This is a genomic window from Lutibacter flavus, assembly GCF_900188355.1.
GTDB lineage: Bacteria > Bacteroidota > Bacteroidia > Flavobacteriales > Flavobacteriaceae > Lutibacter > Lutibacter flavus.
Window position 1 is genome coordinate 1,009,896 of record NZ_FZNX01000001.1, and the last position, 115,343, is coordinate 1,125,238.

Annotated in this window: 95 protein-coding genes (1 of these 95 only partly in view); 34 read left to right on the forward strand and 61 right to left on the reverse strand. The window is 30.3% G+C overall.

The window, feature by feature from the left end; genetic code table 11:
• Positions 1-103 precede the first annotated feature (103 nt).
• A complete protein-coding gene (locus CHB63_RS04455) occupies positions 104-397 on the reverse strand; it encodes a GIY-YIG nuclease family protein (RefSeq protein WP_089377199.1) in 294 nt (97 codons plus the stop codon).
• 430 nt (positions 398-827) lie between these two features.
• On the opposite strand from CHB63_RS04455, the gene ftcD reads away from it, so the two are divergent.
• Positions 828-2,516, forward strand: coding sequence for a glutamate formimidoyltransferase (gene ftcD / locus CHB63_RS04460; protein ID WP_089377200.1), 1,689 nt, complete (start codon positions 828-830; stop codon positions 2,514-2,516).
• A gap of 530 nt (positions 2,517-3,046) precedes the next feature.
• Positions 3,047-3,358 carry a GIY-YIG nuclease family protein gene (locus CHB63_RS04465; protein ID WP_089377201.1) on the forward strand — a complete coding sequence of 104 codons (312 nt, stop codon included), beginning with the start codon at positions 3,047-3,049 and terminating at the stop codon, positions 3,356-3,358.
• 485 nt (positions 3,359-3,843) lie between these two features.
• Here the strand turns inward: CHB63_RS04465 and guaB are convergent, their stop codons facing one another.
• From guaB to CHB63_RS04490, 5 genes are all read right to left on the reverse strand, one after another.
• Positions 3,844-5,313 (reverse strand): IMP dehydrogenase, encoded by a 1,470-nt coding sequence (gene guaB / locus CHB63_RS04470; protein WP_089377202.1) that lies wholly within the window; start codon positions 5,311-5,313, stop codon positions 3,844-3,846.
• Positions 5,314-5,380: 67 nt separating this feature from the next.
• Positions 5,381-5,881, reverse strand: a complete 501-nt coding sequence (locus CHB63_RS04475; protein ID WP_089377203.1) for a hypothetical protein — start codon at positions 5,879-5,881, stop codon at positions 5,381-5,383.
• Positions 5,881-6,405: an FMN-binding protein gene (locus CHB63_RS04480; RefSeq protein ID WP_089377204.1), complete on the reverse strand. Its 525-nt coding sequence runs from the start codon at positions 6,403-6,405 to the stop codon at positions 5,881-5,883. Before CHB63_RS04480 ends, CHB63_RS04475 begins: the two co-directional genes overlap by 1 nt.
• A gap of 225 nt (positions 6,406-6,630) precedes the next feature.
• Positions 6,631-7,773: a hypothetical protein gene (locus CHB63_RS04485; RefSeq protein ID WP_089377205.1), complete on the reverse strand. Its 1,143-nt coding sequence runs from the start codon at positions 7,771-7,773 to the stop codon at positions 6,631-6,633.
• A gap of 159 nt (positions 7,774-7,932) precedes the next feature.
• Complete coding sequence (locus tag CHB63_RS04490; protein ID WP_089377206.1) at positions 7,933-8,787, reverse strand: hydroxymethylglutaryl-CoA lyase; 855 nt, start codon at positions 8,785-8,787, stop codon at positions 7,933-7,935.
• Positions 8,788-8,877: 90 nt separating this feature from the next.
• Between CHB63_RS04490 and CHB63_RS04495 the strand changes: the two genes are divergently transcribed.
• Positions 8,878-9,372, forward strand: a complete 495-nt coding sequence (locus CHB63_RS04495) for a GNAT family N-acetyltransferase (RefSeq protein WP_089377207.1) — start codon at positions 8,878-8,880, stop codon at positions 9,370-9,372.
• Here the strand turns inward: CHB63_RS04495 and CHB63_RS04500 are convergent.
• The 3 genes from CHB63_RS04500 to recG form a co-directional block, all read right to left on the reverse strand.
• Complete coding sequence (locus tag CHB63_RS04500; protein ID WP_089377208.1) at positions 9,369-10,406, reverse strand: quinone-dependent dihydroorotate dehydrogenase; 1,038 nt, start codon at positions 10,404-10,406, stop codon at positions 9,369-9,371. The two genes, CHB63_RS04495 and CHB63_RS04500, sit on opposite strands and share 4 nt — an antisense overlap.
• Before the next feature lie 298 nt (positions 10,407-10,704).
• Complete coding sequence (gene pheT / locus CHB63_RS04505; protein ID WP_089377209.1) at positions 10,705-13,131, reverse strand: phenylalanine--tRNA ligase subunit beta; 2,427 nt, start codon at positions 13,129-13,131, stop codon at positions 10,705-10,707.
• Between the two features lie 208 nt (positions 13,132-13,339).
• Entirely contained in the window at positions 13,340-15,445 is a 2,106-nt protein-coding gene (gene recG, locus CHB63_RS04510) for an ATP-dependent DNA helicase RecG (protein WP_089377210.1), read from the reverse strand.
• A gap of 101 nt (positions 15,446-15,546) precedes the next feature.
• Here recG and CHB63_RS04515 point away from each other — a divergent pair, with 101 nt between their 5' ends.
• The gene (locus tag CHB63_RS04515) at positions 15,547-16,758 is read left to right on the forward strand and encodes an RsmB/NOP family class I SAM-dependent RNA methyltransferase (protein ID WP_089377211.1); all 1,212 of its coding nucleotides are present in this window, start codon (positions 15,547-15,549) and stop codon (positions 16,756-16,758) included.
• 47 nt (positions 16,759-16,805) lie between these two features.
• On the opposite strand, the gene CHB63_RS04520 is transcribed toward CHB63_RS04515, so the two are convergent.
• The 9 genes from CHB63_RS04520 to hisG form a co-directional block, all read right to left on the reverse strand.
• A complete protein-coding gene (locus CHB63_RS04520) occupies positions 16,806-17,480 on the reverse strand; it encodes a DUF2461 domain-containing protein (RefSeq protein WP_089377212.1) in 675 nt (224 codons plus the stop codon).
• Between the two features lie 91 nt (positions 17,481-17,571).
• Entirely contained in the window at positions 17,572-18,168 is a 597-nt protein-coding gene (gene hisIE / locus CHB63_RS04525) for a bifunctional phosphoribosyl-AMP cyclohydrolase/phosphoribosyl-ATP diphosphatase HisIE (protein ID WP_089377213.1), read from the reverse strand.
• 125 nt (positions 18,169-18,293) lie between these two features.
• Positions 18,294-19,049: an imidazole glycerol phosphate synthase subunit HisF gene (gene hisF / locus CHB63_RS04530; protein ID WP_089377588.1), complete on the reverse strand. Its 756-nt coding sequence runs from the start codon at positions 19,047-19,049 to the stop codon at positions 18,294-18,296.
• A gap of 71 nt (positions 19,050-19,120) precedes the next feature.
• Positions 19,121-19,846 carry a 1-(5-phosphoribosyl)-5-[(5-phosphoribosylamino)methylideneamino]imidazole-4-carboxamide isomerase gene (hisA, locus tag CHB63_RS04535; RefSeq protein ID WP_089377214.1) on the reverse strand — a complete coding sequence of 242 codons (726 nt, stop codon included), beginning with the start codon at positions 19,844-19,846 and terminating at the stop codon, positions 19,121-19,123.
• 109 nt (positions 19,847-19,955) lie between these two features.
• A complete protein-coding gene (gene hisH, locus CHB63_RS04540; RefSeq protein ID WP_089377215.1) occupies positions 19,956-20,594 on the reverse strand; it encodes an imidazole glycerol phosphate synthase subunit HisH in 639 nt (212 codons plus the stop codon).
• Between the two features lie 33 nt (positions 20,595-20,627).
• Positions 20,628-21,764 carry a bifunctional histidinol-phosphatase/imidazoleglycerol-phosphate dehydratase HisB gene (gene hisB / locus CHB63_RS04545; RefSeq protein ID WP_089377216.1) on the reverse strand — a complete coding sequence of 379 codons (1,137 nt, stop codon included), beginning with the start codon at positions 21,762-21,764 and terminating at the stop codon, positions 20,628-20,630.
• Position 21,765: 1 nt separating this feature from the next.
• Entirely contained in the window at positions 21,766-22,812 is a 1,047-nt protein-coding gene (hisC, locus tag CHB63_RS04550; protein ID WP_089377217.1) for a histidinol-phosphate transaminase, read from the reverse strand.
• Between the two features lie 127 nt (positions 22,813-22,939).
• Positions 22,940-24,223 carry a histidinol dehydrogenase gene (gene hisD / locus CHB63_RS04555; RefSeq protein WP_089377218.1) on the reverse strand — a complete coding sequence of 428 codons (1,284 nt, stop codon included), beginning with the start codon at positions 24,221-24,223 and terminating at the stop codon, positions 22,940-22,942.
• Position 24,224: 1 nt separating this feature from the next.
• Entirely contained in the window at positions 24,225-25,082 is an 858-nt protein-coding gene (hisG, locus tag CHB63_RS04560; protein ID WP_089377219.1) for an ATP phosphoribosyltransferase, read from the reverse strand.
• Positions 25,083-25,464: 382 nt separating this feature from the next.
• Here hisG and purL point away from each other — a divergent pair, with 382 nt between their 5' ends.
• Positions 25,465-29,139 (forward strand): phosphoribosylformylglycinamidine synthase, encoded by a 3,675-nt coding sequence (purL, locus tag CHB63_RS04565; RefSeq protein WP_089377220.1) that lies wholly within the window; start codon positions 25,465-25,467, stop codon positions 29,137-29,139.
• A 79-nt stretch (positions 29,140-29,218) separates the two neighbouring features.
• Here the strand turns inward: purL and CHB63_RS04570 are convergent, their stop codons facing one another.
• The 4 genes from CHB63_RS04570 to pflB all read right to left on the reverse strand — a co-directional run bounded on the left by CHB63_RS04570 (position 29,219) and on the right by pflB (position 36,607).
• Positions 29,219-32,086 carry a M16 family metallopeptidase gene (locus CHB63_RS04570; protein ID WP_089377589.1) on the reverse strand — a complete coding sequence of 956 codons (2,868 nt, stop codon included), beginning with the start codon at positions 32,084-32,086 and terminating at the stop codon, positions 29,219-29,221.
• 179 nt (positions 32,087-32,265) lie between these two features.
• Positions 32,266-33,534, reverse strand: coding sequence for an L-lactate MFS transporter (locus CHB63_RS04575; RefSeq protein ID WP_245856772.1), 1,269 nt, complete (start codon positions 33,532-33,534; stop codon positions 32,266-32,268).
• 29 nt (positions 33,535-33,563) lie between these two features.
• Positions 33,564-34,316, reverse strand: a complete 753-nt coding sequence (gene pflA, locus CHB63_RS04580) for a pyruvate formate-lyase-activating protein (RefSeq protein ID WP_317043594.1) — start codon at positions 34,314-34,316, stop codon at positions 33,564-33,566.
• A 65-nt stretch (positions 34,317-34,381) separates the two neighbouring features.
• A complete protein-coding gene (gene pflB / locus CHB63_RS04585; protein ID WP_089377590.1) occupies positions 34,382-36,607 on the reverse strand; it encodes a formate C-acetyltransferase in 2,226 nt (741 codons plus the stop codon).
• Between the two features lie 463 nt (positions 36,608-37,070).
• Between pflB and CHB63_RS04590 the strand changes: the two genes are divergently transcribed.
• The 9 genes from CHB63_RS04590 to CHB63_RS04630 all read left to right on the forward strand — a co-directional run bounded on the left by CHB63_RS04590 (position 37,071) and on the right by CHB63_RS04630 (position 48,456).
• On the forward strand, positions 37,071-38,846 hold the full coding sequence (locus CHB63_RS04590) for an AMP-dependent synthetase/ligase (RefSeq protein ID WP_089377223.1): 1,776 nt from the start codon (positions 37,071-37,073) through the stop codon (positions 38,844-38,846).
• A gap of 81 nt (positions 38,847-38,927) precedes the next feature.
• A complete protein-coding gene (locus CHB63_RS04595) occupies positions 38,928-40,715 on the forward strand; it encodes an AMP-dependent synthetase/ligase (RefSeq protein ID WP_089377224.1) in 1,788 nt (595 codons plus the stop codon).
• A 159-nt stretch (positions 40,716-40,874) separates the two neighbouring features.
• Positions 40,875-42,584, forward strand: a complete 1,710-nt coding sequence (gene dnaX, locus CHB63_RS04600; protein WP_089377225.1) for a DNA polymerase III subunit gamma/tau — start codon at positions 40,875-40,877, stop codon at positions 42,582-42,584.
• A 54-nt stretch (positions 42,585-42,638) separates the two neighbouring features.
• On the forward strand, positions 42,639-44,558 hold the full coding sequence (locus CHB63_RS04605) for a cation:proton antiporter domain-containing protein (protein ID WP_089377226.1): 1,920 nt from the start codon (positions 42,639-42,641) through the stop codon (positions 44,556-44,558).
• Positions 44,558-45,139 (forward strand): tRNA-(ms[2]io[6]A)-hydroxylase, encoded by a 582-nt coding sequence (gene miaE / locus CHB63_RS04610; RefSeq protein WP_089377227.1) that lies wholly within the window; start codon positions 44,558-44,560, stop codon positions 45,137-45,139. Before CHB63_RS04605 ends, miaE begins: the two co-directional genes overlap by 1 nt.
• Entirely contained in the window at positions 45,140-45,580 is a 441-nt protein-coding gene (locus CHB63_RS04615; RefSeq protein WP_089377228.1) for a DUF4268 domain-containing protein, read from the forward strand.
• Between the two features lie 151 nt (positions 45,581-45,731).
• Positions 45,732-47,117, forward strand: coding sequence for a tRNA uridine-5-carboxymethylaminomethyl(34) synthesis GTPase MnmE (gene mnmE, locus CHB63_RS04620; protein ID WP_089377229.1), 1,386 nt, complete (start codon positions 45,732-45,734; stop codon positions 47,115-47,117).
• Between the two features lie 450 nt (positions 47,118-47,567).
• A complete protein-coding gene (locus tag CHB63_RS04625; RefSeq protein ID WP_089377230.1) occupies positions 47,568-47,750 on the forward strand; it encodes a hypothetical protein in 183 nt (60 codons plus the stop codon).
• Positions 47,751-48,246: 496 nt separating this feature from the next.
• Positions 48,247-48,456, forward strand: a complete 210-nt coding sequence (locus CHB63_RS04630; RefSeq protein WP_089377231.1) for a hypothetical protein — start codon at positions 48,247-48,249, stop codon at positions 48,454-48,456.
• 133 nt (positions 48,457-48,589) lie between these two features.
• On the opposite strand, the gene CHB63_RS04635 is transcribed toward CHB63_RS04630, so the two are convergent.
• The 27 genes from CHB63_RS04635 to CHB63_RS04765 all read right to left on the reverse strand — a co-directional run bounded on the left by CHB63_RS04635 (position 48,590) and on the right by CHB63_RS04765 (position 79,083).
• A complete protein-coding gene (locus CHB63_RS04635) occupies positions 48,590-50,956 on the reverse strand; it encodes a GumC family protein (protein WP_089377232.1) in 2,367 nt (788 codons plus the stop codon).
• A gap of 13 nt (positions 50,957-50,969) precedes the next feature.
• The gene (locus CHB63_RS04640) at positions 50,970-51,728 is read right to left on the reverse strand and encodes a polysaccharide biosynthesis/export family protein (RefSeq protein ID WP_089377233.1); all 759 of its coding nucleotides are present in this window, start codon (positions 51,726-51,728) and stop codon (positions 50,970-50,972) included.
• 131 nt (positions 51,729-51,859) lie between these two features.
• The gene (locus CHB63_RS04645) at positions 51,860-52,969 is read right to left on the reverse strand and encodes an MraY family glycosyltransferase (protein WP_089377234.1); all 1,110 of its coding nucleotides are present in this window, start codon (positions 52,967-52,969) and stop codon (positions 51,860-51,862) included.
• 27 nt (positions 52,970-52,996) lie between these two features.
• Positions 52,997-53,719, reverse strand: a complete 723-nt coding sequence (locus CHB63_RS04650; protein ID WP_089377235.1) for a WecB/TagA/CpsF family glycosyltransferase — start codon at positions 53,717-53,719, stop codon at positions 52,997-52,999.
• Between the two features lie 29 nt (positions 53,720-53,748).
• Positions 53,749-54,915, reverse strand: coding sequence for a glycosyltransferase family 4 protein (locus tag CHB63_RS04655; RefSeq protein ID WP_089377236.1), 1,167 nt, complete (start codon positions 54,913-54,915; stop codon positions 53,749-53,751).
• Positions 54,893-56,149 carry a glycosyltransferase family 4 protein gene (locus tag CHB63_RS04660; protein WP_089377237.1) on the reverse strand — a complete coding sequence of 419 codons (1,257 nt, stop codon included), beginning with the start codon at positions 56,147-56,149 and terminating at the stop codon, positions 54,893-54,895. Before CHB63_RS04660 ends, CHB63_RS04655 begins: the two co-directional genes overlap by 23 nt.
• Positions 56,133-57,041, reverse strand: a complete 909-nt coding sequence (locus CHB63_RS04665) for a phosphotransferase (RefSeq protein ID WP_089377238.1) — start codon at positions 57,039-57,041, stop codon at positions 56,133-56,135. Before CHB63_RS04665 ends, CHB63_RS04660 begins: the two co-directional genes overlap by 17 nt.
• A 4-nt stretch (positions 57,042-57,045) precedes the next feature.
• Positions 57,046-58,362: a nucleoside/nucleotide kinase family protein gene (locus CHB63_RS04670; protein WP_089377239.1), complete on the reverse strand. Its 1,317-nt coding sequence runs from the start codon at positions 58,360-58,362 to the stop codon at positions 57,046-57,048.
• Positions 58,363-58,418: 56 nt separating this feature from the next.
• Positions 58,419-59,051, reverse strand: a complete 633-nt coding sequence (locus CHB63_RS04675) for a class I SAM-dependent methyltransferase (RefSeq protein WP_089377240.1) — start codon at positions 59,049-59,051, stop codon at positions 58,419-58,421.
• Between the two features lie 72 nt (positions 59,052-59,123).
• The gene (locus CHB63_RS04680; protein WP_089377241.1) at positions 59,124-60,431 is read right to left on the reverse strand and encodes an O-antigen ligase family protein; all 1,308 of its coding nucleotides are present in this window, start codon (positions 60,429-60,431) and stop codon (positions 59,124-59,126) included.
• 1 nt (position 60,432) lies between these two features.
• Positions 60,433-61,713: a lipopolysaccharide biosynthesis protein gene (locus CHB63_RS04685; RefSeq protein ID WP_089377242.1), complete on the reverse strand. Its 1,281-nt coding sequence runs from the start codon at positions 61,711-61,713 to the stop codon at positions 60,433-60,435.
• A 42-nt stretch (positions 61,714-61,755) separates the two neighbouring features.
• Entirely contained in the window at positions 61,756-62,706 is a 951-nt protein-coding gene (locus CHB63_RS04690; protein WP_089377591.1) for a GDP-L-fucose synthase family protein, read from the reverse strand.
• 80 nt (positions 62,707-62,786) lie between these two features.
• Positions 62,787-63,908 (reverse strand): GDP-mannose 4,6-dehydratase, encoded by a 1,122-nt coding sequence (gene gmd / locus CHB63_RS04695; RefSeq protein WP_089377243.1) that lies wholly within the window; start codon positions 63,906-63,908, stop codon positions 62,787-62,789.
• Positions 63,909-63,957: 49 nt separating this feature from the next.
• Positions 63,958-64,188, reverse strand: a complete 231-nt coding sequence (locus CHB63_RS04700; protein WP_089377244.1) for a hypothetical protein — start codon at positions 64,186-64,188, stop codon at positions 63,958-63,960.
• A gap of 94 nt (positions 64,189-64,282) precedes the next feature.
• Complete coding sequence (locus tag CHB63_RS04705) at positions 64,283-64,675, reverse strand: GxxExxY protein (RefSeq protein ID WP_089377245.1); 393 nt, start codon at positions 64,673-64,675, stop codon at positions 64,283-64,285.
• A 59-nt stretch (positions 64,676-64,734) separates the two neighbouring features.
• Positions 64,735-65,379, reverse strand: coding sequence for an SDR family NAD(P)-dependent oxidoreductase (locus CHB63_RS04710; RefSeq protein ID WP_089377246.1), 645 nt, complete (start codon positions 65,377-65,379; stop codon positions 64,735-64,737).
• Between the two features lie 30 nt (positions 65,380-65,409).
• Entirely contained in the window at positions 65,410-66,123 is a 714-nt protein-coding gene (locus CHB63_RS04715; RefSeq protein ID WP_089377247.1) for a porin family protein, read from the reverse strand.
• 421 nt (positions 66,124-66,544) lie between these two features.
• Positions 66,545-67,666, reverse strand: a complete 1,122-nt coding sequence (locus CHB63_RS04720) for a PAS domain-containing sensor histidine kinase (protein ID WP_089377248.1) — start codon at positions 67,664-67,666, stop codon at positions 66,545-66,547.
• A gap of 156 nt (positions 67,667-67,822) precedes the next feature.
• The gene (locus CHB63_RS04725; protein ID WP_089377249.1) at positions 67,823-68,293 is read right to left on the reverse strand and encodes a UpxY family transcription antiterminator; all 471 of its coding nucleotides are present in this window, start codon (positions 68,291-68,293) and stop codon (positions 67,823-67,825) included.
• Between the two features lie 368 nt (positions 68,294-68,661).
• Positions 68,662-69,417 (reverse strand): LytR/AlgR family response regulator transcription factor, encoded by a 756-nt coding sequence (locus CHB63_RS04730; RefSeq protein WP_089377250.1) that lies wholly within the window; start codon positions 69,415-69,417, stop codon positions 68,662-68,664.
• A 534-nt stretch (positions 69,418-69,951) separates the two neighbouring features.
• Complete coding sequence (locus CHB63_RS04735; protein ID WP_089377251.1) at positions 69,952-73,065, reverse strand: histidine kinase; 3,114 nt, start codon at positions 73,063-73,065, stop codon at positions 69,952-69,954.
• A complete protein-coding gene (locus tag CHB63_RS04740; RefSeq protein WP_089377252.1) occupies positions 73,043-73,798 on the reverse strand; it encodes a LytR/AlgR family response regulator transcription factor in 756 nt (251 codons plus the stop codon). Before CHB63_RS04740 ends, CHB63_RS04735 begins: the two co-directional genes overlap by 23 nt.
• A 682-nt stretch (positions 73,799-74,480) precedes the next feature.
• Positions 74,481-75,149 carry a response regulator transcription factor gene (locus tag CHB63_RS04745; RefSeq protein WP_089377253.1) on the reverse strand — a complete coding sequence of 223 codons (669 nt, stop codon included), beginning with the start codon at positions 75,147-75,149 and terminating at the stop codon, positions 74,481-74,483.
• A gap of 5 nt (positions 75,150-75,154) precedes the next feature.
• Positions 75,155-77,029, reverse strand: coding sequence for a tetratricopeptide repeat-containing sensor histidine kinase (locus CHB63_RS04750; RefSeq protein ID WP_141107263.1), 1,875 nt, complete (start codon positions 77,027-77,029; stop codon positions 75,155-75,157).
• 496 nt (positions 77,030-77,525) lie between these two features.
• Positions 77,526-77,738, reverse strand: coding sequence for a hypothetical protein (locus tag CHB63_RS04755; protein ID WP_089377255.1), 213 nt, complete (start codon positions 77,736-77,738; stop codon positions 77,526-77,528).
• A gap of 167 nt (positions 77,739-77,905) precedes the next feature.
• On the reverse strand, positions 77,906-78,154 hold the full coding sequence (locus tag CHB63_RS04760) for a CBU_0592 family membrane protein (RefSeq protein ID WP_089377592.1): 249 nt from the start codon (positions 78,152-78,154) through the stop codon (positions 77,906-77,908).
• 143 nt (positions 78,155-78,297) lie between these two features.
• Entirely contained in the window at positions 78,298-79,083 is a 786-nt protein-coding gene (locus CHB63_RS04765; protein ID WP_217898397.1) for a hypothetical protein, read from the reverse strand.
• A gap of 197 nt (positions 79,084-79,280) precedes the next feature.
• On the opposite strand from CHB63_RS04765, the gene CHB63_RS17115 reads away from it, so the two are divergent.
• Complete coding sequence (locus CHB63_RS17115; RefSeq protein WP_176420248.1) at positions 79,281-79,445, forward strand: hypothetical protein; 165 nt, start codon at positions 79,281-79,283, stop codon at positions 79,443-79,445.
• A 1-nt stretch (position 79,446) separates the two neighbouring features.
• Here CHB63_RS17115 and dinB read toward each other — a convergent pair whose 3' ends face one another.
• Positions 79,447-80,658 (reverse strand): DNA polymerase IV, encoded by a 1,212-nt coding sequence (dinB, locus tag CHB63_RS04770; protein ID WP_089377257.1) that lies wholly within the window; start codon positions 80,656-80,658, stop codon positions 79,447-79,449.
• A 3-nt stretch (positions 80,659-80,661) separates the two neighbouring features.
• The gene (locus CHB63_RS04775; RefSeq protein ID WP_089377258.1) at positions 80,662-83,631 is read right to left on the reverse strand and encodes a DNA polymerase III subunit alpha; all 2,970 of its coding nucleotides are present in this window, start codon (positions 83,629-83,631) and stop codon (positions 80,662-80,664) included.
• A gap of 85 nt (positions 83,632-83,716) precedes the next feature.
• Here CHB63_RS04775 and CHB63_RS04780 point away from each other — a divergent pair, with 85 nt between their 5' ends.
• The 6 genes from CHB63_RS04780 to CHB63_RS04805 all read left to right on the forward strand — a co-directional run bounded on the left by CHB63_RS04780 (position 83,717) and on the right by CHB63_RS04805 (position 88,299).
• On the forward strand, positions 83,717-83,935 hold the full coding sequence (locus CHB63_RS04780; protein ID WP_089377259.1) for a helix-turn-helix domain-containing protein: 219 nt from the start codon (positions 83,717-83,719) through the stop codon (positions 83,933-83,935).
• An 11-nt stretch (positions 83,936-83,946) separates the two neighbouring features.
• Positions 83,947-84,594: an SOS response-associated peptidase gene (locus CHB63_RS04785; protein ID WP_089377260.1), complete on the forward strand. Its 648-nt coding sequence runs from the start codon at positions 83,947-83,949 to the stop codon at positions 84,592-84,594.
• A 125-nt stretch (positions 84,595-84,719) separates the two neighbouring features.
• The gene (locus CHB63_RS04790) at positions 84,720-85,862 is read left to right on the forward strand and encodes an MFS transporter (RefSeq protein ID WP_089377261.1); all 1,143 of its coding nucleotides are present in this window, start codon (positions 84,720-84,722) and stop codon (positions 85,860-85,862) included.
• Positions 85,863-85,963: 101 nt separating this feature from the next.
• Positions 85,964-87,106, forward strand: a complete 1,143-nt coding sequence (locus tag CHB63_RS04795; protein WP_089377262.1) for a saccharopine dehydrogenase family protein — start codon at positions 85,964-85,966, stop codon at positions 87,104-87,106.
• A gap of 30 nt (positions 87,107-87,136) precedes the next feature.
• A complete protein-coding gene (locus tag CHB63_RS04800; RefSeq protein WP_089377263.1) occupies positions 87,137-87,694 on the forward strand; it encodes a hypothetical protein in 558 nt (185 codons plus the stop codon).
• A 50-nt stretch (positions 87,695-87,744) separates the two neighbouring features.
• The gene (locus tag CHB63_RS04805) at positions 87,745-88,299 is read left to right on the forward strand and encodes a 2'-5' RNA ligase family protein (protein ID WP_089377264.1); all 555 of its coding nucleotides are present in this window, start codon (positions 87,745-87,747) and stop codon (positions 88,297-88,299) included.
• Positions 88,300-89,089: 790 nt separating this feature from the next.
• Here CHB63_RS04805 and CHB63_RS04815 read toward each other — a convergent pair.
• Together CHB63_RS04815 and CHB63_RS04820 are read right to left on the reverse strand one after the other, a co-directional pair.
• The gene (locus tag CHB63_RS04815; protein ID WP_089377266.1) at positions 89,090-89,320 is read right to left on the reverse strand and encodes a hypothetical protein; all 231 of its coding nucleotides are present in this window, start codon (positions 89,318-89,320) and stop codon (positions 89,090-89,092) included.
• Positions 89,307-90,665, reverse strand: a complete 1,359-nt coding sequence (locus CHB63_RS04820) for an MATE family efflux transporter (RefSeq protein ID WP_089377267.1) — start codon at positions 90,663-90,665, stop codon at positions 89,307-89,309. Before CHB63_RS04820 ends, CHB63_RS04815 begins: the two co-directional genes overlap by 14 nt.
• A gap of 167 nt (positions 90,666-90,832) precedes the next feature.
• Here CHB63_RS04820 and tpx point away from each other — a divergent pair, with 167 nt between their 5' ends.
• From tpx to CHB63_RS04855, 7 genes are read left to right on the forward strand one after another with little or no spacing between them, the layout of a single operon-like run.
• Positions 90,833-91,330, forward strand: a complete 498-nt coding sequence (gene tpx / locus CHB63_RS04825) for a thiol peroxidase (RefSeq protein WP_089377268.1) — start codon at positions 90,833-90,835, stop codon at positions 91,328-91,330.
• Positions 91,331-91,333: 3 nt separating this feature from the next.
• On the forward strand, positions 91,334-91,702 hold the full coding sequence (locus CHB63_RS04830; RefSeq protein ID WP_089377269.1) for a diacylglycerol kinase: 369 nt from the start codon (positions 91,334-91,336) through the stop codon (positions 91,700-91,702).
• A 52-nt stretch (positions 91,703-91,754) separates the two neighbouring features.
• Complete coding sequence (locus CHB63_RS04835) at positions 91,755-94,142, forward strand: DNA translocase FtsK (protein WP_089377270.1); 2,388 nt, start codon at positions 91,755-91,757, stop codon at positions 94,140-94,142.
• Between the two features lie 23 nt (positions 94,143-94,165).
• On the forward strand, positions 94,166-94,819 hold the full coding sequence (locus tag CHB63_RS04840) for a LolA family protein (RefSeq protein ID WP_089377271.1): 654 nt from the start codon (positions 94,166-94,168) through the stop codon (positions 94,817-94,819).
• Between the two features lie 5 nt (positions 94,820-94,824).
• On the forward strand, positions 94,825-96,270 hold the full coding sequence (locus CHB63_RS04845; protein ID WP_089377272.1) for an LptF/LptG family permease: 1,446 nt from the start codon (positions 94,825-94,827) through the stop codon (positions 96,268-96,270).
• 2 nt (positions 96,271-96,272) lie between these two features.
• The gene (ribB, locus tag CHB63_RS04850) at positions 96,273-97,415 is read left to right on the forward strand and encodes a 3,4-dihydroxy-2-butanone-4-phosphate synthase (RefSeq protein ID WP_089377273.1); all 1,143 of its coding nucleotides are present in this window, start codon (positions 96,273-96,275) and stop codon (positions 97,413-97,415) included.
• A gap of 16 nt (positions 97,416-97,431) precedes the next feature.
• Positions 97,432-98,142 (forward strand): DUF4369 domain-containing protein, encoded by a 711-nt coding sequence (locus tag CHB63_RS04855; protein WP_089377274.1) that lies wholly within the window; start codon positions 97,432-97,434, stop codon positions 98,140-98,142.
• Here CHB63_RS04855 and pepE read toward each other — a convergent pair.
• Positions 98,134-98,841 carry a dipeptidase PepE gene (pepE, locus tag CHB63_RS04860; protein WP_089377275.1) on the reverse strand — a complete coding sequence of 236 codons (708 nt, stop codon included), beginning with the start codon at positions 98,839-98,841 and terminating at the stop codon, positions 98,134-98,136. The genes CHB63_RS04855 and pepE overlap by 9 nt on opposite strands.
• A 101-nt stretch (positions 98,842-98,942) precedes the next feature.
• On the opposite strand from pepE, the gene CHB63_RS04865 reads away from it, so the two are divergent.
• The 6 genes from CHB63_RS04865 (at position 98,943) to CHB63_RS04890 (ending at position 106,585) form a co-directional block, all read left to right on the forward strand.
• On the forward strand, positions 98,943-99,725 hold the full coding sequence (locus CHB63_RS04865; RefSeq protein ID WP_089377276.1) for a peptidase associated/transthyretin-like domain-containing protein: 783 nt from the start codon (positions 98,943-98,945) through the stop codon (positions 99,723-99,725).
• Entirely contained in the window at positions 99,709-100,506 is a 798-nt protein-coding gene (locus CHB63_RS04870) for a carboxypeptidase-like regulatory domain-containing protein (protein ID WP_089377277.1), read from the forward strand. The genes CHB63_RS04865 and CHB63_RS04870 overlap by 17 nt, the downstream gene beginning before the upstream one ends.
• Before the next feature lie 28 nt (positions 100,507-100,534).
• Complete coding sequence (locus CHB63_RS04875; RefSeq protein ID WP_141107264.1) at positions 100,535-101,248, forward strand: hypothetical protein; 714 nt, start codon at positions 100,535-100,537, stop codon at positions 101,246-101,248.
• A 66-nt stretch (positions 101,249-101,314) separates the two neighbouring features.
• On the forward strand, positions 101,315-101,812 hold the full coding sequence (locus tag CHB63_RS04880; protein ID WP_141107265.1) for a DUF6702 family protein: 498 nt from the start codon (positions 101,315-101,317) through the stop codon (positions 101,810-101,812).
• A gap of 63 nt (positions 101,813-101,875) precedes the next feature.
• On the forward strand, positions 101,876-104,143 hold the full coding sequence (locus CHB63_RS04885; protein WP_089377280.1) for a M1 family metallopeptidase: 2,268 nt from the start codon (positions 101,876-101,878) through the stop codon (positions 104,141-104,143).
• A 183-nt stretch (positions 104,144-104,326) separates the two neighbouring features.
• Complete coding sequence (locus CHB63_RS04890; RefSeq protein WP_089377281.1) at positions 104,327-106,585, forward strand: M1 family metallopeptidase; 2,259 nt, start codon at positions 104,327-104,329, stop codon at positions 106,583-106,585.
• A 35-nt stretch (positions 106,586-106,620) separates the two neighbouring features.
• On the opposite strand, the gene CHB63_RS04895 is transcribed toward CHB63_RS04890, so the two are convergent.
• From CHB63_RS04895 to CHB63_RS04925, 7 genes are all read right to left on the reverse strand, one after another.
• Positions 106,621-107,796, reverse strand: a complete 1,176-nt coding sequence (locus CHB63_RS04895; protein ID WP_089377282.1) for a GlmU family protein — start codon at positions 107,794-107,796, stop codon at positions 106,621-106,623.
• Between the two features lie 62 nt (positions 107,797-107,858).
• On the reverse strand, positions 107,859-108,233 hold the full coding sequence (locus CHB63_RS04900) for a HEPN domain-containing protein (RefSeq protein WP_089377283.1): 375 nt from the start codon (positions 108,231-108,233) through the stop codon (positions 107,859-107,861).
• 165 nt (positions 108,234-108,398) lie between these two features.
• Positions 108,399-111,929: a pyruvate:ferredoxin (flavodoxin) oxidoreductase gene (nifJ, locus tag CHB63_RS04905; protein WP_089377284.1), complete on the reverse strand. Its 3,531-nt coding sequence runs from the start codon at positions 111,927-111,929 to the stop codon at positions 108,399-108,401.
• Between the two features lie 447 nt (positions 111,930-112,376).
• Positions 112,377-113,870 (reverse strand): MoxR family ATPase, encoded by a 1,494-nt coding sequence (locus tag CHB63_RS04910; RefSeq protein ID WP_089377285.1) that lies wholly within the window; start codon positions 113,868-113,870, stop codon positions 112,377-112,379.
• The gene (locus CHB63_RS04915; protein ID WP_089377286.1) at positions 113,839-114,960 is read right to left on the reverse strand and encodes a vWA domain-containing protein; all 1,122 of its coding nucleotides are present in this window, start codon (positions 114,958-114,960) and stop codon (positions 113,839-113,841) included. The genes CHB63_RS04910 and CHB63_RS04915 overlap by 32 nt, the downstream gene beginning before the upstream one ends.
• A 6-nt stretch (positions 114,961-114,966) precedes the next feature.
• Positions 114,967-115,329, reverse strand: coding sequence for a hypothetical protein (locus tag CHB63_RS04920; protein WP_089377287.1), 363 nt, complete (start codon positions 115,327-115,329; stop codon positions 114,967-114,969).
• On the reverse strand, positions 115,326-115,343 hold the end of the coding sequence (locus CHB63_RS04925; protein WP_089377593.1) for a CIA30 family protein. The gene runs 489 nt beyond the window's last position; only the last 18 of its 507 coding nucleotides appear in the window; its start codon lies beyond the right edge, outside the window — the gene reads right to left on this strand; it ends in the stop codon at positions 115,326-115,328. The genes CHB63_RS04920 and CHB63_RS04925 overlap by 4 nt, the downstream gene beginning before the upstream one ends.

Sequence of the window (115,343 nt, forward strand, 5' to 3'; positions counted from 1 at the left end):
AACTCATCAACACTTCTCGATATTATTTTCTTCAAAAATCACTCGAAGTGACTTTATAAACGGTATTTCGTCAGTTCGAGTAGCGCAGCGTATCGAGAACCCTTTACTTTTTGAACTTCTTTTTTGCTAAATTAATTAAACTATCATATTCATTATTAATTAAAGCTTCTTTTTTTGCTTTAGACCACTTTTTTAGTTGTTTTTCTTTTTCAATTGCAATAGTAATATCTGTAAACTCAGCATAAAAAACTAATTCCACTGGTCTTCTTTGATGTGTATAACTGTTTTTATAAAAACCTGATTGATGTTTGTTTACTCTATTATTCAAATTACTAGTAACTCCAGTATAATAAGTATTATCTGAACATTTAAGAATATATACATAGCTTTTTTTCATCATAAATTAGTTTCAAAACACTTCTCGATATAATTTTTTTCAAAAATCACTCGAAGGGACGTTATTAACACTAATTCGTCAGTTCGAGTAGCGTAGCGTATCGAGAACTTATCAACACTTCTCGATATAATTCCCTTCAAAAATCACTCGAAGTGACGGTAATAAAGCTAATTCGTCAGTTCAAGTAGTGAAACGTATCGAGAACTCATCAACACTTCTCGATACAATTTTTTTCAAAAATCACTCGAAGTGACGTTCTTAAGGATATTTCGACTTTTTAATTAGCAAAGCGTATAAACAACTCATCAACACTTCAAGTAAAAGTAAAACTTAATCACACAATAGTTAATATATGCAGTATTTATTTTGATATAGTAACAATCAAATTCAAAATAACTACCTAAATTTGAATACCAAATTAATAATAGCAATGAACAAACAATTAATAGAATGCGTTCCAAATATTAGTGAAGGACGTGATTCATCAAAAATAAAAGCAATCGCTTCAGTAGTTGAAACCGTTGAAGGTGTAAAATTATTAGATATCGATCCTGGAAAAGCAACCAATAGAACAGTTATTACTTTTGTTGGTGAGCCTGACAATGTAATTGAAGCTGCATTTAGACTTATTAAAAAGGCTTCGGAATTAATTGATATGAGTAAACATACTGGGGAACATCCTCGTTTTGGAGCAACAGATGTTTGTCCGTTGGTACCAATTTCAAATATTACATTAGAAGAAGCTGCTGTATATGCTCATAAATTAGGAGAACGTGTTGGAAAAGAATTAGGTATTCCTGGTTATTTTTACGAAATAGCTGCAAAAGAAGACAAAAGAAAAAATTTAGCAAGTTGCCGTTCTGGAGAATATGAAGGTTTAAAACAAAAATTGGTAAATCCTGAATGGAAACCAGATTTTGGTCCTGCTGAATTCAATGAAAGTGTTTCAAAATCAGGTGCCACAGCAATTTCAGCACGTGATTTTTTAATTGCCTATAATGTAAATTTAAATACCACTTCAACAAGAAGAGCCAATGCCATTGCATTTGATATTCGTGAAGCTGGCAGAGTGAAATATGAAAATGGTGTGTCCGGTAAAAAAGTATTGGATAAAAATGGTGAACCTGTTCGTATTCCAGGTAAATTAAAAGCTGTGAAAGGAATAGGTTGGTATATTGAAGAATATGGAATTGCTCAAATTTCCTACAACCTAACAAATATTAACATTACATCTATGCATGTTGCTTTTGATGAAACTGTAAAAGCAGCTACTAAAAGAGGATTACGAGTTACAGGTTCCGAGTTAATTGGACTAATTCCGTTACAAGCAATGTTAGATGCAGGAGATTATTTTTTAAGAAAGCAACAACGTTCTTTAGGAATTTCAGAAGAAGAAAAAATTAAAATTGCGGTAAAATCTTTAGGATTAGATGACCTAAAACCATTTAATCCAGAAGAAAAAATAATTGAATATTTATTAAAAGATGATACCAAGAAATTAGTAGATTTTACAGTTACAGGTTTCGCAGAAGAAACAGCCGGAGAATCTATGGCTCCTGGCGGGGGGTCTATTGCTGCCTATGTTGGAGCATTGGGAGTTTCATTAGGTACAATGGTTGCAAACCTTTCATCGCACAAAGCTGGATGGGACGATAAATGGGAATTTTATTCAGACTGGGCAGTAAAAGGCCAATCTTATAAAAATAAATTATTGTTTTTAGTAGATGAAGATACCAATTCGTTTAATAAAATAATTGAAGGATTTAGAATGCCAAAATCTAACAATGAAGAAATTGAGGCTCGAAAAGAAGCTATTGAAAATGCTACTAAATATGCTACAGAAATTCCTTTTGAAGTAATGGAAACTGCATACAATTCTATGGAAGTGATGCAAGCGATGTTAAAAGAAGGGCTTCAAAGCTCCTTATCTGATGCTGGTGTTGGTATTTTATGTGCAAGAACTGCTGTTATTGGGGCTTATTTTAATGTCCGCATCAATGCTAAAGATATAAAAGACAGAACTTTTGCTGATGAAATTTTAAAACGAGCTAAAGATATTTACAATAAAACGATTGCTGCAGAGAAAGCCATGATGGATTTTATTGATGGGAAAATGTAAAGTCACACTGAGTTTTTCTAAGTGGCTAGACTGATTATTGAGCAATAATTTTTATAAAACGATTGTCACACTGAGCTTGTCGAAGTGTTTTCATAATAGTTCAAATAATAAAGCCATCAACTGACTATTACTTACTATTGAGTTTCAATAAAATAGAATTAATCAAAAAGTCTTCGACAGGCTCAGACTGACTGTATATCTTTAAATAATATAAAACGGATGTCACACTCAGCTGAGCCTGTCCTGAGCTTTGCCGAAGGGTCGAAGTGTTTTATTGAAGTTGATAATATAGTATAACCTAAAAGTCTTTGACAGGGTCAAACTAATTATTGTGCTTTAAATAGTAAAACTAATGTCACATTGAGCTGAGCCTGTCCCGAGCTTTGCCTAAGGGTCGAAGTGTTTTATGAAGTTAGAATTAAATCGTTTTCCAGAAGTCTTCGACAAACTCAGCCTGACACTACTCATGTTTACTCATTAAAACGAAATTGTCACACTGAGCCTGTCGAAGTGTTAATTAAAAAAATACTATGAGATTATTCTATGTTTATATTTTAAAATGTTCTGATGCTTCCTTTTACATTGGAGTTACTAATAATCTTGAACGTCGTTTACTAGAACATAATTCCAATAAAAACATATACACATATACTTTCTCAAGAAGACCTAATGAGTTAGTATGGTTTGAACAGTTTACAACTTCAGATGAAGCAATTAAAAAAGAAAAACAGTTAAAAGGATGGAGTAGAAAAAAGAAGGAAGCTTTAATAAATGAGAATTGGAATAATTTAGTGAATTTATCAAAAAATTATACGCAAAATAAAAAGTCTTCTGAAGACTAATATCGATTAATAAAGTACCAAAAAATTATAAATAATAAAAAAGTCTTCGACAGGCTCAGACTGACTTTGTTACTTAATGTCGCACTGAGCTTGTCAAAGTATTTTTAAAATAGAGCCAATCAAAAAGTCTTCGACAGGCTCAGACTGACTATTGAACTATAATTAATATAAAACAAATGTCACACTGAGCTGAGCCTGTCCTGAGCTTTGCCGAAGGGTCGAAGTGTTTTATTAATGTTAAACTTACATAGTTAACTAAAAAAGTCTTCGACAAGCTCAGACTGACTGTTGAGCCTGCTCTGAGCTTTGTTGAAAGGTCGTAGTGCTCAAACCGACTTATGAACTCTAATTAAGGTAAAACCAATGTCACATTTAGCTGAGCCTGTCTTAAGTTTTTGTCGAAAAGCTAAAACTTTTAGTAAAAGTTTATTAACACAAAAAAAGCCGAAAATTACTTTTCGGCTTTAAATATTTTATAAACAAGATTACCTCGAATAATTTGGTGCTTCTTTTGTAATTGTAACATTATGTGGATGACTCTCACGCATACCAGCAGAAGTTATTTTAACAAACTTAGCTTCCTTTTGACCTGTTATGTCTTTAGATCCACAATATCCCATTCCAGCACGTAAACCACCAATAAACTGATGCATCGTTTCATATAATTCACCTTTATATGGAACTCTTCCAACAATTCCTTCAGGAACTAATTTTTTAAAATCATCTTCAACATCTTGAAAATATCTATCTTTTGAACCATGCTTCATTGCTTCCACAGATCCCATTCCTCTATAAGATTTAAATTTTCTTCCTTCAAAAATAATAGTTTCACCAGGAGATTCTTTAGTACCTGCTAAAAGAGAACCTAACATTACGGTATCTGCTCCAGCAGCTATCGCTTTTGGAATATCTCCTGTATATCTAATCCCACCATCTGCAATCACAGGAATACCACTACCTTTTAAAGCTTCTGCAACATCTAAAATTGCCGATAATTGAGGAAAACCTACTCCTGCAACTACACGAGTAGTACAAATAGATCCTGGCCCAATTCCAACTTTTACCGCATCGGCACCAGCCTCAACTAAATATTTTGCTGCTTCTCCAGTTGCTATATTTCCAACAATAACATCTGTATCGGGAAATTTACTTTTTACTTCTTTTAAAACTGAAACTACTCCTTTCGTATGTCCGTGCGCTGTATCAATAATTAATGCATCAACACCAGCTGAAATAAGTGCTTCTGCTCTATCCAATGCATCACCTGTAACACCAATTGCCGCAGCAACTCTTAATCGACCAAAAGTATCCTTATTTGCATAAGGGTTTTCACTTACTTTAATAATATCTCTATATGTAATTAAACCAACCAATTTATAATTATCATCAACAACGGGCAGTTTTTCAATTTTATTATTTTGTAAAATCTCTTCGGCTTGTTTTAAAGAAGTACCAACTGCAACAGTTACTAAATCTTTAGTGGTCATAATTTCTTCAATTTTACGTGCATTATCACCTTCAAAACGTAAATCTCTATTGGTAACAATTCCAATAAGGGTTCCTTCATTATTAATAACAGGAATCCCTCCAATACCATATTCACGCATTAAACTTTTTGCATCTAAAACAGTTCCTTCTTTGGTAATGGTAATTGGTTCTATAATCATTCCAGATTCTGAACGCTTTACTTTCTTAACTTCATTGGCCTGTTTTTCAATGGACATGTTTTTATGCAACACACCAATACCACCTTCTCGCGCCATAGCAATTGCCATTTCAGATTCAGTAACAGTATCCATTGCAGCTGATACAATTGGAACATTTAAAGTAATATTTTTTGAAAATTTAGTTTGAATATTAACATCGCGTGGTAATATTTCTGAATATGCAGGAATTAGTAATACGTCATCGTAGGTTAAACCTTCTCCTACAAACTTTGAAGTGTGTGAAATCATAGTGCAATCAACTTAGTAATTAATTGCGAGCAAATTTACACTTTTTAATTTAATAAGTTAAAATTATTTAATTCTTAACTTTTTTATAAAATAGTAGTTGATATATAATTGAAAGTGTGGCGGCTATAAAACTAAACGTCATTAGAACACCCGATAGAATTACTATATATTTAAACCATGTAACACCGCTCCATAGTAAATAAATACCTCCAAAGGTTAGCACAACTGAAAAAAACGGTTCAATCATTAAAAAATATTTAAACTTTTTATTGATAGATGTTGTTGACAGTATTAATGCTAATAAAAAGAAAATTACACTTAAAGAAAGAATGTGGTTGTGTACAATTGTTAAAATTTCAGATTCACTCTTTTTGAATTTCATTATTTCAGCATCTTCGTCTTCCTCATTTCCTAAATAATGAGATTCTACTCCTGCTGAACTCATTGAAGTTGTATTTCTTACAAAACTTAAACCACCATAAAACCCTATACTTAGCACAATTATAAAAGCAAGTATTACTATTTTTATTTCTTTGGGAAATTGATGAATTAAACCGTGAAATTCCATTAAATTAATTGTTTATTGTATAAAATTGAAACTGTTTTTAGCAATTTATTAACCTCACTTGTCATTGATTTAGCAGAAATTGTTGCTCCGGATATTGCTGCAATATCCTTTTGATATATTAAATGTTGCTCTTTGGTTTTACCAATAAATTGTTTTAACCAACGCTTACTTCCAACCTCTCCTCCGTGATCTTCTCTATAAACTAATATTTTTGTTTTTGATATCACTAAATCTTTGTCAAAAATAACAATAAAATCAAAATAAGCTGCTTTACCATAGGCTTTACCAATATAGTAATAACCTAATATATCATTTTCATTATTAATTTTAAAAAAATTTGTATCAGTAATTTGTGATGGTAAGGTTTCAGTAATGTCTAAAGGAATTTCAATTATTTCCTGTTTATAAGCTTCAACATCAAAAACATTTTTTATTTCTTTCTGTATCAAAGCATCTACACGTTTAGAAACTGTAAAACTTGATACTAAAAAAACTATTATTGATATGAATGCTATTTTTTTCATTTTATTGAAATGTAATATTACTGAAATTTTTAATATTTAACTAGATTGTTTGTAAAATGATTGCTCTGTCATATTGAGCTTGTCGAAATATTTTAGCTAATATCTAATTATTCTAAACTTCGACAGGCTCAGTTTGACAAACAACTAAAATTTTTAATATTTAAAGAGGCTCTATAAAAATTTATGGCTATTAAATAATTTGAGCCTCTTTTCAATACTAATTTTTTAAAACCAAATTCCAATACCTGCATTAAATTGCTTAGAAGTATTACTTCCTGAAACAGCATTATTCATTAATTGATAATCAACTTTAAATGCAGCACCTTGCGCAACTTTATAATTCAATCCGAAAATTAATTCATCTCTATCATAGGCTTCATTTGCAATTAAAGATCCTTCAGTATCCGCATGTGTATTATGTTTTTCATATCGTAAAAAAGGTGTTAATTTTTCTACGCCTTTTAAATCGAAATTATAAGCTATCTCTCCATAAAAACCATTCATTTTAGACCCTAAATCTTTACCTGTTAAAGCATTATACTTATCTGTATCAGATAAACTTGTAGTAATATATTGACCTCTCAACTCTAAATTATTGTATTTGTAACGCGCATCTAATCCTATCATAGAAACACCAACCGTACTATCTTCAATAGAACTATCATCTGTTTGAGTTTTACCAAAATAACCAGAAACACCCAAACGAAGCCCTAATATTCCATAATAATCTAATTTTGTAGAAAAATTAGGTGAATTAACTACGGATTCCGCACCTTTTTGACGTCCTTTTCTTAATCCATCAGAACCTCTTAAAACTCCTTCTCCTCCAGCAAAAGATTTAAATCCATTAAACAAATAAGCTTGGTATTTTAAAGATGCATTGTCAATATTACCTGAAATACCAACTCCTAATTCTCTCCAGGTAGTAGGAACTATATATTTATCTACATTTGGACGTTCCACCCCATAATAAGTTGTTGGTTCGTGAAATTCATTAATAATTCCCATTGGTACCAACATTAATCCTGCTAAAACATTTAAATTTTCGTTTGCTTTATATTTTACAAATGCCTGTTCAACATATACTTCTTTTACATGTTCGTATTCAATTTCAGTTAAAAAACTTACTTTTTCATTAAAATTATAACCAAATAATATCACTAATCTGTGAACATCTATATTTCCAGCTTTTGAACCATCTGGTTCGTTATAATCAATTTGGCCATATCCACCAATTGTAATTGCTTTTCCTAAGTTAGTACTTAATATTCTGCTTGCTGAATTTTGATAGGTATCACCAGTATTTCCCTGTGAATATCCAATATTACTTACTAATATTGCTACAAATAGTAATTTTAAATTTCTCATTTTTTAACTTATTTTTATTTAGACTTGTTTTAAATAACAATGCAAATGTATGTAACAACAATTACATAACAAAGTCTTATTTAGAATAATTATAAATAGTATGACATATGTCATATTTTCATAAAATCGAAACTAATTAACTTGTTAATTTTTAAAAATTTAAAATATTTTCAGTGCTTCATTATAGGCACTTTCAAAGCTCATAGCATTAATATTTGTATCAGCTTTTTGTTGATTGAAGTAAGAAATCAACTTTTCGGTTGGCATATTTCCGGTAAGTTCATCGGTTGCCATTGGGCATCCACCATAACCTTTAATGGCTCCATCAAATCGGTTACAACCTGATTTATAAGCTGCATCAACTTTTTCAAACCAAGTTGTTGGTGTGGTGTGCAAATGAGCTCCAAACTCCATATTTGAATACTTTGGAATTAAATTTGAAAAAAGATACGTTATAATTTCAGGATTTGAACTTCCAATAGTATCGGATAATGACAAAATTTTGACCCCCATTTTTGAAAGTTTATCGGTCCATTCAGAAACAATTTCAACATTCCATGGATCACCATAAGGATTTCCAAATCCCATGGATAAATACGCAACAACTTCTTTATTTGTTTTAGAAGCAATTGCTAAAATTTTATCCAAAATTATAATAGATTCTGAAATAGTTTTACCTGTATTCCGCATTTGAAAGTTTTCTGAAATTGAAAAAGGATAGCCCAAATAATCAATTTCTTCAAATTTAGAAGCATCTTCAGCCCCACGCACGTTTGCAACAATTGCCAATAATTTACTTTCAGTTCTGCTCAGGTCAAGTTTAGAAAGCACATCCGCAGTATCACGCATTTGAGGAATCGCCTTGGGAGATACAAAACTTCCAAAATCGATAGTATCAAACCCTACTCTTAGTAATGCATTAATATATTGTGCTTTTGCGTCTGTAGCTATAAAATGTGATTTTATGCCTTGCATTGCATCCCTTGGACATTCTATAAGTTTTACCTTATTCATAAAGCCAAATATACAAATACAATTAAGAATAAAATAGCATCATTTTATTGAAATAAATTAACTTTACACTATAATTTTTTAGCCTAAAATATGATTCATAAAGTAACTAATACTAATGATATAGAAATAACTGCTCAATTAGCCCATAAAATTTGGAACGACCACTATGTTCCGATTATAGGTCAAAATCAGGTTGATTATATGTTAGCTAAATTTCAAAGTTTTAATGCTATCAGTAACCAATTAGAAAATGGCTATGAATATTTTTTAATTTCTGAAAACAATAAACCTATTGGCTACCTTGGTTTAATTTCAAATAGTGAATCAAAAAAAATGATGATTAGTAAAATTTACATAAATCAAAATGAAAGAGGTGCCGGTTATGGCAAACAATTGATAGATTTTACCATAAAATTAGCCAAAGAAAAAGGGATGGAAACAATTTGGCTAACAGTTAATAAAAACAATAGCAATTCTATAAAATGGTATCAAAAGTTAAATTTTAAAATTAAAAACGAAGTTGAAATGGATATTGGTAACGGCTTTATAATGGATGATTTTGTAATGGAATTACAAATTAATTAAACTAATTGCTTCAAAATTGCCTTGTTAATCTTTTTAACCAAAGCTGGTCCTTCATAAATAAAACCTGTATATATCTGAACTAAATCTGCTCCAGCATTAATTTTTTCAAGAGCATCTTCTGCAGAATGAATCCCGCCAACTCCAATAATTGGAAAAGCTTTATTGGATTTATCTGCTAAATACTTAATCACTTTTGTACTTCTTTCTTCAATTGGTTTTCCGCTTAAACCTCCATTTCCTATAGCTTCTAATTGTTCTTTTGAAGCTTTCAACCCTTCTCTATTAACAGAAGTATTTGAAGCAATAATTCCATCTATTTTTGTTTCTGCAACAATTTCAATGATTTCATCTAACTGAATTTCATTTAAATCCGGCGCAATTTTTAATAAAATTGGTTTTTGTTTGTTAAATGTTTTATTTGAATTTTGAACTGCTGTAATTAATTCAATTAAATAATCCTTATCGGTCAATTTTGCGTGACTTCCAACGTTTGGACAACTTACATTCAACACAAAATAATCTACATATGGATGCAAAGCTGCAAAACACTCTAAATAATCTTTTGTATAATTTTCGGGCATTGTAACGGTATTTTTACCAATATTCCCTCCTATTAATACCTTTCCCTTATTCTCCTTCAATTTTTCTATTAAAGCCTCTAATCCATTGTTATTAAAGCCCATTCGGTTAATTAATCCATTATCAGCTTTTAAACGAAAAACTCTCTTTTTAGGGTTTCCTTCTTGCGCTTTCGGTGTTACGGTTCCTATTTCAATAAAACCAAATCCGAAATTTGTCAATTCATTGTATAAAACCGCATTTTTATCAAATCCAGCAGCCAACCCAACCGGATTATTAAAGGTTAATCCAAAAAGTTTTCTTTCTAGTTTTTTATCCTCAATTTTAAATAAACTTCTAAAAATAAATGGAATACCAGGAATTTTAGAAAGAATTTTAATTAATGAAAATGTAAAATGGTGAATTTTTTCAGGATCGAAAAGAAAAAATAAAGGGCGAATGATACTTTTATACATTTAATAATGTTTGTGCAAAATTATAAAAAATATATTCAAGAATTTAATTTATTATATTTAAAATAATTGTCCGTCTTTACTGAGTTTTCAAAAGGGATGAAGTTTTATTTTAGTATCATATTTTAATTTGTTTCAACCAAAAAAACACTTCGACAAGCTCAGTGTGACATTCACTTAATTTTGATTAGAACTGTACCGTCAGTCTGAGCCTGTCGAAGACTTTTTGAGTTGTTCTAATTTGAAAATACTTCGACAGGCTCAATGTGACAATTTAATTTTTAGATGAAAAAAAACTTGATTATCTCAAAATTGCTCCAACATTTTTTTCAAATGTTTGTTGCAATTTTTGCATTATTTTATCTATTTGTTTATCATTTAACGTTTTATTCTCATCCTGCAATAAGAAACTAACAGCATACGATTTTTTTCCTTTCTCTAACTTACTCCCTTCATAAACATCAAACAAATCGACTTCTTTTAATAAGCTTTTCTCCGCTTGAAATGCCAAATTGTAGATTTCATTAAAAGTAACTTCATTATTTAAAAGCAATGCAAAATCACGTTTTACCGCTGGGAATTTAGGTAAACTAGTAATTTTAACCTGAGATTTACCTCCAACTTTTAATACATTTTCCCAATTAAAATCGGCAAATAAAACTTCTTGCTTAATACCAAATTCTTTATTTATAGAACGTTTAATAACACCTAAATCAACCAATTTAATTTTACCTAAACTCAATGTAATTCCTTCAGAAAAAACATCATTTTTTGTTGGTGTTGTTTTTAAATTTTTAATTCCTAAACGTTGTAATATAGTTGTAACAATTCCTTTTAAATAAAAGAAGTCAGAAGATTTTTGAGTTACATTCCAACTATCTATATTTCTATTTCCAGAAACAAATAAGGTTAAATGTTTTTGCTCTGAATATTCACTTCCAAATTTGTGGTACGTTTTACCAAACTCAAAGAATTTTAAAGAATTATTCTTTCTATTTATATTGTAAATAACAGATTCTAACCCGCTGAATAACAATGATTGACGCATCACTCCCAAATCATTACTTAAAGGGTTTAGCATAGCAACATTATGCTCTTCATTTAACATTTCTGATAAAGAAACATAGGATGCTTTTGTTAAATAATTTGCCATTGTTTCATTAAATCCTTGTGACATTAATTGATTCGCAACAACGTTTTCTATTTTAATACCATCAAATTCTGAAAATGAAATTGAAGTATTTAATTTGTGTGAAAACTCAACATTGTTGTATCCATATACTCTCAATATTTCTTCAATAACATCTGCCTCTCTTGTAACATCTACTCTATACGTAGGTATTGTTAATCCCAAACCTCCCTCAGTAACACTATTCAATTTAATATCTAAGGAGGCTAAAATATTTTTAACATCTTCTCTAGGAATTTTTGCACCAATTAAGCGATCCATTTTTTCATAAGAAAGAAATACTTGAAAATCATTAATCTTAGTTGGATAATTATCAATAAGCTCTGAAGAAACTTTACCTCCGGCAACTTCTAATATTAATAGTACAGCACGTTTTAATGCATATTCTGTAATATTTGGATCAATTCCTCTTTCAAACCTAAAAGAAGCATCGGTATTTAAAGCATGTCTTTTGGCTGTTTTTCTAATTGTAATTGGATTAAAATAAGCACTCTCTAAGAAAATTGAAGTAGTGTTTTCAGTTACACCCGAATTTAAACCACCAAAAACACCAGCAATACACATTGGCTCACTGTTTCCATTACATATCATTAAATCCTCTTCGTGTAATTCTCTTTCAACTTCATCTAAGGTTATAAATTTTGTCCCCGTTGGTAATGTTTTAACAATAACTTTATTTCCTTTTACTTTTGAAGCATCAAAAGCATGTAATGGCTGACCTAATTCATGTAACACATAATTGGTAACGTCAACTATATTATTTACAGGTTTTAAACCAATTGCTTTTAATCTATTTTTTATCCATTCCGGTGATTCCTTTACTGTAATTTCTGAAATTGTAACTCCTGCATATCTTGGAGCTTTCTCAATATTTTCAACTTCAACATCAAATCGTAAAGTTCTATCATCAATATGAAATTCAGTTACCGAAGGAGAAATTAATTCTAAAGACACTTCATTTTGAATCAATCCTGCACGTAAATCACGAGCAGTACCATAATGACTCATAGCATCTGCCCTGTTTGGAGTTAATCCTATTTCAAAAACTTCATCTTTCTCAATATTGAATACTTTTGCTGCTGGAGTTCCTGCCGGAATTGTTTCATCCAACACCATTATACCATCATGACTATTTCCTAAACCAAGTTCATCCTCAGCACAAATCATTCCGTGGCTTTCTTCTCCTCTAATTTTTCCTTTTTTAATTTTGAAGCCTTCACCTTTATCATCGTACAACATTGTACCTATTGTTGCTACTGGAACAGTTTGACCTGCTGCAACATTTGGTGCACCACAAACAATTTGAACTGGTTCACCATTTCCTAAATCAACAGTTGTAACTTTTAATCTATCTGCATTTGGGTGCTGAATACACGTTAAAACCTTACCTATAACTATTCCTTTTAAACTTCCTTTTATAGATTCTACAGTTTCAATTCCTTCAACTTCCAGTCCTAAATCGGTTAACAATTCTCCCGTTTTTTCAGCTTCCCAATCAACCTTTAAAAATTGCTTTAACCAATTGTATGATATTTTCATCTCCTAAGTTTATTTTTTTCGAATGGCAAAGGTAATCAATACAAGTGAAAAGTTAAAAAATTGAAGTTAAAAATTAAGGAATGCTTTTAGGATATCATTTATGAAAAACTTTTAAGCTAATAAAATAAAAAAATTGATTTTAACTACTGCATATCTGATAGTTAACTAAAATACATTCCCCTACTAACCTAACAAAAAAAATGAATATTTAACTAATATTAGACCAAATTGTACTATTTCTACTAATTTCTTGATACGCAAGTCTAATAAATCTATTTTCTGGATTATTTAATACCGGATCTTTGGTTAATACATCAATTGCAACACTTCTAGCTATTTTTAATAAATGAGCATCTTTTACAATGTCAGCAATTTTCAAATTTAACACACCACTTTGCTGTGTTCCCATTAAATTTCCAGGACCTCGCAATTTTAAATCTACTTCAGCTATTTTAAATCCATCACTAGTTTCAACCATTGTATTTAAACGGACTTTTGCATCAGCTGACAATTTAAAACTCGTCATTAAAATACAATAACTTTGCTCAGCACCACGTCCAACTCTTCCTCTTAACTGATGTAATTGAGACAGTCCAAAACGTTCGGCACTTTCAATAACCATAACACTTGCATTGGGAATATTTACACCAACTTCAATTACAGTAGTTGCAACCATTATTTGTGTTTCGCCTTTAATAAAACGCTGCATTTCATATTCTTTATCAGCAGGTTTCATTTTCCCATGAACAATACTTATCTGATAATTTGGCAAAGGAAACTCTCTGGAAATGCTTTCATAACCATCCATTAAATCTTTATAATCCATTGCTTCAGATTCGTTGATTAATGGATATACCACATAAACTTGTCTTCCTTTAGCTATTTCCTCTTTTAAAAATTTAAAAACAGACAATCTGTTGGCATCATATCTATGCGCCGTTTTTACTTCTTTTCTTCCTGGAGGCAATTCATCTATTACAGATATATCTAAATCTCCATAAACACTCATAGCTAAGGTTCTTGGTATGGGAGTTGCTGTCATTACTAAAATATGGGGTGGTAATTCATTTTTACTCCACATTTTTGAACGCTGCGCAACTCCAAATCTATGTTGTTCATCTATAATTGCTATTCCTAAATTTTTAAATTTAACTTTATCTTCAATTAAAGCATGTGTACCAATTAAAATGTTTAATTCACCCGACTCTAGTTGTTCATGAATTATTTTTCGTTCTTTCGTTTTTACTGAACCCGTTAATAATTTTACGGTAACATTTAAACCATTTAATAATTCCACAATTGAATTATAATGTTGAGTTGCTAATATTTCAGTTGGAGCCATTAATGAAGCTTGAAACCCATTATCTAATGCAATAAGCATTGTTAATAAAGCAACTATTGTTTTTCCAGATCCAACATCACCTTGCAATAATCTATTCATTTGCGCATTGGAACCGATATCTTTTCTAATCTCCTTTAAAACATTTTTTTGGGCATTTGTTAAATCAAACGGTAAATTATTTTTGTAAAAATTATTAAAATAATCACCCACATTTTCAAAATTGAAGCCTTTTATTTTTGATTTTCTTACTAGCTTTTTTCTTATTAATTGTAACTGAATATAAAATAACTCCTCGAATTTTAATCTATGTTGGGCTTTTGTTAATAATTCCTGATTTTGAGGAAAATGAATATTTAAAATTGCGGCTGTTTTAGAAATTAAATTTAAATCTTCAATTATAGATTTGGATAATGTTTCTTTAAATTCTCCATTTATTTCTTCAAATAAATTTTGAATCATTTTTGAAACAATTCTATTTGTTATTCCTTTATTGGTAAGTTTCTCTGTTGAAGGATAAATCGGTTGCATTGCAGTTCTTAAGTTCTTTTTATAATCTGCAAGTAGCTCCATTTCAGGATGTGGCATTGAAAATAATCCATTAAAATAATTGGTTTTACCAAAAATAACATAGGGTGTATTTATTTTAAGTGCATCTTTAATCCATTTTGCACCCCTAAACCAAACCAATTCTATACTGCCCGTTTCATCTTTAAAAGTGGCAACCAAGCGACTTCCTTTTTTTTGTTGAACAGTTTTTATATTCGTGATTTTTCCAACAATTTGAATTTCAGAAGAATTTTGTTGTAACTGATTTATTTTAAAAAACTGAGTTCTATCAATATATCTATTAGGAAAAAAATTGATTAAATCATTAAAAGTACGAATCCCAAGCTCCGATTTTAGTAAATCTGCCCTACTCGGTCCTACACCTTTTAAATATGATATAGAAGTATTTAAATTATATACTGGCATTGGCTCAATTAAGAGCACGAAGATAATGATTCAACTAGCAATAAACAATTACAATTTGTATGCTACAATTTATGTACCTTTGCACTCTTAATTTTTTTGATATGAGATTACACAGAAACCTATGTTTTACAGTTATTGACTCTATAAAGTTGATTTTTAATGAAGAAGAATACGCCGATAAAGTAGTTCAAAAAGCACTAAAACGGGATGCTCGTTGGGGAGCTCGTGATCGTAAATTTATTGCAGAAACAATTTATGAAATGGTTCGTTGGAAGCGTTTGTATAATGAAATTGCTGGAACTAAGAATCACTATACTTCCGAAAATGTTTGGAAGAACTTTGCTGTTTTCGCTATATTAAAAGGTTATAAATTACCTGATTGGAATCAATTACAAGGAGTTCCGGAAAGAAGAATCAAAGGTAAATTTGATGAACTTCAAAAAATACGCGTTTTTAAAGAATCTATTCCAGATTGGATGGATGAATTAGCCGTTAAAGAATTAGGTGAAAAACATTGGACTAAAGAAATTGAAGCTTTAAATAAGCAAGCTGAAGTTATTTTAAGAACCAATACATTAAGAACTAATAAACTTTCACTTCAGAAAAAATTAGCTGAAGAAGGCATTGAAACCACAACTATTATCGGTTATCCAGACGCTTTAAAATTAGTAGAACGTGCAAACGTTTTTAAAACCAACTGTTTTTCTGATGGTTTGTTTGAAGTACAAGATGCTTCTTCTCAATTAGTGGCTGCTTACTTAGATGTAAAACCAGGAATGCGAGTTATTGATACTTGTGCAGGAGCTGGTGGTAAAACGTTGCATTTAGCTGCTTTAATGGAAAATAAAGGTCAGATTATTGCAACTGACATTTATGAAAGTAAATTAAAAAAACTGAAGATAAGAACTCGAAGAGCTGGTGTGCACAATGTAACTACCAAAGTAATTGAATCATCTAAAGTGATGAAAAAGATGAAGGGAACAGCAGATAGAGTTCTAATTGATGCTCCTTGTAGCGGTATTGGTGTTTTAAAAAGAAACCCGGATAGTAAGTGGAAATTACAACCTGAGTTTGTTGAAAACATCATTAAAACACAAGAAGAAATATTAGAAAATTATTCTAAATTAGTTAAAGTTGGCGGTAAATTAGTTTATGCCACTTGCTCTATTTTACCTTCTGAAAATGAAAATCAGGTTAAAAAGTTTATAAAGAATAATCCTAATTTCACTATTTTAAAAGATCATAAAGTGTCGCCTTTTAAAACAGGTTATGATGGTTTTTATATGGCTTTGTTAGAAAAAACTAGTGAATAAAATAAAACAGTTTAAAAAAAAAAGCGACTCAATTGAGTCGCTTTTTTTTAGTCTATAATTGATTCTCCATTTAAATCAGTGGTGAGAATCTCACTCATATAATCAAAGTAAGGTCTCATAGCTTTGTAAGATTTATCTAATTCAGAAAAGAAATTTGGATCTAAAACTTCTTTATCTGTAAAATCACGAACCACAATAAATTGTTTCATTCTAATTAAATCCATATCAGGGTGTTCTTTATTGAATCCTCGTGGAGCTGTTTTTAATGCATTTCCTTTTAACTCTCCAAAACACTTAACAAAGATTTTGTTGCTAATAATCTCTCGAATTTCTGAAGCATCCATCTCAAATTCTTTACGAATCCGCAACAAATCTTCCTTATTTGGTTCCCAAAAACCACCTGCTAAAAAACTTTCTCCCGGTCTAATTCTTAAATAATAGCCTCCTCTTAATCTTTTAGTTGCTCTTGAAAATGAACCTGCAAAATGGGGTTTATACGGAGTTTTATCATGTGAAAATCGTACATCGCGATAAATTCGAAATAATTTAAATTTATCAATCTCATCATGAGTTTTCAACTGTTCCATTAAAGCATTGTAAAAATCTTTGGCCTTTTTTTGTTCAATTTGAAACTCAGGTTTATGCTCATTAAACCAATCCCGATTATTATTTTCTTTTAAATCTGTTAAAAAGTCTAATGTAGATTTTGATATTGAGGTCATTTATGATTTTAATTTTAGATTTTCAAAGTACAAAAAAAATGCCATTACAGCCAAAAAAGCTATAATGACATTCTTAAATATTAATATTTTTTTAATGTCTTCCTTCTAAAATTTTTACAATATCTTTTAGAGTAAACCCTTTAGCTTGTAGTAAAATTAAATAATGAAATAATAAATCTGCACCTTCATTTAAAAATAAATCGTCATTATCATCTTTAGCTTCAATTACAATTTCCACTGCTTCTTCACCAACTTTTTGAGCTATTTTATTAATTCCTTTTTCAAATAAAGAAGCAACATAACTATTTTTTGAATCTGCATTTACTCTCCTGCTTTTTATAACATTTTCTAATTCAGATAGAAACCCAAAATATTGTTTGTTAGTTTCATCCCAACATGTATCGGTTCCTTTATGACAGGTTGGACCTTCTGGTTTCACTTTAATTAACAAAGTGTCATTATCACAATCATTTTTAATTGAAACCAAATTCAAGAAATTCCCACTTTCTTCTCCTTTTGTCCATAATCTTTGTTTTGATCTACTAAAAAAAGTTACTTTTCCTGATGCTACAGTTTTTTCGTAAGCTTCTTTATTCATATAACCCAACATTAATACCTGTCGTGTTATAAAATCTTGAATAATTGCAGGAACTAAACCATCGCTGTTTTTATTGAAATCTATTTTCATTATTGTTTTTATTAATGCTTAATATTATATTTTGGAGGTCTTCGACAGACTCAGACTGACACTAAAATTTTTATTACGATATCAATGAATTTACTCTTGTCATTCCAGTCTTCGCTAGAATGCCCCTACAATCGAACCGCTATATTATTATTTTTTAATTCTTTTTTTAAATCTATTATTTCTATTTCTTTAAAGTGAAATACACTTGCTGCTAATGCTGCATCTGCTTTTCCATCAATAAAAGTGTCCACAAAATGTTGCATATTTCCTGCTCCTCCTGATGCAATAATTGGAATATTTACCAAATCACTTAAATAAGCCAACGCTACATTTGCAAATCCATTTTTTGTTCCATCGTGATTCATTGATGTAAATAAAATTTCTCCTGCTCCTCGCTGTTCAACTTCTTTTGCCCAATCAAATAATCTAATTTCCGTAGGAACTTTACCTCCTACTAAATGAACTATCCATTCTCCATCAATTTGTTTAGCATCAATAGCAACAACCACACATTGACTACCAAATCGTGCTGCCAAATCATTAATTAATTGCGGATTTTTTACCGCTGAAGAATTAATTGATACTTTATCTGCTCCCGAATTCAACAATATTTCAACATCTTCAACCGAAGAAATTCCACCACCTACTGTAAATGGAATATTTACCTTTTCAGCAACATGCATTACCAATTCGGCCAATGTTTTTCTACGTTGTTCAGTTGCTGTAATATCTAAAAACACCAATTCATCAGCTCCTTCATTTGCATAAATCTCAGCCAATTCCACCGGATCCCCCGCATCACGTAAATCTACAAAATTTACGCCTTTTACAGTTCTTCCGTTTTTAATATCTAAACAAGGTATTATTCTTTTTGTTAACATTTTTATAGCTTTTAGCATTTTGCTTTTGGCAATTAGCAAACTGCTAACAGCTTAAAGCGAATTGCTACTTATTAATTATTTAAAATAAAATTCTCAATCTGTTTCATACTAATTTTATGTTCGTAAATTGCCTTACCTACAATGGTTCCTTCGCAACCCATTTCTGCTAATCTTGGCAATTCATCAAAAGTTGAAATTCCACCAGAGGCAATTAATTTAATTTTCGGTGTTGAATCCAATATTTTTTGATACAACTCAAATGAAGGACCTTGTAACATTCCATCTTTTGAAATATCAGTGCAAATTACATAACGAACACCTTCTTTCAAATAGCTTTGAATAAAAGGAACCAATTCTTTATCACTTTCTTCTAACCATCCGCCAACTGCAACTTTTTCATCCAATGCATCTGCCCCTAAAATAATTTTATCTGCTCCAAATTTTTGTAACCAACTTTTAAACATTTCAGAATTTTTAACTGCAATACTTCCTCCAGTTATTTGATTTGCCCCACTTTCAAAGGCTATTTTCAAATCTTCATCCGATTTTAAACCTCCACCAAAATCAATTGACAAATCAGTACCAGATGCAATTTTTTCTAATACCTTATGATTTACAATATGACTTGCTTTTGCTCCGTCTAAATCCACTAAATGTAAATATTTTACACCGTGATCTTGAAACATTTTAGCCACTTCCAACGGATTTTCATTGTATATTTTTTGAGTAGCATAATCTCCTTTTGAAAGACGCACACATTTACCATTTATAATATCTATTGCTGGTATGATTCTCATTTTTTACTGTTTTTGTTTACACGTCATAGCGAATGAAATGAAGTAATATGCTCCTTAAAAATGGATTACCACGTCGCTATCGCTTCTCATAATGACGTATTATTTTAAATTATAACTCTAAAAAATTCTTCAATATCTGTTCTCCAGCCTTACTACTTTTCTCAGGGTGAAATTGAACCCCGTAAAAGTTTTTCTCTTGTAAAGCAGATGCATATTTAATCCCATAATTAGTGGTTGCTATTGTCTCTTCATTTATTGGAACATAATAACTATGCACTAAATACATATATTCTTTCTCTTTTATTCCTTTAAATAAATCTGATTTTAAATTTTCAATTTGATTCCAACCAATTTGAGGAACCTTTTCACGAGCATCGAACTTAACTACATCCACATCAAAAATATTTAATCCATCGGTATCTCCTTCTTCACAATACTTACACATTAATTGCATTCCCAAACAAATTCCTAAAACGGGTTGTTTTAACGTTGGAATAACTTTATCTAAACCGGTTGATTTTAACATTGCCATAGCACTACTTGCCTCACCAACTCCTGGAAATATTACTTTGTCTGCATTTCTTATTACCTCCTCATCGTGCGATAAAACAGCTTCATAACCTAAACGTTGAATTGCAAACTTTATAGATTGAATGTTTCCGGCTCCGTAATTAATAATTACTACTCCCCCTTTTAAGCCCCCAAAGGGGGAAACTTCTTTACTTTTATTAAATTTAATTTCTTCCATATTACTTAATTCCCCCTTTGGGGGTTAGGGGGCTTATAACATTCCTTTTGTACTTGGTAAAATCATTTTTTCTGAATCTCTTTTTACAGCTGCTTTTATAGCTTTAGCAAATGCCTTAAAAATTCCTTCTATTTTATGATGTTCATTAGTTCCTTCAGCCTTAATATTTAAATTACAACGTGCTCCATCGGTAAACGATTTAAATAAATGGAAAAACATTTCTGTTGGCATTTCACCAATCATTTCACGTTTAAAATCTGCATCCCAAACCAACCAATTTCTTCCACCAAAATCAATTGCAACCTGCGCTAAACAATCGTCCATTGGCAAACAAAATCCGTAACGTTCTATTCCTAATTTATTTCCTAAAGCTTTGGCGAAAACTTCACCTAAAGCAATCATAGTATCTTCAATGGTGTGATGCTCATCTACTTCTAAATCGCCTTTCACTTTTATGGTTAAATCCATATTTCCATGGCGTGCAATTTGATCTAACATATGGTCAAAAAATGCAATTCCCGTTGAAATTTCACTCTTCCCTGTTCCGTCTAAATTTAATTTGATGTAAATTTTAGTCTCGTTAGTATTACGAGTTAATTCAGCAGTACGATTCTCAAGTTTTAAAAACTCGTAAATTTTTCGCCAATCGTTACTTTCTAAAGCGATAAAAGCATCCAACTCATCTCTTTTTACAGTAATTTCTCCAGTTCCAAGATTTGTATTATCATTTATAAAAATCCCTTTAGCACCTAAATTTTTAGCAAGTTGAATGTCCGTTAATCGATCTCCAATAACAAAAGAATTTTCCAAATCATATTCCTTAGAAAAATATTCAGTTAATAAACCTGTATTTGGTTTTCTCGTTGGAGCATTATCTTTAGCAAAGGTTTTATCAATAAAAATTTTATCAAACTTTACTCCCTCATTTTCAAAACATTGAACCACAAAATTTTGAACTGGCCAAAAATCTTCTTCTGGCAAACTTGCGGTTCCTAAACCATCCTGATTGGTAACCATTACCAATTCAAAATCCAGTTCATTTGCAATTTTACCTAAATAAGTAAATGCTTTCGGGTAAAATATTATTTTTTCAAAGGCATCAACTTGCTCGTCTGCCGGTTCTTTTATCATTGTACCGTCACGATCAATAAACAACACTTTCTTTTTCATTTTAAATATCTTTTAATGCTTTAATCAACTTAATATTTTCACTTTTTGTACCAACTGTTAAACGTAGTGTATTTTCACATAACGGTTGCGTTGTTCTATTTCTAATAACAATCCCTTTTTTAATTAAATCAGCATATTTTTTACCCGCATTATCAACTCTAACTAATACAAAATTTGCATCGGTAGGATAAATTTCTTCAACAAATGAAATTGTTTTTAATTTCTCAATCAACTTTTCTCGCTGCTCTAAAATTTTACTAATTTCATGTTGAACCTTATTCTTATTTAATAACCTTTTTAATGCTTTTTGTTGGGTTAATTCATTTACGTTATAAGGTGGTTTTATTTTATTTAAAATTGCTATAATTTCTTTGGAAGCATAGCAAATCCCCAATCTAATTCCTGCCATTCCATAGGCTTTCGATAAGGTTTGAGTAATTATTAAATTTGGAAATTCCTCCAATCTTTCCAACCAACTCTTTTGCGAAGAAAAATCAATATAGGCCTCATCAATAACTACTAATCCATTGAAAGAATTTAATAATGTTTCAACACTTTCTTCGGAAAAAGAATTACCTGTTGGATTATTTGGTGAACACAAAAACAAAATTTTAGAATTCACATCTACTTTTTCTAAAACAGCACTAATATTTGGTTCAAATTTTTGAGTCAATAAAACCTCTCTTTCCTCTATATTATTTATGTTAGCCAGCACTTTATACATTCCATATGTAGGCGGAAGCGTAATTATATTATCTGTTTTTGGTTCACAAAAAGCTCTAAAAATTAAATCCAATACTTCATCACTTCCGTTTCCTAGTAAAATTTGATTTACAGGTACTTTTTTCAGTGCTAACAACTCTTTTTTTACAGAGGTTTGTTGGGGATCCGGATAACGGTTTACACCATTTTCGAACGGATTCTCATTTGCATCTAAAAAAACCATATCTGTAGTGAATTCTTTAAATTCATCCCTTGCAGATGAATACGGCTTTAAAGATTTAATATTTTCCCGAACAATATTTTCTAAATTGAATTTATTTTTCATTTGTTTAACCTTGAACTTGTTTTCAAAGTCTTATTTATTAATATTTCACATTACGTGTTTTCTAAACTACACTTCTACAAGCCTGTCTGCCGACAGGCAGGCTCAGTGTGACAATTCGTAATGACAACTACTTTAAACTATTTAAACGTAAGGTAACGGCATTTTTATGAGCATCTAACCCTTCTGCTTCTGCCAATACTTCAATTGATTTTCCAATATTCTGAATCCCTTTTTCTGATATTTTTTGAAAAGAAATAGCTTTTAAAAATGAATCTAAATTAACCCCTGAATACGCTTTGGTGTAACCGTTAGTTGGTAACGTATGATTGGTTCCTGAAGCATAATCTCCAGCACTTTCTGGTGTGTAATTTCCGATAAACACTGAACCTGCATTTTCAATACCATCAACATAAAAATCATTATCATTAGTGCAAACAATAAAGTGTTCTGGCCCGTACTCATTAATTAAATCCAATGCAATTTCTTTAGTTTCAACAAAAATAAGTTTTGAATTATCAATCGCTTTTTTTGCAATATTTTTTCTTGACAAATCTTCAATTTGAATGTAAATTTCATCTTCAACCTCTTGCAATTTTTCTTTTGAAGTTGAAACTAAAATAACTTGACTATCTGAGCCATGTTCTGCCTGACTTAATAAATCTGAAGCCACAAAACTTGCATTTGCAGCTTCATCAGCAACTACCAACAATTCACTTGGTCCTGCAGGCATATCAATAGCTACACCGTATTTTGTTGCTAACTGCTTTGCAATGGTTACAAATTGATTTCCTGGTCCGAAAATTTTATAAACTTGAGGAATTGTTTCAGTACCAAAAGTCAGCCCTGCAATTGCCTGAATGCCACCAACTTTAACAATTTTAGTTACACCACATTGTTGTGCAGCATAAATAATTGCCGGATTCACTTTTCCTCTTTTGTTTGGTGGAGTTGTTAAAACAATCTCTTTGCAACCTGCTATTTGAGCTGGAATTGCTAACATTAGCACTGATGAAAACAGTGGAGCTGTTCCTCCCGGAATGTACAATCCTACTTTTTGAATTGGTCTTTTTTCTTGCCAGCATTCAACACCTTCAGTTGTTTCTATAGCAACTTTATCAGTTTTTTGAGCAGCATGAAAATTTTCAATATTTCTTTTTGCAATGGCGATAGCGTCTTTCAGTTCATTTGAAACTAATTTTTCCGCTTCAATTATTTCTTCTTCTGAAACAAATAATTCATCTAATTCAACACCATCAAAAATAGAAGTGTACCGTTTAATTCCATCATTTCCGTTACGTTTAACATCATCAAAAATTGCAGTTACAGTTTCTTCAATAGATTCAATAGTTTGTGTTGGTCTTTCCAACAATGCTAACCATTCATTTTTTGGTGGATTTATACTTGTTTTCATTTTACAATACCATTTTTTCAATTGGGACTACTAATAAACCTTCTGCCCCATTTGCTTTTAATATATCTACTACTTCCCAAAAAGAATCTTTTTCTACAACCGTGTGTATTGAGCTCCAACCAGGTTCAGCCAATGGTAATACTGTTGGACTTCTCATACCTGGCAACAATTTAATAATACTCTCAATTTTATCATTTGGAGCATTCATTAAAACGTATTTTGATTTTCTACCTTTTAAAACTGCTTGAATTCTAAATTGTAATTTATCTAATATTATTTGATTTTCTGAAGAAATATTTGGAGAAACTGCTAATACAGCTTCACTTGTTAACATTTTTTCAACCTCTTTTAAGTTATTTTTAAACAAGGTACTTCCACTAGATACAATGTCACAAATTGCATCCGCCAAACCAATATTTGGAGCAATTTCAACAGAACCGTTAATTAAGTGAATATCTGGAGTTACATTAAATTTTTTGAAGTAATTTATAACTGTATTTGGATATGAAGTTGCAATACGCATTCCGTCCAAATCTTGAATACTGTTATATTTAATTCCTTTAGGAACTGCAAGTGACACTCTACATTTAGAAAACCCTAAACGTTCTGCAATGTTTATATCATCTCCTTTTTCTATAAGAACATTTTCACCAATTATAGCAATATCAACCACACCATCTCTTAAATATTGTGGAATATCACCATTTCGTAAATATAAAACTTCCAATGGAAAATTACTCGCTGATGCTTTTAACTGGTCTTTTCCATTATCTATAGAAATTCCACAATCTTTTAATAATCGAAGAGAATCTTCATTCAATCTTCCTGATTTTTGAACTGCAATTTTAATTTTATTCATTTTTTAATTTAATGTGTTTGATAAATAAAAAAGAGTTAAATAAAAAACCCGCTTGAATTTATCAAACGGGTTTATAATATATCTTAAATTTATTCAATACATCTTTATCTCGCCTGACTGCCAGTATGAAAATGATGATGATGTAATTGAATTGAATTCATTTTTTTCTTTATTTATAATGCAAATATATAAAATTGTTTAAAATAGCATTCATTGTTTTTAATAATAATTACAAAAAATAATGAATTGTTAACTATTTAACAATTTTATCCTATTGTTTAAAACTCCTTAATAAGTGGTTAAGTTCTTTAGAAAGTAAATTATTTGTTTCTAATATTTTAGTTAAATTTGCGCTTTCTAACAACACTCTAAAAATCAATATATGATTCATTTCTTTGGAAACATAAACAGTAAAATATTTGCTGTACAAACGTCAAAAGAACTTTCGCAAGAAACTACTCAAAAATTAAACTGGCTATTTGGCAATCAAAATAAACTAGATGAGGCATCAATTGATGCTTTTTTTATTGGGCCTCGTGCAGCTATGATTACCCCCTGGAGCACAAATGCTGTAGAAATCACCCAGAATATGGGTATTGAAGGAATCATTAGAATTGAAGAATTTTCTGCTTCAAACGAAAAGGAAAATTTTGATCCAATGATTTTTCAAAAGTTTGAAAGTTTACATCAGGATATTTTTGATATTCATATTCAACCGGAAGCTATTTTAAATGTTGACAATATTGCGGATTACAATCAGCAAGAAGGACTTTCTCTTAGTGATGATGAAGTTGAATACTTAAATAATTTAAGCACTAAAATTGGAAGAAAATTAACAGACTCCGAAGTATTTGGGTTTTCGCAAGTTAATTCAGAACACTGTCGTCATAAAATATTTAATGGAACTTTTATAATTGATGGAGAAGAAATGCCTTCATCATTATTTAAATTAATTAAAGAAACTTCTAAACAACATCCGAACGGAATTGTTTCGGCATATAAAGACAATGTTGCTTTTGTAAAAGGCCCAACTGTTGAACAATTTGCACCAAAATCTGCTGACAAACCCGATTTTTATGAAAAGAAAGATTTTAAATCAGTTATTTCATTAAAAGCTGAAACACATAACTTTCCAACAACGGTTGAACCATTTAATGGTGCTGCAACAGGTTCAGGTGGTGAAATTAGAGACCGTTTAGCTGGTGGAAAAGGATCATTACCATTAGCAGGAACTGCGGTTTATATGACTGCATATTCTCGTTTATTAGAAAACAGGCCTTGGGAAAAAGGTATGGAAGAACGTAAATGGTTGTACCAAACTCCAATGGATATTTTAATAAAAGCATCTAACGGTGCATCCGATTTTGGAAATAAATTTGGACAACCTTTAATAACAGGTTCAGTATTAACTTTTGAACATGAAGAGCACTTCGACAAGCTCAGTATGACAAAAGCTCGTAAAATAGGCTATGATAAAGTGATTATGCAAGCTGGTGGTATTGGATTTGGAAAAGAAGATCAAGCCTTAAAAGATACCCCAAAAGAACACGATAAAATTGTGATTTTAGGGGGTGATAATTATAGAATTGGAATGGGTGGTGCTGCGGTATCCTCATCTGATACAGGTGCTTTTGAAAGTGGTATTGAATTAAACGCAGTACAACGTTCAAATCCTGAAATGCAAAAAAGAGCAGCCAATGCAATTCGTGGTATGGTAGAAAGTGATGTAAACACTATTGTTTCTATCCACGATCACGGTGCTGGCGGACATTTAAACTGTTTATCTGAACTAGTTGAAGATACTGGAGGTTTAATTGATTTGGATAAATTACCTGTTGGTGACCCTACGCTGTCTGCTAAAGAAATTATTGGTAACGAATCCCAGGAACGGATGGGATTGGTTATTGGGGAAAAAGATGCCGAATACTTACATAGAATTGCAGATAGAGAACGTTCACCATATTATGAAGTTGGTGAAGTAACTAACAATAATCGCTTTACTTTTAAATCTAAATCTACCGGAGAAAAACCAATGGATTTAGAATTAGATGATATGTTTGGAAGCTCTCCAAAAACAATTATGACAGATAAAACTGTTACATATAATTATCAAGATTTAGAATATTCAGTAAAAAATATTTCCATCTATTTAGAAGAAGTACTTCAATTAGAAGCTGTTGCTTGTAAAGATTGGTTAACTAATAAAGTAGACCGTTGTGTTGGTGGTAAAGTTGCTAAACAACAATGTGCAGGACCATTACAATTACCATTAAACAATTGTGGTGTTATGGCACTAGATTTTAATGGTAAAGAAGGTATTGCAACTTCTATAGGTCATTCACCAATCGCTGCATTAATAGATCCAGCCATAGGAAGCAGAACTGCTATTGCAGAATCTTTATCAAACATTGTTTGGGCTCCAATAAAAGATGGTTTAGATGGATTGTCTTTATCGGCAAACTGGATGTGGCCTTGTAAAAATGAAGGTGAAGATGCACGTTTATACAAAGCTGTTAAAAGTTGTTCTGATTTTGCGATTGAATTAGGAATCAACATTCCAACCGGAAAAGATTCGCTTTCAATGAAACAAAAATATCCAAATGAGGAAGTAATTGCACCTGGAACGGTTATTATTTCAGCAGCTGGAAATTGTACAGATATTAAAAAAGTTGTAGAGCCTGTTTTACAAAAAGATGGTGGATCTATCTATTATATCAATCTTTCGCAAGATGAATTTAAATTGGGAGGTTCTTCTTTTGCTCAAACTTTAAATAAAATTGGAAAAGAAGCTCCAACAATTAAAGATGCTAAATTTTTCAAAAAAGCATTTAATACAATTCAAGAATTAATTTTAGAAGAGAACATTCTTGCAGGGCACGATATTGGAAGTGGTGGTTTAATTACTACCCTATTAGAAATGTGTTTTGCTGATACTAATTTAGGTGCTAAAATTGATTTCTCTGTTTTTGAAGAAAAAGACATCATAAAATATTTGTTTGCTGAAAATATTGGAATCGTTTTCCAAGCCAAAGAAGATGAAGTTCTAGAGAGTAAATTAAACAAAAATAATGTGTCTTTTTACAAACTAGGAAATGTAACAACTGAGGAAACATTAGACTTCGGACCTTGCAAATTAGACATTTCTAAATACAGAGACGTTTGGTATAAAACTTCTTATTTGTTAGATAACAAACAAACTGCAAACGGTTTGGCTAAAGATAGGTTTGATAACTATAAAATTCAGCCATTAAAATATACTTTTCCAACACATTTTACCGGAAAAACTCCAATTGTTGATGGTAGCAAACCAAGACCAAAAGCAGCTATTATTCGTGAAAAAGGATCAAATTCTGAGCGTGAAATGGCAAATGCAATGTACTTAGCCGGTTTTGATGTAAAAGATGTGCATATGACCGATTTAATTAGTGGTCGTGAAAATTTAGAAGACATTCAGTTTGTTGGTGCTGTTGGAGGTTTCTCTAATTCGGATGTTTTAGGTTCTGCTAAAGGTTGGGCCGGAGCATTTTTATACAACGAGAAGGCAAATACCGCTTTACAAAACTTCTTTAAAAGAGAAGATACGCTATCAGTTGGTATTTGTAATGGTTGTCAATTATTTATGGAATTAGAAGAAATTAATCCAGAACATGAAGTTCATGGTAAATTATTGCATAATGATTCTCATAAGCACGAAAGTAATTTTACTTCGGTAACTATTCAGGAAAATAATTCTGTAATGTTATCTAGCTTAACTGGAAGCACTTTAGGAGTTTGGATTTCACACGGTGAAGGTAAATTCAACTTACCTATGGAAGAATCAGCATACAATATTGTTGCTAAATATGGGTATAATACATATCCTGCAAATCCTAATGGTTCAGATTATAATACAGCAATGATGAGCTCTAAAGATGGTCGTCATTTAGTTATGATGCCACATATTGAACGTTCTATTTTTCAATGGAACTGGGCAGATTATCCTGAAGAAAGAAAAGATGAAGTTTCTCCTTGGGCTGAAGCATTTGTGAATGCCCGAAAATGGATAGAAAAAATCTAGTAAATTATATTATTACTTTATAGCACAAAAAAAGGGATCCAATTGGATCCCTTTTTTAATAAAATAGTATAAACTATTGTTATTGTTTTACTTTTTCTAACTCAACCTCTTCTCCTTCTTTGTTTATAAGTTTAACTTCATCAAATCCCATAGTTTTAAACTGAGCGAATTGTGTTGCAGCGTCACCAACTACTAAATACATCATTTTAGATTCATCTAAATATTTATTAGCCAATTCTTTATGTTGTCCTAACGTCATATTATTAACAATAGCCTCTTCTCCTTCAATATAATTTGGAGCCAAATTATAAGTACTCATTTCTTGTAACATTCCTAATAATGAAAACTGAGTTTCAAAACGACGTGCATTAGATTTTATCAACGAATTTTTAGTGAATTGCAAATCCTCTTCACTAATCCCCTCTTTATACTTTGCGATTTGATCTTTAAAAATTTGTACAGATTCTCCAGTTGTATTTGTTCTAACACTTGAAGATGCGGTAAAAGTACCTGGAGTTTTTGATCCGCTAAAATTGGTTCTTGCTCCGTAAGTATACCCTTTTTCTTCACGTAGAATTAGGTTTACATTTCCTGAGAAAGAACCTCCCAGTTTATAATTCATAACTTCCGCAGCATAAAATTCCTTATCAGTTCTTGGAAGTGCTATATAACCAATATTAATAACCGATTGCTTAGAATTTGGAATATCTACAAAATATAGAGAAGACTTATCCCTGTTATTTGCTATTGGATAGGTTGGAATAGTTACTTCTTTTTCTTTCCAACGCTTAGCTAAACTTTCCAGGTTTTTTAAACTTTCATTTTTATTTATTTTTCCCACTATATGAAAAGTACTTATAGAAGGGGAAAAATTCTTATTATAAAAATCTTTTAAATCGTCAATTGTTATTGCCTCAACAGATGCAACAGTACCACTTGTTGGATAACTAAAAATATGATCTTCACCATATAAAACTTTATTATAAACACGTCGTGCAACTGCATTAGGGTTTGCATCTGATCTTTTAATCTGATTTATGGTACTAGTTTTAATACGTGCAAATTCTTCTTCATCCCAACGAGGTTCTAATAAAATTTCCTCTACCAAAGCCATCGTTTTATCAAAGTTTCTAACTAAAGTATTACCTCTAATTACAATAGCTTCATTTGAAGTGTACATATTAATATTTGCTCCTAACATTTCAATTTCTTCCTCTAATTCTAAAGGTGTTTTGTTAACAGTACCTTCCATCATTATATCAGTCATTAAATTTGCAACTCCATTTTTAGATTTATCGTCTAATAAATGACCACCTTCAACAACTAAGCTAAAATTAACTGTAGGAATTTCATTTTGTTCAATTCCATATACCTTGATTCCATTATCCAATGTTGCTGTCCAGCTTTCAGGAATACTTAATTTAGGAGTAACCCCTTGCGAAGGCTCAACAGATCTGTCAAAGTTTGAAGGCGTTTTTATAACAACATCGTTAACTTCTTCAACTGTTTTAGTTACATTTTCTTTAATTTCCTCCTCTACAACTTCCGCTTTTACTGAATTATCTGTTATTAATTCCAATTGTCCTTTAGGAACAAAACTTGTCATAACAAAAGGTTTGTCTTTTAAATAAGTGTTATAAACACGTAACACATCTTCTTTAGTTACTTTTTTGATATTTTCTATATCTTGTTCAATAAATTCAGGTGTTCCTGCAAATACATTGTATTGTGCCAATTGAAAAGATTTTCCTAAAACACTACTAATTCCATTATAAAAACCAGTTTCTAAACCAGCTTTAATACGTTCCACATCTTTATCTGTAAAACCTTCAGTTTCGAACATTGAAAATGCTTCAAAAATACCTTTTTCAACATCTTTTAAACTCTTACCATTATTCGCAGTAATAATTATATGAAATTCTCCAGCCAATTCTTGAGAATTATTGTAGGCTGTAGTTCTGGATGTTAATTCTTTTTCTTTTACGAGTACTTTATAAAGTGGTGCTTTTTTACCACTAGATAAGATTTCAGATAAAAAATCTAAGGCATACGCATCATCTGTATACTGTTGTAATGTTGGCCAAACCATATGAAGCTGAGCTGTATTTGCAAAATTATCTTCGTGATAAAAACGCTTTGTTTCTGCAATAGTAACAGGTTGTGGCTCCATTGGAGTTACTTCTTTTCTTCTTTTTATTTCTCCAAAATATTTTTCAACCAGTGCTTTTGCTTCATCAGTTTCAAAGTCTCCAGCCAATACTAAAGTAGCATTATTTGGTCCATAAAATCGGTCATAAAATTCTTTTACATCTTCAACAGTTGCATTTTGAAGGTCTTCTAATTCTCCAATTACTTGCCAATTATAAGGATGCCCTTCAGGATAAATGTTTTTATCTAACACCCAATTTGTATGTCCGTATGGATTGTTGTCTACACGTTGTCTTTTTTCATTTTGAACTACTTCCTGCTGGTTGTAAAAGGCAGATTCCGTAACCGTATTTATTAAATACCCCATACGATCACTTTCTAACCATAGTACAGTTTCAAGAGCGTTGTTTGGAACAACCTCATAATAAATGGTACCATCTTTCCAGGTACCACCGTTTAAGGTTCCACCTACATCTTGAATTTTCTTAAAAAACTGATCTTGTGGAACGTTTTCAGATTCTTGAAATAACATATGCTCAAATAAATGTGCAAATCCTGTTCTGCCTGTTTTTTCTCTATTTGAACCAACCCCATATTGTATGGCCAAAGAAACAATTGGATCACTTTTATCTTGATGCAGCACTACATCAAGTCCATTTTCCAGTTCATACTTTTCAAAATCTACAGAAAAAGTGGCTGCACTTTCTGCATTTTTACTAGAATTATCTTTACATGAAACAATCATTAAAGACACTGCCAATAAGGCTATAAAAGAAATTTTTAAATATTTTTTAAACATCATAAAACAAATTTTTAGAATTTATTAAATATACAATAGATTTTTAAATAATAAATATTAAAAAATAACCTATTAAAAACTTGGCTAAAAGCAAGAATTAGCTGGGTAGATAGTATAAAAAAATCCCCATTTCAATTTTGAAATGGGGATTTTTTATTTTTTAGAAATTTTAGTATAAACTAAGCTGCAGTAGCTAATTTTAAATCTTTATCATTTTTTTTATAAGCTTTTGTTACCAATCGTTTCATTAATACTGACACAATTAAAGCAATTACAAATAAACCTGCAAACACTTCTAAAGTATCATCTAAAGAACCTGTTCTCTCCTTAACCACATCGTAAATTGTTGGCCCAACAACTCCTGCTAATCCCCAGGCAGCTAAAACCATTCCGTGGATTGCACCTAATTGTTTTGTTCCAAATAAGTCTCCTAAAAATGCCGGCAACGTTGCAAAACCACCTCCGTACATTGTTATTACCGTAAATAAAACAACTAAGAATGTTATTTCTGTAGATATTTTTGGTAAGAAATAAAAGGCTAAAATTTGGAAAGCAAAGAAAATAATATATGTATTTGCTCTTCCTAAATAATCTGAAGCACTAGACCAAAGAATACGTCCTAAACCATTAAACACACCTATTAAACCAACAATTGCTGCCGCCTGCATTGGTGTATAATTTAATTTTTCCTGCATCATTGGACTTGCAGAGGCAATTATTGCAATTCCGCAAGCAATATTAATAAACATCATAATCCATATATAGTAAAAACGAGATGTTTTCAACGAGGCATTCGCATCAATATTTGAAATATCAGCTTTAATCTTCTTCCCTTCTCCTGGCTTGAATCCTTCAGGTAAATAACCTTCAGGTGGTCTTTCAATATACCTAGCTGAGGATAAAATTAGTGCCATATAAATAACTCCTAAAATATAAAATGCGGTAGAAACTCCAACAGCATCGAATAATTTTTGCATCACAGGTCCAAAAATTAAGGCTGCAAATCCAAACCCCATAATTGCCATACCTGTTGCCAAACCTCTTCTGTCTGGAAACCATTTTACCAATGTACTTACTGGTGTGATGTAACCCAATCCTAAACCTATACCTCCAATTACACCATAGCATAGATAAAATAATGTTAATGACTCTATTTGAACAGCCAATCCAGAGCCTAAAATTCCAACTCCATAAAATATACCAGCAGTAGTTCCACTAATTTTTGGACCAACTTTTTCAACCCACCTTCCTAAAAAGGCTGCAGACAATCCTAATAATAAAATAGCAATTTTAAAAGCCCATTTAATAACACTACCATCTACTCCAAAAATTTCTGAAACAGGGTTAGTCATGACCGAGTATGCGTAAACGGATCCAATTGAAATATGGATTCCTACTGCGGATGCAGCAATTAGCCAACGGTTTTTAAGTTTTTGAGTATTCATCATTTTTAATTTGTTGTTTTGTACAACATTTTTTAATTAATTTTTACTTCTTTAAAATATTTTTCTAAAATTTCTTTTGCTTCAGCTATCTCTTCAGGTGTGTTTTCACGAGCATCTTTCAATTTATACTCCCAACCTAATGCTTCCCATTTATGAATTCCAAGTTTGTGATAAGGTTGAATCTCAATTTTTTCAATGGTTTTATAGTCTTTGAAATGTTTACCCATTGCGTGTAATAATTCTGGCTTATTCGTAATTCCTGGAATTAAAACATAACGCAACCACATATTTTTTCCTGAAGCTTCTCTATATGCTGCAAAATTAAAGGTTGTTTCTTTTAAACGTCTTCCTGTTAAATATTCATAACCTTCTTCCGTCATATGTTTGATATCTAACATTACCAAATCTGCATAATCATCTAACAATTCTTTAGTGAAATTATTTAAAACCCTACCGTTGGTATCTACATTTGTATGAATACCTTCTTCTTTTAATCGCTTAAAAAAAGGAATCAATTCTTTCGCTTGTAATAATGGCTCGCCTCCAGAAACAGTAACCCCACCCATTTGTCTAAAATAAGGTTTCATTCGAATCGCCATTTTTACCAATTCTTCAATCTCATATTCCATACCTCCAGAATTTTCAATTGTATCTGGATTATGGCAATACAAACATTTTAATTTACAGCCTTGTAAAAAAACAACCAATCGAATTCCAGGGCCATCATGTGTGCCAAAAGATTCAATAGAATGTACTCTTAATATGTTTGAAGTTGTTTTGATAATTTTAGTATTTGTATTAAAGTGTGCAAAAAACTAGAAAGCTAATTTTTTGCACACTAAATGTTAGTTTACATTGATTCGTGGAAAGACCGCGTAATCACTTCTAATTGTTGTTCTCTTGTTAAACGAACAAAGTTAACTGCGTATCCAGAAACACGAATGGTTAATTGTGGATATTCTTCCGGACGTTCCATAGCATCAATTAACGTTTCTTTATCCAATACATTTACATTTAAATGTTGTGCATTATTTAAGAAATATCCATCAATTGTAGCTGTAAGATTTTCAATTCTTTCTGTTTCATTAGCCCCTAATGATTTTGGTACAATTGAAAATGTATTTGAAATACCATCCTGAGAATCTTCGTAGCTAATTTTTGCTACTGAATTTAAAGATGCAATTGCTCCATTTTTATCACGACCGTGCATTGGATTTGCTCCTGGTGCAAATGCCACTCCATACGCTCTACCATCTGGTGTTGCTCCTGTTTTTTTACCATAAGAAACGTTTGAAGTAATTGTTAAAACAGACATTGTTGGTGTTGCATTTTTATAAACAGGTAATTGTTTTAACTCGTTATTAAAATCTGCTACAGCATTTGCTGCAATTACATCAACTCTATCATCATCATTTCCATAACAAGGAAATTCTCCTTCAATTTTAAAATCTACAGTTAATCCTTCTTCATTTCTAATTGGCTTTACTTTTGCATATTTAATGGCTGAAAGTGAATCCGCAACAATTGATAAACCTGCAATTCCGTAAGCAATGTTAACCCCTGGGTTTGTATCAATTAAAGCCATTTGAGCTTTTTCATAATAGTATTTATCATGCATATAGTGAATAATATTCATAGAATCGTTATACACACGTGCCACTTCTTTCATAGCTATTTTAAAGTTAGCCATTACTTTATCATAGTCTAAATACTCATCAGTATAGGCAGGAACTCCGCTTACTACTTCTTTTCCTGTGAATTCACAACGACCAGCATTTACTGCCAATAATAATGTTTTAGCTAAATTGGTACGTGCTCCAAAAAATTGAATTGATTTTCCTAATTCCTGATAAGAAACACAACAAGCAATTCCGTAATCATCAGATCCACGACTTGCAACCATTAATGTATCATTTTCAAATTGAATTGAAGACGTATCAATTGATACTTTTGCACAGTAGTTTTTAAAGTTTTCTGGCAGGCTTTCAGACCATAAAACAGTCATATTAGGTTCAGGTGAAGCACCTAAATTGTATAAAGTATGTAAAAATCGGAAAGAAGTTTTTGTAACTTTAGTCCTCCCATCTTCAAACATTCCTCCAATAGCTTCAGTAACCCAAGTTGGATCTCCTGCAAAAATTTCATCGTAAGCAGCCATACGCAAATGACGTACCATACGTAATTTCATTACAAATTGGTCAATATATTCCTGTGCTTCAACTTCAGTAATAGTTCCATTAGATAAATCTTCTTCAATAAAAATATCTAAAAATGTTGAAACATTCCCTAAAGACATTGCTGCTCCATCTTGTTCTTTTACTGCGGCTAAATATGCCATATATGTCCACTGCACAGCCTCTTGTGCATTTTCAGCTGGTCTACTTAAATCAAGGTTATAAATTTCCCCTAATTTAATCATCTCTTTTAATGCTTTAATTTGCTCTGCAACTTCTTCGCGTAAACGAATTACCGCATCACTCATTGGTCCAGTTATAGCTTCCTGATCTGCTTTTTTAGCTTCTATTAACTTATCTATACCATATAAAGCAATTCTTCTATAATCACCAATTATTCTTCCACGTGCGTAATTATCTGGCAATCCTGTTAAAAATCCTAATGAACGGAATTTTTTAATTTCAGAAGTATATGCATCAAAAACACCATCGTTATGTGATTTTACATATTTTGAAAATAAGTTTGTTAAATCCTCATTTGGTTGAACACCATGTTCTGACAAAGCTTGTTGAACAACTTTAAATCCTCCGAAAGGTTTCATTGTTCTTTTTAATAATTCATCAGTTTGCAAACCAACTATTACTTCATTTTCTTTATCAATATACCCAGCGTTAAAAGCACTAACTGTAGATATTGTATCTGTATCAACTGAACGAACTCCATTTCTTTCTCTCTCCTCTTTAGTTGCCTCTTTACATATTTCCCATAATTTTTGAGTTTTCTCACTTGGCCCTACCAAGAAATCATGAGTTCCATGATAAGGAGTAACATTATTTGTTACAAAATCTCTTAAATTAATTGCGTTGTTCCAAATACCTTTTTTCAATTTTTCAGTTATCATAAAATTCCTATTTAATTTCAAATTTGTTTCAATTTTAAAGGACAAAAATAAATCATAAAAACCCTTTAAAAATGACATTTATCATCAAAAAAAGAGTGACTTTACACTTTATATTTTTATTGTTTTACTAAAACGTTTGAAGTGTGTACTTGTACGAAAATAATTTTTTTTATTTTTTTTAAATAATTTAAAAAAAGTTAATATAGCATCTATCTTAGGTAATTGTGATTACTTAAACATTAGTAATTTCAACTTAAAACTTGAATTTAATAGCGCAAAATTTCATTTTTCGGAATTTTTTATCATTTTATTAATAATTCCACATTAAAACGAAAAATATTAAACTAGCTAGAAAATTATATAATATTGACTTTTTTTACACCATTTTTATAATTCTAAAAGCTTTTTTGTAAATTCATATTTTAATTCCTAAATTTCCAATATTCAAATTCTATTTTTATACATGACTAATAAACCAACACGCTTATTTGACTTCGCTTATCAGCAATTGGAATTAAATCCACAATCAAAATTATTTAACACAAAGGTTGACAATGAATGGATTGCCACTTCAACCCAAAACTATTTAGAACAAGCAAATATTATAAGTAGAGCATTACTTCGTTTGGGAATAAAACCCAATGATAAAATTGCTGTTGTTACATCAACCAATAGAGTTGAATGGAGTATTTTAGACATTGCCATTTTACAAATTGGAGCTGTTAATGTTCCTTTATACCCTACTATTTCCAGTTCAGATTATCAATATATTATCAATCATTCAGATGCTGTTTTGTGTTTTGTTTCTGATAAAGATTTGGCTGAAAAAGTTTCAAAAATAAAAGATAAAACACATTTAACAGCTATCTATTCATTTGATATTATAAATGATATCTCAAGTTGGGAATTTCTTTTAGAATTAGGTAAAGATACCTCTAATCAAAATGAAGTAGATGAATTAAAAAAATGCGTTTTACCTGAAAATCTAGCTACTATTATTTATACTTCTGGTACAACAGGCACTCCAAAAGGAGTGATGCTTTCGCATAAAAACATTGTTGAAAACACCATTGTGAGTGCTAAGGCATTAGACTTTCAACCGGGATCTTATAAAGTACTGAGCTATTTACCCGTTTGCCACATTTTTGAACGTTTTGCATTGTATTATTATCAACTAATGGGTTTCGAAATTTATTTTGCAGAATCAATAGAAAAGTTAGGTAAAAATTTAAAAGAAGTAAAACCACATTTTATTCCCGTAGTACCAAGGCTTTTAGAAAAAATTTACGATAAAATTGTAGATAAAGGAAGTAACTTATCAGGTATAAAAAAATTACTTTTCTTTTGGTCCTTAGATTTAGGGAAAAAGTACAAACCTTATAAAGAAAATGGTTGGTGGTACCATTTTCAACTTAGTATTGCAAAAAAACTAGTTTTTAGCAAATGGCGTGAAGCCCTAGGAGGAAATATAAAATTTTTAGTAACTGGAAGTGCTCCAATGCAACCGCTATTAATTAAAATTTTTACTGCAGCAGGAATTCCCGTTTTTGAAGGGTATGGTATGACCGAAACTTCACCAGGAATATCAGTAAATGATTTTAGAAATTACTGTTTTAAAATTGGTACTGTTGGAAAAGTTATGGATGGTATTGAAGTTAAAATTGCTGAAGATGGAGAAATTTTAGTAAAAGGTTCAAATATAATGATGGGTTATTATAAAAACGCAACCCTTACAAATAAAACAATTATTAATAATTGGCTCCACACCGGAGATATTGGCGAATTAGATCAAGATGGTTTCCTGAAAATTACAGACCGTAAAAAAGAAATGTTTAAAACTTCTGGCGGAAAATATATTGCTCCTGCCGTGCTCGAAGGTAAACTAAAAGAATCTCGTTTTATAGAACAAGTAATGATTATTGGAGAAAGTAAAAAAATGCCTGCAGCTATCATTCAACCACATTTTGAATTTTTAGTTGAATGGGCAAAAAGAAAAAATTTAACCTTTAATAATTCTAACGAGGTATTAATAGGTAAGAAAAAAGTAAAAAAACGAATTCAAAAAGAAATTGATAAAGCCAATAGTTCTTTTGGAAAATGGGAACAAATAAAAGCTTTTGAACTTACATCAGAAATTTGGAGTGTAGATAATGGGTTATTAACACCAACATTGAAAATGAAAAGAAGAGAAATATTAAAAAAATATAAAAATTTACACGATAAAATTTACGATAGTTAATTTAACAACCGTTATTTTTATGGGTCTTGTAAATTAACTATAATTTTTATACTTTGTGCTCCCTCAATTAAATAATAACAAATGCCAAAAGAAATCACCAGATTATTCGATTTTGCGTATTACCAACTCGAAAATTACAATTTAGATATTGCTTTTTGTACCAAATATAATAATGAATGGGTTGCTACTTCAACCAAAGATTTTGTTAACAAAGGAAATGAATTAAGCCGAGGGCTTTTAAAACTTGGTGTAAAGCCTGGAGATAAAATTGCTGTTATATCATCCAATAATAGAACAGAATGGAATATTTTAGATTTAGCAATATTGCAAATTGGAGCAATTAGCATTCCTATTTACCCAACTATTTCTAAAGAAGATTATGAATATATTTTTAACCATGCAGAAGTAACTCATTGCTTTTTATCAGATAAAGAATTATATGACAAAGCAATTGCTGTAAGTAAAAATGTATCCACTTTAAAAGAAATTTACTCTTTTGATGAATTTAAAGAATGTAAAAACTGGACTGAAGTATTAGAATTAGGAAAAGATGAAAGTCTTCAAGCCAAAGTTGATTCAATTAAAGAAAGTGTTAGTCCAAACGATTTAGCAACAATTATTTATACCTCTGGAACTACTGGTAGGCCAAAAGGTGTTATGTTATCTCATAACAATGTAGTTACCAATGTTCTCGATAGCTTTCCTAGATTGCCTTTAACTTTAGGAAGTGGAAGAACATTAAGTTTCTTGCCTGTTTGCCATATTTTTGAACGCATGTTGCATTACCTATATCAATATTCTGGAACTTCTATTTATTTTGCAGAAAGCATCGAAAAAATTGGTGTTAATATAAAAGAAGTGCATCCTAATTTAATGTCGGTAGTACCAAGGTTATTAGAAAAAGTATACGATGGTATTATTTCAAAAGGATCAGAATTAAAAGGAATAAAAAAAATGTTATTCTTTTGGGCAGTTGATTTAGGTTTAAGATATGAACCTTATGGAAAAAATGGTTGGTGGTACGAAACACAATTAAAACTGGCCAATAAATTAATTTTCAGCAAATGGCGTGAAGCATTAGGAGGTGAACTAACTACAATGGTATCTGGAAGCGCAGCCTTACAACCGCGTTTAGCTAAAGTTTTTACAGCAGCTAAAATGGAAATTATGGAAGGGTATGGACTTACTGAAACATCTCCAGTAATATCCGTGAATATGTATAAAGACGGAATGATGAAAATTGGAACTGTTGGAAAACCAATTGCACATGTAGATGTGAAAATTGCTAAAGACGGAGAAATTTTAGTAAAAGGTCCAAATGTTATGCTAGGTTATTATAAAGACCCAGATAGAACGGCAAATGTAATGTCTGGCGATTATTTTCATACCGGCGATAAAGGTGAGATTGATTCAGAAGGTTTTATTAAAATAACGGGAAGAAAAAAAGAAATTTTTAAAACTTCCGGTGGAAAATATATAGCTCCTAACCTTCTTGAAAATGAAATGAAACAATCAAGATTTATTGAACAGATTTTAGTTATTGGAGAAGGTCAAAAAATGCCTGCTGCTATAATTCAACCAAATTTTCAATTTTTACGTGATTGGGCAAAAATTCATCATGAACCAATTCCAGGAAATAATCAGGATTTAATTGAAAACCCTCATGTTATAGCGCGTATTCAATTAGAAATTGATAAAGGAAATGAGAATTTCGGAAAATGGGAAACAATAAAAAGATTTGAGCTTACTCCAGATGTTTGGGGAATTGATAATGATTTATTAACCCCTACAATGAAGCCAAAGAGGTTCGAAATTATTAAAAAGTACATTCATTTATACAACAAAATTTATCCAGATAATCCTAGATAATTATTCAATAAATAGTGGTTATTTATTAATTTAAAGTTAATTAAACCCCTAAACTGTTATGTTGTAATTATTTACTTAAAAACTTATAATTAAATATTAGTTTAATTTTAAATAAACCATTGGTTTTTCTATTTTTGTAAAACAACCAATATTAAATAAATGGAACAATTTATAGTATCAGCTCGTAAATACAGACCTCAAACTTTTGCGGATGTTGTTGGGCAAAAAGCGATTACAAATACGCTTGAAAATGCTATAAAAAATAACCATTTAGCACAAGCTTTGTTATTTACAGGCCCACGTGGAGTTGGAAAAACTACATGTGCCAGAATTTTAGCTAAAAAAATAAACGAAAATGCGTCAGAGAATTTAGATGATGAAGATTTCGCTTTTAATATCTTTGAATTAGATGCTGCATCAAATAATTCGGTTGATGATATTAGAAGTTTAACCGATCAGGTTAGAATTCCGCCACAAACTGGTAAATACAAAGTATATATAATTGATGAGGTTCACATGTTATCACAGGCAGCTTTTAATGCTTTCCTAAAAACATTGGAGGAACCACCACCGCACGCTATTTTTATTTTAGCAACTACAGAAAAACATAAAATAATACCAACCATACTTTCTCGTTGTCAAATATTTGATTTTAAACGAATCGGAGTATTAGACGCGAAGGAATATTTAGTTAAAATTGCCGCAAGTGAAAATATAAATGCGGATGACGATGCCTTACACATAATTGCTCAAAAAGCAGATGGAGCAATGCGTGATGCTTTATCAATTTTTGACCGTGTTGTAAGTTTTTCGGGTAAAGAATTAACACGTAAAGCAGTTACAGAAAACTTAAATGTTTTAGATTACGACGAGTATTTTATTACAACTGACTTAATTTTAGAAAATAAAATACCAGAAGTTTTAGTTCATTTCAATAGTATTTTGTCAAAAGGATTTGAAGGGCATCATTTTATAAGTGGTTTGGCTTCTCATTTTAGAGACTTATTAGTTTCAAAAGATAAAATAACAATCGACTTATTAGAAGTTGGTGATAATGCTAAAAAGAAGTACTTAAAGCAATCCGAAAAAAGCGATGTTCGTTTTCTGTTACAGGCAATTGATATGGCTAATGATTGTGATCTAAAATTTAAGAGCAGTAAAAATCAGCGGTTGTTAGTAGAATTAACTTTAATGCAATTAGCCTCTATCACTTTTGATGGAGAAAAAAAAAATAGCAAACCTTACATAATTGCAGCCATTCATTTTCAAACGAAAGGAAAACGAAGAACTTTAGCCAAACCTATAATGGTAAAACCTAAAGTTGAAGCAACTAAACCCGAAATTCACTTAAAAAAGCCAAGCGCTCCAATAAAACCTGAAATTCCAAAACCAGTTCTTTCCAATCCAAGAGAACGAAGACGCTCCGGACTCTCATTAAAAAGCATTCATGATAAAAAGAAACTGGATGAAATTGAAGTAGATTACGATCAGGTAGATGGCTTACCATCAGATCCTTTTACTGAAAAAGAAATGATTGCATTATGGAAAAAACATACACAATCTTTATTAGAAAAAGGTAAAAAAAGTGTGGTTTCAGTTTTAAAAGCGAACGACCCAACATTAAAGGACGGCAATATTCATTTTGAACTTCCAAATCATTTAATGAAATCGCAAGTTGAAGGTGTTAAATATTCTTTATTAAAATATATTAGAGTACAGCTTAATAATTATAAAATTGAACTAATTATTGATGTAAACGAAGTACATACTAAGAAATTCGCATATACACCACAAGAAAAATATCAAAAATTGAAAGAAAAAAATAGTGCTATGGAACTATTCAGAAAAACTTTTGATTTAGATATATAATCCATTCTAATTATAAACTGCAATTACTTATATTAGCAGTTAAAATTATGAAATTTGGACATTAAAATTCTGTTAACTTTTTTAATTGGTTTTTTTATTGTTGCACTTGCAGCAAATGAGATAGCAAAAGTTTTTCAAAAAATAAAATTCCCCCTAATTACAGGGTTAATAATTACAGGGATTGTTGCAGGCTCTTCAGTTTTAAATTTTATCCCTCCAGATGCATTAGACAGGCTAAATTTTTTAAATGAAATTGCATTAGCAATTATCGCATTTTCTGCCGGATCTGAATTGTATCTTAATGAACTTAGAAGTAGAATCAACAGTATAAAATGGATGACTCTTGGGCAACTTGTAATCACATTTGTTATGAGTTCAATCGTAATTTATTTTATTGCAGATCAAATTCCATTTATGACGAACCAACCGGCTAGCCATAAAATTGGAATTTCTATATTGTTTGCAACTATTTTTGTTGCGCGCTCACCATCTTCTGCAATTGCTGTTATTAATGAAATGCGAGCAAACGGACCATTTACAAAAACTGTAATGGGTGTTACCGTTTTAAAAGATGTTTTGGTAATAATTTTATTTGCTGTTTGTTTATCAGTTGCAAAAGCCCTGATTAATGATGAAGAAACAGGCGTTTTATTTTTTGTAATCCTGTTTTTTGAGTTAATTGCTTCATTTAGTATCGGATTTTTATTAGGAAAAATATTGCAAATTCCTTTTGCAACCAAGCTTGACATAAAACTTAAAGGGTTTATAATTTTAATAATAGGCTTTAGTGTTTATGCTTTTTCACATTTTATAAAATTAAAATCTTTTGAGTACTTTCATCATGAATTTAGATTAGAGCCTCTTTTAATTTGCATCATTGGAAGTTTTGCTTTAACAAATTACAGTAAACATAGAATTGAATTTTCTGAAGTATTGGATGATATAAGTCCGTTAATTTATATTATATTTTTCACCTTAACCGGTGCTTCATTATCCATACAAACATTAATAAGTGTTTTTGGAGTTGCTGTTGCATTGTTCTTTTTACGATTAATAACTATGTTTTTTGGTGGCGTTTTTGGTGTTTATGCCGCAAAAGACCCCAAGAAATATGCGTTAATTGCCTGGATGCCCTATTTAACACAAGCAGGTGTAGCATTAGGTTTAGCAACAATAATTTCTAATGAATTCCCTGTTTGGGGACAACAATTTGAAGCTATCGTAATTGCTATTATTGTTTTAAATCAATTAGTTGGACCGCCATTATTTAAGTGGTCATTAAATTATGTAAAAGAAAGCCATTTACGTTCAAAAATTCCTGAATTTGACGGTACAAGAGATGCTGTTATTTTTGGTTTGGAAGATCAATCAATAGCACTCGCTAATCAATTACAAAGAAATAAATGGGATACCAGAATTATTAATGTTGATAGAAAACAGGAAAAAGTTGTAAAAGATTTTGAAGTAATTGAACTAACTTCTATCAGTTTAACCGGTATTAAAAAATTAGCATTAGAAAAAACAGAAGCTATTATTTTAATGCTTTCAGATGAAGATAATTATAAACTAGCTGAACTTATTTATGAACATATTGGAACTAAAGAGGTAATCGTTAGGTTGAATAAACGTGAAAATTTCGATAAATTTCATAAGCTTGGTACGCTAATTATAGAACCGGCTACAGCAATTGTTAGCTTGTTAGATCATTTTGTACGTTCTCCTAATGCAACTTCATTGTTATTAGGAATGGATGAAGGACAAGACTCTATGGATGTTGAAATTAGAAACGAAGACATTCACGGAATGCGCTTACGAGATTTACGTTTGCCATCCGATGTTTTAGTACTTTCAATAAAGAGAAAAGGCCAACTATTAGTTTCGCACGGGTATACCAGAATGCGACTTGGAGACATTATAACTTTAGTTGGTGGTGAAATTAGCTTAGAAGATCTTAAATTTAAATTTGATACATAATGTTAGGCTTAAAACTTCCAACCGATCCGCGTTGGGTAAATATTGCAGAAAAAAATATTGACGAAATATTAATAGACCATGCCCATTGTGAATTAAAAGCAGCATCTACTGCCAATTCATTAATAATGAGCTTTCCAGAATATTCTGATTTAGTGACAGAAATGGTTTCATTAGTAAAAGAAGAAATGAGTCATTTTAAAATGGTTCATGAAAGGTTGCTAAAACGCAACATAAAATTAGGGCACGATAGAAAGGATTTATACGTAAATAAATTGTTGAAATTTTTTCCTAAAGGTGGTAGCAGAACTACGCAATTAGTACATCGTTTGTTATACGCCGGACTTATTGAAGCAAGAAGCTGTGAGCGTTTCAGGTTACTATCAGAGCATATTGAGGATAAAGAGTTGGCTAAATTTTACAGAGATTTAATGGTTTCAGAAGCAAACCACTATACGCTGTTTTTAGGCTTTGCCAGAAAATTTGGCGATCGAAAAGAAGTAGATAAAAAATGGAACGATTTATTAGAGTATGAAGCTGAAATAATGAAAGATTTAGGAACTTCAGAAACCATTCACGGATAAATGTACAGTAAAGAAGAATCGGCAGCATTAAGAAAACTATTTTGGACCAGTTTTGGAAAATCCTTTCCAAGAAAATGGTTGTTGTATAATACCAAAATAAAAGATTTCAGCTTTAAATTTGTTGCCGATAAAAAACAAGCATTGGTTTGTTTGGATATTGAATCGTTTGACAGAACTAAAAATGAATTACTTTTTGATCAGGTTTTAGAATTAAAAAGTAATCTAACTGAAGATTATTTACCCGATGTTATTTTTGATGAACTTTATCTATTGGAAAGCGGAAAAATTATTCATAGAATTTATGTAAAATACAACGGAGAATTTAACATTCATAATAAAAACACGTGGCAAGGGGCATTTCTATTTTTTAATGAAGCTATGCATCAGTTTGAAGAATTTTATGAAGACTTTGAAGATTTTATAAAACAGGCTATTTATTAGTGGTTGGTTGTTAGCTGTTGGCTTTTGGCTGTTGGCTGTTGGCTGTTGGCTGTTGGCTGTTGGCTGTTGGCTGTTGGCTGTTGGCTGTTGGCTAAAAAACCTATCACTAAATTTTTGATTCAACAACTAAAAATATCTTATTTTTGCACCAATGAATACAATTCCAAACGATACAATTATTGCCTTAGCAACTCCATCAGGTGTTGGAGCAATTGCAGTTATAAGATTATCAGGTGAAAAATCCATTGAAATTGTAAATCAGTTTTTCAAATCTAAATTTGGAAAAAAAGAACTCACCAACGTTAAATCTCACACAATACATTTAGGTAATATTATAGAAAACGATAGAATTATTGATGAAGTTTTAATATCTGTTTTTAAAAACCCACAATCGTATACCGGTGAAAATGTAATTGAAATTAACTGTCATGGTTCGGTTTATATTCAACAGGAAATAATACAGCTCTTTATAAAAAATGGAGTTCGTAATGCAGATCCAGGTGAATTTACTTTACGTGCTTTTTTAAATGGTAAAATGGACTTAAGTCAGGCAGAAGCTGTGGCCGATTTAATAGCCTCAAATTCTGCAGCATCACATCAGGTTGCTTTGCAACAAATGCGTGGTGGATTTAGTACCGAAATTGAAAATTTACGTCAGCAGTTATTAAATTTTGCCAGTTTAATTGAGTTGGAATTGGATTTTGCAGAAGAAGATGTTGAATTTGCCGATAGAACTGAATTCAATAATTTAGTAACTAAAATTAGTGCTGTTTTAAAGCGATTAATTGATTCATTCGCCTTAGGAAACGTGCTTAAAAACGGAATTCCAGTTGCAATAGTTGGCGAACCAAATGTTGGAAAATCAACATTATTAAACGCATTATTAAACGAAGAAAAGGCAATTGTTAGTCATATTGCAGGAACTACCAGAGATGCCATTGAAGACGATATAAGTATTGAAGGAATTGCGTATCGTTTTATTGATACCGCTGGTATTAGAGAAACAAAAGATTTTGTTGAAAATATTGGAATTAAAAAAACCTTTGAAAATATAGAAAAGGCGCAATTAGTACTCCATTTAGTAGATGCCTCAAAAGTTGATGACCTTCAAAAAAATATTTCAGAATTAAAAGATAAATACCCAACCAAGAATATTTTAACCATTATTAACAAAGCAGATTTACTTTCAGATACTGAAATAACGAATCTTAAAACTCAATTTTCTAACCTGATTATTTTATCTGCAAAAGAAAAAACAGGGATTCATGAGCTTACCAATACCCTAACCCATTTGGTTAACAAAGGTGCTTTAAGTAATAACGAAACCATTGTGAGTAATTCTCGTCATTTTGAAGCCTTAAACAATGCTTATACTTCCATTAAAGAAGTACAAAAAGGAATTGACCAAAACATAAGTACCGACTTATTTGCCATTGACATTCGCCAAGCACTTTTCCACCTTGGTGAAATTACGGGTGAAGTTACTACCGAAGATCTGTTAGGTAATATTTTTGCTAATTTCTGTATCGGTAAATAATTTCCAAAATTTTACATAAAAAATCACCCAAAAACCCATAGTTATCAACACCTTTTTTACGTTTTTGACATTTCCATTTTTGTAAATTTCTGTACCGTTTTGATTAAAAATGTACCTTTATTGTACCTCGTATCCAGATAAAATCAAAATGATTTTAATTTGGCGGACGTTGGAGAGAAACTGAAACACGTGGAAACATCAGGAAACATCAGGATACATTTTGAAACAAAAATTCAAAATTTAAAAACAGGAAAATAGTATTCCTATTTCTTTATTTCAAAATAGTTTGCAGTAAATTTAATTGGTGCACATACTATTTAATTATCTAAAGCGTAAAAACAAATCGCAATAAAAGCTTAATTAAAATGGTCTAATAAGTAGCCAAAACTTAATTAACAATAGAAATGTGAAATAAAATCTATATATTCACAACAAGCTAAAGATAAAAATATGTTTAAAAAATTTACAATTGCAGACAAACTGTTATTAATTGCTGCTTTATTAGCGTTGATATTTGCCGAAGTACTCTATTTTCAAGGAGAACATTCACACGCAACTTTTATTGGACTATGGGTTCCTTCAATATTAGCATTTGGAATTTATCTAAAACTAATTAATAACACTAAAAAATGATTGATTTTATTCCATATTTCGCTGCACTAATAACTCTTCTTTTTGGCTTAGGTTTTGCCTTAGCAATTAGAGATGAAAAAAAATAAATAAATTCTTTTTTATCACACTAAAAAAGCGGATGACTTTATATCATTTTAATAGGCTAAGTCATAACGAACAACTAAAAACGGTTTTTAGTATTGCCTTCTTTTTAGATAATCATACCTCATAAACTAAACCATTTAGTTGTTATGTTATTGATTAGCTATTTATTGAATTGTGTTACTGTATTGAAAAAAAACAAGAAATTATTATAATTTTGAAGTTATTCCTTATATACCTTCATCAAAACCCGTACCTTCTTTCATTCTAATATTGTTCATTAAACAATCCTTCGCCCAAGTTATTTTCCATTCATCGATAGTAAACTACTACTCGTCTTCAGAAATAATCAACTTATCTAATATAAAACAAGCTGATTTATTATTCTTTTAGATTTGATAAAAAACTAACTATTATGACTTTACATGATTTTAACTTACTAAATGAGTATGATAGAAAAGCAACTGTTTTTACTGACGGGAGATTTTTAGATATTCAACAAAATGAAAATGAATATATCATTTTTTATATGATTGATGGATTTTTTACTGAACTAGTTTATGACAGGGATATGCAAGAAATTATTGAAGTAAGAAGCTCAAATTATTTTCCTTCAAGCAATTAATCAAAATTAACCCGAATAAACGGTAGCAAATTTATTTGCTTCACTAACTTCATTAATTACCACATATAATCACAAAAAAAATGAGGTAACAAATTTGTACCTCATTTTTAATATCTATAAAATTAGCTTCTAATTAAAACCGCCACCAAGCTTTTTTTGGTTTTTCTTCACCATAGCCTCCATAACCACCATATCCATAACCATAACCTCCATACCCATAGCCTCTTTCTACATCAACATCATTTAACAAAAGTGCCATATTTGGTAACAGTTTGTCTTTGTACATTTTTTCTGGTATCTCCAACAAGCGTTTATCCAAATAATTTGCTCTTATCACATACAAACTTAAATCTGAATGCTGACTTAATAATAACGTATCAGAAACTAGTTTTACCGGTGCCGTATCTACAATTACAAAATCATAATTTTCTTTTCCGTAGGCTAATACTTCGTCAAATCTTCCATTCATTAATAATTCTGATGGATTTGGAGCTACAATTCCCGCACTTAACACATCAAAACTTCCTTCTTTATAATGGTGAATAATGTCCTTTAATTTTAACGTATTGTCAACTAAAAAGTGTGTCAATCCTTTATCAAAATCAATATTTAAATATTCATGAATTTTTGGTTTTCTAATGTCAGCTCCAATTAATAGTACTTTTTTATTAGATAAAGCCAATACTCTTGCCAAATTTAAAGCCACAAAAGTTTTCCCTTCTGCTGGAACCGTTGAAGTAACAAAAATGGTTTTTGTAGGTGTTTTCACCCCTGATAACATAAAATTAAGATGGGTTCTTAACATTCTAAAAGACTCCGCAATACTATCTCTATCATGTTCACCAACAACCATTTTTTGTTCTAAATCAGTTTTTGGTATTTCTCCCAAAATTGGTGCTTTAATAATATCTTCAACATCTTTGCTAGAATGTACTTTATTATCAAATAGAAATATAATGTATAACACCATAAATGGAATTAACAACCCTAGCATTAATGCAGCTAAATACACAATTTTTCGTTTCGGACTTACAGGAATAGTACTTCCATCTGCAGCATCAATTATTTTTGCATTTGGTACAGTTACTGCCAGTGAAATGGCATTTTCCTCTCGTTTTTGCAATAAATACAAGTATAACGTTTCAATTATTTGTTGTTGGCGCTGGATATCTCTAAATTGTCGTTCCTGTTTTGGTACAGAAAAAATTCTTGAATGGACTTTTCTTTCTTCCTGATTTGCTTGTTGCAATGAAATATTTAAAGAAGATTTTAAATTCACCAAACTTTGCGCTATACTCGCTCTCAATTGATTAATTTGAGCATCTAAATTAACAACTATTGGGTGTTTCTTACTTGAGTTTTTCAAAATACGGTTGCGTTCCAGTAACAACTCATTGTACTTTTCGCTGTTTAAATTAACATTACCGTCTTTCAATCCTAAATTTGCTGGAAATAATTGTTCTTCGTTATTAGAAAGGTAATCAATAACGTAATCAGCTAGTTTTATTTGCGTATTTAATTCCACAATTTTCTTTTCTAACACGGCATTATTTTCTAATACCAATGTGGCTTCAGAAGGAATGTCCGTTAATTTATTTGTGGTTTTAAATTGCTCTACTCCTTTATCTACATTTGATAAATCCTTCTCTATAACGGCCAGTCGTTCATTAATAAATGCATCAGTATTTGTACCTATTAAACTTTTATCTTCAACGGCATCTTTATTATATTGTTCAACCAATCCATTTAAAATATCCTCAGATTTTAATTTTATGGTTCCTTTTAAACTTAAAGCTATTAAACTTGACTTCTTAAATAATAATTCAACTGCCAGTTTTTTTCTTAAACTTTCAACAACACTTTTTAAAGGTGCTATTTTTATTAGCAACTCATCATTTACAAATGTATCTGTAACGGACTTTGGTGTAATAATCATTGCTCCAAAAGCAGTATTCACCTTTTCACCAAATAAGTGTTCTCCCCTTTTTTCTCCATTTGCAGCTACTAATTTAAAATTGGTATTAGAAACTCCTATAATTGAAAATGTAGTATCCAATTTATACACCAATGAATCCTTTGAAAAATAATTGATATTAAAAGGAACATCTGTTTTATACACTTCTGCAGTTCTTACCCTGCCTTTTTTATAATACGTAGCATTTATTCCCAAATCTTTTACAACCCTCGTCATTAAACTCCGAGATTTTAACAAGCCGATCTCAGTATCAATAGATTTTTTTGTGCCCCCCATTAAACCTAAGTCTTCAAAAGCCGACAATTCTGATGGTAATCCCCCAGATGCTTCATCATCAATTAAAATGGTTGAACTTACCAAATATTCATTTGGTGTATAACGTAAATATAAAAAGGCTGCAACTATTGCTAACAACGCACCCAATACAAACCATTTCCAGTGGTACAAATATTTTTCAAAAATTTCTCTAAAATTTACTGTTTCTTCTTCCAGAAACATATAATTCAACGGATTTTCTTCTTTCATGATTGTATGAATTTTAGCGTATTAGTAACGCTAGTAAGGTGATTAATATTGAAACTAATGAAATAATAACGCTTGTATTGCTACCAACCGCGGATGAGTTGATCTTTGTTTTATTAGGTTCTACATAAATAACATCGTTTTGAGCCAAATAATAGTACGGTGAATTAAACAACTCTCTATTGCGTAAATCTATGGTGACAAAGGTTCTTTTACCATCAACTTCGCGTATTAATAATACATTTTTTCGTTTTCCCTGTATAGTTAAATCTCCTGCCAGCACCAATGCTTCCACAATGGTAATTCGTTCATTGGGTATGGTAAAAGCTCCAGGAGCCTTCACATCTCCCATTACAGAAATTTTAAAATTTATCAACCGAATATTTACAATGGGTTTTACAAGGTATTCTTCTAAGTTATCTTCTAAATAAGTTGTTAACTCTAAGGTGGTCAATCCTTTTGTTGCAATCGTTCCTAACACCGGAAAGTGAATGGTTCCCTCTTTATTCACCAGATAAGGCAACATTTTTGGAGCACTTATTCCAGCACTTTCATAAATATTAAACGTAGCTGCTGCTAATGGATCTATACCTGAAACATGAATGGTTAACAGATCACCTGGTTGTATTTTTGGTTCATAATTTAAAATGTCTTCAGTTATTGCAGACTCTCCAGAAGGTGCCTGAAAATAAACCATTTTTTTTGATGACACACAAGAGCTTACCAACAAACTAAGTAGTGTTATTCTTAATAAATTTAGTGTTGTATTTTTCATTATAATCTATTTATCTATGTTGTATATTCTATTTATTTTTCTTGTCATTGCGAGGAGCTTTTGCGATGTGGCAATCTGTTAATTGTTTTCTGTCATTGCGAGGCGGTTTTACAACGTGGCAATCTCTCTAATCACTTTACTACCGCGCCTATTTTCGCTATTTTACTTGCAATTCTCTTTTTTAGCATATAAAAAACCCCTAAATACATTAAGAAAATGAGTATTAAAATTCCAGCCATTTGAAAACTATTGAAAATAGAAGACCAATAAACCATTAAAATCACTAGCATATAATTAAAAAAACCAAGCAACATGGTGGCCTGAAAATGAGACATACCTGAGTCTATGAGCACATGATGTGAATGATTCCTATCAGGACACAGAGGGCTTTTGCCTTTTAACAACCGTATGCCAATAACCCGAAACATATCAAATATTGGAATGCATAAAATAGCCGACAAAACAATAAGCTCATTTTCAGGCTTAAAAGAAAAAACAGTGTATTGCTCAATATCAATCGCTAAAAATTTTAACGCTAAAAAACCGATGCTGAAACCTATGAGCAAAGATCCTGTATCACCCATAAATATTTTTTGAGTGCTGGAAAAATTATAGTATAAATAGGCGACTAACATCCCTATAAAACTTAAACTTATTAAAAAATAAAAATTTAAATCGGTAGCTTTAAAAATGAGGGCAAAAATACTAAATATCACAATGGCTACTATGGCCGCTAAACCATCTATACCATCAATTAAATTATAGGCATTTATAATAGTTAATACCAATAATACATTTAACATATAAAATAACCATGAAGGCAGTTCATAAATCCCTAAAAACCCATGTAAGGAAGTTTCAAACATAGCACTGTGAAAAAATAAAAACAACGTAGCCAATGTTTCCATAACCAGTTTTGCTCTTGGGGTAGAAACTACCAAATCATCTTTTACACCCACTATAAAAATTAAGGTACTCGCAGCAATTAAATTTAGGCCAATGTTTTCCGTATCAAAATGTTGAATGAAATACATGGTAATAATTAAGGTGATAAAAAAAGAAACCCCAGCCATTGTTGGTGTAGCTCCGCTATGTGAGCTGCGCTCATTGGGCTTATCGTTTAATTTCCGTTCAACTATAACCCAGCTTATTTTTGGCACCACATAATACACCAATAAAAACGAATTTAATACCGCTAGTATACTAACCACGGTTAAATTTGACATTAGTTGTTCTAGCATATTTTAAATCTTTTTCAATAGGTTAAATTAAAAGCTAAAAAATTTTTCTTTTATTAAATACACTAAAAATAAAGGTGTAGAAACAAAATTTCGTTTCCATAATCTCCTTGGTTCTTTAACTAAACGAGGTAACCATTCTAATCCTAAATTTATCCAAAAAGGACTTGAACGTTTAACTGTACCAGCATAAAAATCAAATACAGCTCCTATAGATACAATTATACTTGCATCTATGTTATCCTTATTAGCATACACCCATTTTTCTTGCTTTGGAGCAGTCATTCCAACAAATAGAATGTCTGGTTTAAAATTATTTACAGAAGAAGTCATTAAAGAAGTATCTAACTCTGAAAATTCTGGTTTGTATGGAGGTGAATAACTCTCCATTTTTATATTTGGAAATTCTATTTTTATTTTATTGGAAATTAACTGTAAGGTTTTTTCTGAAGCACCTAAATAAAATACTTTTTGATTTTTTAAATTCGCTTTCTCAAGCAAGTATTGATGAATATCTGCTCCTGCAATTTTGTTAATTTTACTCCCTGTTAATATTTTAGTGGCTAATACAATACCTGAACCATCTGGCAGCAATACATCTCCACTTAATAATGCTTCAGCAAACTGTTTATCTTTTTTTGCCTCACAAAAAGAATGTGGGTTTATGGTGTTTATAATACACTTTTTACCCGTTCGTATTTCTGAAAGTGATGCCGTATAAATAAATTGGTTTACAACCTTTTTTAAATCCATAAAATCAAAGAACTATATTAAATTTTAAATTACTTATTGAGTAATTGATCGTAGTTTTTTTTTAAAGTCTTATAATACACATCGGAACTGTATTTTTCCTTTACTTTTTCAAATCCATTTGAAGATAATTTTTCAGATAATTTATGATTTTGCCATAATTTATCAATTGTTTCAGCTAATGAATCTGCATTTCCCGTTTCAAAAAGTAGTCCATTAAAATTTTCTTCTGCAATTTCAGGGTAACCTGCCATTTTGGGCGCTATTATGGGTAATTTATGAGCCATCGCCTCAGGAAATACCATTGGAAAACCTTCATAACAAACGCTTGAATGAATATACAAACGAGCCTTACTATAAAAATCCCTAATATTTTGTGAATTTAACATACCTCTAAAAATGACATTTTCAGGAATTTCTAATTCTTTCGCGTAGCCCTTACGCATTTCGCCTGCTAATTGAAAAGGTATGCGGGGCAATTTTTTAGCGGTTTTAAGTAACAAAGGAATTCCTTTTTCTGGACTAATACGCCCTGCAAATGCCACATAATTTCTTTCAGCCATATTATAATCTAGATTCTTAATTTCTTTATTATAAAAATTAGGCAGTACTTCACAATTTTCTTTAGCGAACCCATTTGCTACTAATTTTTTCTTTTGAAATTCTGTTAAGCATAAAAAGAGATCCACATTATTTAAATAATACTCTTTTTTTCTTGCCCAAAAATTACGCAATGCATAACCTGTACTTTTAAAAATTGAACCTTCACAATTGTTTGTGATACAATTTATTTCTTTACCTAACCCAGTACATTTCTCACATATTGAACCTTTATTAAAAAACAACCCATTGGGGCAAAGCAATCGGTAATTATGCACAGTCATTACAATGGGTATCCCCATTTTTTTAATAACTGGTAATATTGCTGGAGAAATTAATGGATACATATTATGAATATGCACTATATCAGGATTCTCTTTAACTAATAAATCTTTTGTATCTCTAATTGATCTTGGATTGTAAAAGGCAGTAAAAAAAGCTTTTATTTTTGCGTTTGGCATGACTTCTAATTCTTCACTACTTCTAAAATAAGTAATAACTTTATGGCCATTAGTCTTTAATAACTTTATCTGAGCATCCACTACAGCTTCTTCCCCAGAAAACTTACCGTATTTATTATGTATGAGTAGGATCTTCACTTAATAGTTTTGTGTAAATGCTATTTAATTTTTCTATTTTTCCTTCCCAAGAAAAATCTTGTGCTCTAATTAAGGCACCCTCTGCGAGTTTCTGACGTAAACTTTCATCAAAATATAATGTTTCAATTGCCTTTTTAAAACCGATGATTGCTTTTTTAGGTGTTGTTACTGGAATTTTCAACCCACAAGTTTTATTTACAACATGTGCAAACCCACAATGATCTAAACAAACAATTGGTAAACCATAGGATAAAGCTTCTAAAGTAACTGTTGATGTTAAATCGCTAATACTTGTTATACAAAATACATGGCCAGCGCTCATTATATCAATAGCTTTTTGTCGTTCTATCCAACCGTACCAATTACAATATTTAGATAACCCTTTATTTTGAGCTATTTTTTTCCATTTATTTGTCATTTCACCTTTACCCAAAATATGCAATTCATAAGGAACTGTAACATTTTCCAAAGCATCTAACAATAATTGTAGGTTTTTTCCTGGAGTATGCTGCCCACTCCATATTATTTTAAGTGGTTCAGTTGTTGAAATTCTTTTAGTTGCAATAATTTCAATGTCTTGTTTTTCTTGACCTACTTCACAAATTATTTCAGAATTATTATTCCACAAATCATTAATCAATTTATTGTTTCCGGGAGTTGCCGAAATTAAAGAAGCTTTGGTTCTTTTAGCTGATTGTTTTGCTCGTTTTGAAAAATTACGTTGAATTATATTATAAATATTTCGACCAGTATAAAACAGTAACCCTTTTATACCTAATGAAGGTAGAAAACTCCATGGAGAATTTTCTAGACCACCTATTGGGCCCCACACAAAAGGTTTATCTATTTTCCATAAATACCCCGGCTCTCTATACCCAACCATATTTAGCTGATGAACAATATCGAAATTTACTTTTTTATCTAATTCTAATGCTAAATGGTAAGCATTCTTTTGCCATTTTTTATAAAACCAATAATAAGAAGGGGGCCAAATTTTTCGCAATTTTTTATTTCTCTTTTTTTCAATAAAATAGAAATTTAAATTATTTTTATACTCAGGAAATATGGCTAAATGTTCTTCAATCTCTTTTTTCCATTTCAGAGTTTCAGTAATTACATGTACTTCATGAAATTTACTTAAACCAATTACAAAGTTCCATCCCATTCCAGGTTCTGAACCACGGTTTGGGCTACAAGCATAAGCAGAAATTAATATCTTAAGCTTTTTCGGCATAATCCAACAAAATTTTATACTGTGATAACATACTCTTTGCTCCCTTTTCCTTTTCTAAATCTACTTTTACCTTACTGAAAACAAATAAATAACTATTCCATTCAGAAATATTAAAATGAGTAAAATAATTATCAATTATATCTTTGTTTTCTAAAAGTATTGATTGGATCGGTTTTTCTGGTTCTAACAAAAATTTAGATTGAAATAAAAATGTAAATAAATCGTAACCTAGTGGATAATAACCTCCCATTTCCCAATCAAATAGTAAAACTTGGCCCTTTTGTTCCATCATATTCCAAGGACAAAAATCTCCATGTGAAAAAACTGTTTTAATTGAAGATTCACTTTTATTTTTTGAAGTAATTGATAATTCTGATAATTTAAATAGCAATTTCAAAATTATTTCATCCAATAAAACATTTCCTAATTTTGTACCATTTAAAACATCTGTTTTTAACAACACCTGCTTTTCATCTTGATAAAAATATTGAATTTTTGGAACAAACTTCAAAGTTGAAATCTGGCTTAAAATATGGTGTTCATTCACCACATTTTTAATGGCTATTGGAGTTTGAGCGTACTTTATAAAAAAATAATCATTTTTATCTTTACCCAAACCTGTAATTTTTTGATCAGCCCCTAATGTTCCAGTATTAAAAGCCATTAATGGTTCTAAACCAATAATTTTTCTTATTGCTTTCTCAGGTATAAAAGCTTCTATATTTCTTTTTCCAAACAAAACTCTATATAACCAAAAAGTTCGAAATAATCCCCAAGAAATTTCCCCAATGCGGGAATAAGGTTTAAAAAAGGAGATAAAAACTTCATGTTTTTTAAACCCCTTAGGAAAAAAATATTGTGGTTTAAAAGGATGTATATAAAAATACTTCATAAAATTATTTACTCAGTTTTACAGACTCAAATCGTTTAGCCATTTTTTCTATAATTGCATTTAGCGCATCATTAGAAGATGCTTCAATGCTTTTCCCTGTGTCAATCCATACCGCTCGTTTATGAGCATTACAAAACTTTTTTAATGCCGCAACCTGCCGCTCCACTTCCTCCAAAGGAAGTTCAGGCTTACGTTTATGAATTACCGCTGCATCAGTACCTAAACATAAAATAATATCAGGTTCTGGAATAATGAATTGCCCTAATTTTAAAACCCAGAAAGGGAGTTGTATCCTCCCACGTCTAGGATCTATTAAATAATCGTAATAATAACGGTCAAACATCCAAACACACGAACGAATGGCTTTTTTTGGCCATATTTTTAAATAAAAACCAACTGTATAATCTAACATATAATAAGACCAACGTACTAAAGAGCCAAAAAAACCGGAAGTACTACTTCCATGCGGATTAGTAACAGGACCATTAAACTCTTCCTTTTTCCCCAATAATCTTGCAATACTGGGTAATTTATTGGGGCGCATATGCTCATAATACACCGCATTATGAAAGGCCTCATTTAAGGTTGGTTTAACCTTTTCTATAACGGTACTTTTTCCTGAACCGTCTGTACCAAGAAATGCGATGGTATAGCCTGGTTGTTTAAACAAACGACTTAATTTACTTATTTTTTTTATAGAATTAATTGTCCTTTTAGGAAAGAATTTATTTAAGGCCTTAACTAATCTATTTATTTCATTTTTAGAATAACTATTATTTTTAGTTTCGATTAAGATTGGTATGAATTCAGGTTTTTCAATATCCTGAAATACTTCATTTAAAAATTCCTCATCAAGTGCTAAATTTTTAAAGTTATTAAAGTATTTTTCTCTACAAGTTCCGTTATTTAAAAGTTCTTTAAATAATCCTACTAAAGCATCTGCTTTTGTATTGAGTGCTGCTATCTCATCATTATGTTGGAAAGTATTTCTCCAAACATTTTTATTAGACAATATTGTATAATCACGGTAGCAAATTTCATCATAATGAAGGTCAATCATAATTCCCCAACCGTTTTCTATATTACCCAGTACACATATTTTGGGATAATTAATAGAAGGTATAATCGATATAATTTTACCGCCTTGATTGAAACTGATTTCAGAAATTACTGTTATGAATTTTGTTGCATCTTTTTTATTGATTAAAATATCTAAATCACTGCCATCGGTCGACTCGGGCAGGGATTGATAATTGCGCAACACGCAAAATTGAATGTTTTGAGAATTTAATGCATTGAAAAACTGGGGAAGGAAAGTCATTTGTTAATTTTATTATTGCAAAAAAATTATTTTAAAATTATTTATAGAAATTAAACTCATTCTTTATATGAAACTATCCAGTAAGCCATTGAAAACCATTCTTTTCTAGGAAAGGGCACCTTATTCCAAACAACATTAATAAATTCTCCAAACCTACCTTTCAGCCAAGGAAAATGATAAAATGTCTTTTTACACTTAAAACCAGTCTCAATCAATAACTTATTTGCATTTCTAATTGTAAAAGAATATAAATGAGTACCATTAAAATAATCATGACGAAATATTTGTCTAACTAAAGATTTCTCTATGGGTAAACCTAAAACTAAAACACCATTGGGGCGTAAAACTCTATTAATTTCACGAAGTATACAAATTGGACAATTTACGTGCTCCATTACATGGGAATAAAAAACTCCGTCAAATGAATTATCTTCAATTTTTTTTAAAGCAATTTCTACATCATCATGGATTATATTTAGACCTTTTGCAATGGCTAAATCAGATAAACCCTTTATTTGCTCAATACCTAAGGAATTAGGAGAAAATAATTCCAGATAGAGCCCATCTGAGCAACCAATATCAAGTACCTTTTTTTTAGACAAAAAACCTTCAACTAATGTGAAGGAGGCTAGCCTACCCATCCTTCCTACTGTTCTTTTTTTTTCATAATCTGTATACCCTACTTGCATAACTTTTTTGTTTTATTCATTTATAATTCAAAATTAAAATTGGTTACTGTTTTTAGTACCTTTTATGTATAATCATTTATTTCTAAGTTCTTGTGAAATCACAATTAGTAATAAAAAATATAAGTCAATATGAAACACCTGAAAGGTAGGACCAGATAAAGATCTTATTATCATAATAACCAAGTAACCAAATGCCACCCATATCCACATAGATTGCTTTCTAATAACACTTATTTTTAACAAGCGATAGTTATTATAAAGTGCTTTAAAAATAAAGAAAAACAAAAAAAAAGAGCCTACAACACCAACATCTACTAAGGTTTCTAAATAGGTACTATCTAAACTAGAAAAAGCCATTTCAATATTAATATCTAGAGTTTTGTGACCAGAATAATAACCCAACCCTAAAATTGGATTTTCCAATATAGATTCCCATCCTATTTGCCACATATAAGTTCTACCACTCATAGAAGATAATTGATGAGCATCCTGACCACGAGAAATATATTGAAACAATTGACTTTCAAAAATATAAATTAGAGGTAATGAGCATAGCGCTAAAAATTTATATACAAGGTTTTTTTTTTGAATAATTAAAAATATAATGATAATTGCAAATGCAAATATTGAAGTTCTAGAATAGGCTATTAGTTGGCCTGCTAGACCAATAATTAAAAAAATAACGCCTTCAGTTTTAATTTTTCTTAAATAGAGAAAATAATAAAACCCAACGAAGCTTAGCATAGCACTAAATTGACCTAATGAATTAGGATTTATACTAGGAATGATTCCCCAAACTGATTTATGTTCTATATCACCCTCAAAATCACTAGTAAACTGTAATGCTTCATTAGGAAAAATTAAATAACCAATTAAGGAAAAAAGCACGCCTATTAGAAGTAGGTATGTTATACCACTAAAAATCATATGCTCATTAATTTTTTTTAGCTTAATTTCATTTTTTAGCAGCAATGCCAGTAAAAACAATACTAATAACTCAAAAGACTTCCATACAGTTTCAATCCAGTTTGGAGAATAAGAAGCTGAAAAAAAACAAATAAATACATATATTAAAAAAACATATAATAATGATTTTTTAGGGAAAATATTATATCTAGCTATATAATGCAATGTATACCCCAACAATAATCCAAAACCAAAAAGTCTAAAAATACGCGAAGCTCCTAAATCACTATCTGCATCATAAAGCGCAACATCACCATATGGTATAAACAACATTAAGCTTATTAATACTGTACTCCAAAAAAATTGTTTATTATGGTAAAACGATTTTCTGAAATTTTTAATCAATTTTAAATTATCGAGAATTATCATAAAAACAATTCCAACTGATAAAATAATTAAATAATGAGTTATCATATTAATTATTTAAATTTCGACCTTCATTTCTCAATAAAAAATGAAGCATTATTATTAATACAACCTCTCCAAAAATTAATCCTATAATATTTCCCTTTAAGCCAAAATATTTAGCAAAAACATAGCAACCTAATAGCGTAATTAGTGATGAAATAATGTTGACTATTGTGAGTTGCTTAAATTTTTGTAGAACCTGTGCAATAATATCCTTACCGTTTCTAAAAGCTAACATAACTGCATATAAGCACCAATACATTGTTAATACATAAAGATCTTGGTAACTATCGTTAAGAAAACCACTAATAATAGTGTTGTAACTTAACAATAACACTATAGAATAAGTTACACCAAAAACCAAATAGATTTTCGTTAACAAACCACCTTTATTAATCAAGCTCTTTTTATTCACTTCACGTAATGTGGCTAATCTAGGTATTGCTAGTTGTGAAATAACTGGAATAACCATAACAGCAGGCGTTATAAATAAACGTGCTGCGTTTAGATTACCAACACCTACAGGTCCTATTAAAATAGTTGCAATAATGGTATGTGCTTGTGACCTTAAAGTATAAACAACATTAGTAATTGAACCCCATTTACCACCTTTCCAAAGTTCTTTAAATACTTGGGTTAAATATGTAAATGATAGGGTTTCAACTTTTAACTTCAATAAACTAAATCCAAAAATTATACCTATTAAATGTGCTATACCGTAAATTAAAAATGTAATTGTATTACTCAATTCTCCAATTAGTAGTTTTTCTAAAGCAAATAACATTACAACAGTTATAAAAATTGATGAATGTATATATACAGCTATATTTTCTTTTCTATTATTATAAGCAGTTCTTACAAAAAACTCTTTTAGTAAATACATTGCTGACGCAAAGACAACCATTAAAACGAGTTCATTTGAAACCGACATAAAATTATTAAAAGTGGTATTACCCAATAGTAACAATAAAGCTATTAAACAACTAAGCATACAAAAAGCAAAAGTTAAATAGAGTGTATTAATAACTAAGCTATCTCTTTCTTCCTCTTTTTTAGAAGGGTAAATAACAACCATTTGCGTCAATAGCAATGCGTTTCCTGTACCTCCAATAAAAAGGATTATTGCAAACCCAATTCCATAAATACCAAAATCTGTTGGACTAAATTCCTTAACAAGGTACAAACCAATCAAAAAATTAGTAGCACTACTTATTGATTGGTTAAGGCCGCTTATTCCAAAAAGCCTTAACTTATCTTTATTCTTAGAGATATTATTTAAAAAATTCAAATTTCAGAATAACTTAAAAAAGGACAAGTTTTCAATTTGCGTCTAATATTTTACTTTCTTATATGCTTCAGTATTCTCCAAAAACCACTTATAAGTACCTTCTATACCATTTTGTAAATCAATTTCAGCTTTCCAGCCTAGTTTATGTAGTTTAGAAACATCCAATAATTTACGAGGAGTACCATCTGGTTTTGTACTATCCCAATCAATGTTTCCTTTATGTCCAACTTCTTTTTGTATGGTTTCTGCTAGTTGTTTAATTGTAACATCGGTGCCAGTACCTACATTGTATAAATGCTCTGGCAATCCATTTTCAATAGCAAAAACTACTGCTTTGGCTAAATCATCAACGTGTAAAAACTCACGCATAGGTTTACCTGTTCCCCAAAGTTTGACAGGAGCATCATTATCCAACTTGGCTTCATGAAATTTCCGAAGCATTGCAGGTAAAACGTGTGAAGATTTTAAATCGAAATTATCATTAGGACCATATAAATTGGTAGGCATTAAACTTACAAAGTCTTTATTGTATTGGTTTCGTATGGCTTGGCACAATTTAACCCCTGCAATTTTAGCAATGGCATAGCCTTCATTGGTAGGTTCTAAAGCCCCTGTTAATAAATACTCTTCTTTTAAAGGTTGTGGTGCTAATTTTGGGTAAATACAAGAACTTCCAAGGAACACAAATTTTTCTAAATCAAATTCATGTGCGGCTTGTATTAAATTATTTTGTATTTGAAGATTGTGCAGTAAAAATTCGTATTGATTTTCACTATTGGCTAGGATACCTCCAACCTTTGCAGCTGCATCAACAATTGCAACAGGTTTTTCAGCTTTAATAAAGTTTTGTACCGCTTCTTGGTTTCGAAGGTCCACCTCTTGGCTAGTTTTACCAATTAGGTTGGTGTACCCCTTTTTTTCAAGGGCGCGCCATACGGCTGAGCCTACCATACCTCTATGGCCTGCTATATATATTTTATCCGTTTTGTCTATGTTACTTTTCATCTTTTATTTTTTATTTCATTTCTGCAGATTCCGGATCAAGTCCGGAATGACGGTTCACTTCTAACTAACTACTCAAAATAATTTAAAATAGGATACGCACCCTCTTGTAAATACTGTTCTTTTTTCATTAAATGAACATCACTTTCCATCATTTCTTTTATAAGCCCTTGTAAATCATATTTTGGCATCCATCCTAATTTGGTATTCGCTTTTGTTGGATCTCCTACTAATAATTCTACTTCGGTTGGTCTAAAGTATTTTGGATCTACTGACAAAACTTCTTTTCCTAATTCCAATTGATATTCAGCATTACTACAGCTTTTTACATAGGCTTTTTCATCAACTCCTTTCCCAACAAAATCAAGTTCAATTCCTAGTTCAGCAAAACTCATACGCACAAATTCTCTAACTGCTGTAGTTTTTCCTGTAGCAATTACCCAGTCTTCCGGTTTATCTGCTTGTAAGATCATCCACATCATACGTACATAATCTTTGGCATGACCCCAGTCACGCTGAGCATTTAAATTCCCTAAATAAAATTTATCTTGTAAACCTAAAGCTATGCGTGCTGCTGCTCTGGTAATTTTTCTGGTAACAAACGTTTCTCCTCTTATAGGTGATTCATGATTGAATAAAATACCATTACAAGCAAACATATTATATGCTTCTCTATAATTTACGGTCATCCAATAAGCATACATTTTTGCCACGGCATACGGAGAACGTGGATAAAATGGCGTTGTTTCAGATTGTGGTACTTCTTGCACTTTACCATATAATTCAGAAGTTGATGCTTGGTAAATACGTGTTTTCTTTTCCAAGCCTAACAAACGTACGGCTTCTAATAGTCTTAAAGTGCCAATCCCATCAGTATCTCCTACATATTCAGGCATTTCAAATGAAACTGCGACATGGCTCATGGCTGCCAGATTGTAAATTTCATCTGGTTGTATTTGTTGTACCAATCTTATTAAATTGGTACTATCGGTCATATCACCATAATGCAAAATAAAATTTCTATTTTCAATATGAGGATCCTGGTATAAATGGTCAATTCTATCGGTATTGAAAGAAGAAGAACGTCGCTTTAATCCATGTACAATGTAACCTTTCTTCAATAAAAACTCGCTTAAATAAGCACCATCTTGTCCTGTTACTCCTGTTATAAACGCTATTTTTTTAGTCTCCATTTTATATTTATTTTCAATTGATAGTTCGTTTTATTGCTAACTAAAATTCTTAGTTTTTCCCAAAGGCATCGCCGTAATTGAATTGTTCCAATGAACAATTCAATACTAAATCTGCTCCAAAAAGTTGTTTTGGTAATTTTGTAGAATAGAAAGAAGCCTTTGGAAAATAAAAATTTTCTAGGACTACATTCCTATTTCTTTTAGCTTGTATAGGGATACAAGCTGAAGTACTCAACTTACCTTTATGGCAAGTTAAATATGATAATGCTCTATATTGCATAGAATTAATTTCACGGATGGAACTGAATTAAACTGATTGAATGTTGATTTCACGGATAACTACTTAAATGACACGGATACTTGCTATTGCTTTTTTATTTTTCAATTGAAATGGTATGTACAAAGCGTTTCCATTTGAGGCTTTTCTCTCCAAAATTGATTAACATACCAACTTCTAATGGTGAGGACTTTAAATAATTGAATACTTGTTGTTGCATTTGCGCATCTATATTTGGAACTGACTTGATGTCTAATAGTACACTATCAAAACAGACAAAATCTGCAATAAAAAACTCATCTAATAGTTCACCATCATAATAAATTGGCAGCTTTTTTTCTTGCTCATAAGGAATATTTGTATTCAAAAATTCTATCTCTACAGCTTTCCGATACGCGGATTCTGAAAATCCGTTTCCTAGTTTTTTATGCACATTTATACAGGCGCCTATTACCTTAAATGTTTCTTCTTCAAATAATAATTTAGACATAGATTTTATTCCTTTGGTAATTTAAATGCGATTGAATTAAATTATAAATAGCGCTCATTTTAAGCTAGGATATATGCTGACTGCAACATACCCTCCAATGCTTCCATATTTAATTGAATTATATTGGAAACGGCTGTAGTTGTGGTTTTCTCAAGAGTCGATGTAAACTCCACTCCTTTTATTTGCATACCATATTCGCTTCGAAATAAACTGGCATACAACTCTTTGGTATATTTACTAATTATATATGCAGAAAGCGGCTTTCCTTGCATGACCTCTTCAATTTTAGGCACTTCTAAAGTACTCGAAGATTGAGAGCAACTTGCTGGATAGATCATTCCTTTAACATTTGATTCTTGGATAACGGTAAGCATATTTAAAAAACCAACAACATTTGCATCATTAATTGTGAATCCATCACTTTTTGCAGTTGAATTGGAATCGATCCTTGCCAAATGAAAAACATAATCCACTCCCTGGATCACCTTCTTACATTTTTCTATATCTTGAATATCACCTCCTATGAGTTTAAAGTTTGGATGGCTTAAAAAATGTTTAATATTATCTAACGCTCCAGAAGAAAAATTATCAAAACAGATTACATTGGCTTCCAAATCTAATAATGCCTCACATAATTTTGAACCTATCTGCCCTGCTCCTCCAGTAACCAAAATGTTTTTATTTTCTATATCTCTTTTTTTCATAATTGCAATTTTTAAAAATTACGCTATTTGTTATACTCTCCAATTAAAATTATTACTTGGAATGTGATAAATTCCTCCAAAAGAAAATTGTAACTGATTCGTAATTTCGGCTTCGTAATTTTTTTGTTTAACCCCATACTTTGCCATAAAATTCAGATAAACACCCCAAGTGTTTGACAACCAAAAATTTGCCCCGAACCCATAATTTAAGGTCATTCTTCCTATAGCAGGTATACGTTTTAATTCAGTGCCAAATAAGGATGTATGTTTACCAATTTTTGTATAACCAGCACCCGCAAATACATAAGGATCGAACACTTTGCTGTTCAATATTTTTTTTAAAGCATATTTTGCCGTAGCATCAAAAGCAACATACCCTGCTTCGCTTCCTTTTTGGATAATTCCACCATCAACGTTTTTACCTATTAAATATTTATTGAATGAAAAACTTGTATTGATACTAAAATTAGTTCCTGTATTATATTCAGCTCCCAACATAAAAGGATTGCTAAAATGGCTTGAATTTGTATTTAAGGGATCCGTTTTATGATAACCAGCTCCACCGTCATCAATAATATTCAATCCTAAACTTAAAAACCAATTACCAGCAATTTCATTTACTATTGTTGTATTATCTAAATGGTTTAATGAAGCATTTGAAGCATTGAAAACATTTTGTGCGTTTATTAAAGAACTACAAAATAGTGCAGTTGCTATAATTCCTAACAATTTACTTTTTTTCATAGTAACTATTTTCAACAATTTGTATTTGAGTTAATAGTTAGTTTTTTTTGAAACCAATCAAATAGTTCCTCTACCCATTTTTTTATAAAAACAGGAAATCATAAAATTTAAGCTGAATATTAGGGGTGAACAATTTTTTCTCTTGAGGTTTAATTTGATAAAATTAAAGTTTGGGCTTTAATTTTTTTTAATTAGAAATGTTCTTAGTTCAAACAAAAAATTTATGGGAACATTACAAATCCTACCATTGCTAAAGATAAAATAGCAACAATAAAAATGATAGTTACCCTTAATATTTTTTGAATAATTTTCATAGAATAATTAATTGAATTAAATAATTGATTTTTTTTTAAAATGACTATAATAATGATTTAGCTTGTAGTCTAAAATTCCCTGAAAAGGGAGTGTTTTAACTAATTTTTTATGCAATTTTAGGAATGGTAAATGTAAATGTACTTCCAACTCCAACATTGGAATCCAAAGAAAGTGTTCCATTGTGTTTTTCAATAAACTCTTTACACAGTACCAATCCCATTCCTGTACCTTTTTCTAGTTCGGTACCTTTTGTGCTGTAGAACCCTTTGATATCAAATAATTTTAACATTGAATCTTCTGAAATACCTACACCATTATCTTTAATTGAAACCTTGGTTTCTGTAGGATCATCCGCAATAGTTATATGTATTTCACCATCTTTATTAGTGAATTTAATAGCATTTGAAAGTAAGTTTCTAAGTACCATTTTTATCATATTGGCATCGCAATAGACCATTATTTGGTCCTTATTATCAAAACACATGTTAATGTTTTTTCGGTGCGCGATAAGACTTAAATCTTTCAAAGCAGCTAATATTAAACTGTTTATTTCAAAGTCTTCTTTGGCAATTTTAAATTTTCCGTTTTCAGCACCAATCCATGCCAAGGTGTCTTCTAGTAAATTATAAGCGTTTTGAGAAGCTCCATCTATATAACTAATGTATTTTTCAATTTCTTCTCTACTACATTTGCTGTAATTTTCCTTCAACAATGTTACAAATCCTAAGATGGAATTAAATGGGCTTTTTAAATCATGTGCTAGAACAGAAATGAAGCGACTTTTATCTTCATTTAATTTGGCTAGTTTTATTGTTACTGCTTCTAATTTGGTCTGTAACTGTGTTTGTTTTGTGATATCATTAAAAAAGAACGCACAATTATTATCCCTAATACGCTCTTTTTTAATTTCAATAATTACACTGGTTCCGTTTTTTTTCAAAAATTCGATTTCATAATCCCTGCGCTTCCAATTCAATAGTTTATTTAAACTATTAGCATCCTTTAAAATTCCAATTTTTAAAAATAAATCTGCCTTCATTTGGGTACCTTCCAGTTCAGATACTTCAAGTCCAACAAGGGCACAAAAATCTAAATTAGCGGAAATAATAATTCCCTGTTGATCACAAATTACAATTGCTTTATTGGGTATTTTATCTAAATGAATAAAATTAGCATCGTTATAATACTTGTTTACCTCTTCATTAGAATATGGATTTAAGGTTGGCATTTTTTTAAGTTTTTAAATAGCAATTAATCAGGTAGTTATCAACTCTGGCTTTGTTGATAGCACGTTCTTTTTCTTTTTTTTTAGGAATGGATTTTCATGGCTTCGCCTGGTGAGTCACACAGTGCTCACAAAAATTGTATTTGAATGTTGGTATTCTTAAGCTGCTTTTTGTTTTGTTAAGGTTATTTTTATCCCTAACTCTAACAATACCAATTGTACTCTGTTGTTACTTATTTCCTGAACAATTCCTTCTTTTCCTTTAAAAGGTCCTTTTGAAATTGCCATTTTATCTCCTGGTTGTAATCCTACTACACGTACATCTAACACATCATTTTTCAACCATTGTTGAAGAGTTTCAATTTCTTTATCTTTTACAATAGCCGGTTTTCCAAGCCAAAATAAGTAACGAACCACACCTGGAACCTGAAATACAAGTTCTCGGTCTTTTTCTAGTAACTTCACAAAAATATAGGATGGTAATAATGGTGTTTCAATCTTTTTTTTACGATCAGACCATTGACGAATTTCAGTTATAAAAGGACAGTATATAGTCAACCCAAGTTCCTCTAGCTGCAAAGCTACTTTCTTTTCATTTTTGGGTTTTATGTACAATACAAACCAAGTCATTTTTAAATTTTATTTATTGATTTGTAATGATTCATATGTTGGTTATGGGGCATCTAACAATCTCTTTTTTTATACATTCAAATTTAATTTAATTAAGGCTATCGGAAATCTTGAATTAGTTATCGTAGGGGATAAACAAATTAACGTAGAATAGCAACCAAAACCTTACGAGATTGATACAGTTTAAAATTGAAAAAAAATCATAATTCCTTGATTTACCAAATATTAACACATTATACTTAAATTAAAAAAGCACTACTAAATTAGTAGTGCTTTTTTTTAGCGATGCTAATTTTCGCCCATTATAATTAGCATTAACGAACCAGATAAATTTTCTAAATTAATTGCTGTATCTCAATTTATAAGACCTATGATTTATGTAGAATTGCGTTTAAAAATTGCTCTTTTTTACGAATTGAAACAGGTAAAATGCTGCCATTTGTTAGTGTTATTTTCAATTCATCCGTTTTATCAAAGCTCACTATATAATTTAAGTTTACCAGATACGATTTATGAATACGTACAAACAAATTACTATTTAGAAGCCCTTGAACATATTTCAAGGTTTTTGACAATAAAATTTCCTTTTCATCCATACAAATAACTCTGCAGTAGTTATTTTCTGAATGACAAAACATAATATTATTTATATTGATAAGTTCATATCCATTATGCGTTGGCAATGCTATTTTATTAAATGTATCTGTGTTATTATTAAAATTTTCAAGAAGTGTTTCTGTATTTCTATTAATCGATACTGCCTTTTTTCTATTTTCTAACCTTCGTATAGTTGAAAGTAGATCTATATAATTAATGGGTTTTAACAAATAATCTAACACGTTATATTTTATTGCATTAATGGCATGTTCTTTATAGGCAGTAGTCAAAATCACTTCAAAATTAATTTCATTAAAATGAGCGAAAAAATCAAAACCATTTTCCTTTGGCATTTGAATATCTAAAAAAACTAAATCTGCTTGATATTTAGCCATCGCCTTTACTCCCGACTCAACGGAATCGCAGGTTTCAACCACAGTAATTTTTTCTGAAAAATGTCGAAATAACAATTTTTTTAAAAATTCACGTGCATTAAATTCATCATCTATTATAATTGCAAATATCATTACTATAAAAGTAATTTTAAATGTAATAGCATAATTATTGAATTAGCTAACGTAGCAATTTTTAAAATTAACGGTAATTATCAAAAATTAAGTAGTATCATAAATAAAAGCGACGCAGCCGTTCAACAACCTTATTTTAAGGTTAAACTAGCTGCTCCTATGGTGGTTTTCTAATAGTTAGAAATAAAAAAAGCCTGTACTTAATAATGATTAAGTAAATTGCGGGGAAATACCAATCATATTTTAACAGGCTCTTTTTATTACAAATGCAGTTCAAAAATAAAATAAATAGGTGATTAATTTATAGTGGATTAGTTAACGCTTATACTTATTAAATAAACGATCTATAAAACAATAAAAAAGCACTATTTATAAATAGTGCTTTTTAGCTAGGTAAATCTTTTTCATAAATTCTTCATAATTAACCTAAGAAAATACCATTACGCGTAACTAACTTATACTAAATTAAATCAAATATATATCAAAAGTAGTAAAATCAAATAGTTAAAACAGAACCAATTAGTAAATAATAGGTTATGTATTGTTAACGTCGATAGATTTTAAGTATTCGTTGTGTGATTGCAATTTTAGATTTAATAAAACTGTAGTTCCTCCTGCATCGTTTGAATTAATTATTAAATTATTTTCATCTGAATTATTTAACAACTTTAAGCGTTCCCTTACCATTTTTAATCCTTTTGACTGATGTTGCTGCCTGGAAGAATTTTTTACAATTCCCTTTCCATTATCAAAAATTCTAACTTGAAGCTGCTCATCAACTATTTTGAAATCAATAGTTAATTTTGGATTTACCGAGTCTTTATCAAAAGCGTGTACAAATACATTTTCCACAAAAGGCTGAATTAACATTGGAGGTATCATGATTTCCATAACCGGCAACCCTTTATAATTAATATCAACAGCTATTTTATTATTAAAACGCATATTTTCTAACTTAACATACGTTATTAAATAATTAATTGCGTTTTCTAAACTAATTCTTGTATGTGAGCAATTATCTAAGGTCTGGCGAATTAACTTCGCAAATTCGCTCAAATACATAAGCGCATTATCAATATCATTATCTATAATATAGTTTTGAATAGAATTCATCGCATTAAACGTAAAATGCGGATTCATTTGAGATTGCAATGCTTCCAACTTAATTTCACTCAATCGATTTTGAGCAGCTACCTTTTTTATTGCTCTTTGTTTAATTGTTCTAATTCTTAGGAAATATAAAATTAGCACCAAAACAAACAAATCAAGCACAATTAAAGCTATAAAATAGGGAGATAACCAAAATGGAGGCTCCACCTTAAGGGATAATAAATTATCTGAATACTCCTCTCCATTACTTAAATCATTCGTTTTTAAAAGAATATCAAATTTCCCTGCAGGTAAATAATGCAATAAAATTTGAGTGTTATTTGAATAGTTACTCCAGGTAGAATCTAATCCTTTCACTTGATATTTATATCTTAATTTGTCTGGATAAGGATGATTGCTTGCCTTAAAATCAATGAAAATATTATTTTGTTCATAATGCAATTCCAAATAATTAACATCTAAATTAAACCAGTTAAATAAATTACTTACTACCGGTTGATTATTAATAGTGATATTATTTACATGAAGTGCTACATCATTTCTTTTAAAATCTAAAATTTTTGGTAAATTAAATACATAATAACCCTCATTGGTTCCAACAATTAATTCATCTCCAACAACTCTCCCTGCGGTTAATTCATGCTTTACCAATCCCTGATCGTGGTCAATAAATTGCCATGTATCATTTCTATAAAAGAGCAAGCCTTTATTAGTTCCTATAATAATATAATCTTTGTAGGTACCTATTCCTGAAAGGGTACGGCCTTGACGTAATTCAATCTCAACTTTTTTTACTATTTTAAATTCCTTGGTTACATCTGCCAAATACAATTCTCCAGATGCCGTTCCAATTACCAATTGATTCAATGCCTCTGAAAATGCTAAATACTTTAGCTCCATTTCATTAAACACTCCTTTTTCAGCCAAGGAACTAAATTTTTCGTTCTCATATATAAATAAACCCTTTTTAATAGTGCTAATAAAAACTTTTTTCCCTACCCTTCTAAAATTAGTAACCTCTTCTGGTGTATTCACATCCTTTTTCAGAAATAATTCAGCATCATAGGAAAGGACTTCATTATTGGTAGTGAAATTTGATAACTGATTAAAAACCCATGAATCTGAATAAGGAATTGGACTTATCATCTTACCGTTAACATCAAATTCAAATTCCCTTGTAGCTATTGGAAAATAATTTTTAATTTTAAGATCTAATTCCAATTGAAACAACCCAATATTACTGCTTACCCAGTAACTATTGTTATTCAATACTAACTTAAAAAATAATACATCTTCAGTATTTGTTTTATTTCTTAAATAAGGGTACCTATTTATTTGTTTCGTGGGATATTTGAGATAATAATTTTTTGAATAATTTAAAAGTTCGACATTCGATACTTGTTTTGTGATTTTATTGTTGCTAATAATTTTCAATCCTTTTTTTGTTAAAAAAACCACTTCTTCCTTTGAATATTCTATATCAACAATATTAAGGTTCTCATTTTTAAAATAGGTTACGTTTCCACTCAGGTCAATTTCATATACCCCTTTATTTAAAGTTCCAACATATAAAAAATTAAATTTAGGGTCGAAAAAAAGAGATTTAACATCTGAGCTTTCTACACCAAACTCAATAGATTTATCAATTAACGAATCATTTTTAATTTGAAAAATTCCACCCTTCTTTCCATTAACTCCCCAAGCTGCTCCGTATACATTGTTTTTTTGATCGGTTGCATAATCCCAAAAAACTGAATGTCCAAAAACCAATTCTTCTTCATCATCATTTAACAGTTTTTCAATTTTAAATTTTTTAAAAGAGCCTTTAATTAAATTTGTTGAGGCACCGTCTATACCGTAATATAGTATTGAATCATTTTTATAAATAGAAAATAGCGCATCTAAATTACTCTTAAAATTAAATACTTTTTTTAATTGGTTGTTTTGCAAGTTAATTTTAAAAATACCATGTCTAAATGTTCCAACATAAATTTCATTTTTGTGAGTAAAAAAATCCATTACCTGAAAATTTTGTTCACCAATATCATTTATTGCAAAACCAGTTGTCTTAATTGTTGAAATACTATCATTTTTAGTATTTAAAACTGAAATACCATCTTTTGTTCCAATAAATACCTGTTTATTAAATACTACTATTTTTCTAACAAAATTATTAACGAGGCCTTTTGCCTCATTAAAAACGGTAAAGTTTTTACCATCAAATTTGGTTATTCCTCCACCGTAACTAGCAATCCATATATTGTTGTTTTCGTCTTCCTGTATATCCCAGGTATTATTATGTGCTATTCCATCTTCAGTATAAAAATTTTTAATTTTTCCATTTTCTACTTTAGATAATCCATTAGAAGTACCTATCCATAAAATTCCTCTTGAATCTTTAAAAATACTTTCGATTTGATCACTGGGTAAACCATCTTCGCTACTTATTTGATGGGAAGGGTATATTTGTGCTGATAAATTAGCAGTTAAAATAAATAAGAAGAAAACTAAAAACTTAATTTCTATGGAGTATCGCATTTAAAAAGTGTTCTTTTTTTCGGACAGAAACAGGTAATTGTTCTCCATTGGTTAAAGTTACTTTTAACTCATCTACTTTATCAAATTTCACCACATAATTTATGTTTACTAAAAAAGTTTTATGTATTCTAATAAACAACTCATTTTCAATTAGTTCCTCAACAAATTTTAATGTTTTTGAAATTAAAAATTCTTTTCCATTATTACAAAAAACACGACAATAATTACCGTCTGATTTGCAATAAATAATGCTGTTTAATTTTATCAATTCAAACCCATTTTGAGTTGGTAAAGCTACCTTATTAAACGCATTATTATTTGAATCCAAATTTTCTAGAAGCAATTCGAATTTAGCTTGCTGATTTACCTTTATTTTACGTTTTTCCAAACGGTTAATTGATGAAAGTAAATCCACATAATTTATCGGTTTCAACAAATAATCTATGGCTGAGAGTCTGATAGCCTCAATGGCGTATTTATCATATGCAGTTGTAAAAATAACCTCAAATTTAATTGGATTAAAGTATTTAAAAAGCTCGAACCCTTTTTCTTGAGGCATTTGAATGTCTAGAAACACTAGTTCTGGTTGATGCAATTTAATTGCTTCCACACCAGCTTTAACCGAGTCACAAGTTTCAACTACTATTATTTTTTTAGAAAAATAACGCACTAAAAGTTTCCCTAGAAACTCCCTGGCATTCGATTCGTCGTCAATAATTATAGCTGTAATCATACTTTATATACTGTTTAATTATATTCTTTTATTTTCTATCTTTTAAAATAATCTATTCCCATAGACATTTCAAATGTATTTATCTTAGGTAAAAAAACATTACGGATTTCCGTAACTTAAGTTTAGCTCTTTATCTAGAAATAATAATAAAACAGATTTTATCTTTTTCTTTTAAATCTTAAAGTTCGCAATTAATTCGGTAATAAATGTAACATGATTATTCAGTTAATAAAATGACAAATGTTAGGAAAATGAATAATAAGTAAAGGCTTATTCAGTTATTATCAACCATTTCTATTTAGAAGTCTTATGTGCTTTAAGTTACATAAGTGTTATTGAAATTATCTGATTTTGAAAATAAATCAAGATTACACCCCATTTTGAGTAATTGTACCTTAAAAAATTCATAGAACCCTTATTTTACAAACTTGTTAACTATTGTTTGATTTTTTTGTTAGCAACCTAACACTGGTTAGAAATGCTAATTTTTGTAATGAGCACTCTTTTATGCCTTTAATATGAACTATTTTTATACAAAAAAAGCCTTATGTAATTACACAAGGCTTTGTTTTTAAGCATCTTTTATATAGAAATAGCAACCTTCCAGTTATAATTGTTAAAATTAATTGGATTATGGGAGTTATAGTTACGGTTATCCGTATGGGGCTTGTTTTAAATTGCTTTAAACCAACCCTAAGTCTTTTGCTATAGCTACCAAATGTGTAGGATTGTTGGCATTAAAATGTTCTCTTAAAAATTTCAATCTTTTTTCAATAGAACTTACACTGGTAGGTGACCAGCTTTTTTCTTTTAGAATCGTACTAATTTCTTCTTGTAAGTAGCCTAAAGAAAGGCATTCTATCAAAAAAATATCATATTCAACTATTTCAATTGCCTGGCTTTTTCGCATGGATCCAGCAACATGTGGAGAAACATAAATATTTTCTGTAGTATATAGTTGTAGTACCGCCTTTTTAAGCTCTCTAAGGCCTTCTCTACTCTTCCAAACATACGCATTTATCTTATGCTCATTAAATAGTGTTTGAACCCTATATTCTTTGTCTTCCACAGAAAAAACAGCAATCTTTAATGATGGAAATTCTTTTCTAACAACTTTAATTAGTTCATCACCAGAAGTAATTTTTTGGTCTATATAATTCTTATCAAATGATAAATCACTAATTAATAAATCAAATGGAGCATTCTTTAAACTGGCGCTCTTTAATTTTAACAGTGCTTCATCACAATATTGAACATCGTCAATTTGTGTTATCCCTAATTTACTAAGTTCTGCCTTTATTCCACTGTTGATAAAGTCCATATCTTCAGCGATCAATACCTTTTTAAACATAGCGTTTATATTTTAAAACTAATAAATGCTTTAAATCCATTATTTAAAGATGTGTCAAAAGTAATAAGACCATTTATTGATTTTATACGGCTTTCCACATTTATAAGACCATTTTTTAATTTTAATTCCTTTAAAACAACTCCAATACCGTTATCTGAATAATTTATGACATAGTTATTACGCTCTTTTTTAAAGGAAATTGCAACTAACTTAGCTTTACTATGTTTTTGCATATTCACCATCAATTCTTGCAATACTCTATAAAGTTCAATTTGCTTCTCTTTAGCTAACGATTTCAAATCAACACTGTAAATATCTTTAATAATAACTGTTGTAGTAGTTGTGTTAAAACTTGCCAGTAATGCTTTTAAAGAGTCCTCAAAACGCGCTCCTGTTTCAATGGTGCTATTTTGATGTGAAATATTTCGAGTAAGTAAGTACACTTTTTCCAGATCATCCAATAGCACCTCTTTAGGTTCACTGGTATACTGCACCTTATTCATAATATTCACAACATTATTTGCGACTTCATCATGAATTTTTTTGGCAATACGCGTTTCCGTTTTGTAGACCTCTTCTTTTTTCTCTTGTTGATGTTTTTGCCTGCGATAATATCCAAAACCTACAAACCCTAAAAGAAGTGTACCGCCAGAAACTGCACCAATGATATTTTGAATTTTTTCTTTTTCTAATTCGAGCTCTTTTTCTGAATTGACAATTTTTAATCTCAAATTTTCTTCACGATTTTTCTCGCTATCATATTTTAATTTTGCGAATTTATTCCCGGCTTGTTTTTCTGCCAAAACTAAACTGTCACTTATGCTAATATAGGACATGTAATATTTTTTTGCACTTTTAGCATTATCAAGATCAATCAGTTTTTGAAGTGCTTCCAGTTGATCTCTTGGGCTTTTTTTACGACGCGCCAATTGATACATTCTTAACGCATAAGCGATGGCTATTTTTTGATTCTTTAGTTTATAAAAATCAGAAAAGTGCGCATAACTGGCTATAAGCCCGATACTATCTTTTTCTTGCAGTCGAATTTCTTTTGCTATTAAAAAATCAGAAAGCACATTCGAATTTTTATTTTTTAACCATGCTGTATAGGCTTTATTGTCTATAATTCTTGCTTTGGTTCTCGGTTGTTCCTCCACTTTGGGATCTTTCAATAACTCCGTAAAAAGGAGTATACTTTGGTCATAGTTTCCCATATCACGCAATGCAAGTGCTTTGTTATTTAAAATAACTATTGAATCACCTCTGGTTGAAGCAATTGTTAAAGCTTTATCATTCCAATAAATTGTTTCTTTAAAATCAATCTGATTTTTTGACGTTATTGCCAAACAATTGTACACTGAAGTTAGGTATACTATATTGCTCTTATCCAAATAGTCTAAAGCCTTAATTCCTGTTTCCTCACTTCCTGTATAATCACCTAAATTTGATTGAATAATTGCTATGTGAGTTAAATTCTCACCAATCCTTGCACTATCTTGTACAATTGAAAACATTTCATTGGAATAATTATAGCAATAATAAGCACTATCCATTTGAGAATTGGCTCTGTAATAATAGCCCATTTTGGAATATTGAGCTGCTACACCTTTAATATCCTCTTTTTTCAACAATTTCAAATATTTTTTAGTACTAAAGATTGCACTATCGTAATTTCTCAAATTTCCAAAAAGATAAGCTTTATACCCAAGTATTTTTTTTCTTGTTTTTATATCAGTTTCCTTATCAATTAAATGCAAAGCTTTATTGGCGTGGTATAAACCTGTTGCTGGGCTTAATTTCACATCTTTCATCTTTTCTAAATGAAAACTCAATGAGTCTTTTTTAGAGGCTCCTTCACTTGCAAATACAACGAATTGCATTTGGTAGAAAACAGTAAATAAGAGGAATGAATTTTTAAGCATATTCATATCTCAAATTTAACATATTTATAATAGGTAACGTAAGTAACACTGATAATTTATAGTTATTCAAACTCATTATAAATAATTAAAGATTACACCCAATTTTAAGCCATTTATCTCAAAGAATTAACGATTCCCCTATTTTGACCACTTGTTAAATATTATTAGAGTAAAAAATAAGATTACCTTTTAAACAATAAATATTAAGTAACAATTTTTAATTCAATTATTAACTAAACTAAGTTAATTGTCCGTTCGTCGATATATTGCTACTACTCATCGAAAAATTGATAAAAAAAGCTTTAATTATTTTAATTTCGAACGGTTAGTAAAAAACAACCCCTTTATTTTATTAACAATCTTTTTCATAGCAATTTTCCTACCTCTTTCGAGAGGTGGGTTTTTTTTATAAAAAATTACTAATTAAAAAAATAGTTGCTAAGATTATATAATCTTATAAAAATTTAGAGGGTAACATTTTAGAACTTCTAACTTCAATTATTTCTTGCATATCCTTATCATAAACCAATTCTGAAAAAAAATGATCAATCATAAAACAAGTTATATATTCATTTTCATTTTGGTGTAAGCCTATAAATATGCCATCTTTAAAAACAGTTGCTTTTCTGTCACACTCATTTAATAAATTGAAATCGTTTAAGGTCAAAATAGTTAGTTTTCACCAAATCTAAATGAATAATAAAACAACCTTTTATAAAATTAGTTAAGTTCATTGTTTCCGTCGATGAATGGAATTTTAACTTCAACAAATGGCATTTTAATGTAGAGCAGCACAAACTTTAAAAGGAATTCATTTTTAGTATAATTTGCTACCTAAATGGAATCATTTGTTACATATTTTTTTACAAGCGACATTAACGAAATTAATGTCCATACGCCTTCTAAAATAATAAACGGCACATACTTTAATAAAACTGAAGCCAAGCAAGCAATCCCTGCTCCAATAAGGTTTAGTAAAATAAAGGAATTGTCATTTATAGAAACTTTCTTGGTAACATTTAAAATATATGCTAAAAGTATCATTGTAACTCCTATAAAACCTAACCAGTCTGTCGTATTCATTTCTTTTTTTATCAAATAAAGTGGTTTAAGCACTATTGGCAAAATAAAATTCCTTTTATTTTTTTAAGCTGTAGAAATTATAAATAAAAAAAAGATCCCAAAACTATTTGGGACCTTTTAAATTAGTGGGGTTACTTTTATTATTAATTTTCTCTTACTTTATCTGAAACACAATCTGCATTTACAAGTGCCGAATCGTGGTCCCAAGAATAACTTCCATCTCCATTATCTGTCCAAGCTGAAACATATCCCCAGGCATCTGCCAATGCTCTCCAAATTCCTCTTCTTGCCATTGGGGTATCATCTCCATTATCACCATCACTGTCAAAGGCAGTCCAATATTGCACACTATATTTTAAAATTGAACTAATTGCAAGCATACTAGCACCATCGTTAGATACTCCTCTTTCTAAATCAATATTAATTTTTTGGCTAGCATAAACTTCTTTTTCAATTTCAGATATCTTTTTCGCAAATTCCCCCACTGTTAATTTTTTATCAGCTGCACTTTTAACTGTTGTAGCTAAATTATTTAAGAATTTAGTCATAGCTGGGCTCAATCCTTCTTCATTAGCGTTGTATTTTCCATTTAATATTTGATCCACTCTTCTTTTGTGAAAACCTATACTTTTGTCTAATTCTTGCCAAGTAAGGTTTGTATCAAAGCTTCCAAATGTTGGATCTACAAATGTTTTTCCGTATTTAAATCTTGCTTCCGGATTGGCTCTTTCTTCAAAATTCCAAACATATTCTAAATATGCATTGTGTGTTTTTCCAAACTGATCAAAGTCAAATTTAATTTCTTTAGATTCAGTATTTAAATCGGTAAATTGTTCCATACTTTCATCTTTTTCACAAGAAGTTAATAAAGTAATAACTGTAAAGAACATAAAGGTTTTAACTAGTGTTTTTGTAATTGTTTTCATCATTTTATATTTTTAAAATTTACCTTACTCTATTTTGGTTTTTCAGGTTGTCACCATTTGTTTTACACTTTCATATAAACCAACCTTAAATTTTGTTACCCCCTTTTTTTTATTTTTTTATTTTTTTCTGAATTATAAAAACCTTCGCTTTACCTTCTGAAAAATTATTGTTGTAATTTTGACGTTATTTTAGAAAAAGTATGGCTAAGAAAGGCACTCCAAAAAACACCAAAAACAAAGCGAAGCACAGCAAACTAATGGATCGTAAAAAAAATAAATTACGAGATTATAAAATTGATCGTGAAAATCGTTTAAAAACAATGGTGAAAAAAATGCACGAACTTAAAAATAAACCTGAAGAATAATTCACCTTCTTCTGTTTGGTAATAATGGTGGTGGCTCACCACTAAACGGATTCCAGCGACTAATACTTTTTGCTCCCATTCCTGAAGCTCTAATTACGGCTCTATCTCCATAACGTTCTCGCATTTTATCCATAGCCTGATACAAGTTTAAAATTTTATCATTGTCTTCAAACAAGTTAATTTGATGTCCGCCTCGTACTAAATGGCTGAACTTTACCCCTATTAAACGCACTAGTAATCTGCGCTGATATAAACTTTCATACAATTCCATTACAATTGGAAGTATTGAATGATCAGACGAACTATACGGAATTCTCTTTTGTTTAGTATACGTTTGAAAATCGGAATATCTAATTTTAAACGTAATACAAGCCGTTAATTTATCACCTCTACGTAATTGATAAATCAAATTCTCAGCCATCGCAGTAATAATACCTTTTAGTTTAGTAACATCTGTAGTATCCTTCTCAAACGTACGCTCTGTTGAAATAGATTTACGTTCGTGATACCTTATAACAGGTGTATTATCAATACCATTGGCTTTTTTCCAAATACTGGTTCCATGTTTACCAAAAACCCGTGCCATCATATTTATTGGCATTTCCTGTACCGTTTTAATACGTTTAATTCCTAAATCGCATAAAGAATTATAGGTTTTTTCGCCAACCATTGGAATTTTACGAACCGAAAGCGGTGCTAAAAATGGTTTTTCGGTTCCTACATTTACTTTTATTTCATTGTTAGGCTTTGCTTCACCCGTTGCAATTTTTGAGACCGTTTTATTTGCTGATAAGCCAAATGAAATTGGCAAGCCGGTTTCTCTTATAATTTTTGTGCGCAATTCCGAAGCCAGTTGATGACAGCCAAAAAACTGATCCATTCCGGTTAAATCTATATAAAACTCATCTATTGAAGATTTTTCATATAACGGAACCGAATCTTTAATAACATCGGTTACTAATTTAGAATACTTGGTATAAATCCCTGAATTTCCTCGCAGCACAATAGCTTCCGGGCACAACTGTTTTGCCATTCGCATTGGCATTGCAGAATGTACTCCGTATTTACGCGCTTCATAACTGCAACTCGCCACTACACCTCTATCTGAAGTTCCGCCAATTAATACCGGTTTGTTATTTAACCTACTATCAATCAACCGTTCACACGATACAAAAAATGTATCTAAATCCATATGTACAATAGAACGTTCCATAATTTATCCTGCTTTTTGTGTTGGTGCATCGGTATAACGAGGATCTTGAATAATAGCCAGTTTTTCCAGCTGATTAACCTCAATACTTACACAATCAAATTCTGCCGTAACTTTTCCAATTAATTTATAAACGCCTCTTCCTTTTAGTGGATATTTTTTTGCTGAAGGAGGAAAATGTACCGTATCTATATGATCGCCTTTAGAATCGATAAATGTTCCGAAATACATTAAATCTCCTTTTGAAGTAACTGTTTTTTTAGCCGTAACATAATAGCCATAAACTGTTACTATTTTCCCTACATAATTCAATAAATCAGCAGCAAATAATTGTTGATTGATTGGCTGGGTTAATAATTTAAAAGGACTCTCTAAAGTAAACCCAATATATTGCAGTTCATCAAAAGCATCTTCTAGTGTTGAACTTATTAATTCTGGCGTTTTATACGTTACTTTTTCCGATTTAAATAGCGTTACTATATGTTCTTCCAAACACACTTTATTCACCTTCATATAAGCTTCCCAAAGCAATTCTCGTTTGTTTCTACCTGTAAATTTAAAAGCGTTTACTTTAATTAAAATAGAAATTTGTTCTAATGAAATTGTTACCCGATCTATAAAATCATCTAGATCTAAAAATGCTCCGTTTTTGTTTCTTTCAGTTACAATTTTAGAAGCATTTTTCACTTCAAAAGAATGTAGCATTATAAAACCTAAATAAATGTTAGCTCCCTCAATATAAGACTGATAATACGATTTATTAATTGTTGGTGGATGGATAACACCTCCGTTCATTCGGGCTTCGTGTACATAATATTCTGGTCTATAAAAACCACCAAAATTATTAAGTGTTGCCACCATATATTCCAACGGATAATAGGCTTTTAAAAATAGGCTCTGGTAACTTTCCACCGCATACGAAGCTGAATGTCCTTTGGCAAAAGCATAACCCGCAAAACTTTCTATTTGTCGCCATATTTCTGAAGTCAATTCCAGCGTATGCCCTTTGGTTTTACAGTTTTCAAAAAACTGATTTTTAACCTTCATAAATTCGTCTCTCGATCTAAATTTTCCACTCATTCCGCGCCGTAACATATCTGCTTCACCCAAACTTAATCCGCCAAAATGATGCGCTACTTTTATCACATCTTCCTGATACACCATTACACCATACGTTTCGGGCATAATATCCAACAAAATAGGATGTGCATCTTTTCTTCGTTCCGGATTTCTATACCGTAAAATATACTCTCGCATCATTCCAGATTTTGAAACTCCAGGCCTAATTACAGAACTTGCTGCTACCAAACCCAAATAATTATCTACTTGTAACTTTTTTAACAACATACGCATTGCAGGAGATTCCACATAAAAACAACCAATAGCTTTGGCATTTTTAAGCATTATTTTAATTTTTAAATCTTCTTTAAAGCGTTTTATATCGTGTATATCAATTGCAGGATGTGTTGGATGATTGTATTTTATAATATCTACCGTTTCACGAATTTTTCCCAAACCACGCTGACTCAAAATATCGAATTTATACAAGCCAGCATCTTCTGCAACCACCATATCAAACATTGCCGTAGAAAACCCTTTTGGCGGTAAATAAGTGGCCGTATAATAATTAATTGGTTTTTCTGAAATTAAAATTCCGCCTGGGTGAATTCCTAAATAATTTGGAAATCCTTTTATTAACTTACTATAAACCAACACCAAACGAGATAATTCATCTAATTTATTTACAACAAATTGCCCGGAAGAAAGCTTGTCTATTTCTTCTTTTGGCAATCCAAAAACTTTTCCTATTTCCCGAACCGACGCTCTGTATTTAAACGTATTGTAAACCGCAATAAGAGAAGTATTTTTAAACGTTTTAAAAATATAGTTCATAATATCATCACGATCTCGCCACGAAAAATCCAAGTCAAAATCTGGCGGATTTGTACGGTATAAATTAATAAATCGTTCAAAATATAAATCGAGTTCTATAGGATCAACATCCGTAATTCTTAATAAATACGCAATAATACTATTGGCTCCACTTCCTCTACCTACATAATAATATTGCTTGCTTCGGGCATATTTTAAAATTTTCCAATTGATTAAAAAGTAGGATACAAATTGTTTTTGCCTAATAATTTCAAGCTCTTTTTCTAAACGTTCAAAAACACGTTTTCCAATTCTTTTATAACGGTAATTTAAACCTTCATACGCTAATTTTCGCAGCAATTTAAAATCTAACTCGGCACAACCACTGTATGTTTTTTGGTTGTTTGGCTCATTTTTCTCGAAATTGAAATCAATAGAACAGTTTGCTAATAATTGCTGTGTATTTTCAATAATTTGAGGGTATTCACTATACATAGTTTTTAAAACCTCAACCGAAAGCATCATATCCGATTCCTCGCCTTGTTCACTTTTTGGTAATTTACTTAGTAAGGTATTATTGTCAATTGCGCGCAACAATCTATGCGTATTAAATCCTTTTTTATTTTGAAATGAAACTGGTTTTAAAATCACCAATTTATCTAGTTGAAATCGCCATTCAGAAAATTTTAAGTGGTTTAAATCCGATAATTTTACACCTATAAATTCGTTTTCATTTAAGTTGAAAATTTCATTTTTAAAAGGATAAATCACATAGGTATTTGCAATATTTTTTGCGCTGTCTGGAACTTCAAACTTCTTTAAATGCAATAATTCTGACAGGTATTCATTTATAAGTTGATAGCCATTATTATTTTTTGCCAATATTATAAACTGCCGTTGTGCTCCATTTCTAAAATCTACGCCAAGTACTGGTTTCACTGAATATTTAGAAGCCAAACGCACAAAATCTAAATTGGCAGACGTGCTATTAATATCCGTCAATGCCATTGTAGCAACACCAAGCCGAGAAGCCTGTTGCAACAATTCTTCTGGCTTAACAGTACCATATCTTAAACTGTAATAAGTGTGCGTATTTAAATACATTGTTAATAAAAAAATTACTTCAATAGTTATTATTTTGCTAAATTAGCTCATTATTTTAGCTGATGTTGCTCAAATTATTAGCATTATGAATTATTTATCAAAAAACATTAAATATATCCGGGTTTTAAAGGGAATCTCTCAAGAACAACTTGCTGAAGATTTAAAAGTATCACGCTCTAGAATTAGCTCATATGAAGATAAAAGAGCCTCGCCTCCACTTGATTTTTTAATCAATTTATCGGCGTATATAAATATTTCTATGGATGTATTAATTAAAAAAAAATTAAATACCTTAGAACTTTAATTGTTTTTTTTATGTGCTATCAAACACGAATTATTAAAAAGAAAGAAGAAATGATGGAGCGTTTTAATGCTGCATTAGATGAGCTAAATGATTATGAACCTATTGAGTTCTGTAGCGCTTTTGAGTATCCTAAAACTCCTGTAATAACGAATGAAAGTCCCAATAAGATTCAATTATACAATTGGGGACTGGTACCTTCGTGGTCGCAAGATGAATCCATCAGAAATTATACTTTAAATGCCCGAATAGAAACATTATCAGAAAAAAGATCTTTTAAATATGTAGTACAAAACAGATGTTTAATTATTGCCGATGGTTTTTACGAATGGCAATGGAGAACTAAAAGCGGTTCTAAAAAAGAAAAATACTTAATTACGCTGCCAAATAATGAATTGTTCGCTTTTGCCGGTTTATACACACAGTGGACAAATTTTGACAATACCAAGCTAAATTCTTACACCATAATTACCACACAGGCCAATAAATTAATGAGCGAAATTCATAACACAAAACAACGAATGCCTGTTATTTTAAAGAAGGAAGATGAGCAAAACTGGCTACAAGGAGAAAATTATGAGGATTTTAAATTTCCTTATAGCTGTAATTTAATTGCAACTTCTTTAGCACAAAATAATTCAGCACAATTAGGGTTGTTTTAATATTAATTAAATCGTATCAGTTTTTGATGATATCAAGTTTGCTAATTTTAATGAATTAAGTACTTTTGACCTCTGGATTTATAAACAAATATAAAAATCGAATTCTCGCATTTGTTACGTTGAATATGGAATTAAAAATTAAACAGCGAATCGCTTTAAGCACTTATTTTTTTTTATCGGGTTTGTGTTTTGCAACCTGGGCATCACGTATCCCTACAATTAAAACATTTTTTAACTTTAATGAAGCTGAATTAGGAACTGTACTTTTGGCAATGCCAATAGCCTCAATGATTGGTTTACCTATTTCTGGCTGGATTGTTTCCAAATTTAATAGTAGAGGACCTTTATTAATTTCGTTCATTTTCTTTGCTATCGCCTTGCTTTTTATTGGATATGCAAAAACATCCTTTTTATTAGTAGCAGCTATTTCTGCATTTGCATTTTTTATGCGAATTCTAAATATTGCAATGAATGCGCAATCCATAACACTTCAAAAAAAGTTTAAAAAGAAAATTGTGAGTTCATTTCACGGCCTTTGGAGTACTGGAGGATTAATTGGTGTAGGTTATTCAACATTAATGGTAAAAACAGGTGTTTCAATAGAGCATCACTTACTTCAAATTTCAATCTTAACGTTAATAATTACAACAATCGCTTATTTTTATTCTCTTAAAGATGATAAATCTACTACCGGAAACAAATTGATTTTTGGTAAACCTGATCCATTTATTTTTTACTTAGGATTACTCGTCTTTTTTGCAGCTGTTTGCGAAGGAGGAATGTTTGATTGGAGTGGTGTTTATTTTAAAGAAGTTATCAAAGAAGATGTTTTTACCTATGGGTATTTATTATTTATGACATGTATGGCTATTTCTCGCTTCTTTTCTGATCGATTAATGGATTTTATAGGAATGCCTAAAACATTTATTTTAAGTGCCGTTTTAATTGCTTCTGGTATTTTTACTGCAATCGTTTTTCCTACATTTTGGCCTGCATTAATTGGTTTTTGTCTGGTAGGTATTGGTACTGCTCCTATTTTTCCAATGACCTTTATTTTAGCAGGAACTTCAAATAAATACTCTCCCGGAATGGCAATTTCAATTATTGCCACATATGGAATACTAGGGATGCTAATTGGACCTCCATTAATAGGTTATTTAGCACATGCGGTTGGTTTAAAATATGCTTTTTACATTTTTGTAGTTTCGGGTCTTTCATTAATTCCTTTTTCACAATTTTTATTTCGTTATCAAAAAAAAGTAACCTAGTTTTTTACTGGAAATTCTATCAGTCTACTTTCTTAAATTTAAATTAATTACGTGTACTAATTTTATTTTCAAATAATTAGAAAATATAGTAACTTACATGTATGAAAAAGCACTACAATATAATTATTGCTGGAGCAGGTGGAATTGCTGAAGCAGTTGGCTTAATATTAGCTGAGTGGAGCACCATAACTCCTACGCTGTTTATTGGAAACAGAACACTTTCCAAAGCGCTAAAAGTTGCTGAATGGATTAAAGATGGTTCAACAAAACAATGCTCAATTAAAGGCTTTCATTTACCCGAAGAAGGTATTACAAAAGAAATGAAAGTAATTTTTCAGCAAAGTGATCTTCTCCTTGATTGTTTACCTGGTAGTATAGCTCCTAAAATGGCTCAATTGGCAAAAGACTTTCAGTTGCATTATGCCAATCTCACAGAGTACGTTAATGAGACCGAAGAAATAATGACTTTGGCAAAAGATGCTAAAACGGGTTTTGTGCTTCAAACAGGATTAGCTCCTGGCTATATAAACTTACTTGCCCACAAACTTTTTCAACAGTTTTGTTTAGACTTTAATGTGGATAAAGTTGACAAATTAGAATTTAAAGTGGGTGCGCTTACTGATCACGCCGTTGCACCGCATTATTACGGTTTTACCTGGAGCCCTGTTGGTGTTGCTACCGAATATATTAAAAATATCATTGTACTAAGAGATTATAAAAAAACCATACTGGCGGCATTGTCTGAAAGAGCAACCATTATTATTGATGGTATTGCTTATGAAGAAGATCTTACCTCTGGCGGTGCAGCTGATTTACCCGATGCTTTGAGTGGAAAAGTACGTTCGTTAGATTATAAAACATTGCGGCATCCGGGGCATTATGCCTGGGTACAGGCACAACTTTCTAATTTAGGGAATACACAAAATGCCATAAATTATTTGCAGCAAAAAATGGAAGCTGTTATACCTCATATAGAAGATGATCAAATTGTTTTATACGCAGCAGTTGAAGGAAAAGATTCAAAAGGAATTTTACGAAGACAAGAAATTGCCAAATGTATTCGTCCACAAAAAGTAGGTAAACATAAATTAAGAGCTATCCAAACAACTACCGCTGCGCCTATGGCCCAAGCTGCCCAATTATTGCTGGAAACATCACCTAGCGGAGTTATTTTACAAAGTGAAATTGATGCTCTAAAATTTTTAAATGGAGCGTTTATTGTTTCTGTTTATGGAAATGTGTAACGCAATAACAATATGTAAAATTAAACTAAGATGATAATTGATCTATTAAATAAATCGAAAAACGAGCAAAATATTATTCGAATTTGGTTTTATGGAGAAGAAGAAAAGTTTTGGTTCGGATATGTAAAAAACGTAAATGAAGAATTATTTTCTCTCCAACATTTTACAAATTATGGTAGTCCAGATGGTATATTAATTGAGCAAATTGAAAATATTGAAAGTATTGATTTTGACAATGAATTTTCTAAAACTATGGAATACTTAATAAAGCATCAAAATGAAATTTATAAAGAACCTCAAATTGATTTAGAAATTACAGATGAAGATAATTGGCAATTCGAAATTTTAGATAGCCAATTAGGATTGAAAGACAGGATAATTACAATACAAATTAATGGAGATAAATTTTATAGTGGTATTATTGAATGGATTGATGAAGGGCATTTGGTTTTAAATAAGGTTGGTGAAGCAGGACAGGATGAAGGTAAATCCATTTTTATAATTGATGATATTAATACCATTCAAATAAATAACCTTGAAAACCGTAAGCGATTAATGCTTTATAAATGGAGAAAAATCAATAAATAATTATTCTATATAATTTCAAATGCAGTTTCATTTTTTTAGCGGTTGATAATATGTTAGAAGCTAGAAACCTTTACTATATTGGGCTTCTTCCTCATTTTAAATTAAGGAAGGAGGTTAAAGTGTTAAAAGAGGAACTAATGGTTCATTTTAATACCAAAAGTGCTTTAAAATCCCCTGCCCATATTACGCTTCAAAAACCATTTAAATTTAGTAAAATAAAAGAGCATTTTCTTATTGAAACATTAAAGCATTTTGCCGAACAACAAAACCAATTTAACATTAACCTGAACGGATTTGGTTGTTTTTCACGACGAGTTATTTTTATAGATGTCACAAACCATAAACCTGTTTTATCAATTCATGCGGAACTTAAAAAACTGTTGTTTCACGAATTAGAATTTAAAGAAAATGAAATATCTTCTAAAATTTATCCACACATTACAATTGCCACAAGAGATTTAAGTAAAGAAAACTTTGACAAAGCCTGGCCACTTTTTGAATTTCGAAAATTTAAAGCTTCTTTTTTAGTAAATAGCCTATTTTTATTAAAACATAATGGCAAGTTTTGGGATATTTACAAAGAATTTCAATTTAAAAACAAATAATAAAAAATGAGACCAATTTTTACTTTTAACAACAACCCCATTTTTTAAGTTGCGAATAAACTAATACCCTTACAAAATGATAAAGAAAAAGCAGAAGTAAATGAGGTTTGTTTTGTTGAAGGATTGGTTTACTTTAAAGAAAAATGGTTTTTATATTATGGTACTGCAGATTCTAAAATAGCCGTTGCAACTTATAAAAAATAAAAATAATTAGTATTTATAACCTAAAAAAATAATTTATAAAAAAGAAACCCTCGTTTTTAAACGAGGGTTTTAATATGTTAATTAATCGTATTTAGGTTTTTTATCCCTTTTTGCAGCCTTTTTTTCTTTTGCAGTTTTTAGAGGCTCCTTCTTAACTTTCTTTTTTGCATCTTGACTTTTTGCCATAATAATATATTTTAAATCTCTTTTTTTAGTTGTTAAACTTTAGTAAAGGTAAAAAATATTTTTGATTAATTTTTTAAAAAACTAATGTGATCTAGAGAAAATGAAACTGTGTAAGTATTTATTTCTCAACTCATTTATTTTTTAGTCCAAACAAAATTAGATATAAATAAAAAAGTGAGCACGAAGCTCACTTTTCATTATTAACTAAAAAAATCATCAAATCAATTCCCTACTAAAGATTTGCTAATAAATTATCAGACAAAATTAAAATTTATATCTTAAATAATAAATGACATCTGTCATAAATCTTACATAATTTTTACCCTCAAAAAAATTGTTAATTTTAAATAAATACATTTAATATATTAACGAAAACAATAGTTCTTTATCAAATAAAAAATTACTCCTCTTTATACCGTTCCATTTCACGGTCATAAAACTCACTTGATTGCTCAATAAGAACAGCTACTTGAGTTTCTAATTCTTCTTGATCTTCACCATCAAAATCTTCAAGCCACTCAATCTCGTCATCTACTAAATTGATAATAAACCTTGGAAATTCAGTATGAATTACAAAAATATCATCTTTACAATCTGTGTTATCTCCCAATAAAAATTTAGGTAAGTTCATTTTTTTCTTTTATTAATTTATTTGTTAAATAATTGAATCTAAAAAACAGCATAATTGCTGAACAAGTTAAAGCAGCTAAAAGCCCTATCCAGATACCAAATGTACCTAATCCAGCTATGCTCCCCAAATAATAACACACCGGAAAACCAATAATCCAATACGCTATAAAAGTTAATAAGGATGGCACATTTACATCTTGCAATCCACGCAATCCTCCCAAAATAACAGCTTGCAAGCCATCTGATAATTGAAATAACCCTGCAATTATTAATAAACTGGATGCTATTTTTATTACTTCCAAATTATCGGTAAACATCCAAGGTAAAACATCTTTAAAAACCATAAAACCTATTGTAAATGTAAACATTATAATTAAAATTAATAAGAAATTAGAAAAAGCAATACGTCTTAATTCCATATAATTTTTTAATCCTTTTTGGTTACCAACTCTAATTGTTGCCGCTGCTCCTATTCCAACCGCTATCATAAATGTTGTAGAAGCCAGTTTTAATGCAATTTGATTTGCTGCTTGTGGAAATGCGCCTAAAGTACCTGCTAATAATACAGATGCTGCAAATAAACCAACTTCAAAAAGCATTTGCAATGCTGTTGGAAAACCTAATTTTATAATAATTCTAAATCGTTTTTTCTTTAACTCAGACAATTTCAATCTTCGCATATAAATAGCAAACTTATCTTTTTTCATTAAAACAATGTATAAGAAAAATACCATCACAATTCTTGAAATGAATGTTCCCAATGCTGCTCCAACCAACTCTAAACGAGGAAATATCCAAAAACCATAAATTAATGCAAAATTTAAAAGTACGTTTACAACATTTGTTAATATGGTAGCCCACATTGAATATTTTGTTTCGGACAAACCATCTGCAAATTGCTTTAATCCCTGAAAAATCATTAAAGGTATTATTGAAATTGCAATAATTTCATAATATGGAATTGCTAATAGAACAACTTCTTCAGGCTGATCTAAATAATACAACACAGGTTTTAGCAATAACAACATCACAAACATTGAAATACCAATAATTGTAGTTAAAATTAAACCATGCTGAAAAATACTTCTCCCTTTTTCTTTGTCTCCTTCACCGTCAGATTCAGCAATTAAAGGAGTTATTGCAAATGAAAAACCAAGACCAATTGATAACGCTATAAAAAATATACTGTTTCCTAAAGATGTGGCTGCTAACTCGATTGGCCCAAGCCTACCCACCATAATATCATCAATTAAACCTACCAAAAGATGTCCTAATGAACCCATCATTATTGGTGTGGCTAATTTTAGATTGTTTTTAAATTCCGATGTGTATTTTCTTAAATTCAATGAAGTTACTTTTTGCGCTGCGAAGATACGAGATTTTACTTTGAAAAAACACCCCACCTTTTAACTTCAATTAAAATTATTTTTAAAACAAAATTAAAAACTCCTAAATAAATTCGGGATTATTTACTTTTTAAGCTAACTTTGATTTTTTAACTAAAAAATACATTATGACAAAAATAACATTAAAAGGAAATCCTTTTAAAACTTCAGGAAAATTACCTAAAATAGGTAAAAAAGCTCCAAAATTTTCTTTAATAAAAGCTGATTTATCAAAAGCAAAATTGAAGGATTTTAAAGGTTCAAAAGTAATTTTAAACATATTCCCAAGCTTAGACACTGGTACTTGTGCCGCTTCAGTTAGAAAATTTAACGAAGAAGCTGGCAAATTAGAAAACACAAAAGTTTTATGTATTTCAAGAGATTTACCATTTGCTCAAGCTCGTTTTTGTGGTGCTGAAGGATTAGAAAATGTAATTACTTTATCTGATTTTGCAAGTGGGAAATTTGGAAAAGCGTATGGTTTAACTATAGAAAATGGACCATTAGCTAATTTACATTCTAGAGCAATTGTTATTTTAGACGAAGAAGGAAAAGTTATTTATACAGAGCAAGTTCCTGAAATTGTTGATGAACCAAATTACGAAGCTGCTTTAAAAGCGCTGTAATTTATGAATACAGAAAGTAATTTTTTAATTAACAGAATAAAGGCTGTAAAATACGCAGCCAAAGGATTCTGGATTTTAATTACTTCTGAAAAAAGCATTATTGCTCAAGTAATTATTGGAATAATAATGACGACCATGGGCTTTATAATGCATATTTCTGCTACCGAATGGATGTTTCAAATTTTTGCAATTGGTCTCGTTTTGGTAGCAGAATCTTTAAACACAGCTATAGAAAAAATGGCTGATTTTATTCACCCTGAATATCACGAAAGAATTGGTTTTATAAAAGATATTTCTGCTGGAGCAGCTTTTTTTGCTGCAATATTTGCCGTAATTATCGGTTTAATTATCTACGTACCTAAATTTATTTAGTAATTTAATAGCAATCACAATTATTTTCTATTTTTGTGAGATAATATTATAAATGGCAAAAAAGAAAAAAACAATAACTAAAACTGCACGTAAACCTATTTTTCAGGGAACAAAATCGTTCTTTAAAAATAGACAAACCCAAACTATAATTGGTTTGTTTATTGCATTGTTTGCAATCTTTTTATTCATCTCTTTTGTTTCATTTCTGTTCAGTTGGCAACAAGATCAAAGTCAATTATCCAATTTTGGAGATAAAAATATCTCTGTAAAAAATTTATTAGGAAAAATTGGTGCAAGTATTAGCAATTTCTTTATCTATGATGGTTTTGGTGTTTCTTCTTTTTATGTTCCTATATTATTATTCTTTTCGGGAATTTCAATATTTTTAAAAGGCAGTTTAATTAAAGTTAGAAAATATTGGGCTTGGGGAATTTTAGCGATGATTTGGCTTTCTATAGTACTTGGTTTTTTTAGTGCACAAAATTCATTACTTCCAGGCATAATTGGTTACGAATTAAATAATTACCTGCAACAATTTTTAGGGAAAACTGGCTTAATTTTAAGTTTATTATTTTTACTGATATCGTACATAGTGATTCGTTTTAAATTTACTCCAGAAAAAATTCAAAGTCTTATCCCTGAGAAAAAGCATACAGATGGTGTTGAAAAACAACTAACTGACAGTGATATTGAAAAACTAACTTCAAACGAAAATATTGAAAGCTCAACAACAAATGTTAATCTTGTTGAACCTCAAACAAAATCAGATTTTGAATTATCTCTAAATAATTTAGAACCAACTATTAAAAAGCATTTAACATCTAATTCTTCTACTAAAAATGATGAAACTCATGGTGCTGTTGAAATAGACGTAGAAAAAATTGTAGAAGAAAAACATGTTGAAGAAAATTTATCTAGTAAATTAGTTAAAGACTTTGGAGAGTTTGATCCAACTTTGGAATTATCTGAATTCAAGTTTCCAACCTTAAATTTATTAAGAGATTATAATGAAAGTATCTCTGTTGATCAAGAAGAACTAGAAGCGCATAAAAATAGAATTGTTGAAACTTTAAACAATTATAATATTGGAATTGCTCGTATAAAAGCAACAGTTGGCCCAACAGTAACTTTATATGAAATTGTTCCAGACGCTGGTATTCGAATTTCAAAAATTAAAAATTTAGAAGATGATATTGCTTTATCTCTTTCTGCAATGGGAATTAGAATTATTGCTCCAATTCCAGGAAAAGGAACTATTGGTATTGAAGTGCCAAACAAAAAAGCAACAATGGTTTCAATGAAATCAGTAATTTCATCAACAAAATTTCAAAATTCTGAAATGGAATTACCTATTGCTTTAGGTAAAACAATTTCAAATGAAACTTTTGTAGTTGATTTAGCAAAAATGCCTCATTTATTAATGGCAGGTGCAACCGGGCAAGGGAAATCAGTTGGTTTAAATGCTGTATTAACCTCATTATTATACAAAAAACACCCTGCCGAAGTAAAATTTGTATTGGTAGATCCTAAAAAAGTGGAACTTACACTTTTTAATAAAATAGAACGTCATTATTTAGCAAAACTACCAGATACGGATGAAGCAATTATTACAGATACAACTAAAGTAATTAACACGCTTAATTCTTTATGTATTGAAATGGATAACCGCTACGATTTGCTAAAAGATGCTATGGTACGTAATATTAAAGAATACAATGTTAAATTTAAAGCCCGTAAATTAAATCCGGAAAACGGTCATAAATTTTTACCATATATTGTTTTGGTTATTGATGAGTTTGCCGATTTAATTATGACTGCTGGTAAAGAAGTTGAGACACCTATTGCTCGTTTGGCGCAACTTGCACGTGCTATTGGAATTCATCTTATTGTCGCAACTCAACGTCCGTCTGTAAACGTAATTACAGGTATTATTAAAGCAAATTTCCCAGCAAGAGCAGCTTTTAGAGTAACTTCAAAAATAGATTCCAGAACAATTTTAGATGCCTCAGGAGCAGATCAGTTAATTGGTAAAGGAGATATGTTATTTTCTGGAGGAAATGATGTAATTCGTTTACAATGTGCATTTGTTGATACTCCTGAAGTAGAAAAAATAACAGATTTTATTGGCTCACAAAGAGCCTATGCAAATGCTTATTTATTACCAGAATATAGTGGAGAAGAAGTTGGCACAAGTCTTGATATAGACATAAGCGAAAGAGATGTATTGTTTAGAGATGCTGCTTTGGTTATAGTACATGCGCAACAAGGTTCAGCCTCTTTATTACAACGAAAATTAAAATTAGGATACAATAGAGCAGGAAGATTAATTGATCAATTAGAAGCTGCCGGAATTGTTGGACAGTTTGAAGGAAGTAAAGCACGACAAGTGTTAGTTCCAGATGAAATGGCCCTCAATCTTTTGTTAGACGGGGAAAAATAATAGTTAAAGTTCAAAATTTAAGAATGAAAAAAATAGTTTTATTATTAAGTATTACATTATTAAGTATCACTGCTTTTAGTCAAAATTCAAATGAAGCAAAAGCTTTGTTAGATGAAGTTGCTGCTAAAGTTGAAGGATATGATAACATATATCTTGAATTCAATCATAAACTTGATAATGCTGATGCAGATGTACATCAGGAAACGATGGGACAAGTTACGTTAAAAGGAGATTTATTCCATTTAAATTATATGGGTACAGAACAAATTTTTGACGGTAAAAAAACATATCTAATTATTCATGAAGATGAAGAAGTTATTATTCAAAATTTTGTTGATAACGAGGATGATACTTTAACTCCTTCAAAAATGTTTTCATTTTACAAAAATGGATTCATTTACGAAATGGATGCCTTAAAAACCTTAAAAGGTATTAAAATTCAGTATGTTAAATTAATTCCAATTGACAGCAATTCTGAAATTGCAAGTGTTTTAGTTGGTATTGATGTTAAAACAAAACATATTTATAATATTATTGAAACTGGTGAAAACAACACAGTTACAACTCTTGAAGTAAGAACTTTCAAAACAAATCAACCTTTATCCGAAAAGCTTTTTATCTTTGACAAAGCAAAATACAGAGATCAAAAAAAATATACGATTTCTGAGCCAAATTAATAGCGTTGAAAATATTTGATAAATATATTTTAAAAAGCTTTCTACAGCCTTTATTAGCCACATTTTTTGTGGTTCTTTTTGTTTTGGTTATGCAAGCACTTTGGCTTGCTTTTGATGAAATTGCAGGAAAAGGAATTGATATATTTTTCATTTTAAAATTCTTAGGCTATTTAGCTTTAATCCTTACTCCTACTGCATTACCAATTGGTATTTTGTTATCCTCCATTATGGCATTGGGTAATTTATCTGAAAATTATGAGTTTGCAGCTATAAAATCAGCTGGTATTTCTTTAAAAAGAGTAATTAGACCTTTAGTAATTTTAACTTTATTTTTAAGTGCGTTAAATTTCATATTCCTAAACAATGTTTATCCTTGGGCTACGCTCAAACAGAAAAACTTGTATTTAAATATGAAAAAGAAAAAACCAGCTTTAGCATTGGTGCCGGGTGCATTTAATACTGAGATTCCTGGTTTTAACATTAAATTTTCTGAGAAATATGGAGAAGAAGAAAATTTATTGAAAAATGTTCAAATTGCAGATTTAACTTTATCACAAGGAAAAGTAAAAATAATTACTGCCGAAAAAGGTGAAATCTCTACCGAAGAAGGAAGTAAATATATGATGCTAACACTTAAAAATGGAAATTATTACGAAGAGCATGTAAAAAAATCAATGACTCGTAATGAAAGATTTAAGATGCCAGCATCAGCAGCTACTTTTGAAACCTATGTAATAAACATAGATATATCTTCTTTTAGTGATGATGATTCATTAGATAAAGAAGATTTAACCAGACACCATGGTATGTTTAGTGTTAAGCAATTAGATTCCGTTTCAAAAGTTGAAAAAACAAATTATGATAAGTACATAAACGAACGAGCTGAAAATTTATATACAATTGTGCGTGCAAAAAAGTTATATAAATACCCTGATTCTTTAATAAAGAAGGATTTAGAACCAGAAATTCTTGACAATTTCACTCTTAATAATAAAATAATTGTTGTTAGTGAATCAGTTCAAAATATAAAACGTACAATTGATAGAAACAATAACAATAAAAGATTATTTAAAGATAAAAGAAAACTTTTAAATTTATATGACTATGAATTTAGTTATCGAATTTCATTTTCTTTAGCCTGTATGGTATTATTTTTTATAGGTGCTCCACTTGGTTCAATTATTAGAAAGGGAGGATTTGGATTGCCAATGATAATGGCCATAACTATTTTTGTGATTTATTTTTTCATTTCACAATTAGGAAAAAACTTATCAGAAGAAAGCGCAATTTCAACGTTACTTGGTAGTTGGCTATCAACAATAATACTTTTACCTTTTGGTATTTTATTAACTCGGAGAGCTACAAGTGGTATGGGAATCTTTAATATAGATTCTATTTTAGATAAAATCAAAAAGTTTTTAAATAGGTTTACAAAAAAATCAATAAATTAAGAATGGAATTTTCAAAAGGCAATATAAAATTGAATTCAATAAAAGAGGCAATTAACGATATTAGAAACGGTAAAGTTGTAATTGTTGTTGATGATGAGAATAGAGAAAATGAAGGTGATTTTGTTGCTGCTGCTGACAAGGTTACTCCAGAAATGATCAACTTTATGGCAACTATAGGTCGAGGCCTTATTTGCGCTCCTATAACTGAAAAAAGATGTAAAGAATTAAATTTAGATTTAATGGTTGGTGTAAATACTGACCCTCTTGGAACTGCTTTTACAGTATCGGTTGATTTTCACGGAAAAGGTGTTACAACTGGGATTTCTGCAAAAGATAGAGCTATTACCGTTAAATCATTAGCGGATAAAGCAACAAGACCACATGATTTAAGTAGACCAGGCCATATTTTCCCATTAAAAGCTCGTGAAGGCGGGGTTTTAAGAAGAACTGGGCATACCGAAGCCGTTATAGATCTTGCCCGCTTGGCAGGATTAAATCCGGCAGGTGTTATTGTGGAGATTATGAATGAAGATGGCACAATGGCGCGTCTTCCTCAATTATTGGAAATTGCAAACGAATTTGATTTAAAGATTATTTCTATTGAAGATTTAGTTGAATATAGAATGCAACATGATTCGCTAATTGAACTTTCAGAAGATTTTGTAATTGATACCCGATTTGGTGAATATAGATTACGTGCATACAAACAAACTACAAATGATCAAGTTCATTTAGCATTAACAAAAGGCTCTTGGGATATTGATGAAAAAGTGTTAGTTAAAGTAAATTCAACTTTAGTAAATAATGATATTTTAGGCACGCTTACAAAAAATCCAGATGACAAATTAACAGGAGTTTTTAATGCAATTAACAAGGCTGGAAAAGGAGCTGTTGTATTTATTAATCAAGAAAATCAATCATTTAATTTACTTGCAAGGTTGGCAATTTTAAAAGAAAGCCAGAAAAATGATGAACCATACGTGCCTAATTTAAAGATGGATGAAAAGGATTTTGGAATTGGTGCTCAAATTTTACACGATCTAGGAATCACAAAATTAAAAGTGCTTTCTAACGCTACCACTTTGCGTAAACGCGTTGGTATGACCGGTTATGGAATTGAAATAAGTGAGTATATAAATTATTAATAATTAATAAAATGCAATGAGATTTTTTTTTATTTTTTGCATTTTAACTTTATCTATTTTCAGTTGTAAAAAACAAACTGTTCAAAAGAAAAAACTTGTTTTAGCTCAAAATAAAGTATTTACCCTAAATGGTACTTTAGAAAATTTTTATCCAAAAAAAGTATTTCTTAATAAAATTATAGAAAATTCTATTTACGTTTTAGATTCTTCAAACGTTATTGATAATAAATTCACTATTAAAGGTTTTGTAGAATATCCAGAACGATTTGCACTTAGTTTTAATGAATATTCTGCTACAGTAGTTTTAATAATTGAAAACTCTGATATTAATATTAAAATTGATGCTCATAATTTAGAAGAACCTTTAATAAAAGGATCTGAATTAAATTCAAAACTAAGTGAGTATAAATTAAATTCGAAAAAGATTTTTAAAAAAATAGAGTATTTATTTCCACAATTTCAAAAATACAGATTAGAAAACAATGCCGAAAAATTAGAAGACTTAGGGATTGAAATGAGTAAAATTGAGCAAGAATATATAGATTATAGTTTCAATTTTATTGAAAAAAATAGAGATTCGTACATTGCTCCAATGATTTTGAGAGATCAATTAAAAAACTCAAAAATAGATACTTTAAAAATTATAAACACATTTAATCAATTATCTGATAAAGTAAAAAAATCACCTGACTCACAAATAATTGAGCTTCTTTTAAATTTACATTAAAAAACTTAAATCAGTGTCTGGTGGTAACTCTTTAGCTGGTTTCCCTTGTTGAAATAACCTTGCATCTAACGCCCCTTTTAAAACAACACTATTCCCTTTTACACTAATCCAACTTCCCTCTCTTAATCCTAAAACAGGAATTTTATTTAGTGTATGAAACTCATTTATGCGCGTTTCACGGGTTTCACCCATATGTGTTGAAGTAGGATCCGGATCTAAATAGTGTGGATTAATATTAAAATTAATAAACCCAAATACATTAAAACTAGGTGGATAAATTATTGGCATATCATTCGTGTTTTGAATTGTTAAGCCCGTAATATTACTACCTGCACTTGTTCCAAAATAAGGTATTCCGTTTTCAACAACATTTTTTATTGCCGAAATTACTTTAGTATCATACAACTGCTTAACTAACAAAAATGTGTTTCCTCCACCTGTAAATATACCTTTGGCATTATTTATAGCATCTATTGGGTTATTAAATTCGTGAATACCTTTAACTTTTATATTTATTTTTTCGAAAGCTGCTTTGGCTTTTTCAGTATAAGCTTCATGAGATAATCCACTTGGTCTTGCATAAGGAATAAATAAAATTTCTTTAATTCCAAAAAACAAATTAGACAACTCAGGTAAAATATATTCTAAGTATCCTTTACCGTGTACTGTAGATGTACTTGCTATCAGTAATTTTTTCATAAATGATAAGTTTTACCAAAAGTAACATTTTTCTGTGTTTTAACATAAGTTTATAATAGCCTTAATACTATTTTAAGACTTCAATAACGTACTTTGATTTAATGAAACTAAAACTAACCAACTTAACTCTTCTCATTTTTATTGCAACTAAGTCTTTTTCTCAAGAAAGTAACGCTGTAATAACGGGAAAAATTCTTAGTTCAAACAAGGTTATTGGCGATGTTCATATTATAAATTTAAAAAACAGATATGGAACTATAAGCAATACTAATGGTGAGTTTGAAATTTTAGTAAAAGAAGGTGATGTGTTGCTTTTTTCTTCAATTCAATATAAAAACATAAAAATTACCATCACAAAAGACCATTTAAAGGGTGAATTTTTAAATGTATATTTAACTTTAATCGTTAATAATTTGGACGAAGTTTTTCTTCACGGTTTAACTGGAAGTCTGGATTTAGATAGTAAAAGCACTCCAAATGATACAATTCCAAAAGCCAATTTTGTTTTTAAAATAAGTGATTTAGATAAAAAATTACCGGGAGATGAATTTGGTTATAAAGGTCATGTGAATGCCGAAGCCTTCACAAATCCTTTATATTTGGCTGGAGGTGGACAAGGAAGTAAATACAATAAACAATTGGAAGAAGAGAGAGCTGTAAAAAGAGAGGTAAAAAGAAAAACGGAATTTCCAATAAAGCTTAAAAAAGAATTTGGCATTGATTTCTTTATAAACGATTTAAAAATTCCAGAAGAAAATATTTTTAATTTTATTACTTATTGCGAGTATAGAGATATTTTAGATAAATACCATTCAAATAAGGTTTTAGAAGTTATAGAAATATTAAAAGAGGAAAGCAAAAAATACAATGCTATCAAAAAATAACAAATTTAATGTGTTATTCATTCTTTTTGTACTCGTTGTTTCTAAAATAACGGCACAAGAAAACTCTGAAATTATTTCTGGAAATATTTACAATTTAAACAAAATGGTTCCAAATGTGCATATTATAAATTTAAATACTAAAATGGGAACTATTAGTAATGTTAACGGTGAATTTGAAATTTCAGTTTCTAAAAATGATGTACTATTAATTTCTTCTATTCAATATAATCCTTTAAAAATTAGTATTTCAGAACGTATTTTAAATAATAAAAAGCTAAATATCACATTAAATGCAATTGTAAATAAATTACAAGAGGTTTTTTTAAACGGATTAACAGGGGATTTAAATTATGATATAAAAAACAAACCAAAAGATACGCTTCCCAACCACTCTTTTGTATTTAATAAAAGTGATGTTTATAAAATTAAACCTGATTATTCAACTGATTTTTCAAAAGCTCCTGATGCTGAAGTTTTAACAAATCCAATATTAATGAACGGAGTTGGCGCAAGTGTTGCTATTCCAGATAAAAGCATAGAAAGAGCATTAAAATTAAAACGTGAACTTAAAAAAAAGAAAAATTTCCCTTATAAATTAAAAAAAGAGTTTGGATTAGATTTTTTTATCAATGATTTAAAAATTCCTGAAGATAAAATTAATAACTTTATTACTTATTGTGAGTATCGAAATATCTATACTAAATATTATAACAATCGTGTTTTGGAAGTAATAAAAACACTGCAAGAAGAAAGCAAGATATACAATGAAATTAAAAACTAACTCCCTTCTATTTATTCAGATATTTTTAATGCTTTTTTGCCTAAAAATAGCTGCACAGGAAAATCGTGTTGAATTAACTGGAATTATAAAGCAAGATTCAATTTTATTAAATGATATAAATATTATAAATAAAGCAACAAATATAGGTGTAGCGAGTGATATAGATGGAATGTTCACAATTAAAGCAAAGGAAGGTGACTCCATTTTAATTTCTTCTATAATTCATAAAAACAGGACTATAAAAATTTCCAAAGCTCATATAAATTCAAAATTAATTATTGTTTATTTAGAATCTGAATTCAATGAATTGAACGAAATTTTTTTAACACAAAAATTTAGGTTAGAATTAGGTGATGTTTCTATTGATAAAAGAGCAATATTAGATTATAAAGAAGGTCCGAAGAACAAACCGCCTAATGTAGATAAATATAAGGAAACTAACGGAATAGGTCTTGTGAGTATTTTCAATTTACTAACTAAAAAAGCGAGGCTAAAAAGAAAGAATAGAAAACTAGAAAATGAAAAAATTAAAATGTTAAAAGATGAATTTCCTAACAAAATAATAAACTCATATGGAACTCCATTTTTTACAAATATTCTTGGTATTCCAAAAGATGAAATTTATTTGTTTTTAGATTTTTGTCAGGAAAAAGGATTATTAGAATTAATTGAAGTAAACGATTTTAGAATTAAAGATTTTTTAATAAAACAAGTTGTAATATTTAATGAAATTAAAAATTAGGTTAAATTAATTCTCAAATTTTGGAATGCTTTTTGTTTATTAGCCACTAAATATTATTTACTTAAAATGAAAAAAGTAAAATTCATCTATTTACTTCTAATTCTTCCCCTTTTTGCATTTACAATGCACAAATATTATATTAGTTTATGTGAAATTGAATATGTTGAAAGCCAACAAGCCGTTCAAATAACCTTAGGAATGTTTATTGATGATATTGAATATACTCTAAACCAGGATAATAACACCGAATTAAAAATTGCAACAAAAAATGAGGTTTCGACTATTGATGAATATTTTGAAAATTATTTAAATACTCATTTTAAAATTTCAATCAACAACAAGATACAAGGTTATACTTATATTGGCAAAGAATATGACGATGATATTGTTCGCTTTTATCTGGAAATTACAGATATTAGAAAACTTAATTCAATTGAAGTTACAAATACTTCATTAATTAAGTATTTTGACCAGCAACAAAACATTATTAAGATAAAAGCAAACAAAAAGAATAAAACCTATTATTTAGATAAAAAAACTTATAAATGTTTGTTAAAATTTTAACAAAAATCGAACTATAATGTTAAAATTATTTACTTTCGAATTAATAATCCAATCAAATCTCAAATGAAAAAAATAGTATTTGCTTTCCTAGCAATGGCAATGGTTTCAACTTCAATTTTTGCTCAGGAAATTGAGCCTGAAAAAGAAAAACAACAAGGTCATTACAACATAAGTAAGTTTAAACAGCTAAAAGAGGAGTTACCTACTCCAAATAAACAACATACAGCATCTGGAGCTCCAGGTTATGAGTATACTCAACAAAAAGTTGATTATAAAATAGACTTGGTAATAAACGATGAAAATCATACTATCTCAGGAAACGAAACAATAACCTATCATAATAATTCTAAAGATGTTTTAGATTATTTATGGGTGCAATTAGATCAAAATATGCGCGCACCAGATTCACAAACTCCTGATGTTAGAGGTGGTGGTCCGGACGCTTTATATTCTCCTTCAAAATTTACTAAAAAATTTATGGGAAAACCGTTCCAAGGTGGATTTAATATTGAACATGTGAAAGATGTAAATGGAAAGGAAATTAATTATATGATTAACCGAACAATGATGCGTATCAATCTTCCTCAGCCTTTAGCGGGTGGAGGAACATTTGTATTTAATATAAAGTGGTGGTATAATGTAAATAATTATAGGGAAGATCGTGGGCGTTCGGGTTATGAAATTTTTGATAATGGAAATTCTGCATATGCTATTGCTCAATTTTTTCCAAGACTATGTGTTTATAATAATGTTGAAGGCTGGCAAAATATGCAATTTTGGGGACGAAGTGAATTTGCTTTAGAATTTGGTGATTATGATGTTTCAATTACTACACCTAAAAACTTTATTTTAAATGGAACTGGTGTATTGCAAAATCCTAAAGATGTTTTAACTAACAAGCAAGTTAAAAGATATAAAGATGCCCAAACAACTTATGACAATCCTATTTATATTGTAACTCCTGAAGAAGCTGAAGAAGCTTCTAAAGAAAAAAGTGATAAAACAAAAACCTGGAAATTATCAGCAAAAAATGTACGTGATTTTGCATTTGCTACTTCACCAAGTTATATGTGGGATGCTATGGCTGTTAAATTAAATGACAAAACTGTAATGGCTTATTCATTATTTCCAAAAGAAGGTAAAGAATTATGGGAAGAGCACTCTACAAGAGTTGTTGCCAATACATTGAAAGTTTATTCTAAACACACATTTGACTATCCTTATCCTCATGCAACATCAGCAAATGTACAAATGGGAATGGAATACCCAATGATATGTTTTAATTTTGGTAGAGCCGATAAAAGCGGGAATTATAGTGAAAGAACTAAAAAAGGAATGATTGGTGTTATTACTCATGAAGTTGGGCATAATTTCTTCCCAATGATTGTAAATTCTGATGAACGCCAGTGGACTTGGATGGATGAAGGTTTAGATTCTTTCGTTGAAATTTTAGCTGAAAATGAATATGACCCGGAAATGTTTCCAATGGGAGATCAGCCAAAAAATATTACACGTTATATGAGTGGTGATCAGGATAGAATGTCACCAATTATGTCGCAAGGAGATAATGTTTTTAATTATGGTGCAAATGCATACGCAAAGCCTGCAGCTGGATTATTTATTTTACGCCAAACAATTATGGGGCCTGAATTATTTGACCATGCTTTTAAAACTTATGCTACAAGATGGGCATTTAAACACCCAACTCCCGCTGATTTCTTTAGAACTATGGAAGATGCATCTGCAATGGATTTAGACTGGTTTTGGAGAGGTTGGTTTTATACAACAGGCAATAATGATATTGGAATAAAAGAAGTTAAAAAATACCATATTACAGATAAACCAACAGAGCGAGCTATAAATGTATACAAACGCTATGGACTAACAGCTGATCAATTACCTCCATCATTATATTTAGTTGCTGAAGATAGTGAAGAATTCACAGAAGACTTAAAAGGTAAAAAAGCAGAAGATTACTCAATCTTAAATGAATACATAGAAAGTAACTTTACTGCCGAAGAAAAAGCTAATTTAAAAGCTCCAAAATATTTTTATGAACTCGTATTTGAAAAGCCTGGAGACTTAATAATGCCGCTTATTGTTGAATTTGAATATGAAGATGGTACAAAAGAACGCAAACAATATCCAGCTCAGATCTGGAGACTAAATGATAAAGAAGTTACAAAAGTTTTTCCATCTAGTAAAGCCATCAAATCTATAAAAGTAGATCCGGATGAGCAAACAGCAGATGTTGATATGTCTAACAATAGTTGGCCAAAAACAACCGAAACTAAATTTGACGAATTCAAAAAGAATCAAATAAAAAGTTAAAAATAAATAGGCTGTCTAAAAAGTATTGAAAACCGTCATTCTGAACTTGATTCAGAATCTCATCATGCTGATAATCAATCATTATGTGAACCTGAATCAGGTTCAGGTTGACGAAAGTTTTACTTTTTAGACAGTCTCTTTTTTAAATTCTTATATTTAATGAATAAACATCTTAAATTATAAATGAAAAAAATAGTACTACTCTTAGCAATTTTCACTTTTATTTTTACAAGCAATTTTGCACAAGAAAATGAAGTTCAAAAAGGACATTATAATACCAGTAAATTTAAACAATTAAAAGAAGAGCTCCCTACTCCAAATACCCAACATACTTCATCTGGCGCTCCGGGTTATGAGTATACTCATCAAAAGGTTGACTATAAAATGGATATTGTTTTAGATGATGAAAACCAGCGTATATATGGAGAAGAAACAATAACATATCATAATAATTCTCAAGATAATTTAGAATATCTATGGCTTCAATTAGATCAAAATAAACGAGCTTCAGATTCTAAAAGCCCTGAAATAGTTAGTTCTGGACCAAATTCTTTATATAGTCCTGCTCAATTTTCAAAAACTTTTATTGAAGAGCCTTTTGATGGAGGATTTAAAATTGAATATGTTAAAAATATTGATGGTAGTGATGCTTCCTATCTTATAAATAGAACTATGATGCGTCTTAATTTAGAAAAACCATTGGTTTCCGGAGCATCTCATTCCTTTAAAATAAAATGGTGGTACAATATAAACAACCATGTAACTCAAGGCGGAAGGTCTGGTTTTGAACACTTCCCTTCAGATAATAATAACAGTTATGTAATTGCTCAATTTTTTCCAAGATTATGTGTTTATGACAATGTTGATGGATGGCAAAACGATCAGTTTTGGGGAAGAAGTGAATTTGCATTAGAATTTGGTGACTATGAAGTTTCAATTACTACACCAGTTGACCATATTTTAGGAGCAACAGGTGTTTTAACTAATGAAAAAGCTGTACTTACCAGAACACAACAAAAAAGACTGGCAGAAGCTAGAAAATCATTTGAAAATCCCGTTTTAATAGTTACTCAAGATGAAGCCATAAAAGCTGAACAAGAAAAATCTAAAAAAACAAAGACTTGGAAATTCTTTGCTGAAAATGTTCGTGATTATGCCTTTGCATCTTCAAGAAAATTTATTTGGGATGCTATGGCAGTTGATATTAGTGGAAGAACTGTGATGGCTTACTCCTACTATTCAAAAGAAGCAAACCCATTGTACGGAGATCATTCTACTAGGGCTGTTGCACAAACTCTAATAACGTATTCTAAACATACTTTTGACTATCCATATCACAAAGCTATTTCAGTTGACGGCCAAATGGGTATGGAATATCCACAAATATGTTTCAATCCAGGAAGACCAAATCCAGATGGGACTTATAATGATCGTACAAAATATAGAATGATTGGTGTAACTATTCATGAAGTTGGACACAATTTTTTCCCTATGATTATAAATTCGGACGAACGTCAATGGACTTGGATGGATGAAGGTTTAAATTCTTTTGTTCAAATGTTAGCTCAAATGGAATACGAAGAAGGGTATCCTTTAAGTAGAGGCTTACCAAAAAATATTACGGGATATATGAGTGGAGATCAATCTAAATTGTCACCAATTATGGCAAAAGGAGATGATTTATTTAACTTTGGAAGTAATGCATATGCAAAACCTGCAACAGCTTTGTGGATTTTGAGGAATACTATTATGGGGCCAGAACTTTTTGATTATGCTTTTAAAACTTACGCAAAACGTTGGATGTTTAAACACCCTACGCCTGCTGATTTCTTTAGAACTATGGAAGATGCTTCGGCAATGGATTTAGATTGGTTTTGGAGAGGTTGGTTTTATACAACAGGGAATAACGATATTGGAATAAAAGAAGTTAAAAAATATCATATTACAGATAAACCAACGGAGAGAGCAATTAACGTTTACAAACGTTACGGTTTAACAATTGATCAGTTACCACCTTCATTATATTTAGTAGCAGAAGATAGTGAAGAATTTACTGAAGACTTAAAAGGTAAAAAAGCAGAAGATTACTCAATCTTAAATGAATACCTAGAAAGTAACTTTACTGCTGAAGAAACAGCTAATTTAAAAGCTCCAACCTATTTTTATGAATTAACATTTGAAAAACCAGGAGAATTAGTAATGCCAATTATTGTTGAGTTTGAGTATGAAGATGGTACAAAAGAACGTAAACAATATCCTGCTCAAATTTGGAGATTAAACGATAAAGAAGTTATTAAGGTTTTTCCTTCAAACAAAGCTATTAAAAGTATAACTGTAGACCCTGATGAAGAAACTGCTGATGTTGATTTGAGTAATAATAGTTGGCCAAAAACAACTGAAACTAAGTTTGATAAGTTTAAAAAGAACGAAATAAAAGGATAAAAAAAATCCCATTGAACTAATCAATGGGATTTTTTTTAAAAATTTCTATACTTTTCAGAAATCTCAAAAACGTGTTGTAGAATACGTTCTTCTTTTTTATCAAAATCTAAACCTTTGCGTTGAAATACTAAATTAGCTGTTTCTGTAGCTTTATTAATTTGATAGGTTGAAAAACCAGCTGCTCCACCCCAACTAAAAGAAGGAATAAAGTTCCTTGGAAAATTACTGCCATAAATGTTAGCACTTACACCTACAACAGTTCCTGTATTAAACATTGTATTTATAGCACATTTAGAATGATCTCCCATCATTAATCCACAAAATTGCAGACCTGTTTTAGCAAATCTCTCAGTCTCATAACTCCATAACTTTACTTCAGCATAGTTATTTTTAAGATTTGAATTATTTGAATCCGCACCAATATTACACCATTCGCCTAATACTGAGTCCCCTAAATACCCTTCATGACCTTTGTTAGAATAACTCATTAAAATACTATTTTTAACTTCACCTCCTACGGTGCAATTCGGTCCAACGGTAGTTGCTCCGTATATTTTTGAACTCATTTTTAATACAGAATCATTGCCTAAACTAAAAGGTCCTCTAACTACGCTACCTTCCATAATTAATGCATCCTTTCCAATATAAATAGGTCCGGTACTTGCATTTAAAGTTGAAAACAGCACCTCTGCTCCTTCTTCAATAAAAATATCTTCTTTATTTAAATAGTATACCCCTTCTGGAATTGGCTGTGATTTTCTACCTTCTGTAATTAATTCAAAATCAGCTTTTAAAGCTTTATCATTTAAAGAAAATAAATCCCATGTATTACATATTTGGAGAATAGGTTCATTAAATTCTATTTGATCGTAAGCAATAAAATTAACTTCGTCTTGTGATTCGGTAGTAAAAAATGCTATTACTTCATTATCTTTAAAAATGGCTTGATTCTCTTTTAAATTTTTTATTTTATTTACAAGTAATTCTGATGGCAAATAGGATGCACTTATCATAATATTTTGCTCCATTTCAACCATTGGATATTTTTCTTCTAAATATTCTTCAGTAAGTGTTGTTGTAGTATAACCTAGATATTTTTCCCATTTTTCACGAATAGTTAAGATTCCTATTCGTAAATCTGCAACGGGTTTTGTGTAGGTAAAAGGCAATAGTGCATTACGTACCGCACCATCAAATAAAATATAATTCATGTTTATATAATTTAAACAAAGGTACAGTAAGTTTTTTTTTCTTCAAATGAAAAAATAATCTTCTATAATACTTTTACTTTTCTTAAATATGTATCAATAATATCTGCAGTATCAAAGCAAGCACTTACAGAATTAATTTCTGAACAATAACGGGAATCAATTGCATGGCTTTTACACCCTATTGGATTTAAATCAATATTTTTAAAATTTTCATCAATGGCTACGCACTTATTATAAAGTGTTTCAATAGTTTCATTTATGCCAATTTCAATACCATTTTTTGATAAAAACCCTTTAAGAAAATTTTCTGTTGCGAATTGTGCGTTTTTACAAACTGAATAAGTTACAATATCTTCAGAAGGCTTAAACAATTCATTTTTTGCTAATTGTAAATTTTTTGTTGCTTCCTTAAAAAAAGCTTCTGATCTTGATTTCATGTGTTTATATTTATTGTTTTTAATTGTCACATGTTGTTCGCTAATAATCACTCCCCTTGAGTGATAATGTTTTTAACATGCTCCTTTCATAATAATAATTTTTAATTGACGTATAAAAAAAGTGCCAGGTGTATAAAACACCTAGCACTTTAAAATTAGTTTAGTTTATAAATTTTTATAAAGCTCTAATCGTTCCCATTGAACATCTACTTGTTCTTGAGCTCTATCTAACAAGTCTTTAGCCATTTCAGCATTATCTTTAACAACTCTTGTAAAACGAGTTTCAGAATACATAAATTCTTCTAAAGGTGCTGATGGTGCTTTTGAATCTAATCTAAATCTTTTTCCTTTAGCTCCTAAAGGATCAAATCTAAATAATGGCCAGTAACCAGTTTCAACAGCTTTTTCTTGATGTGCCGCTCCATCTTTTAGGTCGTAACCATGTTCACCACAATGTGAATAAGCTATGATTATTGATGGCCCTGGATATGCTTCAGCTTCCTGAATTGCTTTTAAAGTTTGGTTATCTTTAGCTCCAATTGCAATTTGCGCTACATAAACATTACCATATGAAACTGCTTGTAATGCTAAGCTTTTCTTATTGCTTTGTTTACCTTTCATTGCAAATTTTGCACTTGCTCCAAGTGGTGTAGCTTTTGAAGCTTGTCCACCAGTATTTGAATACACTTCAGTATCCATTACTAAGATATTTACATTTTCACCAGATGCTAATACGTGATCAACACCACCGTAACCAATATCATAAGCCCAACCGTCACCACCAAAGATCCAAACTGCTTTCTTACGTAAATACTCACTAAGGTTTCTTAGTTTTTTAGCTTCATAAGTATCAATGGTATCTAAAATCTCATTTAATTCAGCAATATCTTTTAGTTTTTCGGCTTTTAAAGCTTCTGTATTTTCTGGACTATCAATAATTTTATTTACCAATATACTTCCAATCTTACTTTCTAAAGATTTTAATAAATCAACTGCAATTTCTTCTTTTTTAGTTAAGGCTAATTTTATACCTAAACCAAACTCTGCATTATCTTCAAACAATGAATTTGCCCAAGCTGGTCCTCTACCATCTTTATTTGTAGTATATGGTGTTGTTGGTAAGTTTCCTCCATAAATTGAAGAACAACCTGTTGCATTAGCAATTACCATACTATCTCCATATAATTGAGTGATCAACTTAATATATGGTGTTTCACCACAACCAGAACAAGCACCTGAGAACTCGAATAATGGTTCTAAGAATTGAGATCCTTTTACATTTGTAGTTACTAATTGCGTTCTGTCATAATCTGGAAGGTCAATAAAGTAATCCCAGTTTTCGTTTTCAACTTTTTCAACTTCAGATTTTTTTGCCAAATTAATAGCAAAAACGTTTTCAACTTCTTTACTTTCAGCTGGACAAACAGCAACACAAAGGTCACATCCTGTACAATCTTCTGGTGAAACTTGTAAAACATAACTTTCCGTTTTACTATCAAATGGTCTTCCTTTAGCTGGTACATGTTTTAAACCTGCCGGAGCATTTTCTAATATATCGTTTGAAACTACTTTAGCTCTAATAGCTGCGTGTGGACAAATTGCAACACATTTGTTACATTGTGTACAAAGGTCTGCATCATCCCAAGTTGGAACAGCATCTGCAATTCCACGTTTTTCAAATTGAGTTGTTCCTGTTGGGAACGTTCCATCTGCTGAAAATGCACTTACTGGTAATAAATCTCCGTTACCAGCTAATATTGTTCCTAAAATTTCTTTTGTGAAATCATCAGCTTTATCAGACATCATAGGCACCAATCCATCTTGGTTTGTTGTATGACGAGGATACTCAACTTTTTGTAAGTTCTCTAAAGATTTATCAACCGCATTAAAGTTCATTTCAACAACACCTTCACCTTTATGAGAATATGATTTTACAATTGCATCTTTAATTTTTTTGATTGCTTCATCTTTTGGAAGTACACCAGAAATTGCAAAGAAACAAGTTTGTAATATGGTATTTGTACGTTTACCAAGGTTTGCTTCAGCGGCAACTTTTGTTGCATCAATAACATAAAATTCAACATTATTATCAATAATTCTCTGTTGAACAAGACTTGGTAATTCAGCCCAAATTTTATATTTTGAATGTGGAGTATTTAAAAGGAATGTTCCTCCTTTTTTAATCTTTTTCAAGATATCATACTCATTAATAAAGTTTGGTTGGTGACAAGCAATAAAATTAGCAGTGCTTATTAAATATGAAGAATAAATTGCTTCTGGTCCAAAACGTAAATGTGAAATTGTTTGTGCTCCTGCTTTTTTAGAGTCATACACAAAATATCCTTGCACATAATTATCAGTTGTTTGACCAATAATTTTAATAGAATTTTTATTTGCACCAACAGTACCATCAGATCCTAAACCATAGAACATACAGTTAAATGTAGATTTTCTTGTTTGGAAATCTGGTTTGTACGGTAAACTTGTATGTGTAACATCATCATTAATACCAATTGTAAAGTGATTTTTAGGTGAATTATTTTCTAATTCATCAAAAATTCCTTTTACCATAGAAGGTGTAAATTCTTTAGAAGAAAGTCCGTAACGACCACCAACAATAGTTGGCATTGATTCTCCCATTTCAACATATGAAGTAACAACATCTAAGTATAAAGGTTCTCCTGTACTTCCTGGCTCTTTAGTTCTATCTAAAACAGCAATTTTTTTCACTGTTTTTGGCATATGCTCAATAAAATTATGAACAGAGAACGGACGGTATAAACGTACGAATAACGCTCCAACTTTTTCACCTTGCTCAACTAAAGTGTCAATAGTTTCTCTTACCGGACCTTGAGCAGACCCCATAATAACTGTTACTTTTTCAGCTTCTGGATGACCAATATAATAGAATAAGCTATATTTTCTACCTGTTAATTCCGCAAATTGATCCATTGTATTTTGAACAATTTCAGGAACTTTTTCGTAGTATGTATTTGCAGCTTCACGTGCTTGGAAAAATACATCAGGATTTTGAGCAGTACCTCTAATTACCGGATTATCTGGATCTAATGAATTCTTTTTATGTTTCATTATATCCTCTTCTGGCATCATGGTTTTTATTACTTCATCAGAAATTGCATCTATTTTAGAAATTTCATGTGAAGTTCTAAATCCATCAAAAATGTTCATAAATGGAACTTTACTTTTTAACGCTGCAACTTGCGCAATTAAAGCAAAATCATGAGCTTCTTGAACTGAACCTCCAAACAACATAGAAAAACCAGTTTGTCTTGCAGACATTACATCTGAATGGTCACCAAATATTGATAAGGCATGTGTTGCTAAAGTTCTAGCTGCAACGTGAATTACTGTTGGCAATAATTCCCCTGCCATTTTATACATATTCGGTAGCATCAATAACAAACCTTGTGATGCTGTAAATGTAGTTGTTAAAGCACCTCCTTGTAAAGCCCCGTGAACAGTACCTGCTGCTCCACCTTCACTTTGCATCTCAATAATTCTTGGTACATCACCCCAAATATTTTTTTGCCCTTCTGAACTATAAACATCTACATGTTCTCCCATTGGGGATGCTGGAGTAATTGGATAAATTGCACAAACTTCGTTTGTTTTGTGAGCAACAATGGCTACGGCTTCATTCGCATCACAAATTAATTTCTTCGTTTCTGGTTTCATTTTTACATTATATTTACACTTAATAATTTACAAAATCTATACTAAAAAGAGAAAAAAATTGCAAACTATATAATTCGACTATTCGATTTAATATTGTAAAATTATATGTTTAATGTAAGAGTTATGCTGATATATATCAGCAAATAAAGTGGTGATTTTATTTAGAATACATCAAAATAATGTTTTTAATTTATTAACAATCAGCGCATAAAATTAAATAATCGATCTGCTTTGAAATGCTCTGTAACAAAATTAACAATTCAATAACAAAACTTTAACCTTCATTTTTTATGAAAACTATTGATAATTTTTGTTTTGGATGTGTTTTAGAATTAAATAATAAGTGAAAAAATAATTAAATTTAATTCAAAATTAGGAGTGACCATCTTTTTATAGTTTTCTGCAGAATTATCTCAAAAAATAAATTAATAAATGTCCTATTTAAATTTATAAATTTGATAAATAGGCCCCTAGTGTATCTCTAAATGAAAATCCTTTTGTAATACGCTGTTTATTTAATTTTTTATTTTCAACCAAAGACCATAAAACAAACTCTTTTACAAACAAGCGATCCTTAATTTCAATCTCTGACATAAATTTATTTATTATGGAATCTAAAGGTGTAATGCTATTTAATATTGTACTATAATCTTTTTCAGAAGCATCATCCATCAATTCAAAAGAACCATTTTCGAAAAACCAATCTAAGACCTCTCCATATGGATCTTTTTCATTTTCGTGTTTTAATTTTTTTATTGCAGGAAAATGATTTGCAAATAATGTTTTAGCCGCATTCCCTATTAAAGATTCAGCTACAAAAGCTGCGCCTTCTTGTTCCCCTTCGTAAACCAACTCTATTTTACCAGTAATAGCTGGAATAACTCCTAACACATCGCTAAATCTAACAGTAGTCGTTTTTTCTCCTGAACTTAAACACCTATATTCTGCTGCACTTAATAGGTTTTCATAGGCTGAAATACTCATTCGTGCACTTATACCACTTTTATTATCTACATATTCACTGGTACGTGCTTCAAAAGCAATTTGTTCAACCAAATCCTTTACCATTTCAGGTATGTAAATTTCACAAACTCTATTAGTCTGTAATTTAGCTTCTTGCGTAGTAATGGTTTTTGAAACTTGAATGTTTTTAGGATAATGTGTTAATATTTGAGAACCAATTCTATCTTTTAAAGGTGTTACTATACTTCCTCTATTTGTGTAGTCTTCTGGATTGGCTGTAAATACAAATTGTAAATCTAGCGGCATTCTTAACTGAAATCCTCTAATTTGAATATCTCCTTCCTCTAATATATTAAATAACGCAACTTGAATTCTGGCTTGTAAATCTGGCAATTCATTAATTACAAAAATACATCGATTTGCTCTTGGAATCATTCCATAATGTATCACTCTTTCATCTGCATAGTTTAATTTTAAATTTGCGGCTTTAATAGGGTCTATATCACCTATTAAATCTGAAATAGTAACATCTGGTGTTGCCAATTTTTCGTAAAAACGATTACTTCTGTGCAACCAGTTAATTTTTGTTTCATCACCATATTTTAACACTTGTTCTTTTCCGTAAGCACTTATAGGATTTAAAGGGTCGTCATTTATTTCAGAACCTTCAATCACTGGAATATATTCATCTAACAATTCAATCATTAAACGGGCTAATCTTGTTTTAGCTTGACCACGCAGTCCTAAGAAATTGATATTATGCTTAGACAGTATTGCTCTTTCTAATTGCGGAATTACAGTGTTTTCATAACCATGAATACCTTCAAAAGAAACGTTATTTTTTTTAAGATTCTCAATTAAATTAGAACGCAATTCATCTTTTATACTTTTTGAAATATAACCCGCTTCTTTTAATTCTTTGATTGTTTTTATAGTAGTATGCATATTATCTAATTCTTTTTTTTCTATTATTCTCATAATCGTGAAAAATCATTTCACCCAAACCTTCCAATCCTGTATAAAAAGCTTTCCCTCTATTTGATACTGTAAATTCTTCAACAAAAGATTGTAAATAAGGGTCTTGAGCAATCATAAAAGTTGTAATTGGAATGTGTAATTTTCTTGCCTGAGCAGCCATATTATAACACTTCTCAACAATAAATTTATCTAATCCATTACTGTTTTTATAATAAGTACCATCAGACAATTGCAAACAACTTGGTTTACCGTCGGTTATCATAAAAATATGTTTGTTTGTATTTCTTTTTCTCCTTAAAATATCCATTGCTAACTTTAAACCTGCAACAGTATTTGTATGATAAGGCCCTACTTGAAGGTATGGTAAATCTTTTACTTTTATAGGCCAAGCGTCGTTTCCAAAAACCAAAATATCTAAGGTATCTTTAGGATATCTGGTGGTAATTAACTCTGCCAATGCCATTGCCACTTTTTTAGCTGGTGTAATTCTATCTTCACCATACAAAATCATACTATGACTTATATCAATCATAAGTACCGTACTCATTTGAGATTTATGATGTGTATCTTCAACAACCAAATCTTGCTCAGTTAATTTAAAACTCCCTAAACCGTGATTAATTTGAGCATTTTTTAAACTTTCTGTAATTGATAAACGATCTAACGAATCTCCAAACTCAAAATTTCTATAATCACCAGTATGCTCATCTCCAATACCAGTAGTTTTTGTTTTATGATTACCTAAACCACTTTTTTTAAGTTTTCCGAAAATTTGATTTAATGCATTTTTTCGAATCTCTCTTTCTGTTTTTGCTGTAATACTACTTTTAGAATTTCCGTCTGGCGTTATGATTTCTTTTAAATACCCTTTATTTTTTAAATCTTCAATAAAATCATCTATGGTATAGGCATCGGTTGTAAGCTTATATTCTTTATCAAGCGTTTTTAACCAATCAATAGCTTCATCAAAATCTCCTGAAGTATGGGTAATTAACTCTTTAAAAATATCAAACAGCACCTCAAAAGGACTTTTTATTTCAGCCTTATATGGTGTAAATTTAAAACCTGTTCTATTCCTTTTTTTACTCATAACTTCCTAAATTTCATAAAAACTTAAAATGCGTTGTTTAACAATTCCAATAATTCTTTTATTAATTTCTTTAGTTGAGTTTTTATAGAAATTATACTCTTCAACAGAAAAATGACCAATTACAAAGCCTTTTATTTCGTTTTTTAATTGATGATCTTTCAAAAAAGTAGTTGTAATAAATTTATTTCTTTCGACTTCCGTTGCTTTTAATATAGCTATTTTTCTTAACCCAGCGTAATTCTGAAAATAAACGAATAATAAATCATTTAATGATTTAATAATTGGGCGTAGCGATTCATTCTGAAACTTTTCTAGCTCTTTTGTCTTATCAAATATAATTGCATTGGGTATCAACGGCCTTTTTTTCATTCTAAAATAATACT

Excerpts from the sequence above, each read along its gene's own strand:
- CHB63_RS04625 (WP_089377230.1), top strand. The coding sequence starts at position 47,568 with ATGTTTAAAAAATTTACAATTGCAGACAAACTGTTATTAATTGCTGCT.
- CHB63_RS04840 (WP_089377271.1), top strand. The coding sequence starts at position 94,166 with ATGAAAAAAATAGTTTTATTATTAAGTATTACATTATTAAGTATCACT.
- ribB (WP_089377273.1), top strand. The coding sequence starts at position 96,273 with ATGGAATTTTCAAAAGGCAATATAAAATTGAATTCAATAAAAGAGGCA.
- CHB63_RS04920 (WP_089377287.1), bottom strand. The coding sequence starts at position 115,329 with ATGAAAAAAAGGCCGTTGATACCCAATGCAATTATATTTGATAAGACA.
- CHB63_RS04880 (WP_141107265.1), top strand. The coding sequence starts at position 101,315 with ATGAAAAAAGTAAAATTCATCTATTTACTTCTAATTCTTCCCCTTTTT.
- CHB63_RS04790 (WP_089377261.1), top strand. The coding sequence starts at position 84,720 with ATGGAATTAAAAATTAAACAGCGAATCGCTTTAAGCACTTATTTTTTT.
- hisF (WP_089377588.1), bottom strand. The coding sequence starts at position 19,049 with ATGTTAACAAAAAGAATAATACCTTGTTTAGATATTAAAAACGGAAGA.
- CHB63_RS04660 (WP_089377237.1), bottom strand. The coding sequence starts at position 56,149 with ATGCCGAAAAAGCTTAAGATATTAATTTCTGCTTATGCTTGTAGCCCA.
- CHB63_RS04485 (WP_089377205.1), bottom strand. The coding sequence starts at position 7,773 with ATGAGAAATTTAAAATTACTATTTGTAGCAATATTAGTAAGTAATATT.
- CHB63_RS04870 (WP_089377277.1), top strand. The coding sequence starts at position 99,709 with ATGCTATCAAAAAATAACAAATTTAATGTGTTATTCATTCTTTTTGTA.
- CHB63_RS04670 (WP_089377239.1), bottom strand. The coding sequence starts at position 58,362 with ATGACTTTCCTTCCCCAGTTTTTCAATGCATTAAATTCTCAAAACATT.
- CHB63_RS04480 (WP_089377204.1), bottom strand. The coding sequence starts at position 6,405 with ATGAAAAAAATAGCATTCATATCAATAATAGTTTTTTTAGTATCAAGT.
- CHB63_RS04595 (WP_089377224.1), top strand. The coding sequence starts at position 38,928 with ATGCCAAAAGAAATCACCAGATTATTCGATTTTGCGTATTACCAACTC.
- CHB63_RS04570 (WP_089377589.1), bottom strand. The coding sequence starts at position 32,086 with ATGTTTAAAAAATATTTAAAAATTTCTTTTATAGCCTTATTGGCAGTG.
- guaB (WP_089377202.1), bottom strand. The coding sequence starts at position 5,313 with ATGATTTCACACACTTCAAAGTTTGTAGGAGAAGGTTTAACCTACGAT.
- hisC (WP_089377217.1), bottom strand. The coding sequence starts at position 22,812 with ATGAAAAATAAATTCAATTTAGAAAATATTGTTCGGGAAAATATTAAA.
- hisA (WP_089377214.1), bottom strand. The coding sequence starts at position 19,846 with ATGAGAATCATACCAGCAATAGATATTATAAATGGTAAATGTGTGCGT.
- pepE (WP_089377275.1), bottom strand. The coding sequence starts at position 98,841 with ATGAAAAAATTACTGATAGCAAGTACATCTACAGTACACGGTAAAGGA.
- tpx (WP_089377268.1), top strand. The coding sequence starts at position 90,833 with ATGACAAAAATAACATTAAAAGGAAATCCTTTTAAAACTTCAGGAAAA.
- CHB63_RS04630 (WP_089377231.1), top strand. The coding sequence starts at position 48,247 with ATGACTTTACATGATTTTAACTTACTAAATGAGTATGATAGAAAAGCA.
- CHB63_RS04830 (WP_089377269.1), top strand. The coding sequence starts at position 91,334 with ATGAATACAGAAAGTAATTTTTTAATTAACAGAATAAAGGCTGTAAAA.
- CHB63_RS04865 (WP_089377276.1), top strand. The coding sequence starts at position 98,943 with ATGAAACTAAAACTAACCAACTTAACTCTTCTCATTTTTATTGCAACT.
- CHB63_RS04775 (WP_089377258.1), bottom strand. The coding sequence starts at position 83,631 with ATGTATTTAAATACGCACACTTATTACAGTTTAAGATATGGTACTGTT.
- ftcD (WP_089377200.1), top strand. The coding sequence starts at position 828 with ATGAACAAACAATTAATAGAATGCGTTCCAAATATTAGTGAAGGACGT.
- dnaX (WP_089377225.1), top strand. The coding sequence starts at position 40,875 with ATGGAACAATTTATAGTATCAGCTCGTAAATACAGACCTCAAACTTTT.
- CHB63_RS04700 (WP_089377244.1), bottom strand. The coding sequence starts at position 64,188 with ATGCAATATAGAGCATTATCATATTTAACTTGCCATAAAGGTAAGTTG.
- CHB63_RS04665 (WP_089377238.1), bottom strand. The coding sequence starts at position 57,041 with ATGAAGTATTTTTATATACATCCTTTTAAACCACAATATTTTTTTCCT.
- hisIE (WP_089377213.1), bottom strand. The coding sequence starts at position 18,168 with ATGAAAATAGATTTCAATAAAAACAGCGATGGTTTAGTTCCTGCAATT.
- CHB63_RS04500 (WP_089377208.1), bottom strand. The coding sequence starts at position 10,406 with ATGTATAAAAGTATCATTCGCCCTTTATTTTTTCTTTTCGATCCTGAA.
- CHB63_RS04675 (WP_089377240.1), bottom strand. The coding sequence starts at position 59,051 with ATGCAAGTAGGGTATACAGATTATGAAAAAAAAAGAACAGTAGGAAGG.
- CHB63_RS04705 (WP_089377245.1), bottom strand. The coding sequence starts at position 64,675 with ATGTCTAAATTATTATTTGAAGAAGAAACATTTAAGGTAATAGGCGCC.
- CHB63_RS04515 (WP_089377211.1), top strand. The coding sequence starts at position 15,547 with ATGAGATTACACAGAAACCTATGTTTTACAGTTATTGACTCTATAAAG.
- CHB63_RS04735 (WP_089377251.1), bottom strand. The coding sequence starts at position 73,065 with ATGCGATACTCCATAGAAATTAAGTTTTTAGTTTTCTTCTTATTTATT.
- nifJ (WP_089377284.1), bottom strand. The coding sequence starts at position 111,929 with ATGAAACCAGAAACGAAGAAATTAATTTGTGATGCGAATGAAGCCGTA.
- hisH (WP_089377215.1), bottom strand. The coding sequence starts at position 20,594 with ATGGAAGAAATTAAATTTAATAAAAGTAAAGAAGTTTCCCCCTTTGGG.
- CHB63_RS04875 (WP_141107264.1), top strand. The coding sequence starts at position 100,535 with ATGCTTTTTTGCCTAAAAATAGCTGCACAGGAAAATCGTGTTGAATTA.
- CHB63_RS04765 (WP_217898397.1), bottom strand. The coding sequence starts at position 79,083 with ATGATGAAAACAATTACAAAAACACTAGTTAAAACCTTTATGTTCTTT.
- mnmE (WP_089377229.1), top strand. The coding sequence starts at position 45,732 with ATGAATACAATTCCAAACGATACAATTATTGCCTTAGCAACTCCATCA.
- hisD (WP_089377218.1), bottom strand. The coding sequence starts at position 24,223 with ATGAAAACAAGTATAAATCCACCAAAAAATGAATGGTTAGCATTGTTG.
- CHB63_RS04520 (WP_089377212.1), bottom strand. The coding sequence starts at position 17,480 with ATGACCTCAATATCAAAATCTACATTAGACTTTTTAACAGATTTAAAA.
- CHB63_RS04785 (WP_089377260.1), top strand. The coding sequence starts at position 83,947 with ATGTGCTATCAAACACGAATTATTAAAAAGAAAGAAGAAATGATGGAG.
- pflB (WP_089377590.1), bottom strand. The coding sequence starts at position 36,607 with ATGATAACTGAAAAATTGAAAAAAGGTATTTGGAACAACGCAATTAAT.
- pheT (WP_089377209.1), bottom strand. The coding sequence starts at position 13,131 with ATGAAAATATCATACAATTGGTTAAAGCAATTTTTAAAGGTTGATTGG.
- CHB63_RS04815 (WP_089377266.1), bottom strand. The coding sequence starts at position 89,320 with ATGAACTTACCTAAATTTTTATTGGGAGATAACACAGATTGTAAAGAT.
- CHB63_RS04745 (WP_089377253.1), bottom strand. The coding sequence starts at position 75,149 with ATGTTTAAAAAGGTATTGATCGCTGAAGATATGGACTTTATCAACAGT.
- hisG (WP_089377219.1), bottom strand. The coding sequence starts at position 25,082 with ATGAATAAAATTAAAATTGCAGTTCAAAAATCAGGAAGATTGAATGAA.
- CHB63_RS04885 (WP_089377280.1), top strand. The coding sequence starts at position 101,876 with ATGAAAAAAATAGTATTTGCTTTCCTAGCAATGGCAATGGTTTCAACT.
- CHB63_RS04475 (WP_089377203.1), bottom strand. The coding sequence starts at position 5,881 with ATGGAATTTCACGGTTTAATTCATCAATTTCCCAAAGAAATAAAAATA.
- hisB (WP_089377216.1), bottom strand. The coding sequence starts at position 21,764 with ATGAAAAAGAAAGTGTTGTTTATTGATCGTGACGGTACAATGATAAAA.
- CHB63_RS04640 (WP_089377233.1), bottom strand. The coding sequence starts at position 51,728 with ATGAAAAATACAACACTAAATTTATTAAGAATAACACTACTTAGTTTG.
- CHB63_RS04910 (WP_089377285.1), bottom strand. The coding sequence starts at position 113,870 with ATGAGAATAATAGAAAAAAAAGAATTAGATAATATGCATACTACTATA.
- CHB63_RS04895 (WP_089377282.1), bottom strand. The coding sequence starts at position 107,796 with ATGAATTATATTTTATTTGATGGTGCGGTACGTAATGCACTATTGCCT.
- CHB63_RS04455 (WP_089377199.1), bottom strand. The coding sequence starts at position 397 with ATGAAAAAAAGCTATGTATATATTCTTAAATGTTCAGATAATACTTAT.
- recG (WP_089377210.1), bottom strand. The coding sequence starts at position 15,445 with ATGCCAGTATATAATTTAAATACTTCTATATCATATTTAAAAGGTGTA.
- CHB63_RS04740 (WP_089377252.1), bottom strand. The coding sequence starts at position 73,798 with ATGATTACAGCTATAATTATTGACGACGAATCGAATGCCAGGGAGTTT.
- CHB63_RS04855 (WP_089377274.1), top strand. The coding sequence starts at position 97,432 with ATGAGATTTTTTTTTATTTTTTGCATTTTAACTTTATCTATTTTCAGT.
- CHB63_RS04805 (WP_089377264.1), top strand. The coding sequence starts at position 87,745 with ATGTTAGAAGCTAGAAACCTTTACTATATTGGGCTTCTTCCTCATTTT.
- CHB63_RS04720 (WP_089377248.1), bottom strand. The coding sequence starts at position 67,666 with ATGCCAACCTTAAATCCATATTCTAATGAAGAGGTAAACAAGTATTAT.
- CHB63_RS04725 (WP_089377249.1), bottom strand. The coding sequence starts at position 68,293 with ATGACTTGGTTTGTATTGTACATAAAACCCAAAAATGAAAAGAAAGTA.
- CHB63_RS04615 (WP_089377228.1), top strand. The coding sequence starts at position 45,140 with ATGTACAGTAAAGAAGAATCGGCAGCATTAAGAAAACTATTTTGGACC.
- CHB63_RS04465 (WP_089377201.1), top strand. The coding sequence starts at position 3,047 with ATGAGATTATTCTATGTTTATATTTTAAAATGTTCTGATGCTTCCTTT.
- CHB63_RS04590 (WP_089377223.1), top strand. The coding sequence starts at position 37,071 with ATGACTAATAAACCAACACGCTTATTTGACTTCGCTTATCAGCAATTG.
- CHB63_RS04635 (WP_089377232.1), bottom strand. The coding sequence starts at position 50,956 with ATGAAAGAAGAAAATCCGTTGAATTATATGTTTCTGGAAGAAGAAACA.
- CHB63_RS04680 (WP_089377241.1), bottom strand. The coding sequence starts at position 60,431 with ATGATAACTCATTATTTAATTATTTTATCAGTTGGAATTGTTTTTATG.
- CHB63_RS04780 (WP_089377259.1), top strand. The coding sequence starts at position 83,717 with ATGAATTATTTATCAAAAAACATTAAATATATCCGGGTTTTAAAGGGA.
- CHB63_RS04495 (WP_089377207.1), top strand. The coding sequence starts at position 8,878 with ATGATTCATAAAGTAACTAATACTAATGATATAGAAATAACTGCTCAA.
- dinB (WP_089377257.1), bottom strand. The coding sequence starts at position 80,658 with ATGGAACGTTCTATTGTACATATGGATTTAGATACATTTTTTGTATCG.
- purL (WP_089377220.1), top strand. The coding sequence starts at position 25,465 with ATGATTCATTTCTTTGGAAACATAAACAGTAAAATATTTGCTGTACAA.
- CHB63_RS17115 (WP_176420248.1), top strand. The coding sequence starts at position 79,281 with ATGGCTAAGAAAGGCACTCCAAAAAACACCAAAAACAAAGCGAAGCAC.
- CHB63_RS04890 (WP_089377281.1), top strand. The coding sequence starts at position 104,327 with ATGAAAAAAATAGTACTACTCTTAGCAATTTTCACTTTTATTTTTACA.
- CHB63_RS04750 (WP_141107263.1), bottom strand. The coding sequence starts at position 77,029 with ATGCAATTCGTTGTATTTGCAAGTGAAGGAGCCTCTAAAAAAGACTCA.
- CHB63_RS04715 (WP_089377247.1), bottom strand. The coding sequence starts at position 66,123 with ATGAAAAAAAGTAAATTGTTAGGAATTATAGCAACTGCACTATTTTGT.
- CHB63_RS04835 (WP_089377270.1), top strand. The coding sequence starts at position 91,755 with ATGGCAAAAAAGAAAAAAACAATAACTAAAACTGCACGTAAACCTATT.
- CHB63_RS04730 (WP_089377250.1), bottom strand. The coding sequence starts at position 69,417 with ATGATATTTGCAATTATAATAGATGATGAATTTAATGCACGTGAATTT.
- CHB63_RS04795 (WP_089377262.1), top strand. The coding sequence starts at position 85,964 with ATGAAAAAGCACTACAATATAATTATTGCTGGAGCAGGTGGAATTGCT.
- CHB63_RS04800 (WP_089377263.1), top strand. The coding sequence starts at position 87,137 with ATGATAATTGATCTATTAAATAAATCGAAAAACGAGCAAAATATTATT.
- CHB63_RS04915 (WP_089377286.1), bottom strand. The coding sequence starts at position 114,960 with ATGAGTAAAAAAAGGAATAGAACAGGTTTTAAATTTACACCATATAAG.
- CHB63_RS04650 (WP_089377235.1), bottom strand. The coding sequence starts at position 53,719 with ATGGATTTAAAAAAGGTTGTAAACCAATTTATTTATACGGCATCACTT.
- CHB63_RS04575 (WP_245856772.1), bottom strand. The coding sequence starts at position 33,534 with ATGATGAATACTCAAAAACTTAAAAACCGTTGGCTAATTGCTGCATCC.
- CHB63_RS04710 (WP_089377246.1), bottom strand. The coding sequence starts at position 65,379 with ATGAAAAAAAGAGATATAGAAAATAAAAACATTTTGGTTACTGGAGGA.
- gmd (WP_089377243.1), bottom strand. The coding sequence starts at position 63,908 with ATGGAGACTAAAAAAATAGCGTTTATAACAGGAGTAACAGGACAAGAT.
- CHB63_RS04490 (WP_089377206.1), bottom strand. The coding sequence starts at position 8,787 with ATGAATAAGGTAAAACTTATAGAATGTCCAAGGGATGCAATGCAAGGC.
- miaE (WP_089377227.1), top strand. The coding sequence starts at position 44,558 with ATGTTAGGCTTAAAACTTCCAACCGATCCGCGTTGGGTAAATATTGCA.
- CHB63_RS04645 (WP_089377234.1), bottom strand. The coding sequence starts at position 52,969 with ATGCTAGAACAACTAATGTCAAATTTAACCGTGGTTAGTATACTAGCG.
- CHB63_RS04900 (WP_089377283.1), bottom strand. The coding sequence starts at position 108,233 with ATGAAATCAAGATCAGAAGCTTTTTTTAAGGAAGCAACAAAAAATTTA.
- CHB63_RS04760 (WP_089377592.1), bottom strand. The coding sequence starts at position 78,154 with ATGAATACGACAGACTGGTTAGGTTTTATAGGAGTTACAATGATACTT.